The organism is Aquimarina atlantica, from assembly GCF_000626715.1.
Lineage (GTDB): Bacteria > Bacteroidota > Bacteroidia > Flavobacteriales > Flavobacteriaceae > Aquimarina > Aquimarina atlantica.
The window spans coordinates 57,672-173,014 of the sequence record NZ_AQRA01000007.1; the positions used below are offsets into that span (position 1 = coordinate 57,672).

A 115,343-nucleotide genomic window follows, 5' to 3' on the forward strand; every position below is an offset into this window, starting at 1 on the left:
GATATTTAGGACGCGTTACAATAGCACGTGCAATAGCAACACGCTTTTGCATTCCACCACTAATTTCTGAAGGTAATTTTTTCTCTGCATTTTCAAGATGTACACGATCTAAAACTTCATGAACTCTTTCTAACATTTCTTCCCGTTTTTGTTTGGTAAACATCATAAGTGGAAACATTACATTTTCTTCTACGGTCATAGAGTCGAATAATGCACTACCTTGAAAAACCATTCCCATCTGCTCTCGTAAATTTCTTTGTTCTTCTTCATTAAGTTCAGAATATACACTACCATCATAGCATATAGAACCTTGTTCTGGTGTAAAAAGCCCAAGCAGACATTTTAAGAAAACGGTTTTACCACTTCCACTGGTGCCTATGATAAGATTAGTCTTACCTCTATCAAAGGTCGTAGTGATCCCTTTTAAAATCTTTTCTCCATTAAAACCTTTATGCAGATTAGTAACTTCTATCATTAGCTTAATAATAATTGGGTGAGAATATAATTAGATATAATAATAGATACTGTAGTCCATACAAAAGCAGAAGTACTTGCTTTACCAACTTCTAGTGCTCCGCCTTTCATATAATACCCATGAAATGATGGGATAGTAGCTAGTAAGAAAGAATATAAAAAAGTTTTTATAAAAGCATATACCAGGTGGTAAGGAATAAACTCTTCTCGTAGTCCGGTTAAAAATTCTGAGCTAGAAATAAATCCACCATATACTCCAGCAATGTACGCTCCACATATTCCGGTAAACATAGCGATGGCAATAACAAATGGATAGGTAAGCATCGCAATAATCTTAGGAAAAACTAAATAATTAAGTGAATTGATCCCCATTACCTCTAATGCATCGATTTGTTCGGTTACTCGCATTGTACCAATACTTGAAGTAATAAAAGAACCTACTTTACCAGCCATAATAACAGAAATAAAGGTAGGAGCAAATTCAAGTATTACAGATTGCCTTGAAGCAAAAGCAATGAGCTTTTTTGGAATTAGAGGATTCGTAAGATTGAGTGCAGTTTGGATAGCAACAACAGCACCGATAAAAAAGGCTAGAAATACCGTTATTCCTAAAGAACCAATAATTAAATCATCTATCTCTTTAAATATTAGATTCCGTATTACAGAACCTTTAGTCATTCGACTAAAAACGCCTTTTAACATTAAAAAATAGCGACCAATATCGTCTAAGTAAAACATGCATTATAATTAGAAAGGCTAAAATAGAAAAAAAATTATCCATAGCATTTAACCTTCTATTAAAGTTTTACATTTGTAGTAATAGTATTTTAGCTATTTAAATTTAAAATATAATGACAAAAAGAGTATTTCTAATCTTATTACTTGTGTTGTGTTACATGCCATGTAAAGCGCAAGAAGCTGTTCAAATCAATAGTTCTCCAAAGCTGGTAGTTGGTATTGTTGTAGATCAAATGCGATACGACTATTTAACCCGTTTTTATAATCGATTTGGAGATAGAGGGTTTAAGCGTATGATCAATGAAGGTTTTAATTGTAAAAACAATCATTTTAATTATGTGCCTACTTATACGGGACCTGGTCATGCGTCTGTATATACAGGAACTACACCAAAAAATCATGGAATTATCTCTAATCATTGGTATGATAAATTTGGTAAGGCAATGGTATACTGTGCTAGTGATTCATTGGTTAAAGCAGTAGGATCGGATAGTGAAATGGAACGAATGTCTCCTCGTCGTATGAAAACATCTACTGTAAGCGATCAAAATAGATTACATACGCAATTAAAAGGAAAAACAATTGGTATTGCTATAAAGGATCGAGGTGCTATTCTACCAGCTGGTCATTCTGCTAATGGTGCATATTGGTTTAGAGGTAAGGATGAAGGGAAATGGATAACCAGTACTTATTATCGCGACGAATTACCAGATTGGGTTAAAAAATTTAATGCCTCTAACCAGGCAGAGTCTTATCTAAAAGTATGGAATACCCTATATGATATTAATACATATGCAGAAAGTGGCCCAGATCAAAATCAGTTTGAAGGCGGATATAAAGGTAAAGAAACAGCTACGTTTCCTTATGATTTAGCTAAGCTAAAAGATCAGAATTCTGGATATGATATCATTAAAGCTTCGGCTTATGGGAATAGCTTAACCACCGATTTTGCAATTGCTGCAATCGAAGGAGAGCAACTGGGAGCAGATAAGACTACAGATTTTCTTACCGTAAGTTTTTCTAGTACTGATTATGTTGGGCATAATTTTGGGGTGAATTCTAAAGAAATTGAAGATACATATTTGCGATTAGATAAAGATTTAGAACGTTTTTTTGACGCTCTGGATACTAAAGTAGGTAAGGGGCAATATACTGTTTTCCTTACGGCAGATCATGGAGCTGTACATGTACCATCATACTTAAAATCGGTTAAGATTCCTGCAGGTTATTTTGATAGAGATGCATTTACCACCAAAGTTAAAGCATTTGTAAAAGCACAGTTTAAAGTAGATGGATTGATCGAAAACATATCAAACAATCAAGTGTTTTTTGATTATAACATGTTACAAAAACATACCATATCTGCAGAAAAACTTGAGAAAGCACTTGCTCATTATATACTTCAAGAAAATCAAATTGATAAAGTATTTACCAGAAACCAATTAGGAGCAGGTGAATATGTTACAGGTATTGCAGCGTTGATTCAAAAAGGGTTTAATCAAAAGAGAAGTGGTGATTTGGTTTATGTAATGGATCCTGCTACGATATCGTATTCTAAAACAGGTTCGACTCATGGAAGTGGTTTAGCCTACGATACTCACGCTCCTTTATTGTTTTTTGGACAAGGAATACGAAAAGGAAGTACAACTCAAGAAACATATATCCCAGATATTGCACCTACTATTTCTGCTTTATTAGGAATTACTTTCCCTAACGGAGCTACAGGAAAAGTATTATCCTTTGTATTAGAATAATACTTATTCTTTTAATTTTTGATATATGGATTGTGCACTTTTAACTGCACCTTCCATATATCCTCCAAATTGAGTTGCAGTTTCGGTACCAGCAATGAATAAGGTATTGTCAAAAAAACCTTTTTGATAGATAGGATGGCCATTATTTTGATGAGGAAAAATAAAATGTTTAGAATCTTTAAAAGTATTAGGATCTTTTCTCCAAATCTCTTCCTTATATTGAGAATATTCTAAAGCAGCATCACCAAAGAATTTTTGAAGCTGGTGCATCACTTTAGATTTTCTGTTTTTTTTAGTTTCCAGATACATTTCATTTTGTAAAAACCCTTTTAGAGCATATTTAGTATTTTTGTGATTGGAGTGATCATATAGTTCTGTTATCGGCCCGACATTACTAAATACAGTTCCCGAATATTTGTTTTCTTTCCAAAATGGTCTTTTATAAGCAATTCCGAATTTTATAGAATCTCCCATCCAGATATGAGTATTGTTAGCTATTTTAATAGTGTTTTTGGGTAAAGAAGGATTAAATTGTATAGTATTTACAAGAAGCTTAGGTGGTAATGTGGATACTACTTTATGTGCATAATAGTTGTGATTTATAGTATCAATTTGAAATTGATTTTTAATATAACTAATACTTGTTGCTTTTTCATTTAAAATAAGTTCTTCCTTGGTAAGAGATGAAGCCAAAGTATTAATTAAAGCAATAGTTCCTCCTTGTATTCGATAACTTGGTTGTTGGTTTGGTGGTAAATGTATATGCTGAGGTGGGGCGGTAGATTGCGATTCAAACAATGCAATCCCTTTTATAAATTGTTCAAAAACAGGAAGTTTTAATTCTTCTAATACTTTTAGTAACTCCTGATGCTGGATTCCTATCCAGGTAGCACCCATTTCTATTGGTGTTTCATCATCAGTAAGAACCGTATGTATTCTTCCACCAATTCTACTTCTAGCTTCGATAATTTTGAAAGAAATATTTTGCTCTTTTAATTTATAAGCAAGTAACAATCCTGTTAATCCGGCGCCAATTATAAGTACTTCTGATTTCATTATAGTTACATGTAAAAAGTAAAGCCTCTTTTTGAGGCTTTACTTAGGTGTTTTTTTAATTACGTCCGGCAATTACGCCTCCATCGGTATCCCATATCGCACCGGTTACCCAGGAAGCTTTGTCTGATAATAGAAAAGTGATACTGTTGGCAACATCTTGTGCAGTTCCATTTCTTCCTATAGGATGAAAATTATTAAACCCAACTAATGCTTTTTTAGCTTCTTCGGCACTACCAAAAACACTATCATAAACCGGAGTTTCGACTACGGCAGGAGATACTGCATTTACTCTAATCCCGTGATCTGCCAGTTCCATTGCCAGGTGTTGAGTAAGTGTATGTAGTCCTGCCTTTTGCATAGAATAAGCAGAAGACGGAGTTGCTTTTACGGCTTGTTTTGCCCACATCGAACCTACATTTACAATAGCTCCACTATTATTTTCTTTCATTTTCTTGGCGGCAGATTGCGTTATAAAAAAGAAACCTCTATTAAGATCCTGGTAAGCATCGTAATCTTCTACTGTATGATCTAAAAATGCCTTTGGCCCAAAGATTCCGGATGCGTTTACAAGATAATCTAGGCGATCTAATCCAGAAATGGTATCATTCAATTCGTTTACACTGGCAGTATCTGTAATATCTACCTGGTGTTTAATTATATTATCTGCATCTGGTATTTTAGATACATTTCTCCCGACTACATGTACAGTAGCGCCTCCTTCAATTAAAGTATTTACGGTAGCCTTACCAATTCCACTGGTTCCGCCAACGACCAAAGCTGTTTTGTTTTTGAATGTTGTCATTTTTAATGTTTTTAAGATGAATAAAATTGAACAGACAAGTCTGTCTTTAATTAATAAAATTTTTTTAGTTCAGTATGCTTTTACAAAGAGATAAACCAGTAGCTATTGGCCATTGATTTTGGTGTAATTTACTTTCAGAAATAGAGCTTTCATAAATTAAATAAACTTTTTTGGCCAGTATTTCATTTTCTGAAGTTGTATTTTGACTACAATTCTTCTCTACCAATTCTTTTATAAATTCGATAAATTCTTCTTTTTGTTTTTGTATCTCTTTTCTTATTTTTTCGTTTTCTCTCGGGATTTCGGCAATAGTATTTACACACCAGCATCCATTAAAATCTTTTTCGGCAAAGAATTCTATAAGAAAATGAAACAAAGCATACAGTTGATCTTTTCCTTTTTTGGCATTACCTACAAAAGTTCTTATGTTTTTTGTAAACAGATCATTTCTAAATCTAAGATAAGCAAGGCAGATATCTTCTTTTGAAGCAAAATGGTTGTATAGCGTTGCTTTTGCAATACCTGCTTCTTTTATGATTTCGTTTATACCAGTGCGATTATATCCTTTTTGGTAAAAAAGATCAGAGGCAGTTTCTATGATATGTTGTCTTACTAATGAGTGTTTCACGGTACAAAACTACAAAATAATTTCAAAAAACAGACAAGTCTGTCTGTTTTTTGAATCAGAATTGCTATAAAAAAGAGGGAAATAAGAGGTCTATTTAAAGTAAATCCGCAAATTCTAATAGTAATAGAACTTACGGATTTATAATTTTTTAAAGAGGAAGGATTACTTTAGATACTTAATTCGTTAAAAACTTCTACAAGTTTAGGATCCGATGGTCTTGGTGCGCTTGCACTTACAATTTTACCTTCGGGATCGATTAAGATAAATCTAGGGATTCCTCTTATTCCATAATCAACAACAAATTGTGATCCCCAATCGTTATCTGCAAATAATTGAATTCCACCTAATTCTTTTTCTTTAACCATAGTTCTCCAGGCATCATGTTGTGGTTTTTTATCAATAGAAATACTCACAAATTCGATATTCTTACTGTGATATTGTTTTTCGATTTTCTTTAGATGCGGAATTTCGGCCTTACAAGGTCCACACCAGGTTGCCCAAACATCGATGTATACATATTTTCCTTTAAGATCACTAAGTGAAGTTGTTCCTCCTTTGTAATTTTCGTAATCATTAAATACGGGCGACACATTACCTTTAACCAATACTTTTATTTTTTCGAATTTATTAGTTAACTCACTTTTAAATTCTTCATCGTCTGAGGCCGCCATAAGCATATCATACAATTCTGCAGCATTATCATTTCTAGGTGATACTTGATATGCCATATTTTTCATAAAAGCATTTCTGATATTTTTACTTTTTATCTGAGCCAAATTCTCCATCATTGCTTTATCCATAGAGATGCTATCTTTCGTAGCTTTTTCTTCAGAAATTCTATAAAAAACATCAGAACTTAATCTTCTATAAGCACTAGATTTCTCATAATCTTCGGCATTATCAATATTAAAATCTTTTAATTCATCCAAAAAACCTTCTGGCGCTTTATAGTCTTCTTTCTTCGCATAATGGCTATGTGTCGACGGATAATTATTTAGCATTGATAAATATTCATAGCGATTATCCTTAGTTTGAGTAGCTACAAATTCGGGATCTAAATTTTTATATTTTTTAATTGCGTCGTTTTTAGCTTGTTCATTTTGGGATATTAATTTTTTAAACTCATCGACTTCATTCATAAAAAGTTTTTTATAACCTTCTGGACCGCCAGCAAAAAGACGTTCTGCTATTAAAGCTCTTTCTGCCAGGTAATTGTTGGCGTCTGCTGCGGTACCTGTGTATTTTATACTTTCATCAAACTGCTTAGTATCTATTGTTAATTCTAATTGATCCCCATGATCTAAATACAAAGATGATCTTTCACGACCAATCGTAAAAGTATAGGAGCCTTTGGATTCAATTTTTAATGTATCCGAGAATGTACCATCTTCATTAATTGATATGACTTTTTTGAAGCTATCACTATTTCTAAATACGTTGATCTTATTCTCTAGCGTGTTACTTACTTTTCCAGAGAAAAGCACATAATCTACTTTTTCTGCTTTGTTTTCTTTATTACAAGCAGCTAAGCCTAGTATACAACTTAATGCCCAAAGAAGTGGTTTGATTTTCATGAAATTAGTTTTTTTAAAAAAATTAATGTTTCAATGTAAGAATAATTTATGGTAAAAAAGTTAAAGAAATACTAGTTTTTCTGAATGGTACTATTCGTTATAAGAGCTTTTTTCTCATTTTTTTCCAACGAAGTTTACGAATAAAATCTCCTTCTTTTTCAGAAACTAGGAATACTTCTTTTTTTGCCTTTGCTTTATAATATCCTATCAAATAATCATTGATTAAGCCTGGTTGTTTTTTGAGTAAGGCCAATTTTACAGAAGCAATTAGGGTAATCCAAAAACCATATCGCATTCGATAAAAGGCTTCTCCTTGCTTATATTTTGCTTTAGAGTTGTATGTGTTTCCGGTTGGTTTTAAGTGTTTGACATGTAGGGTGTGGTCGGTTTTTATTTCCCAATTGTGATATTGAGCTAATAGCTCATCTACAGTATCCCACCCCATTGCAGGTTTGAGCCCGTTAATATCTTCGAAACACGTTTTACGATATGCTTTTAATGCTCCTCTAATGTGATCTTTGCTGGTTAAATTTTCTAGAACCCATTTTTTGTTTTTTTCTATATAGCAAAATCCGCCTACCATTCCTGTTTTATCATTTTTCTGAAAATGATGGGTAATTTTAGCTAAGTAATTTGGTGGGAAAACAAGATCTGCATCGAATTTACAAATAATATCATAGTTTGTATCTAATGTTTTGAAACCCTCATAGAAAGCATTAATCACTTTACTTCCCGGCATATGATTTTTAGAAGCATACGTATCTACTATGGATATGTAATCATATGTATTTACGTATTCATTTATGATATCTTTTGTATTGTCTGTAGAATGATCATTAACGACTACTATTTTGGTAGGAATAAGTGTTTGCGAAGCTAAAGAATCAAGAGTCTTTGCAATAAAACGTTCTTCATTATGAGCAGGTATGATAATGTATATATTCAAGAAATAATTGAAGTTTTTGGTTTCTGGTTTAAAATTAAAAAACTAAAAAGAGAGAAGCTAAGAATTTTTGATTCTCTCGGCATATACAATATAGTATCTCGGTGTAAAAAGTCTTAATAGCGGTCGTAAACCAATCTTTTTAACAGGATGTGTCCACTTATTTCTTGCTTTAATTTCCCAGCCGGCTTTTTCGAGTAACCAATCAAATTGCCAATCTTCAAATTCGTGGTAGTGCCTGTCCCATGGATCGGTTTTGCTACGATAGGCAGGAGAGAACCATAATTTTAGCGGGATAGAAGCAACTAGTTTATCTGCTTTAATGTCGCGTAAAACATTAAAAGGAGCGACAAGGTGCTCAAAAATTTCGAAGGCAGTAACAATTTGAATACCTTCTTTTTGTACAGCTTCTGTATTGAAGTCCAGATCTTCGCCAGAGGTGTTTGATACTGTATATCCTTCTTTTTCCATAAACTCTACAAAAGGATTTCTAACTCCCAAATCCAGAATATTACTTGGGGCAGGAGTGTTTTCTCTAAGAAATTCTAAAGTTTTTTGGTATCGCTGGTGAGGAAAATTTCCTTCGTACATAATAGTCAAATCAGTAATTATAGTGTAAAAATAGACAATTGGATAGATTATTCTATTTTTAATTGCATAACAGTTACAATGGATAAAGCTCTTGTTTTGATAAGGTGTGCTTTTTCTCCTTTAAAATTACGATCTACCGTTTTATGAAACAGAGATAGCCAAGTGTCGAAATGGATTTTTTCTAACTTTTTTTTACTACTCAAGTTTTTATGAATCTGCATTACATTCTTTTTATAATTTCCTGTTCTAAATAATTGTTGTTCCCAAAAATCTGTGATTTCCGGAATATGCTCTTCGAGATTAACTTTTGCAATTTCGGTAAAAAATACACCGATTGTAGGATCTGTAAAAGCGTCTTTATAAAAGGCATTCATTAAGAATTCTATGTCTTGTCTTGAAGTAATATCTTTCACACGTTTAAATTTTAGTAATTATCTAAAAATAAATTAATTATAAAATTGAGAACGTGTGTAACCACTCCGTTCTCACATTAAAAAATGTAAACATTCTCTTTTGTAAAGAAATGTTTAAATTTTTTAATGCTCGTTTCATCTGTTCTTTTTTTATTATTTTTTAGTTATCAGATAGAGTTCACCATTGAACATCTCGGTTGGTATCATCTTTAATTGTTGTGGTTCGTTTCATAAGTTTACTACGCAGTTTTAAAATTATATCTGTGTTACTATAAATTGATATGAGGTGTGTACTGAATCATTGTTTCCTGGTATTGATATTCTAATTACGCTTACTTTTTTAATTATAGTATGGTTAACAAAAAAGAGGCAACCATAAAGCCACCTCCTTAATCATTTATGGGATAATAAATCTTTTAACCTTCTGTTTCCATATACTCTTCAATAGGAGCACAGGTACAAATTAAGTTTCTATCTCCATAGGCATCATCTACACGACGAACAGATGGCCAAAACTTGTTCTCGGCTACATATGATAATGGATATGCTGCTTGTTCTCTCGAGTATGGAAAATCCCAGGAGTCTGCTGTAAGCATAGCCAGTGTATGAGGCGCATTTTTCATTACATTATTTGGATTGTCAGCAGTAGTTTCTGCTATTTCCTTGCGTATCGCAATCATGGCATCACAAAAACGATCTAGTTCTGCTTTACTTTCACTTTCGGTAGGTTCGATCATAATAGTCCCTGCAACCGGGAAAGAAACTGTTGGAGCATGAAATCCATAATCCATAAGTCGTTTTGCAATATCGGTAACTTCTATACCATTTGCTTTAAATGGTCTACAGTCTAGAATCATTTCATGAGCAGCTCTTCCTTTTTCTCCTACATACAATACATTGTAATGCCCGTCTAAGCGTTCTTTGATATAATTAGCGTTTAAAATAGCATATTGAGTAGCTTCTTTTAATCCATTTACACCAAGCATAGTGATATATCCATAAGATATCAAACATGCTAAGGCAGATCCCCAGGGAGCTGCAGAAATTGCTGTTATTGCCTGATCTCCTCCTGTAGTAATAACTGGATTACCTGGTAAAAAAGGAACCAGTTGTTCTGCAACACAAATTGGTCCAACACCAGGACCACCGCCACCATGCGGTATAGCAAAGGTTTTGTGTAAATTAAGGTGACATACATCTGCACCTATAGCCCCCGGATTGGTTAAACCAACCTGTGCGTTCATATTAGCGCCATCCATATATACTTGCCCACCGTTATCATGAATAATTTGAGTGATTTCTCTAATCCCTGATTCATATACACCGTGTGTGGACGGATAAGTAACCATTAAAGCGGCAAGATTATCTTTATGTTTTAATGCTTTTTCTCTTAGGTCTTCTATATCAATATTACCTTCTTCTGTGGCTTTGGTAACAATTACTTTCATTCCTGCCATTACTGCAGAGGCGGGATTTGTGCCATGAGCAGATGAAGGGATCAAACAAATATTACGATGATGATCTCCATTTGACTCATGATATGCTCTAATTACCATTAATCCGGCAAATTCTCCTTGTGCGCCAGAGTTTGGTTGTAAAGAGGTAGCTGCAAATCCTGTAATTTCTGTAAGCTGCTCTTCGAGTTTTTTTAGAACCTCTTGATATCCCTGAGCTTGATGTACCGGAACAAAAGGATGGATATTACCCCATTGTGGATCACTAAGTGGCAACATTTCTGAGGCCGCATTAAGTTTCATTGTGCAAGATCCCAACGGAATCATAGAATGATTTAATGATAGATCTTTTCGCTCTAATTTTTTAATATAACGCATCAATTCTGTCTCAGAGTGGTAAGAATTGAATACCTCGTTTGTTAGAAAATCGGTATTACGTCTCAGATCTTTTTCTATAGTATTTGAAGTATCAATTTTCTGAATTGGAGTATATTCTTTTCCTACAACTTTTGCAAAAATTGATAAGATTGTATTTAGATCTTCAATTGTTGTTGCTTCGTTTAATGAAATCGAAACTGTATTAGAATCTGGATAGAAGAAATTTACTTCATGAGCTTCTGCGATTTCTTTTATTTTGGTTGCATCACCTTGTATACGAATGGTATCAAAATACGCAGTATTAAGTTGATTGAAACCTAATTTTTCTAATTCGCCACTTAACGTTACTGCCGATGCATTAACTTTTGAGGCAATATAGCTTAGACCTTCGGGACCGTGATATACACTATACATTCCGGCCATAACAGCCAATAGTACTTGTGCTGTACAGATATTAGAAGTCGCTTTATCTCGTTTAATATGTTGTTCACGCGTTTGTAATGCCATTCGTAAGGCACGACCTCCATTTAAATCTTGAGTAACTCCTATAATTCTGCCAGGAATAGTTCTTTTATATGCTTCTCTTGTAGCAAAAAAACCTGCATGCGGTCCACCATATCCAAGAGGGATTCCAAAACGTTGTGTAGTTCCTACCACGACATCGGCATCAAAGCTTCCAGGGGATTTTAATGATACTAAACTTAATATATCTGCCGCTACAGCAACTTTGATTTCTGCCTGGTGAGCTTTTTCAACAAAATCTGCATAATCATATACCTGACCTGATTTACCCGGGTATTGCAAAATAGCACCATAAAACTCGGTCGAAAAATCGAATTGCTGATGATCTCCTACTACCAATTGAATATCAAGAGGAATTGCTCTTGTTTGTAATAATGAAAGTGTTTGAGGTAATATTTCCTCAGAAACAAAAAACTTGTTTACATTATTTTTTTTCTGATCTCTGGATCGTACAGCAAATAACATAGTCATTGCTTCTGCAGCAGCTGTACTCTCATCTAATAAAGAAGCGTTAGCCAATTCCATACCTGTAAGATCACAGATCATGGTTTGGTAATTTAGCAATGCTTCTAATCTGCCTTGCGCAATTTCTGCCTGATAAGGAGTATATGCAGTATACCATCCTGGGTTTTCGAGGATATTGCGTTGTATAACTGCGGGTAAACTAGCTTCGTGGTATCCTAAACCAATATAGGTTTTGAATACTTTATTTTTTGCTGAAAGCTTTTGTATATGTGCAGAATATTCTTGCTCACTTAAGGCAAAATCCAGATTTAACGATTTTTTTAAAAGAATATCATCAGGAACAGTTTCGTATATTAATTGTTCTAAAGAATCTGCTTTAATTGTGTTTAACATCTCGCCTAGGTCTTTTGTTGATGGACCTATATGACGTAGTTTAAAGGAATCGGTTTTCATAACGAAAAAAAACAGTTGAAATTGAGATTTCAAAAATACATATTTAATTGCTAAAACTTTCACAATTAATTAACCTAGACCTATCAAGTTTTTAACCAAATTCGGGTTTTGTTAACACATAACCCCTAATAAACAACGTGAAAACCTTAAAAAGTATATTCAGATTCTATATTAACGGTAGTATTCATGTCGCTTTAGCGATATGTGCTTTGGTGCAAGTTACCTTTATGAAGTATGGAATATCGGATCAATATACCTTCCTTCTTTTTTCTTTTTTAGGCGCGATCACGGCATATAATTTTGTGAAATATTCTAAAGTCTCTAAACTTTACCACAAAAGATTGACCAAATCGATGAAAGGGATTCGTGTTTTAACCATTTTGAGTTGCTCGTCTTTTATCTATCTTTCGTTTAGGGTGTCTATTAATACGTGGATCTATATGGCACCGTTTATAGCACTTACTGTTTTGTATGTTGTTCCTGTTTTTCCTAACAAAAAGAACTTAAGGAGTCTTGCAGGGGTGAAAATCTTTATTATCGGGATGGTGTGGGCTGGTATGACTGTGTTGGTCCCACTAGTACATGTTAAAGGAAATCTGAATTTAAATTTTTTAATAGAAATGATTCAGCGGTTTTTATTTATTGTGGTTATGATGTTACCTTTTGAGGTAAGAGATTTGCAGTACGATGATGTAGCATTAGAAACAATTCCGCAAAAAATCGGAGTAACAAGAACTAAGCTTTTTGGTAGTATTTTATTGGTTATCTTTTTATTATTGACTGCTGTAAAAGATGAGTTGTTATCATCGATAGAAATTTTGAGTACTATATTGATAACTACAATAAGTTTATTCTTTTTGTGGGGAACAGATAAGAAGCAATCAGAATATTATTGCTCTTTTTGGGTAGAGAGTATCCCTATAATGTGGTTAATAATACTCGTTATTTTAGAATCTTTATTTAGTTAATTCTTTTTGTTATTTCTTTTTTCATTGCTTCTTTATCTGAAGCGCTGATTGACTGTGTTTTAGATTTATTAATGGTTTTTGTAAGTTTTGTGTTTCTTTTAGAATACGCTCGTGTTACTTTGCAATACACCAGGCGAATATTAAGTTTTATTATTTCTAGAAAAGAAGCTTCACCATATTGATTTTTATCGCAAATATGTTTTGCTTCTTCACAGGATACAAATACTTTATTCTTATTCGTAGTTTTCATTATACTATTTGGGTAATTCTTTTATTCGAGGGCATTATACTATAACTATTTAGGATTACATTCTTTGTTTTAGTCGTTCTTTCATTGCGTCTTTATCAGAACGATTAATACTAATTACTTTTGGGTTTTTTACCAATTTGGTTAATTTCATGTTTTTTGCAGTGTACTTTCTACATGCTCTGCAATAAATCAAATGTATGTTTAGTTTTACTTTTTCCCAAAAAGTAGCTTCTTTATATTGATTTTTATCACAGAAGTGATTTGCTTCTGAACAACTTACTATTATTCCCTTCTTTTTATTACTCATTTTTCCTAAAACCAATTTTTTTCCAGGCATTCGGCCATAGCTGTACGTGCTCTATGGATGATCACCCATAGGTTAGACGCAGTGATATCAAATTCATTACAAATAGCCTCAGTATCGAAACCTTGAATTGTTTTTAATTTAAAAATCAGCGCTTGTTTTTGGGGTAATTTTCCCATGCAATCATGTATGGCTAAGCCTAACTCTTCGTTTTCGATCTCGCCTTCTGCATTACCATCAAAAGGATCCGCTACACGTTCTTCTAACCAATCACCTTCAGTTTCAGAATCAGAGGTATAGTTCATTCTTACCTCTGCTTTACCTTTGTTACTATTAATTTTGCGATAGTGGTCAATGATTTTTCTTTTCAGAATAGAAATAAGCCAGGTACGTTCACTAGCTTCACCTTTGAAATTTTTCATGGATTTAAGTCCGGCAAAGAATGTTTCCTGTACTAAATCCTGGGCAATTTCTTTATCATCAACTCTTACAATGGTATAGTTGAATAGGTAATCACTGTACTTATCCACCCACATATTTGGGTCTATGGTATTTGTTGACATTATATTTCCTGTTGTTATATTCACCAAAAATAGGATAAAAAGTTGAATCTTATAGGGGCTTTAACGAATCAGTATTTTGTGTCTGCTAATATTGAATCCTTACAAACAGTTATCATGATGCGATTTTACTACATTTTTAGATTCTAAATACAGTTTTAGAGATTGATTACGGGCATTAAGAAATTGAGTAAGATGTTTTTTTAGAGCTAGATTATCAAATAATTTACCTAAAATACCATAAGGTGTTTTGTATTCGAGTATATCGATCATTTCTGTTCCAAATGCTGTTGTATAAAAAATGTGTTGATGTTTAAAAGATTTAAAACATCCTTTGACCATTTCATCGGTAAAGTTATTTGGGGATTCATACTCTGTAATTATGCTTTTGTGAATGAGATAAATCCCAAAATGCTGCCCTCTCCAAGTAACGGTTTCTCCTAATTGGATTAATCCCGAAGTTTTTCCTGCTATGGCTTTCTCTTTAGTGTTATCTACGGATATCATATGAAAATCAATACTTCTGACTAAATCAAATACCTCTTCAACAGGGGATTTTATTTGAGTTGTTAGTCGTATAGTTGTCATAATTTTCTAAGTAAGTGAAATTAGTGCCGGTTTAAGTTCGGGATATGAGAACTGAAATCCGTTATTTATGAGTTTTGAAGGAATTACATTTCTACTTTTGAGTACAAGTTCAGCTTCTGTGTTGATGATTCTGGCTCCAAGCTGAAGTATAGGCTTTGAAATAGGAACTCCAAAAGGGATTTTTATAACTTTCCTAAGTGTTTTCATAAAAACTAAGTTGGTTACTGGTTTAGGTGAAACAATATTTATCACACCTTCAATGCTAGAGTTTTTAATAATAAATTCGATACTTCTTGCAAAGTCTACTTCGTGTATCCAGCTTAATTTTTGATTCCCATTACCTTGTTTTCCACCTAACCCAATTTTGATTAAATTAAGAATTGATGGCAAAGCTCCTCCCTTTTCTCCTAAGACAATAGATGTTCTTAATGCAATTTTTCTGGTTTTTGGGGTTTGTTGGTTAAAAAAAGTTTTTTCCCATGATGTAGCGACATCAACAGAAAAACCAGTTCCTATTTCTCCATCAATTTCATTCATTTCTTTATGTAAAGAATGTTTGTAAATGGTTGCTGTTGATGAGTTTAACCAGATTTTGGGAGGGTTTTTGCATTTACGTATACTTTCTCCCAGAATTGAGGTTGAGATCACTCTTGAATTCAAAATAAGATCTTTATTCTTTTGGGTATATCTACAATCTACTGATTTACCTGTTAAGTTGATTAATATTTCTGAATTCTCTAGTTCTTGTATCCAATCTCCAGAGGTTTTTGCATTCCAATGAATAAATTGAACGTTATTTTCTGTTCTGCTTTTTCCACGAGTTAGAATTGTAATAGTTTCTGCTTTCGTTTTAAAATATTCTACAAGTATCTTTCCAAGAAAACCTGTTCCTGCTGCTATAACTATTTTTTTCATATGTTTTCTAATTTCATTTTTCTGCGGTGATTAAATAATATCCAAAACTTTTGATATGCAGACCAGAAAGTAATGCAAATAGTGATCCTTTTAAGTTTTTCCAGCTTTGTGGTTTTAGGGTTTCTTTTCTACATAGTTTTTTTAGCATAAATCCCGTAATTGCGAAGGGAACATGAAGAACCGAAGGAGCAACTCTAAATGATACATCTTCGATATTTATATCCTTAAAACCTATATGTCTTAATGTCTGTTCTACTTTTTTGATACTTCCTAAACCTTCTAGACTCCATCCTTTACAAAGTTGTTCATAACAATAATTACTACCTATACATAATTGCTCTTCGTCTTTTTTTAAGAACGCATCGGCTATCACTAATTTGGATCCGGGCTTTAGTATTCTGTATGCTTCCTGAAGTGCTTCTTTACTGTGTCCCGAATGACAAAAACTTTCTATGGCATAAGCTCCATCTACACTGTTGGTTTTGAAAGATGTATGGCAATAATTTTCTTCTAAAATCAATCCATTTTTATGTTGTAATCTTTTATTTCCCTCTCTTACCTGAAAAGAAGAAAGTGTTACACCAATGATATGTAGTAGGGGATATTTTCTTAATCCATACTGTATCGCCCCGCCAATACCACATCCCAGATCTGTTACAAGCGAATTTTGTTTAGGAACTTGTAAGCGATCAAAAACCTGCTGATTCATTTCGTTAAGTATAGAATCCCTTTTTAGAATACTGGTTTTAAAAGGAATATAGTATCCAAAATGCATATTGAAATCGGTGCTCCAGAACTCATAATCTTCTGTAGCTTCATCATAAAACCTGATTATTTTTTCTTTTGTAGTAGATTTCTTAAGTCTTAGTTTTTGTAATATGGTAAGTGTACTCATAATCTTTAGTTGTAATTATTAAACTTTGGATGAATAAATAATTTGTTTTTCTACGATTGAGCATGTGGATCTTGAGTTTGTACTGTTTTTAGTGTTGAAGAAAGTTTTCTGCTAGCTTTTTTTCTTCCTCTAAAAAAAAGAAGTAGATTAAGAAATAACATTGTCCCTAAGTACATTGAAAAACCACCTACTTTGAAGCTTAAAATTTCAATAAGATTTTGATAGGTATTTTGAAAATCATAAGAGTCAATTTTAAGGATAAGTAAAGCCCAACCAATATTTAATAAATAAAAACCAACTTCAAATAATCGATTTGTAGCTAAAGCGATATCTTTTCGATCTCTAAAAATGTCAATCATAAATGTTTTACCATTTTTGAATAGTGTTCTAGAAACAAAATAAGTTAGCGTAATTACGATAGGGAGATAAATGATGTAGCCGATAAAAATTTTAGAATTTTCCATAATGTTATAATAGATTGTTATTTAAAGTTTTTGATAAATTTTGTAATCCAGAAAAGGTTGAAATAATGCAGTCCTGCTAGAGTATAAATAATGATTCCCATACGATTAAATATTACCTCTACCATTTGAGTTATTGTTTGTAAGGTAGGCCAACCAGATAAAGTAATTATAGCATACCCGATATTTAATAAGTAATACCCAATTAAAAGTATATTATTAATACGTATGCAAAACTCGGTGTCATTAGGAATGAGATGTGTAACAAAGATGTTTCCGTTTTGATAACAAATTAATCCTACTTTGATAATGATAAACGCGGTTATGAATATGTAAATACTATATGCTATTATATTTAAACTCATAGCTTATTTTTTTAATTTTATAGGTAGTATATACAAAGTATCCAGCAATGGTCATAGGAATAATAAATAGGAATATAGGAGCAAAGTCAGAATTCATAATGTCTGTTAGGCATAATAATCCATAAATGATAGTCAGGCATGAGTAAATTAATAGGTGTTTCTTTTGTTGATTATTGAATTTTCTCCAGTACATGAATAAGGTTATTGCAAGAGTTACTTGTATACCGCCGAGAAAAATTTGAGCTAGTAATCCATAATAAATGGTAAGATATAATATCAAAGTGATGATAAAACTCCATTTGTTTATATTGTGTATTGTTTTCATATTTCTATAATTTTAAAGTTTCAGAAAAAATTGAAACTATAATTGAAAATAAAAAGGAGAACGCCTCCTTTTTTGTTTACAGTGCTTTTTATTTAATTAACTTTACCAATGCTTTTGTGATCCAGTTATGATCCTGACCAATAACTCTATTCATTAAAATATCTAAGGTGTCAGCCATTTCATGTAATGCCTTGGTTTGCTTTATTAATTCTTTGGTTTTTGCGGTCCCATCTTCATCAATGTTCGAAACATCTTTTAAGATTTTGATAGTCGGTTGTAACTCTCTTCTACTTCTTTCTTTGGCGATTTGCCTTGCTAATTCCTGTACGTCCTTTTCTGAGGTAAAATATTCTTTTCGTTCTCCCATTTTATTTTCTTTGAAAACAATACCCCAATCCATCAATTGACGTAGATTCATACTGGTATTGCCTCTAGAGATTTGTAATTGTTCCATAATATCTTCCATAGAAAGAGGTTTTGGAGATATTAATAATAAAGCATGGATCTGTGCCATTGCTTTATTAATACCCCATAAGGTTCCTAAAGATCCCCAGGTAGAAATAAACTTATTTTTTGCTTCATCATAATTCATGTTACAAATATATAAAAAATTTCAAACTTTCAAAAAATATTGAAACATAGAAAATAATATGTACTTCAAATCAGTAATATTTTGATGTGATGTATTGGCTATAGTATAGCCAAAGGGTGTACTAAATTGTGTTTTAGGACATCTTTTCATTGATTTAGGACATACATATATTGGTTAGGCAGGATTTTTTTGATAGCTTAGTTTGCTTAAATACACAAAAATCAACTTATGAAACTTACTAACCTACTTACGAGCATTTGGTATGCAACTTGGGATCCCTCCCGAGCGCAACTGATCTATAACATCACTTCACAAAAAGACTTGACGACAAGAGGTCTTAGGGTATAACTTTTAATTTTAGGTGAACTACGTATTGCATAGTTTGGCAGAAACAAGTTTGTTTTTGCAATAGGTTTTATTATCGATGAATGACCTGATATTTTCTAGATGATAATTTCTAAAACGTATCCATCTTTTACATTTTTTGTAATTGATAGATTATTACGGATTTACCTTGATTACTCTACGATAAACCGTCTTTTGTTCGACTTTGGTATTATGTACTTTAGCTACTACACAAACACAAATTATAAACTCAACAAACTAAACTAACGATGAGAAAACTAAATCTATTTTTTTTAGCGGTATCGCTAAGCGTATTAACGTCATGTATTTATGCGCAGGAACGATCAAAAATGTTTCATGCGACAATGGATACTCAGGATGCATTGAAACTAAAAAAGAATCATCCAAATGATGTGAAAATTATTAAGTCGGTTAACGAATATAGCGCCGTAATGTTAAATGAACATTCGGCAGAAGAACTACATCACACTGGATTAAGGCATGGGCCAGGATATTTTTATGAAACTTCAGAAAAAGCTGCTATAGAAGCAATAATAAAAGCTAATTCAATTCAAAAATCAAAGAATCAATCCTTAGCAAAAGCAGCAGTTGCTTTTGAGATTACTCAGGATCAATTAGTAAATCAAAGTTTAGGGTTGGTAAATAATGCTAATATTGATAGACAAATAAAAGAGCTTGAGAATTATGGTACCCGTTACCATACTAAAAGTAGTGCAAAAAGAGCTTCTACAGATTTAAAAGCAAAATGGGAAGGACTTGCTGGTAATCGTAGTGATGTATCGGTTAGATTGGTTAATCATTCTGGCTCGCCAATGCCGTCTGTTGTTATGACGATTACAGGTACAGAAAAACCAAATGAATACGTGGTTTTAGGAGGACATTTGGATTCGACATCGCCACGTGATCAAAATAATGCTCCGGGAGCAGATGATAATGCTTCTGGTATCGCAACAATTACAGAAGTAGCCAGAGTATTATTTAGCATGAACTACAAGCCAAAAAGAACAGTAGAGTTTATGGCATTTGCTGCAGAAGAAATAGGTTTGGTAGGATCTAAAGAAATAGCAAGAGATTATAAAAATCGTAATGTAAATATAGTGAGTTATGTACAGTTGGATATGACTAATTACAAAGGGTCTACAAATGATATTTTTATTACAACCGATTCATATAACAGTACTTCTTTGAATAATTTTTTAACTAGATTAATGGATCATTATAATGCTTCGGGAACACATAAAATTACATATGGTACTTCTGCTTGTAACTATGGATGTTCTGATCACCACAGTTTTGCACAACAAGGATATGAAACAGCATTTCCTATTGAAGCTAAATTCAGAGAAAGTAACCCGAAGATTCATACTTCTGGAGATACATCATCTAACTTTCCTACTGCGAATGCAACACATGCAGCCAAATTTGCAAAATTAGCTTTAGAATATCTTATAGAAGTTTCTAATGCCGGGGGTGTAGTAAACCCTCCAACAGGATATTGTGCTTCTAATGGGCAAAAAACATCAGATGAGTATATTGGTAAGGTAGCTTTGGGAACAATTAATAAAACCTCTACTGCTGGAAGCGGAGGGTATAGTGATTTTACAGCAGAAACCACTAACCTTTCTAAAGGAACATCACATACTATTACGGTGACACCAAAATGGTCGGGAAGTACTTATGATGAAGGATATGCAGTATGGATTGATTATAATCAAGATAAAGATTTTGCAGATTCTGGCGAATTGGTTTGGAGCAAAGCAGCTTCAAAAACAACACCAGTAAGTGGTAGTTTTACTGTACCTGCCAGTGCAAAAAATGGAAGCACAAGAATGAGAGTTTCTATGAAATATAATAAAATTCCTACAGCTTGTGAATCTTTTGAGTATGGAGAAGTAGAAGATTATACTGTTGTTATCGGAGGATCTGGTGGAGGAGATACCCAGGCACCTTCTGCTCCTTCGGGATTAGCTTCATCAAATGTAGCACAAACCACCTTAACCCTATCATGGACATCTTCTACAGATAATGTAGGAGTGACGGGATATGATGTGTATAAAGGAAATACGGTTGAAACATCTGTTTCTGGAACCACTGCTAACATCACAGGATTAACAGCTAGTACTGCATATACATTTAGTGTAAAAGCAAAAGATGCTGCAGGTAATGTATCTGCTGCAAGTAATGTGATAAATGTAACCACTACAGGAGGAAGCAGTGATCCTTGTGCCGGTGTTCCACCGTACAGCTCTTCTGAAACCTATCAGCCTGGTGATCGAGTAACGTATCAAGGTAGTCTTTATGAAAGAACCAGTACTGGCTGGACTTATATAGGATCTTGTGGAGCACTGTTTGCAAGAAGCTCTACGGTTGATCTATTAGAAGATGATAGCATGTCTTTTGATTTTTATCCTAATCCTGTAACAGAAGATCATATAGAGATCACGGTTAATAATGAACTATGGAAATCAGGAAGTGTATTGGTTGTAGATGTAAAAGGAAATATTGTACGAGAGATTAGGCTTAAAAATAAAGTTACTCAAATCAATACTTCTAAATTTTCTACAGGAGTATACTTTTTGACACTTTTTAATGGGGCAAAAAGCGCTACAAAACAGATGATTATAAAATAATTATAACATATCATAGAAATCCATCTTAACTTTTTTGTTGGTGAAAATAAAGAAGAAGTTAAGATGGGTTTATTAATAACTGCCCCGGAATGATTTGTGCACTTAATTAGTGATAGAATCAGACAAGACGTATTACGGTATTTAGTAGCTTTATTAAAGGAGAATCTTTTTCTTACGAAACTTTGTTTCACTTATTTTGAGATAGATCAAAAAAAGAAACTACAAATACATAAAAAATAATAGAAATTGCTCAAACAATATTTCAATCCCAAAACGATTGTTTGAATTTTGAATTTGGCATACAAACTCGTCATAATTCGAGGAAAAGTATATTCCTTTTAAAACAAGAAAAGCAGACACATTTTACTAATGTATCTGCTTTTTTATTATTAAAATACCTCTATTGTTTGCCCCAAGAGATCAGAAGTTCTATAAAGCATAGATATCTCACACTTATAAACTCTTAAGAGAACAAATGATCTATACATTAACAAAGGACAATCAGAGAGGTATTAACAAAATTGTTTAAAGGCACATATTTCAGTTTTATACAAAGAAAAATAACAGCACGACATATTATTAGGGCAATCAGAATCAGAGTTACATTCTGTGTACCTGCCACCGTTAATACTTCTTTGCTGAGTTTTACTTAAGACCTTCCCTAAAGTTAAAATTGTTTTTTTCATTTTTTACAATAATTTAATTAATATGAATTTGGTATAACACTATTTAATTCTAAAAATGTATAACTGTTCTTAAGCTTTACTATTAATGAGCTTTAGTTCAAAAAAAAGAATAATATTTTCATTCCTATACCCCGAAAACAGGGTTTTGAGAATTCTGGTATATAGAACGGATTTAAAAAACCTTATTATTACTTAATCCAGTAAACATAAAGACCTATATAGTTTTGTATTCATGTTTATGAAAAGGAAACTATTGTACAAGAGATTAGGCTTAAAAATAAAGCTTTCTAAATCAATATTTAAAGAGCTTCTGACTGGGTATACTTTGGATAGATCAGAAAAATATACAAAGAAGATAATTATGAAATGATAATGAAGAATGTATAGATCTACCATATCGAGTCTATTGAAGTCAAAAACTCCAATAGACTCATGGTATTTTTTATTTAATTAATCCTGCTCGTTTTAATAACGCTTCGGGTTTAGGTTCTTTTCCTCTAAAACGTTTATAAAGAGTCATCGGGTTTTCTGTACCTCCTTTAGATAACACATGATCTTTAAATTTGGTAGCGATTTCACGATTAAAAATTCCATTTTCTTTAAAATACTCAAAAGCATCAGCATCTAATACTTCTGCCCACTTATACGAATAATATCCTGCAGAATACCCTCCTTGAAAAATATGAGAAAAAGCTGTACTCATACAATTTTCTTCTACATTTGGGTATAAAGAAGTTGCCGAAAAAGTAGTTTTCTCATGTGCTTTTACATCTTTTATACTGCCAGGATCCTGGGCATGCCATGACATGTCGAGTAATCCAAAACTTAATTGACGTAATGTAGCCATACCTTCCATAAAGGTTGCAGATTCTTTAATCTTTTCGACCAATTCCATTGGGATTATTTCACCTGTTTCATAGTGTTTTGCAAAAAGCTCTAAAGCTTCTTTTTCATAACACCAATTTTCTAGAACCTGACTTGGTAATTCTACAAAATCCCAGTACACACTAGTTCCCGACAAACCAGGGTAGGTAGTATTGGCTAGCATACCATGTAGTGCATGACCAAATTCATGAAATAGTGTTGTTACCTCATTAAAGGTTAATAAAGATGGTTTACTAGGTGTAGGTTTGGTAAAATTGCAAACAATAGAAACATGAGGTCTTATGTTTTTATCATTTTTCCTCATTTGTGATTTGTAGGATGTCATCCATGCTCCATTCCGTTTTCCAGGTCTGGGATGAAAATCGGCATAAAACAATGAAACAAAATTGCCTTCAGTATCAGTAACGTGATAGGTTTTTACTTCTTCATGATACTTGTCTACATTATTAACTTCTTTAAACTGAAGACCAAATAATTTATGAGCAACAGTAAAAACACCTTCAATTACATTTTCTAGCTTGAAATAAGGTTTCAGTTTTTCATCATCAAGATCAAAGAGTTTTTGTTTTAATTTTTCAGAATAGTAAGCTCCGTCCCATTTTTGCAAGTGATCAATCCCATCTAACTCCTTGGCATAAGATGCTAATTGTTTAAATTCTCTTTCTGCTGCAGGTTTAGCTTTCTCTAAAATTTCATTTAGAAAAGAAAATACAGTATCAGGAGTTTCTGCCATTCGTTCTTCCAGGATATAATCGGCATGAGAGGAATATCCTAAAAGAAGAGCACGTTGATGTCTAAGATTTGCAATTTTTAAAACAATCTCCTGGTTATCAAGATCATCATTGTGAAACCCTTTGGATCCAAAAGCAAGAGCTAGTTTTTTGCGTAACTCTCGATTATCGGCATATGTGATAAAAGGAATGTAACTTGGGTAATCCAGGGTGATTAACCACCCTTTTTTACCTTTTGCTTCTGCCATTGATTTGGCTGCTTCCTTAGCTCCTTCTGGTAAACCAGCTACATCAGATTCATCGGTAAGCAACATTTCAAACTTATTAGTCTCGGCTAAGACATTTTCACCAAACTTTAGGCTTAGTGTCGAAAGCTCTTTATCAACCTCTCTTAGTTTTTCTTTTTTTTCGTCAGGAAGATTAGCTCCATTTCTCGAGAATGATTTATATCTTTTTTCAAGAAGCCTGGATTGTTCTGGATTAAGATCTAATGATTCTTTTTGTGTGTATACCACTTCAATTCTTTTAAATAAATCTAGATTGAGTGCTATGTCATTACTAAATTCTGAAAGTAAAGGAGAGGCTTCTTGTGCTATTTTTTGAATATCCTCGTTAGTCTCAGCACTATTTAAATTGAAAAAAACACTGGTCACTCTATCCAGTAGTTCTCCGCAATATTCTAGAGCTTCTATTGTATTAGAAAATGAAGGTGGTTCAGAATTAGAGACAATTGCATCAACCTGTTTTTTGGCGATAGAAATACCGTTTTTAATAGCTGGTAAAAAATGATCTGACTTTATTTCTGAAAATGGTGCAGCATCAAATGGTTTTAATAGTGGATTGTTCATTGTGTATTAGTGATTTCTTCTTAATTTTTTATGTTATATGTTCTTACATCGGAAAAAACAGCCTTTTATCGAAAAACATACCCAGGTTATAGGTGTTTTTCATTAAACTAAATTTTATACCAATAGATTTGATTAGGTTTATTAGTATGGTCTGGTATTTAGAATAAAAGATTATTTTTATTTGGGGTATGAATATAAATAATTGTTCTAATGCAAAGACCAAATATATCGAAAGAGCTGCATTTTTGCAGCTCTTTTGTCTTCTATTTTTTACCAAAAATCAGGTTTTTTAGTAAAAAATCTAATTTACTGTCTGTTTTTTCGATCAAAAAAACGTTAAAAAAATCTTAATCATTGTTTTTTATCGATGAAATTGGTATTTCATCGAAAACTATGAATATTTTAGCATTACTTTTATTGTGTAATTAAAGTAAGGTTTTACCTTTGTTGTAGGTTTTAAGAGTAATGGTCTTACGATGAATTTTTTGTGTAATATATTTAAGTTGGTTAATAAATATTGTTATATTCTTTTGTAAGGCCTGATATTCAAAAGAGTCACTGAAAAGTGACTCTTTTTTTTGTTATTTTTTTATCTGCTTAGCACCTTCGATTACTTTTTGCTTTAATCCTTCTTTATAGACTAAGATTTTATCTAAAACACATGTATCACTTGCCCCTATAATTTGTGCTGCCAAAATACCAGCATTGAGTGCACCATCTAAAGCTACAGTAGCTACAGGAACTCCACCGGGCATTTGTAAAATAGATAAAACAGAATCCCATCCATCGATAGAGTTACGTGACTTAACAGGAACTCCAATCACTGGTAGAGGAGATAATGAAGCCACCATTCCAGGAAGGTGAGCAGCACCACCAGCACCAGCAATAATAACTTTTATGCCTCTGGTATGAGCATTTTTGGCATAATCAAATAACTTTTCTGGGGTACGATGCGCCGAAACAATATCTACTTCGACTTCTATATCAAAACCTTGTAATACTTCGATAGCTTTTTCCATTACAGGCATATCACTAGTACTACCCATTATTATTCCCACCTTACTCATTATATTATTTATTATTGTTAGTATTTGTTTGTCAAAAAATAGCAATCATAATAGAGTATGAAGGTATCTAAAATAAGTACCTATACCTCTATTAACTAATTACTTGAATTGTGTTTTTTACTTTTTCAGCTATTTTTCTAGCCTCATCTATGTTTTCATGAATTATAGTAACATGTCCCATTTTTCTATAAGGACGTGTTTGTTTTTTACCATAAATGTGGGGAGTAACACCCTTCATTTTCATGATTTCTTCTATGTTTTTATAAATAACATCTCCCGTATGTCCTTCTTTACCAACCAGATTAACCATAATACCACCTACTTTACTTTCTGTAGCTCCCAGAGGTAAATCTAGAATGGCTCTTATGTGTTGTTCGAATTGATTAGTATAGCTGGCTTCGATACTATAATGCCCACTATTATGTGGTCTTGGGGCAACTTCATTTACAAGAATGTCATCTTCTTGTGTTTGAAACATTTCTACTGCAAGTACCCCTACGTGTTCAAAGGCTTTAGACACTTTCTCGGCAATTATTACTGCCTTTTGAGCAATTTTAGAATCAATTCTGGCTGGGCAAATCACATATTCTACCTGGTTGGCCTCTGGGTGAAACTCCATCTCTACCACAGGATAGGTTTTGATTTCTCCACTAGGATTACGAACAACAATTACAGCTAATTCATTTTTAAAATCAACTAAATGTTCTGCAATGCATTCTGTGTCAGGTAGTTTTGCTAAGTCGGCTCCGGATCTAATAATCGAAACACCCTTACCATCATATCCTCCCTGTGTACTTTTCCAAACAAATGGAAGTTTAATCCTGTTATTGGTAATTCCTTCGGTAAGGTGAGCCTTATTAGAAAACCGTGTAAACGCTGCGGTAGGAATTTTGTTTTCCTCGTAGAAAAGCTTCTGTTCTCCTTTATTTTGTATTTTTTCAAGGGTTTTTGAACTTGGATAGACCTTTTTGCCTTCTTTCTCTAGTTGAACTAAAGCTTCTAGATTTACCGTTTCAATTTCAAAAGTAAGTACATCTACCTTTTTTCCAAAATTATAAACAGTCTCATAATCCATTAAATTACCTTGTTGAAAATGATCACATGCAATTTTGCAAGGAGCATCTTGACTTGGGTCGAGGACATATGTTTGGATATCATATTTTCGGGTGTCATAAAGCATCATCTTGCCTAGTTGACCTCCTCCTAATATTCCTAACTTAAAGTTTGACGAGAAAAAATTTGTCATTTTCGGGGTTTCAAATTTGTCTTAAGATGCAAAAATAATTTTTTCAGAAGGAATAACCACAATAATGTAAGGGTAAATACAATAAGTTAACCACAAGAAGGTGTATTTGGTTGATATGTGTTGATGATTAAACCTATACTAATCTGGGTTTGTATAGTAACCATTTAGACCTGTCTGTAGTTATAAGAAGGTTGATGTCGTAATTCTTAGTTATGCTCATTTCTAATCACTATCTTTGCGGCTTTAAATTAAAAAATCAAACCAGAACAAGTATAAAATAGGATGGTAAAACTGCACGATTTACAGTTTATTCCTTTTATAAGTGAGGAAGAGATAGGGACTGCAATAGATAAGGTGTCTGCTGGATTAAATCAAGATTTGGCAGATAAAAATCCTCTGTTTATAGGAGTGCTAAATGGTGCGTTTATGTTTGCTTCAGAGGTTTTGAAACGGTTTGATTATGATTGCGAAATTAGTTTCGTGAAACTAGCTTCGTACGAGGGAACTAAGACGACACACAAAGTTAAAGAGCTAGTAGGGCTAGGTGAAGAGGTTACAGGAAGAACAGTGGTGATCTTAGAGGATATTGTAGATACGGGTAATACGATCGAAGTGCTAACAGAAATGTTAGTAGAAAAAGGATGCCTAACATACAAAATCGCTACTCTGTTTTATAAACCCGAAGCATACACAAAAAAAATTAATATAAATTATATAGGGATAGAAATCCCAAACCGATTTATTGTAGGATACGGACTTGATTATAATGGATTAGGTCGTAATCTTACAGAAGTTTATCAATTAAAACCAAACAACATGACAAATTTGGTGTTATTCGGACCTCCGGGAGCAGGAAAAGGAACACAAGCAGAAGTTTTAAAACAAAAATATAATCTGGTACATATCTCTACAGGAGATGTGTTTAGATACAACATAAAAAATGAAACAGAATTGGGTACTTTGGCAAAATCATATATCGATAAAGGCCAATTAGTACCTGATGAGGTTACCATCAATATGCTTAATGCCGAAGTTGATAAAAATGCAGAGGCTAAAGGCTTTATTTTTGATGGATTTCCCAGAACTGAAGCTCAGGCAGATTCGCTAGCTAAATTGCTAGAGTCAAAAGGAGCAATGGTTAGTGCAATGGTAGCTTTAGAGGTAGATGATGAGGTGTTAGTACAACGATTGTTAGAAAGAGGAAAAACATCAGGGCGACCCGATGATGCAGATGAAAAAGTGATACGTAATCGTATTAAAGTATATTATGACGAAACAGCTATCTTAAAGAACTACTACCAAAAACAAGATAAATATTTTGGAGTAGATGGAGTAGGAGGTATCGATGAAATTACAGAGAGATTGAGTAGCGTAATAGACAAACTTTAGTTTGTGAAAGCCAAATCTTGCTCGGTATAGTAAAGATAAAATTGAAATATTCCTGATTTTTATTAGGGTGATATAGGAAACGAATTATGACAGAAGGGAATTTTGTAGATTATGTAAAATTACATATAACTTCCGGGAACGGAGGAAAAGGATCTGCACATTTACATCGTGAGAAATACATTACCAAAGGAGGACCCGATGGTGGTGATGGAGGCCGTGGTGGTCATGTTATTATTCGTGCAAACCCTAACATGTGGACACTACATCACCTTAAATTTAAACGCCATCTAAGAGCTGGTCACGGCGGGCACGGAAGTAAAAGCAGGAGTACAGGAGCCGATGGAGAAGATGTTTATATAGACGTACCTCTGGGAACTGTAATTCGGGATACCGAGACGCAAGATATCATTAAAGAAATTACAGAGGTAGGCCAAGAATATATTGCTGCCGAAGGCGGTATGGGAGGTAGAGGTAACTGGCATTTTAAAAGCCCAACGAATCAAACTCCTCGCTATGCCCAACCAGGTATAGAAGGACAAGAACATGATGTTACTCTAGAACTTAAAGTACTGGCAGATGTTGGATTGGTAGGGTTTCCTAATGCAGGAAAATCTACTTTGCTGTCGGTTATAACCGCTGCAAAACCAAAAATTGCAGATTATGAGTTTACTACACTTAAACCAAATCTAGGCATTGTAGAATATAGAGATTTTCAAACTTTTGTGATGGCCGATATTCCTGGTATTATAGAAGGAGCGGCAGAGGGTAAAGGTATAGGTCATCGTTTTTTACGTCATATCGAACGTAACTCTACCTTATTGTTTTTGATTCCGGCAGATGCCCCTGATATCAAAGCACAATACGAAATCCTTTTGGACGAACTACGACGTTACAATCCTGATTTATTAGATAAAGAACGACTTATAGCAATATCGAAATCTGATATGTTAGATGATGAATTAAAAGAAGAACTGAAGGTTGAGTTAGATCAGCAGCTTAACGTTCCTTACCTGTTTATTTCCTCGGTAGCACAACAAGGGTTGCAAGAGTTAAAAGATAAGCTTTGGCAAATGCTCAATGACTAAACTTTGATTCCTTATTTTATAATGTATTATTAGTGCTAATTCTACTTTAGCATTAAGGTGATATACTAGCTTTTTTATGTAGTCCACCTAGATATTTGGTGCACTGTTATTTCTCTAATCAAAACGCACTCACAATTCTTCAGTTTCTTTTTCTGCAAAGTAGAGAACCAAATCATTCAAAAATTCTTCATTGCATTGTTATATGTGGTTCATTTTCTTGAAATGTAATATTACCATTCAATAAAGGATCTTAATCCTAGATCAAAAGCCAAAATTTCTAATCATAACCCCAGAAAGGCTCTTTGCTAATTTTTCAAATATCAAATAATATGTATCGAATATCACTAAAAGCAATGCGGATATGAAGTAAAGCTTTTTTTGTTTTGATCGATATCTATATTTGAGCACATAAAAAATTACCTTAATAATATGAATCGATTTAAGAGTATTCTCATTGTCATTTTAATATTGTTTTCTGTAAAAATAAGTGCTCAAAAAATTCCTGATGGGCTCTATTTTGTAAGTGGAAATGAAATAAATCAAATTACTGTTCTTAATAGAAGAGATGGAAGTATAAAAGCAACATTCGATACATATCGAGGAACTTCAGAAATGGCCTTTTCATTACTCAAAAGCGTACCAGATAGCTATGAAAGTGTTGATACTAAAGAAAGTTACATTTTGACAAAAAAGAATAATCTTTTAACACTTCTGATATTAGGAGATATGAATCTGGTTGTGAAAAAAGAGGTTATGGCGATTAGTAAAAAAGAACTAAAAGCTGCAAAAAAACAACTGGGGATTAAGTCTGAATTATCAAAGGAGTTAGGAAGCCTTTGGGGAAAGAAGAAAAAAAAGGAAGAAGAAAAAGGACCTCTTGAATATTTTGTAAAAGATGCAACATCAGATTTTCACCAAAAGAATGTAGGGAAAATAGTTTTCTTTTCTAAAGAACCTACTGTTGGTAAAGAAGATATCTCAACAATAAAAACAGATTTTAAAATTGGAGATGAAATTTGGGGAGTGGCTTACTTTCCTGCAAAAATAAAAGATAGCTATTATTTGAGACGGCTAAGTAATCGTTTTCAAGATAATTTTGGAAGAAATCACTATTGGATAACGATAGGAATGGATAAAATGGAAAAAGATCTGTTGCCAAAAGAAAATGAAGTAGTAAATCAATGTACCGTGAAAAGGTTGAAAAAAGCAGATTTAGAGAAAAATTATGCGGTATTTCAAATAGTTCCTTCTTCTATAGCTAATATGAAAATAGATAAAGACGGGGCTTCTTTTTTACTAGGGAGAATGGGTGAACGCTTAGATCCTTATAAGCATGGTTTAAGAATTTCTCTTACCGATGGGAAAATGGATCAGGAAGATGAACTCTATTTTGGTACGATTACTTATGATACAACAGAGGGGACCGAAGATTTAATAATGATGGCCAAAGAAATTGAAGAAGGAGCTTTAAAAGGAAAAAGAGCGCCTACTGCTGTAAAACATAATGCAGATTTAGAAGCTGAAATGATGCAACAAATTGAGTTGTGGGCAAATACTAAAGACTGGCCAGGAGTGAAATTTCATAAAGTTATAATCACATTAGATTGGCAAATCTTAAGGGATGATTATGGAAATATTACAGGAAATTATGTAGAAGGGGATGTGCTATATTCTGATGATGAAGGCTGTGGTTATAGAAATTTTGGGTTTTTAAAACCCTATTTAGGTAATGGACAATATGATGAAAACATTAGGCAGCATACTATTGGTCATAGAGGAGAATTAAGTTGTGATAAAGTGAAATAAACAATAATAATCTTACTGTATCAATAATAAAATACAGATACTGATTATAAAAAAGGTTACATAGCCGGCAAAAAATAGTTATGAAAGAAGAGTTAGTAAAAGAAGGAATTCAAAAAGAAGAAAAAGTAGGATATCTTAAATCAAAAGTAAACTTGATGCAGGGAACATTGTATCTAACACCCAATAGACTCGTTTTAGATGCCCATAAGACAGGTGTAAGTGGATTAGGACTTTTGGGGAGTCTACTCAAAAAACAAGTTGAAAAGAAAAGTTTTGGATTTAATCTTGAGTTTAAAGATATACAGAAAATAAGCCAGGGAAAACATGGTGTAACAAAAAATGTCCTGGAGGTTACAGATCAACAGAATGAAACATATAGAATCATTGTGAAGAATTATGAAGAGTGGGAAAATGAATTGAATCAAAAATTGTAACCTTTTGATTTGAACCAAAGAAATTCGTTGACTTATACTCATGTGATGATCAACGTTACATTTAATGAAGTGATTATAGAATTGTTGGAAACTAAATATGGCGAGAAAAATTGAAATAACCGCAGAGAAAACTCTTACCAAAGAGGTACTAAAAGATTATCTGGACACCATATTCTCTCCTTTTGGATATGAGGTGTATCTAAGCTCCTTGATAGGAGCAGATGTTGTCATTAAGAAAAGTAACTGGATAGGTGCTTCTGTTAAGTTGAAAACTAAATCTGATAAAAACCATATAGTAATAAGTGGGTTTGCGCCATCAACAATGGCAAGAATACTGGTCTCTGGTATTCTTCCCATCTTAATATTATTACCAAAATGGTTACGATTTGAAAAAGAAATAGAAGGTATAATTAAAGAAGATCAAGCAATTTTTAATACGTGAATAATAGCAAATGGTTTATAAATTAAATGCAGAAGATGTAAATGCAGCTAAAGAAGAAATAAAAGAATATGTTTCTGGGTTAGCAGCTAGATTAGATAATGATTTTGGAGATGAGTATATAGTTTCTTTAGGGAAAGACACCGAAATAGAAGATGATTGGAGCTATGACATAAAAATAAGAAAGGGAAATAAAGTTGGTGCTTCATTATCTCTACATTGGAAGAAACAACATTTTAATGATTTAAATATAGAGGTTTCAGAATCTACAAAGATTGGTAGTTTCCTGATGTATGTTATAGTTTTTCCTTTTATGCTTATAGGTGCTTATATGGGAGCTAACCATATAGCGCCATTAGATTTTTTACCAGGCTATAAATTGGCAGGAGCTTTAGGAGGAGTCATAGCTCTTATTCCAGGAATAATTTTGACAACTCTTATTAAGTCAGTAATACTAAGAAAATATAAAGAGGAGAATGCAAGTCTTATGAAAAAAGCGCTAAGTATAACGGGTAATACATTTCAGAAAATTTAATATGAAAACAATTATAAAATTTTTTATCGGATTTGCTATTTTTTTGGTACTAGGGGCAATCATTCTTGGTAGTATAGCAAATGAAGAAGATGGGGCAAGACAGCATTTTAGATTGTTTAATACCAGTGAAGAACAAAAGTCAGTTACTTTTGAGATGATTTATGAAGATGGTAAACCAAGTGATGTTTGGGCAATAAACGAAATAATTGACCCAGGAAATTCGGTGCAAAAAACGCTCCTTCCTGGTACTTATTTAGTGAAAACATGGGATCACGAAGAAGTACTGGAAAATGAATTTAAGTTTGCATTTAGTCTACCTAATCCAGAAGAATCAAACTATAATAATTACAGGTTTGATATCGCTATGGATAAAGATTTTAGAGTTGTAGATATGGCAGCATTTTATGAAGGGAACTCGCTAGCTAATACGATGTCTAAAGCAGTAGGAGCGCATCAAGATGATATTTTGATAGTAGAGACGTATATGGGCAATAGACCTTTTTTGATTCCAGAAAGTTATACAGATCGCACATTTATTGATATCTACGAAGATATGCCCAACCGAATTAGATACGGAGAATTAATTTATAGATTAGAAATTGTAGATATTGATAAAACAACTAATGAGACTATAAAATAATTATGAGTGAGAAAATAACTAAACTCATACTATTTTATTTTGGATGTTAAAGACATAGGTAAACCAAAGTATAAAAAAAGTTTATACTTTGGTTTACCTTCTGTGCTTGATCTTATTGCTTTTTATTTAATAATGTATCAATTTCGAAGTATTTTTCTTTAAGTATACTAAGCCCAAATGCGGCTCCTGCAGCAGAGAATACAGAATAATCTAACGGTGCTTTAACACCAATAGTACTACACATGTCAATACCGAAGAGAGTAATTAGAACACCACTTAGTTTGGCAGATAATGATGTTTTGAATCCGATAATCTTCATAGATATAAAATTTAATTATTCTTGAGAAGGTATCGGAGTCATTAAAGTAGCTCTTCCTATTCTATTCCATACATTAATACAACAAATAGCCATAATGATGTCTGCTACTTTTTTTTCACCAAAAAGACGAATGGCTTTTTGATACAACTCATCACTTAATCCATTTACAGAAATATGAGTTACCTCTTCTGTTATTTCCAGAATAATTTGTTCTTCTTCAGAAAAAAAAGGAGATTCTCGCCAAAAAGGTAAGGCATGTATGCGATATTGTTTTTCTCCTTGATTAACAGCTTCCTGAATATGCATTTGCACACAGTAGGCACAACCATTAATCTGTGAAGCCCTAATTTCTATCAATAAAAACTCTAAGTCTGATAGTGAGCTTTTTTTAATATCATCGTAAAGTGTCAAAATGGGCTTGTAGGCATTTGGATTAACCTCACTAATATCGATTCGATCTTTTTTCATGTCATTGATTTTATTTACTTAAAACAAAATTGAGCATATAAGATGACCAAAAAAATAATCTAGATTAAGAAAATCATTATGAGTATGGCTAAAAACGAATACTAGAAGAAACATTACGGATAATAAGTTAACGCTTGTAGTTTTGCCATCCCTGCTACCTTTATAGAGTAATGGTACGGCAGTATACTTTGGTTCTTAAAATGTGTCGAATAATGAATTTAGTGTTTTGTTAAGATATGTTTAACCAAAATTTACCAAAGGAAAATGCTTCTATACCGTTTTCATACAAACAAAAAAACGAAAAACTCTTACAATGAAAATTAGAAATGTATTACCAGTTTTTGCTTTCTCCGGATTGTTATTAATGACCGCTTGTAGTGAAACGAAAAATGATAGGACTACACAAAACGAAAAACTAATAGCGCAGAATGTGATACCATCGGAAACCGTTAAGGAAAAACTACCCACTATACTCGAATTTGCTTCTATGGATAAGGGGTTTTCTACACTCACATCTGCAATTAAAGTAACCGAATTAGCAAAATCACTAGAGGATAAAGGTTCGTTTACCATATTTGCTCCGGTAAATTTAGCTTTTGACAAGTTAAACCCGGTCACATTAGAAAAATTACTAAAACCAGAAAATAAGGAGCAATTAAAAGCTATTTTGAATTGTCATATCATACCTAGTGTAATTACAAAAGAAGATATGGTTATTGCAATTAATGAAGGTAACGGAAGTGTAAAGTTAAAAACAATAGGAGGGAATTTGTTGACAGCAACAATGAAAGGAGATAGAGTTTTTCTTATCGATAAAATGGGTAATGGAGGTAACTTAGTGACTACAGATGTAAAAGCATCTAATGGACTTATTCATACTATAGATGCAGTAATGATGCCTAAGAAATAAGTCGCATTTTTATAATATTTCTAGACCTGTCTGTTATCAAATCAGACAGGTCTTTTTTTATTTGTCAGATTGATTTTTGTGCATACTTAGTAATCCAAAATCAAATGGAGTCCATAAACATGCTTTTATGTTACTTTGTTTTAATCCGGTGTTAACCCAGCTATTGCAGGTATTAAAACAGGTGTAATTTCCTGTAGCTTCATAAAAGTCATCGTTTTTGTAATACCCTAAACCTGGTAACACTATTTTTTTATTTTCGCTATTTAATCTAAAAGTAGCCGAGATATATTGGTTTATCTTTTTAAGCTGTTTTTGATTGACTTTTAGAGCAACCCAATCCTCTTGCATAGAAGAATATCTGGTAACATGTAATAAGGTTGGAGTATTAAGAAATAAGGCTTGAAATCCATTAACAAAAGTAAGATCTGCCCATAATGGGGTTTCGACATAAAAGTTTTTATCGCCCCAGCCAAATGAAAAATATTGTGCTTGGGAAGTGTTTAACTGATCTTTTAATACACTAGCATTTAAGTCATTTTTGGCAATGATAATTTCTAAATGAACACCATTAGAACTTAGGTAAACGGTATGATTTTTTTCTTCGCTACCTTGTTTTCCATTTACTGGGATATAAGTTAATACAAGAGATACGATAAGATATAATGCCGGGAGTATTAAAATGATCCCAATGTATTTTAATATCTTTTTGATTATCCTCATGAGATAAAGTCTGAATAATAATTAGTCTTCTTCAAGAATACCAAATAATACCCGGTAAACTTGGAGAAGACTAAAATAATTAAAAGAAATGTATTATTCTATTTGATCGTTACTCTGATTCCTTCAGAATGACTAGAGAACTCTGGTGCATACATACTTTGTATCGTGGTGATGCCATTAGAAAAATCTCCTTTATTATTAACACGAAGGTCATACTCAAAAACATATACTCCTTTGGGTAAATAATCAAAGAAAAAGTTTGTAGAAGCATCTTTTGTACTTTCATAATATCCTAAACCATCTTGCCATTTATATTGTGAGATTACATTGATGGGCTCCAGACCAGATGCTCTCATATCTTTCATATGAACAAACTCCATTGCACGATCAGATCTCAATTCGATACGTACTCTAATCAGATCACCTAACTCTAGCTTAGTTTTTGAAGTAATTTCTGTAATCTCTTCACCCGTATCTGTGTTCTTCTTTAAGAACAACTTTTTCTTTAAAGAGAGCGGTGTTTTTGCCGAAGTGATTTTATCTAGCTCTTCAAAATATTGCCAGTATAAAGCTCCCCATGCAATACCTTTTCCTTTTTTAGAGATTTTAGCAGTAGCCATATTAGGTTTTATTTCATTACCATTCCATGAGGTTTTAAAATATCCTGTTCCCGCTTCGACCTTTACATCTTCGATTTTACCAGGATCAATTTTTTGATCTCCTAATACGATATCTACCATATCGGTTACCGATAACCAATCACTACCTTGTAGTAATAATGCATATACAGCATCAGAAGTAGCTTTGGTGGTTTTCCAGCGATTGGTTTGTTTATTTTTAAGTAACCAGATTTTTAGATTATCAACAATTTCGGTGCGTTTGGGTTCGGCTTCCACTTCAGAAAAGACTTCAATCATTAAAGATTGAGTTTCAATTGGAGCCTGATACCAGAACCAGCTCGCGGTATTAGATTTCCAATACATTCCTAATTCTTCACTAGATATACTTTTTTCATCTAGTGATCTTATGATTTTATTAGCTGTTGTGTTATCATCGTTTCTGTGTGTTATCAAAGCTAACATTCCTTGTGCATACAGACTCTGATTTAACCAGTATTTCTTAGACTGACCCAAGTAGTAGCTCCAGGCTTCATTAGTGTTTTTTGGCCTTTTGATATTGGTAAAGAAACTACGCATATACAAGTAATGAATTTGAGTATAGCTTAAATGGTTTTTATTGATATCAATCTTATTTTTTTCACAATATCGCTTAAGTTCCTCGTATTCTTTTACAAACTCTGCATCCAGAAAACGAACTGCATTTTGTAGCATAGTTGAGGTATCTCCATCATATTGTGTAACTCCTAATTTCTTTAAATGCCCAAATCCGGTAACAATATGTTGTGTGATGAATCTATTTTCTCTTCCTCCCTGAAACCATGGGAATCCTCCAGAACCATACTGCATTTGTTTTAATTTGTTTAATGCCGATTGTAATTCATTGTTCATTTTATTAAGATCAAACAGCAAAGCAATTCGTTTCTTTTGTTCTGTTTCACTTTGTGCATCACGTAACCAAGGTGTTTCCTGGATCATCAGGGATTTTAATTCCTGGTTTTTTTCAAGATTACTTAGTAGGGCATCGCTAGATTTCCATTGGTTAAATACTTCCTGAATTCTAGGATTAGAATTAGCAATGTGACTAGCCAGAGTATTTGCATAATACCTCGAAAATGTTTGCTCTGCACATTCATAAGGATACTCCATAAGGTATGGCAATGCCTGTACAGCATACCAAGCTGGGTTAGAAGTCATTTCTAGAGTAAGCTTATGGTGTTTTAAAGTACTAGAGGTGTTATCCTTTAATTTATCTAGTGTAAATGTCTTTGTTTGATCAGAACGAATCCACATTGGTAATGTCTCGGTAACCAGCATTCGATTACTTAATACAGGAAGTACATTTTGTTCGCCATCAGAAAAATCTCCTGCTTTAGCTATGATTTTATATTGAACTGTTTGTACATCATCGGGAATTTGAAGCTCCCAGGATACATTAGTGTTTCCTTTGGCTTTTACCATAAAATCTTGACGAGCATTATTGTTTTGAAGCTTTGTGTCTATCGTTTTATTAGTTAAAGCATCAAATAATTGTAACTCTACAATACCATTAAGATCTTTGGTAGCAAGGTTTGATATTTTAGAACTTAATACAATCCTATCACCTTCTCGTAAGAATCTAGGCGGATTAGGAAGAATCATCAACTCTTTTTGAGTTACTGTTTCTAAAGTGGAGGTTGCTGCATTTAACCCTTTGGTATGTGATAGAAGCTGTAATTTCCATTTTGTTAATGCTTCAGGGGCAGTAAAATTAAAACTTACATTACCTTCTGCATCAGTGGTTAATTGTGGAAAGAAAAAAGCAGTTTCCTGTAGATTTTTTCGAATTTTAACACCCTCGAGAGATTGCTGATCCTGTGGTTTTTCTGCCTTACTTTCTTCTTTGTCTTTTTCGGCAGCATCTCCAGCAACTCCAGCAACTCCGGCAACTCCATCATCAGCGTTAAATTCTGCTTCTTCCATTGCAACTTCATTGGCGACGGCAGATTTAGCAGCAGATCTTTTCATCATTGGTGCAGGAGCACCACTCTCCATAATATCGTAATTTCTATTTCTTCCAAAATATTGTTGCCCAAAGTATAAACCATACCAGTTTAGTTGATCATACCCCTGGCTACTATAATGATATGATGGGTTATTGTGGTTTTGTAACCTAAATGTGAGCACTCCGAAACTCTGTGTAGCATGTCGTTTACTCTGCGTATAATATATAGGTCGATTGATAGGATCAAAATACCATTGATGAGGTCTGAACTGATCTAAAGAGGCATCATACATACTTGCCAATAGTTCTGCACTTACCTTATCACCTTTAGGGCCTTTGATGGTAAAACTCCAGGTTTCCTGTTGACCAGGAAGTAATTTATCTCTAAAGGTTTTGGTTTCTATACTAAGCTCTGTAGGCTCATAAGGTACAGGGATTATCATTGCTCCGCTTTGATATCCATTATAATTTAGGTAACTGTATCCTATTGAAAACCCTCCCAGATCTTCTTTTGTCACCGGAATTTTGATAGTTTTACTATTCTTTGAAAGCTTAATAAGTTTCGTCTCGATGATATTATGATTCTTCTCAATGTCTACTGTTATTGTTATATCTTCTGAGGCAGAACTAAACTTTACAATCGCTTCATCCCCAATTTTATAGCTCGATTTATTGGTAATGATTTCAAACAATTGCTGATCACTAATGTTTTTATCTTCCTGACTGTATAGGGTAATATATTGTATATCTTTTACTTCCTGATCGAATCGATCTTTAGTATTTAATTCGATAACATATTTACCAGACTCCCACTTTTTTATGCTACCCAAAGAAAGTTGTTGTGTTCCTGTTTCATTTTCTTTTGTTGATGCAGTATTAAATGGTTTATCCAGTACCATATTTCCTTTGTCCCATTTTCGATAATCATGCTCATTTTTAAAAGCATCATGCGGGAATAATTCTGCAAATTTTTCTTCTTTGAAACCTTCATAATCAGGTGCTTTCCATGGACGAATTCGCATAGGTTTTTTAGGAGCTTTCAGTTTATAAATCTTAATTGTTCCTTTGGCTGCAACAGCCTCATTATTTAGGTTAATAGTAGTTATCGTAAGTGCGTTGTCTTTTTGCGTTTTATCAATCTTATCTTTGATTGTAATAGCAGCGGTTACCGCATGATATCCTACATTAACTATTGTTGTGGTGCTGCGTGTTTCTCCATTAATATCGATTACATCTGCTGTAACCTCGTAATTAAAAATTGGTAAATCCTCTTTAGATACTCTAAGATCAGGCAGTGCTTTAAAATTAATAGTGTACTCTCCTTTTTCATCGGTTACGGTTTCTCCATGAGTAATTTCCTGAGGTTCTACTGTATGTCTTGGATACCAATAGCACCAACGAGGGTATTGTACTTTACGGTGTACCCGATATACCACTTTAGCATCGGTAATTGCACTGCCGGCATAAGCTGTGGCAACTCCGGTAAGTTTTATTTCATCATTAACTTTATAGGTCTCTGTAACCGGATTAAATTTGGTTTCAAATTTAGGTCGTTTATACTCTTCAACAGAAAAAGAAGTACTGTTGTAATTATTAGTTTGTATAGTATACACCCCGGTAAGCCCAGAAGAAGGAACTATAAACTCACCACTAAAAGATCCGTAATCATTCGTTCTAAAATGTAAAGTTTTTACATCTTGCCCGTTTACATCTTTTAAGGTGGCAAAAGTAGACTGATTGGGTAATACTTTAAATTCTTCTTTGCCATCAGAAGACATCATAATTCCTTTAAAATATACGGTTTGTCCAGGTCTATAAATACTGCGATCTGTAAATAGAAAAGTGGTAGTATTGGTTTGGGTACTATAATCTGGTTTATAAGATTGATTTAGATAATATCCTTCAAATCTGGCTACATCTTTCTCATACGAAACGGTAATACTAACATCATAGTGGTATGTATTTACGGTTAAATAGGCCTGACCTTTAGAATCGGTAATTAGGGTTTTATCTAATTTGTTACCATACCCTCTTTGATTATTTGTTTTTAGATGTATTTTGGCATTGGCGATGGGTGCTCCATTATTACGATCTAAAACCTGAAATATTGATTTTTGTGGAGTTCTGTTTTCGATTAAAGCTAAATTACTAACCTGGGTATTTCCGTAAGAAAACAAACTTTTTTGAGAAAGATCTTTTGATATAGTTGCTAAAATGAGATAAGAGTCTTGTTCTAATTCTGGCAACAATACTTCTGTAGTGTGTGTCTGATAATCCTGTTCATCGCAAATTTCTGCCTCCCATGTTTTAGCTGCTTTTAAGGCACTAAGGAATTTGATTTGATCCTGAGTTTTGTATAACTTATTTAAGTCTTTTAATTGTTTAGGAGTAATTCTAAAAGCATTAAAATAAAGTTTATTCAGGTTTTTATAGGTGATTAGTAATCTACCTGGTTTCTGTATGGGGACATATTTTTCGGTCTTGATGTTTAATTCGGTGTGAAGTATCTGGCTTTTTAATGCTTTACATTGGTTGGCTCCTCTCGAATCCGGGAATTTCTTAATTGTAGCATCACATATCTCTAAGGCTTCTTTTAATTTCCAGCGATGGGTTTCGTTTTCTTCAGGGATATATGTATCAGCATATTCTTTATATAAATTTGCAATTTGATAATCATATAAAGCTGAAACACTATGAGTTGCAAATTTCTTTTTTTCTGATTGTAAACATTCGAGTAAAACGGTTTTTTTGTCGCCAAAGACGGCATTTTCTGATACAAATTTTATACGCTCTATATTTACTTCTGTCAAAGCATCTGGTGCTTTGTCTCTTGCATGAAATTTGATCAAATCTTGAAATAATTTCAAGGCATTAAATTGTAATGATAATGAGTCTTTGGTTTCTATTTTTAACGATGAAAAAACAGTTTGTTCCTGTAAATATTTTTTATCATTTATAGTAAAAGCATACGAAGGTTTGGTGATATTAGTTTCTGAGGTTTTATAGAAATCTAAAGCATTATGAGCTAAAAAATCGTATAGTGTAGGGCGGTATTTTTTAGAATCGGTAGCAGTTTGTAAGATTTGATCAAACGTACTAAGATTTGTTTGCTGGGCCAAAACTCCATTTTTAAGAGATTTTTGGTAGTAAAGATGTGTTTCTGCAAATAATGTTTCGAGATCCCAGGTTCTAAAATCTTCGATATCAACTTTTTCTGAAGTTTGAGTTCTATTATAGAATTTCCATCGATTTTGTTGAAAATACTGCCAGTATAAGTTGGCAAGAACACTTTCTAAAATATTTCTTTTTGGAAATTCACTATTTTCGATATCATTTTTTAAGTTTTTGATAATGGTAAGTTGTGCGTTTTCCTCTAAAGTAAGCATATATTTTGCCTTGTGAAGAAAAGCTTTGATGACCTGATTATCATTATTTTCTTTTTTCGCTTTAGTATATATAGTTTCAACAACTTCCAAAGCAGATTTTGGTAATCCTTCCTGGTTAAAAGTTTCTACTTTTTTCCAATCACTTTGATAGTCATTTTGGCCTTTCATAATATACAGGTTTGATATACAGATTATAATAAGGATGATATGCTTTTTCATCATATATTTTTTAGGTTGTGAAACAAACGTAAATAAGTGTTGTATTATTTTATATGATAACGCTTCATAATTCGTAAATAATATCATAAAACTACGTATTTGAAATGAGTCAGGATAATTTTGTTACTATAAATCAAAATTTCTGCCACATTTTATTTAACGACTAAGAAAGGCTTAAAAAAGAACAGATAAAATGATGAATGAGGGAAGTCTCTGTTTTGTTTAGGAAACCCTATGATCTAGTTAGGAAAATAATTAAAGATTCGAAATTATTTTTCATTACCTCATTATTTTATTAGCTAATTGTTAATTGTATCTTTACTCTCTGATTTAAGAGTTTACTATGCGTGTACATTTTATAGCTATTGGAGGTAGTGCGATGCATAACCTGGCCATAGCATTACATCAAAAAGGATATCAAATAACAGGAAGTGATGATACTATTTTTGAACCTTCAAAATCAAGATTAGAACGACATGGATTATTACCTGCCGAATTTGGCTGGTTTCCAGAAAAAATTACTTCGGATCTTGATGCGATTATTTTGGGGATGCATGCCAAAAAAGATAATGAAGAACTTCTTAAGTCTCAGGAATTGGGACTAAAAATATATTCGTATCCAGAATTTTTATACGAACAGTCTAAAAATAAGACCCGCGTGGTAATAGGAGGGTCGCATGGTAAAACAACGATTACTTCTATGATTTTACATGTATTGCACTATCATGATAAGGAAGTAGATTATATGGTAGGAGCACAATTAGAAGGTTTTGATACCATGGTGCACCTTACAGAAGAGAATGATTTTATCGTTTTAGAAGGGGATGAGTATTTATCTTCTCCAATTGATCGCAGGCCAAAATTTCATTTGTATCACCCTAATATTGCTTTGGTAAGTGGGATTGCCTGGGATCATATTAATGTGTTTCCGACTTTTGATATGTATGTCGATCAGTTTAGAATTTTTATGAATTCTATTGTTAATGGTGGTGCATTAGTATATAATCAAGAGGATGCCGAGGTAAAAAAACTAGCAGAGTTAACAGAAAATCCTATTCGAAAGTTTGAATATGTTACTCCTAAGTATCGCGTAGAAGATGGAGAAACTTTACTAGATACTCCTGAAGGAGAAATGCCTATCGAAATTTTTGGCGCACATAACTTGAATAATCTTGCTGGTGCAAAATGGATTTGCCAGCACATGGGAATTGATGAAGATGATTTTTATGAAGCCATTGCTTCTTTTAAAGGAGCATCAAAGCGATTAGAAAAAATTGCAGAGAGTCATAAAGCCGTGGCATATAAAGATTTTGCACATAGCCCATCTAAAGTAAGAGCAACTACAAAAGCAGTAAAAGAGCAATACCAAAATCGAAATGTGGTGGCCTGTCTCGAGTTGCACACCTATAGCAGTCTGGATGCTTCGTTTTTAAAAGAATATGAAGGTGCTTTGGATGCCGCTGATGAGGCCGTGGTGTTTTATTCCCCTCATGCCGTAAAGATAAAACAGCTTAAGGAAGTTTCTGCTTCGCAAATTGCCGAAGCTTTTAATCGTAATGATCTCATTATTTATACCGATCCAAAAAGTTTTGAGCAGTATTTAAAACAGAAAGATTTAACTAATTCGGCACTATTACTAATGAGTAGTGGTAATTATGGAGGATTGGACTTTAACGAAGTGAAACATTGGATTGAAAACTAAAAATAGGCTTGACTGTATTTTCTATATTTTTTGGGTTGTTTTGATCAAACAATGTATGGTTTGGCACTTTTGGATGATGCTTTTCTTGTACAAGTGCTTTTAAGGACTATACATTAAACTGTTGAAGATGATGATCCAGATGTTTATATTGTAATTGCCCCCATTGCTTATTGGTAAATTTTCCGAATATTGGATGAGGTTCCCATTCTTTTTTATCTCTCTGGTTATGAAATTCGGCTACAAGGTGTAAAAGTTCTCCTTTTTCGGTTTCAAAATCCTTTTGCTCGACTACTTTTAATTTTGAATGTGTTGGCAAGTTTTTTCTCCATGGTTTATCATTATACATGGATTTTTTGAAGAGTAGCTTTGCGAATATATTGGGTTTAAGTTCGGGGTGATCTTTTTTTAAGGCAATTTTTAATGGAAATTGACAATGATGAAACATTTGCGAAACATTCATTTTTCCCCAGATAGCAGTACTGGTAACCGATAATTTGTTTATACGACTTTCTATCTCGTTATGTGCGGTCGGATCAAGCAGGGATTTCATAATAAACATATTTTAGATGGTGTATATTCAAAAATACCACATTTTAGACTAAAAAAGTAAAGGCTAATCATATGATTAGCCTTTATAGAATGTTATATATATGTTTTTTTAACTTACCTCATCAAAGAAAAGACTTAGAAACCCATCCAGATCATCATTATTTGCAATATCTTTTGGAGTACCCAAATTGATCATTAGCGGTTGATCTTTAATTGTTCCTTTCAAAAAATATTGGAAAGTAGTACCCATCTTAAATTTATATCCTTTTAATTGGGCACCAAAAGAAGTAAAAGTTACTTCTGTTTTTGAACTATTACTTTCTGCAAATGCACTTATTGTAGCATCAAAAACTGCAGATAACATGTCATCATTATAATAATCCCATTTTATAGATGTTCCGTCACAAGCTTGCAGCTCATATTCAGATTGCGCTTGGCATCCTTTAGGGACTTGTATGTTATTTCCTACTAAATTAAGAAACGAAATCTTCTTATCCTGCCCATAAAAACTAACGGTTGCAAGAAGTAAAACGAAAGTAAAAATATTCTTCATAAATAGGTTCATTTGAAGGTGTTAAAATATTCATTTTTGGATTAAGGGTGACCAAATATAGTAAAACTTTCATTTTCAAACAAATATATATAGTAAAATAATATAATTTAGAGATATATAAAGTGTTAATATTGTGATATTAATTGGGGAATAAGTTGTTGTAATTGAGATAAATAGTTTATACTTATAGGTAATATTTACCTACTATTTTTAATTGTTAAACTTGTTATATGAGTAAATTAAATTCTTCATTTTCGATCAAGGAATGGAGTGAAAATGATCGGCCAAGAGAAAAATTAATCGCTAAAGGGAAGAACGCATTAACAGATGCAGAACTGATCGCAATACTTATTAGTTCGGGTAATCGTGAAGAAAGCGCTGTTGCATTAAGTAAGCGTATTTTGGCTAGTGTAGATCATGAAATTAATGCATTGGGGAAATTATCGGTAAAACAATTGATGAATTTTAAAGGAATTGGTGAAGCCAAGGCAATAACTATTGTTGCCGGTTTAGAATTGGGAAGAAGGCGAAGAGAAGAAAATGTGCCTGTAATACCAAAAATTACCTGTAGTAAAGATGCATTTCATCTTTTTTACCCTATTATAGGTGATCTTGAACATGAGGAATTTTGGGTGCTGTTTCTGAATAATGCAAATAAAGTAATTCAGAAAAAACAAATAAGTGTCGGAGGGAAAACAGGAACTCTGGTAGATGCCCGAATTGTTTTTAGATCTGCTTTAGAATATGGTGCAACCGGAATCATATTAGGACATAATCACCCTAGTGGAGTAGTATTACCTAGCCAATCAGACAAAATGTTAACCCAAAAACTAAAACAGGCAGGGATAACTTTAGATATCAAACTACTGGATCATCTTGTTATTACAGAAAAAAACTATTTTAGCTTTGCAGATGAATCCATAATATAGAAGTGAGTCTTACGAAATTATAAATCGTAATTCACAATACAACAATATGCTATTAATTCACGTACAAAGAATTACTCCAAGAGTTTCCTATACATTTAAACAAATGTGTAAGCGAATATTAGGTTTGGATATTGATTTAACCTCTAAAATAGAACCTTTTATCGCTCATGATGGCCCTAAGCTTTCGTATGGAAAGCAACCATTGGGAAAAGAACTCTACTTTCAGAGTGTTGATTTACTTTTTGAACATGGTTTAAATGATGTAGATATTCAAGTTTTTGATTGGGAAGAGACAAAATGCTTTTTTGATGTTAAGCATGCCGATTCTGCATTACCGTTTGATATTTTTGCAGCTGCTTTTTATCTTTTAACACGATACGAGGAGTATTTACCACATGTAAAAGATAATATGGGGCGTTTTCCTGCTGCAGAAAGTATAGGGTATATTCATGATTTTTTGCAAGACCCTGTAATAGATATATGGGCACATAAATTTAAAAAAGTTCTTTTAGAGAAATACCCTGATCTCGAATTTAGGGAAAAGAAATTTACCATTATTCCTGTTTTTTCTGTCGCTCAGACTTTTGTGTATAAAAATAAAGGAGTTTTGCGATCAATAGGAGGAGGGATTCGAGATTTATGGAAATTACAATTTGATAAATTAACCGATAGAATAAAGGTACTTATTGGATTAAAAAGAGATCCATATGATATATTTGATTTTATAATTCAACTTCAAAAAAAGAAAAAAAGAAAAGCTAAAGCTCTATTTGGATTAGGAGATTATTCTAAGTATGAGAAAAATGTAGGGTATAATCGCCCAAAACATCATGCTGTTATTAAGCATATTGCAGATTATATTGATGTAGGATTAAAGGTTTCATATGAAGCTATTTCTGATCTGTCGCTTTTGAAAAAGGAAAAATTACGAATAGAGAATATTGTTAATAGAAGACTTCAATATTCGCTTTGTTCTTTTTTTAAAATAAAATTACCAGAGGCATATCGCAATTTTATCGAGTTAGAGGTAGGAGAGGATTATTCTATGGGCTATCCCAAACAATCTGGTTTTAGAGCAGGAACTTGCTCTCCGTTTATGTTTTATGATCTTGATTATGAGGTGCAAACCCCTTTGGTAGTGTATTCTTTTTGTTTTGCCAGTCAGGGTGATAGAGAAGATATTAATGATCTAATGTCTGCAAGAAAAGAAATTAGCACATATATCGATAAAATAAAAAAGGTAAACGGAGTCTTTATTCCGGTGTTTAGTAACACATTGTTTAGTGATTTGCAAAATGAACCTTTTTGGAAATCAATTTTAGAATTTATTTGGACAACAGAAGATGAATAATACAGTAAAAGATATATTTTTTGATCTGGATCACACGCTTTGGGATTTTGACAGGAATTCGTCTTTAGCATTTAAGATGATTTTCGATAAATTTAATGTCAATACCAAAATTGAAGACTTTCTGGAGATATACCAACCTATTAATATGAAGTATTGGAAATTATACAGAGAAGAGAAAGTAAGCAAAAAGCAACTTCGCAGAAGCAGACTTACAGAAGCTTTTACACATCTTGATATATCATTTTCTCTAGAAATTATAGATGAAATGTCTGAAGATTATATCAATTTTCTACCACTTCATAATTATTTGATTGATGGAACCCAGGATTTATTAGAATATCTTAATCCAAAATATGATTTACATATCATTACCAATGGTTTTAAAGAAGTACAAAACAAGAAACTATCAAATTCTGGAATACTACATTATTTTAAAACAATAACAGATAGTGAAGAAGCTGGAGTTAAAAAACCCAATCCATTTATTTTTGAACAAGCAATACAGAAATCTGGCGCGAAACTTGATGGTAGTGTGATGATAGGAGATAATTATGAAGCAGATATATTGGGAGCAGAGGCAGTAGGTTTAAAAACGATATGTTTTAATTATCATAAAGAAGAACTACCACCGCATAATATTCAAGTTTCCGAATTAAAGCAGATTAAAAAGTATCTTTAGTAATAAATATTTGTATTTTAGTTAGATACAAAATATTCCCCCAAAATGAGCGAAAAAAGAATTTGTGTATTGCTATGCATACTAATATCATCAATTTCTTGTGTAAAAGATATAGATTTTGAGCAAGCAGAAGATGTTGTACTTACCCCGGTCTATGAAGTAGACTTTGTGTATTCTCGGTTTGATACGAGTCAATTTATAGATTCTAATATAGATCCTGCTATTGTTATTCCCGAGGTAATTGTAAATGATACTTTAGAATATGATCTTTTAGGAACCGACTTTGTAGTAGATAATTTAGAAAGAGTAGAATTAACTTTTGAGTTTACAAATACTATAGAGCGTGATTTTGAATTTGATTTAGGATTTTTAAATGATAATGATCAGCGAATTGGTCCTTTATATAGTATGACTGCCAATTCTGGAAACGGAGAAGGTACAGATCCCATTGTTACAACAGAAGTTATCATTCTCGATACTGCAGACATTGATGTATTGAGAGATGCCACACGACTTATTTCTTCAATGAGAGTACAAAATATTAATAGTAGTTTACGAGGGATTCTTGAATTACGATCCAAAGGAACTTACTTTTTTAATTACGAGCTATGAGGAGTATTATATTCTTTATTGGTCTGTGGGGATGCTTGGGATATTCTCAAAATAAAGAAACCTTGTACGATTTCACAGATCTTCCTCAGTCCTTACTTCTTAACCCTGGAGCTGATACAAATTTTAATTACCATGCGGGAGTGCCTTTTTTATCACAGTTTCATATAAATGCAGGGTTAAGAGGAGCGTCTATCTATGATGTTTTTGCAGATGATGGAAGAGATATTAATGACAAAATAGAAAATACACTTAATACACTTACAAGCAATGATTATTTAACCCTAACACAGCAGTTAGAACTTATTAATTTTGGATGGGAAAGCAAAAAAAATAAAAATATATACTTCTCTGGAGGAATCTATCAAGAATTAGATGTTATAGGGTATTTTCCAAAAGACTTTGCGGTTCTTGCTTATCAGGGAAATCAGGATTTTCTAAACCAGCCGTTTCGTTTTTCTACTATAAGTGGATCTGTAGAATTATTAACTACATTTCATTTTGGATACACAAAAAAGGTAAGCAAGAAATTAACTTTTGGAGCCAGAGCCAAATTATATTCTAGTATGTTTCATATTCGAAGTGCTAAAAACAAAGGAACTTTTACTACTGTAGAAACCCCAGAAGGAAATAATATTTATCAACATATAATTAGTAATGCAGATGTTACGGTTAGAACATCTGGATATGCTTCTCTTAAAGATGAAGAAGGAAAAGATATCGTTAATAAGTTAGTAGGAAGAGCTTTTTTGGGAGGAAACCTGGGACTTGGTATAGATATTGGGTTTACTCATAAAATAAATGAACAACTAGCTATTACAGGAAGTGCAAATGATTTAGGGATGATATTATATACTAAAGATGTAGAAACCTATCGAGCACGAGGTAATTATGTTTTTGAAGGATTTGAAACACCAATTCAGTTTTCTGGTCAGGATCCTCAGAATTTTTTAGATGAACTAGAAGAAGCTGTTCCTCTTGATACATTAAGTACAACTTATCTAACTATGCGTCCTGTAAAGTTAAATAGCTCTGTTAGATATTCTTTTAACCGATATGATGATGGTACTTGTGATTGTTATCTTGAAGGAGAAAAACCTCCATATTTAGATGCTATAGGAGTACAGTTATTTACTCAATTCAGGCCAAAAAGACCTCAATATGCGGCTTCATTGTTTTATTATAAACGTTTTTTTAATTTTTTAAGAACAAAACTTACATATACTATTGATGATTATTCATATTATAATATAGGATTTCTTACATCTATTCATATTAATAAAATTAATTTTTATATTTCGGCTAATAATTTGTTAGAATACACTAACCTTGCAAAGGCAAGAGGTGCTTCTGTACAACTAGGTTTTAATGTCATAATGTGATAGATATGTTACGTATTTTATTTTTAGGGATTGTTTTAATTTCTACGTTAAGTGTAAATGCTCAAAAAAATATCAATGAGTATAAGTATGTTATAGTGCCCAAAGGCTATAATTTTTTAAAGGGAGAGGATAGATATCAGCTTAATTCGCTAACTAAGTTTTTATTAACAAAATATGGTTTTGAAGCCTATATAAAAGAAGAAAATTTCCCAGAGGATCTTAAGACGAATGGCTGCAAAGCACTAAGAGCTAATGTAAAAAGAAGATCTGGTGTGTTTTTAACAAGATTGACATTAGAGCTAACAGATTGTAATGGTAGTGTTGTATTTACAGCAGTAGAAGGAAAGAGTAGGAAAAAAGAGTTTAAGGAGGCATATCATGAAGCACTTAGAAATACTTTTACATCGGTAGAGGCGCTTAACTATAGCTATAGTGGTGATAAAGACGAAAAGATTGTTAAAAAAGAAGTTGTTGAAACACCAAGCGTTAAAAAAGAAGAGCCTATACAAACTAAAGAAGAAGAGAAAGAAATCGTAGAGGCTGCATCTCCATCAGAAAATTCGATTACTTACGTTTTTAATGATGTAAGTTTCTTGTTTAAAAAACAAGAATATGGGTATGAGATATTTAAAAGTGAAGAAAAGCAAACCTCTATAGGGAAAATTTTTAAATCTGGAAGCGGAAAAAATTATATAGTTCAGGCAGGAGATTTAAGTGGTAATGGGTATTTTGATGGATATGGTAATTTTATATTAGAGCGTATTAATCCAGCAACCAATAAGCTTATTACAGATACTTTTGCAAGACAGTAAAATTTAATCATTCCTTTAAAAAAGGAAAAACTATACAATGGGGAGGTAAAAGAAGAGTTAATACTCATATTTGTCTCCCCATCTTGATTTAAGAAATGTTCTAAATGAGTTTTCACGTTGGTTGTCTCCGGGCTCATATAATTTTGTATTGGCAATCTCATCAGGAAGAAATTCTTGTTTTACAAAATTGTCTTTATGATTATGAGCATATTTGTAATCTTCACCATATCCTAATTCTTTCATTAATTTGGTTGGTGCATTTCTAATATGTAAAGGAATAGATAAATCTCCTGTTTGTTTTACCAATTGCTGAGCTTTGTTTATAGCCATATAAGACGCGTTACTTTTGGGCGAAGAAGCTAGATAAACCGTGCATTGGCTTAATATAATTCTAGCTTCGGGATAGCCAATAGTATTAACCGCCTGAAATGAGTTATTTGCTAAAATTAAAGCAGTTGGGTTAGCATTTCCGATATCTTCAGAAGCTAATATAATTAACCTTCTGGCAATAAATTTAAGATCTTCGCCACCTTCAATCATACGGGCAAGCCAATATACAGCAGCATTAGGATCGCTTCCTCTAATAGATTTAATAAAAGCAGAGATAATGTCATAATGCTGTTCTCCGGTTTTGTCATATCGCACTGTATTTTGCTGTACTAATTTTGAGACCAGATCATTAGTAATTGTTATGGGTTCCTGATCTTGACTAGAAACAATTAGTTCGAAAATATTTAAAAGTTTACGAGCATCTCCGCCACTTAATCTTAGTAGAGATTCTGTTTCCTTAAGCACTATTTCTTTAGATTTTAAATCCTCATCTTCTTGCATAGCTCTATTAAGTAATGCTTCTAATTCTTTCTTACCAAAAGGATTAAGTGTGTATACCTGGCAACGAGATAAAAGGGCAGGGATGACTTCAAAACTTGGATTTTCTGTAGTGGCACCAATAAGGGTAATCCACCCTTTCTCTACTGCACCTAATAAAGAATCTTGTTGTGACTTACTAAAACGATGAATTTCATCAATAAACAGGATAGGGTTTTTGGCTGTAAACAAACCTCCACTCTGTTTAGCCTTATCAATTACCTCTCTTACTTCTTTAACACCACTATTAATAGCACTAAGCGTGTAGAAAGGTCTTTCTGATTCATTAGCAATGATATTAGCTAATGTTGTTTTTCCCACTCCGGGTGGCCCCCAAAGTATTAAAGAGGGGATAAGTCCTCTTTTGATTTGTTGGGTCAGAGAGCCATCATCACCAATCAGGTGTTCCTGACTTAGATACTGTTCTAAGGATTTTGGACGTATTCGTTCTGCAAGTGGTTTATTCATAAGTGTAAAAATACAAGGTTTTATAGAATTTTGAGTTCAAATATTAGAATGTAATCAAGTAGAAAATGTTTTTTCTAAAAAACATTTTCTACAGATGTGATAATTATTATAAATCTACAGACTTAGAATAAAATATAGGATACACCTGACATTTTAACCGAACTTTTTATTTTGGACTTTTTTTTGATACATTCTTACTACTATGCAAGAAAAAGAGACTCATTTTAAGTTTAATACGGGGGTAGTAGGGTATCCATTGTTGTTTGTATTACTTATTTGGATAGTTTTTTGGTTTGAAATTCGTTTCGACTTAAGTTTCAATCATTTTGGAGTACTTCCTAGAACAATGATTGGGTTAAGAGGAATACTATTCTCTCCTTTTATCCATGCCGATATTACCCATTTGTGGCATAATACTTTACCATTATTGATTTTATCGGCTGCACTCTTCTTTTTCTATCAAAATAATGCTTGGAAAGTATTATGTATAGGAGTTTTTCTTACAGGGTTTTTAACCTGGTTATTAGGTAGACCAGCAAATCATATCGGAGCAAGCGGTGTAATTTATATGCTTTTTGGTTTTTTGTTTTTTAAAGGGATTTTTGCCAAACACTTTAGACTAATTGCATTATCCTTTGTTGTAGTTTTTATTTACGGAAGCATGGTAATGTATGTATTACCGATAGACCCTAAAATTTCATGGGAAGGGCATTTATCAGGGATACTGTCTGGCGCTGTGTTAGCATTTTTTATCAAAAAAGGAGTAGTACAACCCAAAAAATATATCTGGGAATCCGAACATTATGATCCAGAGGAAGATGAGTTTTTAAGGCATTTTGATGAGAATGGTAATTTTATAGAAAACCTGCCTCAGAAAGATTTGGATGATGAGATTAGTATTATATACGAATATAAACCTAATACAGATAGACCTGAAGAAGAATAATCAGTATTATAGCCTTTGCCTTATAATTTCATATAAAAACACACCACAAGCTACAGATACGTTTAATGAGGCAATATCTCCATACATTGGTAGTTTAGCTTGTTGATCTACCAGTTTTAATACAGATTGAGAAATACCTTTACCTTCACTTCCCATAATGATGGCTGTAGGAGTAGTTAAATCTGTATCGTAAATAGTGGTACTAGCTTTTTCTGTAGCAGCTACTATCTGAACACCAGAACCTTGTAAGTAGAACATGGCATCTTTTATATGGTCTACCTTACATATTGGGATCTTGAATACCGCACCAGCAGAAGTTTTTACAGTATCTGCATTAACAGGTGCTCCTCCTTTTTTCTGAATGATAATACCGTGTACTCCTGTACATTCTGCAGTTCTGATAATAGCTCCAAAATTACGAACATCAGAAAGTTGATCGAGAATTAAAAATAAAGGAGTTTCTCCAGATTCAATAACATTCATAACAAGATTTTCGAGATCATAAAAATCGATAGGAGAGGTGTAGGCAACAGCACCTTGATGATTGCTACGGGTTAATCTGTTTAATTTTTCTACAGGGACATAGTTAATGGTGATATTCTGTTTCCTTACAAGGCTCATTAATTCTTTAGCCAGGTCACCATGTAATCCTTTTTGAATAAAAAGCTTATCGATGGTCTTGCCAGACGTTATAGCTTCTATAATTGCTCTGATACCAAAAACTAAGGAATCGTTTTTCATCTGTATATAGTATGTTATTGAGTAGTAAGGCCATATCTTCCATAATGGTAGATCGACATTAACCTAATTGTTTGTAGCTTGTTTATTGGGACCAAAGATAGTATAATAGAAATGAGTTTTAGGAATTGTATACAAAAAAAGGATACGATCAATAGGATCGCATCCTCTATATAATGTATAAATAAAGAAAAAATTAGTCTATGATACTATTTTCTTTAAACTTTAGAGCTATATCAACATTTGTTCCTGCATTTATCACTGTAATGTCACCCACAAGAATAGCTCCATAATGATTTTTTAATATAGGGGTATCTGTGGTTCCAATATTTCTAACAATTTTGTACACATAAATTTCGTCTTTCATAACTTGAACAGATGTAGAAGGTATTCCTGTATCAAAATCAACTTTAGCTTGTTCTACGTCATTGTATGCGTCATAAAACGATGCACCGGTACCTCCTAGCTTTACAAACTGTATGTCTACAGTGTAATTCTCTCCATTAACCGTATTGTTGATAGCCCCAAACCCTTGCGGCCCGATAAAATCAATATCCCCTGCAAAAGTATCATCTTTAGAAATAGAACCAGTTAAGATATCAATCTGATTTTTGGTAAGATCACTATTTAGATTTCCATTTATATCACCGTTAAATGGTTGAGGTGTAATTTCAATTTTAGCTTCTACTTTATCTGTAAGAGTTCCGCTAGAGACAGTAAAGGAATAAATAAGTACATCTCCTTTTGTAAGACCATAAGTAATATAATCTTTGTTTTTAAGATCAATTGTTCCTTTATCAATACCAAAGCCAGCAGAAATATCGGTTTCTGTTCCTGTTTCTCCTTTTCTCCAGGTGACTACAATATCATCAATTTTAGCTCCGGCGGTAGAAGTAACATATTTGATCAAATTAGTAGATGCACTATCTTTAAATTTTATAGAAGAAACCTTATCGGTTAAATTAATAACTTTGGCAACCGATAGTTTTTGTGCAGTTATTGCAGAAGGAATATTTCCTCCAGAAATATCGTATGCTAAATCCAAATCGAAACTTCCTGATGAAACTGTTTCTCCTTCTTCTTCACCGGGAAAAACAAATGGTAATAGTGACGAAGAGTTAAAAGTAGCCGTGTTACCCGAAATCACAGCATCTGCAATTTTAGTTGCCCCTTTATATACATCAAGATTAGTAACCTGGGCATTGGTAAAGCTATTTATGTCAATTTTTAGGTCTTTGTTAATGTCAAATACTGTTATTTCAGTATCAACCAGTTTAACAGCTACTCCAGCAGATACCCCCGTAACCCCTCGATCATCATCGTTTGAACAAGATAGTATTGATCTGATAAATAAAGCAATAAGTATGTTTTTTGTTAATGTTTTCATTTAACTTAATTTTTAATTAGAGTTATTTATTTAAAGTATTTGTCTTATAGACTGCCTGCTTCTATATGATTGCGTAATTTGATCAAATAATTGATTTATTATTTGATTTAAAATACTGCAGAGAATAAACAAAGCCGACTTTTTATAAGCCGGCCTTGTTTGTATAAATACTATGAATGATTGCTATTCTTTTTTTTGAAAAGAGTTTATGCTGGTCATGAAAGATAATCTTGATTGTGTACTTTATGAATCTGCTTTATTTTTTTGGAAATAAAGAAATTTTACATATGTAAAAAATATTGGTTGGATAAGAGAAGGAGAGGGGGACTTGTTTTGGAAGTTTATTAGTATGACTGTGATTTTTCGACAAACAAAAAGAGGCTATCCAATGGATAGCCTCTTTCGATTTTTGTTATTATTTGGAAATTAGTTTTTAAAAGCCCAAATATCAACATCCATTAGATGACCTCCTTGTGCAGAAATAGCAGCTTGAAAGGAATCTGGATTAGAAACTCTTTCAGAAATAGGGTATAACCAACGTCTTGGAACTACACCAGAAGGATTAAGACCATTAGCTCCATTCGCGTTAGGAGTTAAAGTAGGGTATCCAGTTCTTCTATAATCATTCCATACTTCAATAGGAGTGTTACCATAAAGAGCTTTATATTTTTCAACAATAATAGTCTCGATATCTGCATCAAGAGTACCTCCTAATGCTAATGCACCAGTATATGTTGCAATATCAGCTGCAGGTACACCTATAAACTCCATGTTTGCAGTTACAGCAGCTACTAATGCAGCTGTACCATCTCCACCTGTACGCTCAAGAGCTTCAGCTTCAATAAACTTTTGCTCTGCATAAGTAATTAGTAAACCAGGAGAGCTATATTGAGCCCAAAAAAGATCTTCATTTCCGTCAAACAAAGGAACCGCCCCAGAAGAGTTTATATATAAATTATATCTAGGATCTCCAGTCATTAAAGTATCAAAATGAGGGTCAATCCCCATAGTCTTTGGTCTTAGGATACCAAACGACGCTAATGGGTTTCCTTCATTTTGAGTAGTTCCAAATGGGAATTGAGCTTGCTCTCCATTGCTGCTCATAGCACTTGTTATGGCAGCTAATGCTTTGGTAGAAGCTTGCGGATCTCTTTTTGTAAGCTGAATCAAATAACGTGCTTTTAGGGCATTGGCTACTTTAATCCATCCATCATTATCAAGTGCTACCAAGCTTCCTTGGATACTTAATTCATCAGTAGCGGTTAAATCAACTATGGCTTCATCTAATATTCTTATGATATCAGCATATATTGATTCTTGGGAATCATACTTAGGAAACAAATTTTCTTCTCCTTGAAATGCTTCAGAAAAAGGAGCATCACCCCAACAATTCGTAACCATTCCTATATTTGCAGCTAAATATATTTTTGCAACACCTCTACTGTTAACACCTTTTGTGTCAGTAGTTTTTTCTATAATTGTTGCACAGTCTCTCATTGAACCTGTATAAATACCTCCATCCCAAAAATTACTTATATCATTTTCATCAATTACATAGCGAGTGTATCCTTCTTGTTGAGCATCAATACCATTCCATTGCTGGGTAACAATACCTGCCAAACGACCTAAACCAGCTGTAATATTTCTATGTGACTGAGCTTGCATAACTGGCATAATTGCTTTGATGGGCACAATTTCTTCAACTGGTCTAGTCGGATCTTCATCAGTAGTGCCATATTCACATGATAGCAACATCGTAACCGATGCTATCAAGAGAATAAAAGTCTTATTTATTTTATATATTCTTTTCATTTTTGCTTTTTTTAGAAATTAAGTTTAAGTGAAACAGCATAACTTCTAGTATTAGGCTGATTAAAATAATCTAAACCAATACCATTAGAATCTCCTGTAAGGTTAGTTTCAGGGTCAACTCCTGGGTAATCCGTGTTTAACCATAAGTTTCTTCCTGATATAGTAATAGAACCAGAAGAAAGAGGAGTACTGTTTAATAGTTTTTCACCAAAAGTATAAGTTAAAGAAGCTTCTCTTAAACGAACCCATGATGTATCAAAAACGCTATCTTCACCTATACCTCCGAAGCCATTTCTAGTCCATACATTGACACCTGTAGAGTTATCTGCTAAAGCAACTTGTTGCGTGTTTCGTTGTCCTGTAGATTGTACCACTCCATCATATACGAAGTTAGTAATCTCCCTTTGATCACCAGTTTTTTGAGAAACTCCAAAGAAATCTAAAATACCACAGGTACCACACCACATATCTCCTCCTTCTTTAATGTCAAATAAGAAACCTAAAGAAAGATTTTTGTAGGAAACAGTATTTCTAATACCCATTTGCCAATCAGGAATTGGATCTCCGATAATCCCAGATTCTGCATCTACAATTGGGAAACCGTTATCATCAATTAAAATATTATTATTATTATCTCTAGAATATCTTCCGCCATATATTGCTCCATAAGATTCTCCAGGAAGTACTCTGGAAGAGACTGAGGTAAATCCAGCTAAAGTAAATGACTCAACTCCAGGGGCAAGTTCAACAACTTTTGACTCATAAGTAGTCCAGTTTACATCAATATTCCAAGAGAAATCATCAGTACGAACAGGTACAAAGTTTGCACCGATTTCAATACCATTATTTTCTATTTTACCAGCATTAGTATTACGACCATTAAAACCTGAAGATGGAGCTGCGTCAACTGGGAATACTTGACCAGTTGTTTCTTTGTCGTAGTAAGTAATATCTAATCCTATTCTTGAGTTGAAGAATTTTATTTCTCCACCAAATTCCAATTCTGTAGTTTCTTCTGGTCGAATCTGATTACTTCCAGAACTATTATCTCGTTCTAATGCAACTACTCCAAATGCAGGGAAGTTATTGTTTCCCCCAAATATAAAACCATCACCTCCAGCTATTCCAGGTTCAAAGAAAGTTTTAGTAGCATAAATCGGTGCATCATTACCAGTTTTACCATAGGATGCTCTTAATTTTCCATAGTTTACTAGTTCACTTTCAAAAAGCTCACTAAAAACAAAACTTAGACCTGTACTATAAGATAGGAAATCATTGTCATTGGTTGGAAGGGTAGAAGACCAGTCATTTCTAACCGAACCATTGATGAAAAGCATTTCATTAATTCCAAATTTAACATCTGCAAAAACAGCATCTAGTTTTTTTCTGAATACAGCATTGGTATTAATTTGACTTGATGTGTTTGATATATCAAAAAAGCCAGGAATAGTAAGTCCATCTCCTTGTGTAGTTCTTCTTAAGTAATCACTGCTATAGTTTTCATACCCAATTAAACCATTAAATGTGATAGATTCTGATATATCTTTATTAAATAATGCCATAAAGTTAGTTGTAATATCTTCATTAAAGATATTATCATCAATCACTCTACCTGCACGAGTGCCTGCAGAAAATATATCTCGAGAATTTTTTCTCACATCACTATATCTGTCATAAGCATATCTACCTTGTAGAGTTAACCAATCCATTGGGCGATATTCAAAGGATAGCCTACCGGTAAACCTATTAACATCATCAAATGACGGATTTTTTGCAACGGTCCAATATGGATTATCGTATACGCCTGCTCTATAACTTCTTTGAGTTCCGTCAGGTAATTCGTAAACTGTACGTTCATCCACACCTTCTCTACCTTTTAAGCCATTACCATTATCAAAAGTAGGAGTAGTTCTTAATAAACCAAGCATAATACCTGAAATATTTGAACCTCTTTGTACTCTTCGTCCACCAGAGTTTACAAAAGCACCACTTGCAGAGATTTCAAACTTATCAGAAAGATCTGCTGTTATATCTGCTCTAAAAGATTTTTTTGCAAATTGTTCAGTTGGAGCAACTCCTGTTTGATCTAGTTTACCCGCAGATAAGTAATATCTTACAGTTTCGGTACCACCACGTACAGATGCATTTAAATCTGTTAATAAACCTTTAACGAAAAAATCATAATGGTCATATGTCTCTGCAGCACGTCCATTTCCTGTCCCTGCAGGTACTAATCTACCAAATCTATGGTATGGATAAGTTGAATCTCCATCATATTCAAGGGTAGAAACTCTTGGTCCCCAACTTGACCCTGCTTGGGTTTCTGGTCCAAAATAGTTTCCGTTAACACCTTGAGCAAATTCTCGTTGTAAATCTGGAACTTGAGTAATTTCACTTACCTGTACGGATGAATTAATAGATACCGTTGGAGCACCACTTTTACCTTTTTTGGTGGTAATGATAACAACACCATTTGCAGCTCTTAAACCATATAAGGTTTGCGCAGCAATACCTTTAAGGATAGAAATGCTTTCGATATCATTTTGGTTGATATCAATTGCTCTGTTAGAGTTATCAGCACCTCCAGTATTATTTCCAATACTCGAGTTGTCAATAGGTACCCCATCAACAATAAAAAGAGGTGAATTACTTCTTAATATAGAAGTGTTACCCCGAATTCTTATGTTCGCAGATGCACCAACAGAACCAGAAGATGAAACAACTGAAACCCCAGGAGCTTTCGCTGTTAAGGAACTTACTAAGTTAACCTCTCCAGTGTTTTCAATTTCATCATCTGCTACTGTAGCAATGGCATAACTTAAAGACCTTGGTTTAGCCTTAATACCTCTTGCAGTTACAATAACTTCTTCTAGCTCTGAAGCAGAAGCAGATAATTGAACATTAATTGAGTTACCGTCCCCAATTACTACTTCTTTCGTGTCGAATCCGACATAACTGAAAGAAAGCACTCCTCCCCGATTCGCCTGAAGGGAATAGTTCCCATCAAAATCGGTTTGAGTACCACTTGCTGTATTTTTTACAACAACATTAACCCCAGGAAGAGGTAACCCTTTATCATCGGTCACAGTTCCTGAAATTGTTTTTTCCTGTGCAAAAGTGAATTGCACAACAAACGCTAGTAATAGCGTTAGAATTCCACTAAACTTTGTTCTCATTTTACAATTTATTTGAATTAGCCAGTTCCAAAAATCATAATAATATCTTTATAAAACAACTTTTTGTTATTAAAATTTAAATTGTAGCTATTATGATGAGTCCGAAATCGTAAGGTGTTGTTGTAGGAGGGATGTAAGGTGTTTGTAAGATTTTTTATGCCTTTATTATTATTAAGTATCACATAATGAACAACTTCTTTGATTGTTTGTGGCAAAGTGTTGATGTGGACTTCTCTAGATTTATGGCTTGTTTAAATAATGATATAAAAATATAAGAGCTTTCTGACAGTAGTTCTTACTTTATGTAAAAAAGCTTTCCTAGTCTTTATTTTATGATGATGGATGTGTTGAAATAAATAGATATTAGGTTTGTGTGATCCTGAAAAGATGAATGTTCTTGTTTTGAATATTTGAAAAATCATCAGATTCTTAGTAGATGAAATTCTTGATGTTATAATATCATAGGTGCTTTGGTAGAAGGTGTTCTTTTGATTAAGAAGTTTTGAGAACATGATAACATATAATAATAGGTGTTATTTTGTTTGTATATACTGTTAAGTTTTTAGATTTGATTATTTGTGATACATATATAAAGGATATAATATGATGTACAAGAGGGTATGTTGCTGTTCGCAAGTTTTTTTGATAGGGGATGGTATTGTGATTAAAGGTGTTAGTGGTTTAAAATGTAATTGTTTTAAAATTATATAAGATGTGTATATATTAAGGTGTTATAATTACAGTATTATCTTTGTCTCGTATTTAAGTTAAGATGAAAGTTTTTGTTGCAGTTTATTTTGGAAACATTACTGTTATGCCTTGTTTATTTCGGGTGATATATATAAAGGAATAAAAATTAATCTCTTAGGATTTGATTTGCTCGAAAATATTTCTACCTTTGCAGCCCTTTAAAAGGGATATTTTTTAAATTTTAATAATAGTGTAAAGCAAATTATGCCAACAATTTCACAATTAGTAAGAAAAGGTAGAGCCAAAATAACTAAGAAGAGTAAATCGGCTGCTTTGGATTCGTGCCCGCAACGCCGCGGTGTTTGTACACGTGTTTATACTACTACACCAAAAAAACCAAATTCAGCTATGCGTAAAGTAGCTCGTGTTAGGTTAACGAATGGTAAAGAAGTAAATGCGTACATCGGTGGTGAAGGTCATAACCTCCAGGAGCACTCGATAGTATTAGTTAGAGGTGGAAGGGTAAAAGATTTACCAGGAGTTAGATATCACATTGTTCGTGGAGCTTTAGACACCGCAGGTGTAGAAGGAAGAACACAACGTAGATCTAAGTATGGTGCTAAACGCCCTAAGAAGTAATCAAAAAAACTTTAAGAAGAAGACATGAGAAAAAGAAAGGCTAAAAAAAGACCGATTTTGCCGGATCCACGTTTTAACGATCAATTAGTTACACGTTTTGTGAACATGATGATGTGGGATGGAAAGAAATCGACAGCTTTCAAAATATTCTATGATGCAATTGATATCGTAGAAGAGAAAAAACAAAATGACGAAAAAACGTCTTTAGAAATTTGGAAAGATGCTTTATCTAATGTAATGCCACACGTAGAGGTGCGAAGCCGTCGTGTAGGAGGAGCTACTTTTCAGATTCCTAATCCAATCAGACCAGATCGTAAAATATCTACCGCTATGAAGTGGTTGATTCAATTTTCACGTAAAAGAAATGAGAAATCTATGGCTCAGAAACTTGCTGCAGAAATTATAGCTGCAGAAAAAGAAGAAGGAGCTGCTGTTAAGAAAAGAGTAGATACTCATAAAATGGCTGAAGCAAATAAAGCATTCTCTCACTTTAGATTTTAATCGTTAAGAAATGGCTAGAGATTTAAAATATACTAGAAATATAGGAATTGCTGCGCATATTGACGCAGGGAAAACTACAACCACCGAACGTATTCTTTATTATACTGGGGTGAGTCATAAAATTGGTGAGGTGCATGATGGTGCAGCTACTATGGATTGGATGGAGCAAGAGCAAGAGCGTGGTATCACGATTACTTCTGCTGCTACAACATGTGAGTGGAATTTTCCAACAGAAAATGGTAAACCAGTAGCTGATACTAAAGGATATCATTTTAATATAATTGATACTCCAGGTCACGTTGATTTTACTGTAGAGGTAAACCGTTCTTTAAGAGTATTAGATGGGTTGGTATTCTTATTTAGTGCTGTTGATGGTGTAGAGCCTCAATCAGAAACAAACTGGAGACTTGCTGATAATTATAAAGTACCAAGAATTGGTTTTGTAAATAAAATGGATCGTCAGGGGTCTAACTTTATGGCAGTTTGTCAGCAAGTTAAGGATATGTTAGGGTCTAATGCTGTGCCAATTGTAATGAATATTGGTGATGAAGCAGATTTTAAAGGTATTGTAGACTTAGTGAAAAACCGTGCAATTGTATGGCATGATGAAACACAAGGTTCTACATTTGATGTTATTGATATTCCAGAAGAATTAAAGGCTGAAGCTGCAGAATTAAGAGGTAAACTTATTGAAGAGGTTGCTGCTTATGATGAAAATCTTTTAGAGAAATTTATGGAAGATGAAGATTCAATTACAGAAGAAGAAGTGCACGCTGCACTTAGAGCTGCTGTAATGGATATGTCTATTATTCCTATGATTTGTGGATCTGCATTTAAAAATAAAGGAGTGCAGTTTCTTTTAGATGCTGTATGTCGTTATTTGCCTTCTCCAACAGATAAAGAAGGTATTGTGGGTATAAACCCTAATACTGATAAGGAAGAATTACGTAAGCCAGATGTGAAAGAACCATTTTCTGCTTTAGCGTTTAAGATTGCTACAGATCCTTTTGTAGGACGTTTAGCATTCTTTAGAGCATACTCTGGTCGTTTAGATGCTGGATCATATATTTTGAATAACCGTTCAGGTAAAAAAGAACGTATTTCTCGTATTTATCAAATGCACTCTAATAAGCAAAATGCAATTGAGTATATCGAAGCAGGAGATATAGGAGCGGCAGTAGGATTTAAGGATATCAAGACTGGTGATACTATGTCTGATGAAAAGAACCCTATTGTTTTAGAATCTATGGATTTTCCTGATCCGGTAATTGGTATTGCAGTTGAGCCTAAGACTAAAGCAGATGTTGATAAATTAGGTTTGGCTTTGGCTAAACTGGCAGAAGAAGATCCAACATTTACAGTTAGAACAGATGAAGCTTCAGGACAGACAATTATTTCTGGAATGGGTGAGCTTCACTTAGATATTATTGTTGACCGTTTAAGACGTGAATTCAAGGTTGAAGTAAATCAAGGTCAGCCACAAGTAGAGTATAAAGAAGCAATTACACAAAGAGCAGAACACAGAGAGGTGTACAAAAAGCAATCTGGTGGTCGTGGTAAATTTGCAGATATTGTATTTACACTTGAACCTGCAGAAGAAGGAAAAGTTGGACTTGAATTTGAGTCTACAATCAAAGGAGGTAATGTTCCTAAAGAATTTATTCCTTCTATTGAAAAAGGATTTAAGATGGCTATGACTAACGGGCCATTAGCTGGATATGAAGTTGATGCTATGAAAGTAACACTTAGTGATGGTTCTTATCATGATGTGGATTCTGATCAACTATCTTTCGAATTGGCTGCTAAATTAGGTTTTAAAAATGCTGCTAAAGCTGCTAAAGCTGTAATTATGGAGCCGATCATGAAGCTAGAAGTTATTACTCCAGAAGAAAATATGGGTGATATCGTTGGTGATCTTAATCGTCGTAGAGGGCAAGTAAGTGATATGGGTGATCGTGCAGGAGCAAAAACTGTAAAAGCAACCGTTCCACTTTCTGAAATGTTTGGATATGTAACAACATTAAGAACATTGTCATCTGGTAGAGCAACATCAACAATGGAATTTTCTCACTATGCTGAAACCCCTTCTAATATCTCTGAAGAAGTAATTGCAGCTGCAAAAGGAGTTAACGCTTAATTATTACAGAAATGAGTCAAAAAATCAGAATAAAACTAAAATCTTACGATCATAACTTGGTAGATAAGTCTGCAGAGAAAATCGTAAAGACGGTAAAGAGTACAGGAGCTGTAGTAACTGGGCCAATTCCTTTGCCAACACATAAGAAAATTTTTACGGTGCTTCGTTCTCCACACGTAAACAAAAAATCCAGAGAGCAATTTCAATTAAGTTCTTATAAAAGACTTTTGGATATTTATAGCTCTTCTTCAAAAACGATTGATGCGTTAATGAAGTTGGAATTACCAAGTGGAGTAGAGGTTGAAATCAAAGTGTGATAGAACTTTGGTTTCGTAAGTGCACCTTACGATAAAATGTCCCAAGCTGTATGCGAGGGAAAAACGGCAAAAAAAATACATTCAGGGTTGAACGTGTTTTGACCCTGTTTTTTTGCAAAGGAGTAAAAGAATTGAAAGTAATTTCAATATAGAATAAGTAAATCATTAATAAATAATTAAATATGTCTGGGTTAATAGGAAAAAAGATCGGCATGACCAGCATCTTCGATGAAAATGGAAAGAATATTCCATGTACAGTAATCGAAGCTGGACCATGTGTGGTTACCCAAGTCAGAACTGAAGAAGTTGACGGTTATGAAGCTGTTCAGCTAGGTTTCGATGACAAAGCGGACAAAAATGCTACTAAAGCGGCACTAGGTCACTTTAAGAAAGCAGGAACTGTTGCTAAGCGTAAAGTTGTCGAATTCAAAGGTTTTGATGAGGAGTACAAATTAGGAGATACAGTAACTGTTGAACACTTTGCCGAAGGAGAATTTGTTGATGTGTCAGCAACCTCAAAAGGAAAAGGTTTTCAAGGGGTGGTAAAGAGACACAATTTTGGTGGTGTTGGTCAAGCAACTCATGGTCAGCATAACCGTTTAAGAGCTCCTGGTTCTATTGGTGCTGCATCATATCCTGCAAGAGTTTTCAAAGGAATGAAAATGGCAGGTAGAATGGGTGGAGAAAAAGTAAAAGTTCAAAACTTAAGAGTGTTAAAAGTAGTTCCTGAAAAGAATATACTTGTTGTTAAAGGATGTGTTCCTGGACATAAAAACGCTTATGTAACTATTCAGAAGTAATGAAAGTAGCGGTAATTGATATAAACGGAAAAGAAACAGGAAGAAAGGCAGACCTTTCTGATGCTGTTTTTGGTATAGAGCCAAATGATCATGCTGTATACTTAGATGTGAAGCAATACTTGGCTAATCAACGTCAAGGTACTCATAAGGCTAAGGAACGTGCAGAGATTGCAGGTAGTACTAGAAAGATAAAAAAGCAAAAAGGGACAGGTACCGCGAGAGCTGGTAGTATAAAATCTCCTATATTTAAAGGTGGAGGTAGAATTTTTGGCCCTAGACCACGTAGCTACTCTTTTAAATTAAATAAAAACTTAAAGAGATTAGCACGTAGATCTGCGTTAAGTATTAAGGCAAATGACAAAGCAATAACAGTGATTGAAGACTTTACTTTTGATACTGTAAAAACTAAGAATTTTACTGCGGTTTTAAAGTCTTTAGGACTTGAAAACAAAAAATCTTTGTTTGTGTTGGCTGAGTCGAATAAAAATGTATATTTGTCGTCACGCAATTTGAAAAGTTCAGAAGTTATAACTTCCTCAGAATTAAGTACTTATAAAATACTTAATGCAAATAATGTTGTGCTTTTGGAAAGTTCTTTGAAAGGAATTGAAACGAATTTAAGTAAATAGAAGCCATGAGTATCTTAATAAAACCTATTATTACAGAAAAGGCTACTACAGATAGTGAAGTGTTTAACCGCTATGGTTTTGTAGTAGATAAGAAAGCGAATAAGGTAGAGATCAAAAAAGCAGTTGAAGCTGCTTATGGTGTATCTGTTACTAAAGTTCGAACAATAAATGTCCGTCCAGATCGTAATACCCGTTATACAAAAACAGGTATGGTCACTGGTAAAACAAGTGCTTATAAAAAAGCAATTGTACAGGTGGCGGAAGGTGAAGTAATTGATTTATATAGTAATCTTTAAGACTAGAAAATGTCAGTAAGAAAATTAAAGCCAATTACCCCAGGTCAGCGTTTTAGAGTAGTAAATGGATTTGACGCCATCACTACTGATAAGCCGGAAAAAAGCCTATTGGCTCCGAAAAAAAGATCTGGAGGTAGAAACAGTCAAGGAAAAATGACTATGCGCTACAAAGGTGGTGGTCATAAAAGAAGGTATCGTATCATTGATTTTAAACGTGATAAGCAAGGAATTCCTGCTACCGTTGCGACAATAGAGTACGATCCAAACAGAACTGCATTTATAGCGTTGCTAAATTACCAAGATGGTGAGAAGCGCTATGTTATCGCTCAAAATGGTTTACAGGTAGGTCAGAATGTCGTTTCTGGTAGCAATGTTGCTCCAGAGATCGGTAATGCTATGCCGCTTAGTGATATACCATTAGGTACAATCATTTCTTGTATAGAATTACGTCCGGGTCAAGGTGCTGTTATGGCACGTAGTGCTGGATCATTTGCTCAGCTTATGGCTAGAGATGGTAAGTTTGCTACAGTAAAATTACCTTCTGGTGAAGTGAGAATGATACTAGTTAACTGTATGGCTACTATAGGTGCTATATCTAATAGTGATCATCAATTGATCGTAGGAGGTAAAGCTGGTAGAACAAGATGGTTAGGTCGTCGTCCTCGTACAAGACCAGTAGCGATGAACCCTGTTGATCACCCAATGGGTGGTGGAGAAGGACGCTCTTCTGGAGGTCACCCACGTTCTAGAAAAGGTCTTCCTGCAAAAGGATTTAGAACCCGTTCTAAGACGAAAGCGAGTAATAAGTATATTGTAGAACGTAGAAAGAAATAATAAGATATGGCACGTTCATTAAAAAAAGGACCTTACGTTCACTATAAGTTAGAGAAAAAAGTAGCTGCAAATGTAGAAGCTAATAAAAAGTCTGTTATTAAGACTTGGTCTAGAGCATCTATGATTACTCCTGACTTTGTAGGGCAAACAATTGCAGTTCATAATGGTCGCCAGTTTGTACCGGTATATATTACCGAGAATATGGTAGGTCATAAATTAGGAGAATTTTCGCCAACACGTTCTTTTAGAGGACACGCTGGTGCTAAAAATAAAGGTAAAAAATAATTTAAGTCATGGGAGTTCGTAAAAGAGAAATGGCAGAAAGAATTAAGGAAGAGAAAAAGCAAATCGCTTTTGCTAAGCTTAATAACTGCCCTACGTCACCTCGTAAGATGCGTTTAGTAGCAGATTTAGTTCGTGGTGTAAAAGTTGAAAAGGCGCTTCATATTCTTAGATTTAACCCTAAAGAAGCATCACGTCGTTTAGAAAAGTTATTGCTTTCGGCAATAGCAAACTGGCAGGCGAAAAATGAAGACGCTAGCATCGAAGATGCAGATCTTTTTATTAAAGAGATTCGTGTAGATGGAGGAAGTATGTTAAAAAGACTTCGTCCTGCTCCACAGGGTCGTGCACACAGAATAAGAAAACGCTCTAATCACGTAACAATAGTGGTTGCAGCAAACAATAATACACAAAGCTAATATAAACTATGGGACAGAAGACAAATCCAATCGGAAATCGCCTTGGTATTATCAGAGGATGGGAATCTAACTGGTATGGAGGTAATGACTACGGTGATAAACTTGCCGAAGACGATAAGATTAGAAAGTATGTACACGCACGTTTATCAAAAGCTAGTGTATCTAGAGTAATTATTGAGCGTACGCTTAAACTTGTAACCGTTACTATCACTACTGCCAGACCTGGTATTATTATCGGAAAAGGTGGTCAAGAGGTAGACAAGTTAAAAGAAGAGCTTAAGAAAATTACTGAAAAGGAAGTTCAGATCAATATTTTTGAAATTAAAAGACCAGAACTTGATGCATTTTTGGTAGGATCGAGTGTTGCAAGACAGATCGAAAGCCGTATCTCATACCGTCGTGCTATTAAAATGGCTATCGCGGCAGCAATGAGAATGAATGCAGAGGGTATCAAAATCCAGATTTCAGGACGTTTGAACGGGGCAGAAATGGCACGTACAGAGTCTTATAAAGAAGGTCGTATTCCTTTATCAACATTTAGAGCTGACATAGATTATGCTTTGGTAGAATCACACACTACTTATGGTAGATTGGGTGTTAAAGTATGGATTATGAAAGGCGAAGTATATGGTAAAAGAGAGCTTTCTCCTTTGGTTGGTTTATCCAAAAAACAAGGAAAAGGTGACAGAGGTGGACGAAGTGGAGGTAATAACAAATCACGTCGTAGAAAGTAATTTTTTAAAGTAAATTAACAATGTTACAGCCTAAAAGAACAAAATTCCGTAAGCAACAAAAAGGACGTATGAAAGGTCTTTCTCAAAGAGGACATACACTTTCTAACGGTACTTTCGGAATCAAATCATTAGATTCAAGTTTTGTTACTGCTAGACAAATAGAAGCAGCTCGTATTTCTGCTACTCGTTATATGAAAAGAGAAGGTTCTCTGTGGATTAAAATTTTCCCAGACAAACCTATAACTAAGAAACCTCTTGAAGTACGTATGGGTAAAGGAAAAGGTGCTGTTGAGTATTGGGCAGCAGTAGTAAAACCAGGAAGAATATTATTTGAAATAAGTGGAGTGCCTTATGACGTAGCTAAAGAAGCTTTACGTTTGGCAGCTCAGAAACTTCCTGTAAAAACTAAGTTTATAGTAGCTAGAGATTATCAAGCTTAATATTTGAGGATTATGAAACAATCAGAAGTAAAAGAATTATCTACAGCTGAATTACAAGAGGAACTTGGTAAATCTCAAAAAGCGTATTCAGATTTAAGAATGGCTCACGCTATGTCTCCATTAGAAAATCCTTTACAATTACGTAAAGTAAGAAGATCTATTGCGAGAATGGCTACAGAGCTAACAAAAAGAGAATTAAACGGTTAATTCTGCTGAAAGATGGAAAAAAGAAATTTAAGAAAAGAGCGTATAGGAGTTGTTACTAGTAACAAAATGCAGAAATCTATTGTGGTTTCTGAAGTTAAAAAGGTAAAACATCCTATGTACGGAAAATTCGTGTTAAAAACGAAAAAATACGTTGCACACGACGAGAAAAACGACTGCAATATTGGTGATACTGTAAAGATCATGGAAACAAGACCTATGAGTAAAACCAAATGCTGGAGATTAGTAGAAGTAATTGAAAGAGCGAAGTAATTATGGTACAACAAGAGTCTAGATTAAAAGTAGCCGATAACACAGGTGGAAAAGAAGTTTTAGTCATTCGTGTTTTAGGTGGTACAAAAAGAAGATACGCCTCTGTAGGAGACAAAATAGTTGTCAGTGTAAAAGAAGCAACTCCAAATGGAAACATTAAAAAAGGAGCAGTTTCAACTGCAGTTGTAGTTCGTACCAAAAAAGAAGTGCGTAGACCAGACGGTTCTTATATCCGTTTTGATGATAACGCATGTGTTTTGTTAACTCCAACAGGAGAGATGAGAGGAACACGTGTTTTTGGTCCGGTAGCAAGAGAACTTCGTGATAAGCAATTCATGAAGATTGTTTCACTAGCGCCAGAAGTGCTTTAAAACATTTGTGAAGATGACAAAGCTAAAAATAAAGTCAGGAGATACAGTACGAGTTATTGCTGGAGACAACAAAGGTCAAGAAGGAACCGTACAGAAAGTATTGAAGGATAAGAACAAGGCGATTGTAGAAGGTGTGAACTTAGTGTCAAAACACCAGAAGCCTAGTGCTACAAACCCACAAGGAGGTATTGTAAAGCAAGAAGCACCTATTCATATTTCTAACTTATCATTGTTAACCGCTAAAGGTGAAACAACAAGAGTTGGGTATAGAATAGAAGGAGATAAGAAAGTGAGATTTTCTAAAAAATCTAATGAAGTAATATAGTTATGGCTTATATCCCAAGATTAAAACAAGAGTACAAAGACAGAGTAGTGTCAGCTCTTACAGAAGAATTCAGCTATGATAATGTAATGCAAGTACCAAAACTTAAAAAAATAGTTTTAAGTAGAGGTGTTGGCGCAGCAGTAGCTGATAAAAAGTTAATCGACTATGCAGTAGACGAATTAACAAATATAACAGGTCAGAAAGCTATAGCAACGATTTCTAAAAAGGATGTTGCTTCTTTCAAATTACGTAAAGGAATGCCAATTGGTGCAAAAGTTACGTTAAGAGGAGAAAGAATGTATGAATTTTTAGATCGTCTTATTACTTCAGCTTTACCACGTGTTAGAGATTTTAACGGAATTAAAGCTACAGGTTTTGATGGTAGAGGTAATTACTCATTAGGTGTTCTTGAGCAGATTATTTTCCCTGAGATTGATATCGATAAAGTAAATAAGATTTCAGGAATGAACATTACTTTCGAAACTTCGGCAAAAACCGATAAAGAAGCAAAATCATTGTTAACCGAACTAGGATTACCTTTTAAAAAGAATTAATTATGGCTAAAGAATCAATGAAAGCCCGTGAGGTGAAGAGAGCAAAAACTGTAGCAAAGTATGCTGAAAAACGTAAAGCTTTGAAAGAAGCTGGAGATTATGAAGCATTACAGAAGTTGCCTAAAAATGCTTCGCCAATTCGTAAGCATAATCGTTGCAAGTTAACAGGAAGACCAAAAGGGTATATGCGTCAGTTTGGAATTTCTCGTGTAACGTTCAGAGAGATGGCGAACAAAGGATTAATTCCGGGAGTAACAAAAGCTAGTTGGTAATAACAAAGTAAATTAATTGGTTTAAGGTTCGATTAAAAATATTGAAAACCAAAACCATAAATAATAAACAATGAATACAGATCCTATAGCAGATTATTTAACCAGAATTCGTAATGCAAATAGTGCTCAACACAGAGTAGTTGAGATTCCTGCATCGAAGGTTAAAAAAGAGATCACTAAGATATTATTCGATCAAGGATATATTTTAAGTTATAAATTTGAAGATAATACAACACAAGGTACTATTAAAATAGCACTTAAATACGATAAAATAACTAAAGAACCAGTTATTAAAGAATTACAAAGAATCAGTAAGCCTGGGTTACGTAAGTATGCAGGGTCTAATGATATCCCAAGAATTCTTAACGGATTAGGTATTGCAATAGTTTCTACTTCTCATGGTGTAATGACCGGTAAACGTGCAAAGCAAGAGAATGTAGGTGGTGAGGTACTTTGCTACGTATATTAACAGTATAAAAGACAAAAGAAATGTCAAGAATAGGAAAAAATCCAGTAACTATTCCGTCTGGTGTCACTGTTGAAGTGACAGGTAATGTTGTTACTGTTAAAGGAAAATTAGGAGAGCTTTCTCAGGAAATCGATAGTGTCGATGTAAAAGTCGAAGAAGGTCAGGTAGTTCTAGAAAGACCTAGCGAAGCCAAAGATCATAAAGCAAAGCATGGTTTATATCGTTCTTTGATTAACAATATGGTAGTAGGTGTTTCTGAAGGGTTTACTAAAGAGTTAGAATTAGTAGGAGTTGGTTATAGAGCTTCTAATCAAGGTCAGAAATTAGATTTGGCTTTGGGATTCTCTCATAATATAGTTTTAGACGTAGCACCAGAAGTTAAAGTCGAAACTATTTCAGAAAAAGGTAAGAACCCTATCGTAAAATTAACTTCTCATGATAAGCAATTGGTGGGTCAGATAGCAGCTAAAATTAGAGGCTTCCGTAAACCAGAACCTTATAAAGGGAAGGGGATCAAATTCGTAGGAGAACAATTAAGAAGAAAAGCAGGTAAATCTGCATAATAACTAACGTTATGGCATTCTCAAAAGATTCAAGAAGATTAAAGATAAGAAAGCGTATCCGCGGTAATGTAAGCGGTACAGAACAACGTCCTAGATTATCTGTTTTTAGAAGTAATAAAGAAATCTATGCTCAGGTCATAGATGATGTAACTGGTAAAACAATCAGTGCTGCTTCTTCAAGAGATAAAGACATTGCTTCAGCAAAAGGAACTAAGATTGAAAAAGCAAACTTGGTAGGAAAAGCACTTGCTGAAAAAGCTAAGAAAGCTGGTGTAGAAACCGTATCCTTTGATAGAGGAGGGTATTTGTATCACGGTAGAGTAAAATCATTAGCAGACGGTGCTAGAGAAGCAGGACTTAAATTCTAAGAAAATATGTATCAAAAATATAAAAACGCAGAATTAGTAAAACCAAGCGGGCTTGAACTTAAAGATCGTTTAGTTGGTGTGCAACGTGTAACTAAGGTAACTAAAGGTGGTAGAGCATTTGGTTTCTCGGCAATAGTTGTTGTAGGTGACGAAAATGGTGTTGTAGGTCACGGTTTAGGTAAGTCTAAAGAGGTAGCAGAAGCTATCGCTAAGGCAGTAGAAGATGCAAAAAAGAATTTGGTTCGCATTCCATTACATAAAGGTACATTACCTCACGAACAAAAAGGTAAGTATGGTGGTGCAAGAGTTTTACTCTTACCTGCTGCTACAGGTACCGGGGTAATAGCTGGTGGAGCAATTCGTGCAGTATTAGAATCTGTAGGGGTACATGATGTACTTTCTAAAAACCAAGGATCGTCTAACCCACACAATGTGGTGAAAGCAACGTTTGATGCTTTGTTACAATTGCGTAGTGCGCAACAAGTAGCAGCTCAACGTGGAGTTTCACTAGAAAAAGTGTTTAAAGGATAAATTCAGGAACGATGGCAAAGATTAAAATTACTAAAGTAAAAAGTGCGATTAACCGTACTCAGAGACAGAAGAGAACCCTAGAGGCTCTAGGTCTTAAAAAGATCGGCCAGGTTGTGGAGCATGAAGATACTCCTAATATCCTTGGGATGGTAAATAAAGTTAAACATTTAGTTTCAATAGAAACAAAATAATAAAAGCACATGGATTTAAGTAACTTAAAACCTGCTGCAGGTTCGGTAAAAAATAATAGCAAGCGAGTAGGTCGTGGACAAGGTTCTGGAAAGGGAGGAACTGCTACTCGTGGACATAAAGGAGCAAAATCACGTTCTGGATATTCTAAAAAGATAGGATTTGAAGGTGGGCAAATGCCACTTCAAAGACGTGTGCCAAAATTTGGTTTTAAAAACATCAACAGAAAAGAGTATCAAGGGATTAATTTAGACACACTACAAAAATTAGTAGATGATGGTAAAATTAAAGATACTGTTGATCTGGATGTGATTTTAACTACACGTTTGGCGGGGAAAAATGATTTGGTTAAAATATTGGGAAGAGGTGAACTGAAAGCAAAATTAAAAGTTTCAGCTCACAAATTTACAGCCACTGCAAAAGCTGCTATAGAAGCAGCAGGTGGTGAAGCAGTAACCTTATAATAGACAATTCATGAAATTTATTGACACAATAAAAAACATTTGGAAAATCGAAGAACTAAAGAATAGAATCTTAGTTACGCTAGGATTACTTTTAGTATATCGATTTGGGGCGCAAATAGTACTTCCGGGAATAGATGCTTCAGAATTAGCAAACCTGGGAACACAAACTCAAGATGGTTTGTTGGGATTACTTAACGCGTTTACAGGAGGAGCTTTTGCTAACGCTTCAGTATTTGCATTAGGTATTATGCCATATATATCAGCCTCAATTGTAGTGCAGTTAATGGGAATAGCTATTCCTTATTTACAAAAACTACAAAAAGAAGGAGAAAGTGGTAGGAAAAAGATTAACCAAATTACACGTTGGTTAACTATTGCTATTACTTTGGTTCAAGGACCCGGATATATATACAACCTGTTTGCAACACTTCCGGCAGAAGCTTTTGTGATTCCTAATCAAACAGTTTTTGTTGTGTCTTCTGTAATCATTATATCTACTGGTTGTATTTTTGCCATGTGGTTAGGTGAAAAAATTACAGATAAAGGTATAGGTAATGGTATCTCTCTTTTAATTATGGTTGGTATTATTGCTACGCTGCCACAATCATTTGTGCAAAACTTTGCATCAAGAACTTCTGGAGATGGAGGAGGAATGATTATGGTATTGATAGAACTGGTTATCTGGTTTGTAATTATATTAGCATCAGTATTGTTGGTGATGGCGGTACGTCAAATACCTGTTCAATATGCTAGAAGAACAGCTGGAGGAGGATACGAGAAGAATGTTTTTGGATCTCGTCAGTATATACCTTTAAAATTAAACGCTTCAGGGGTAATGCCTATCATTTTTGCTCAGGCAATTATGTTTGTGCCTGCCGCTGTAGCTGGTTTGTCAGATTCAGAAACCTCTCAAGGTATTGCTGCAGCATTTAGCGATATTTTTGGGTTTTGGTATAATGTTTTGTTTGCAGTATTGATTATCATATTTACATATTTTTACACAGCTATCACGGTGCCAACAAATAAAATGGCAGATGATTTGAAACGTAGTGGTGGTTTTATTCCTGGTATTCGCCCAGGAAGTGAAACATCAGAGTATTTAGATAAGATCATGTCTCAAATCACATTGCCAGGATCAATATTCTTGGCGCTAATTGCAGTATTTCCTGCGATAGCAGTTAAATTGTTGAATGTACAACAAGGTTGGGCATTGTTTTTCGGAGGAACATCTCTACTAATTATGGTAGGTGTAGCTATCGATACAATGCAACAGGTTAATTCATACTTGTTAAATAGACATTACGATGGATTAATGAAAACTGGTAAAAACCGTAAAGCAGTAGCATAATGGCAAAACAACCGGCAATAGAACAAGACGGAAGTATCATCGAAGCATTATCAAATGCAATGTTTCGTGTAGAACTAGAAAATGGTCACGTAGTGACAGCTCATATATCTGGTAAGATGCGTATGCATTACATCAAATTATTACCAGGAGATAAGGTAAAGTTAGAAATGAGTCCTTATGATTTAACTAAGGCTCGTATAACATATAGATACTAAATAATTAAAGAATATTGTAAATTAAGATTTTTTGTGTAATTTTGCAGGCCGAAAAATCTTGTTACTGATATCTTCCAAAAGATAAATTTGTATGTTTTGGAAACTAAAAACAAAGAGATGAAAGTTAGAGCATCAATAAAAAAGAGAAGTGCCGAGTGCAAGATTGTGCGTAGAAAAGGCCGACTTTACGTAATTAATAAAAAGAATCCTAGATTTAAACAAAGACAAGGGTAATTATGGCAAGAATTGCAGGGGTAGATATACCTAAACAAAAGCGAGGAGTTATAGCATTAACCTATATCTTCGGAATTGGTAGAAGTAGAGCTAAAGAAATTTTAGAAACTGCCAAAGTAGATGAAAGTGTAAAAGTTTCAGATTGGGATGATGACCAAATTGGTCGTATCCGTGAAGCTGTTGGAGCCTATACCATTGAAGGAGAATTACGTTCTGAGGTACAGTTAAACATCAAACGTCTTATGGATATTGGATGTTATAGAGGTATCCGTCATAGAGCTGGTTTACCACTTAGAGGGCAACGCACTAAGAACAATTCTAGAACACGTAAAGGAAGAAGAAAAACAGTTGCTAATAAGAAAAAAGCAACTAAATAATAAGTAGTATGGCAAAGTCAACTTCAAAAAAACGTAAAGTAATTGTTGAATCTGTAGGAGAAGCACACGTAACAGCTTCTTTTAACAACATAATTATTTCGTTAACAAATAAAAAGGGAGACGTTATTTCTTGGTCTTCTGCTGGTAAAATGGGTTTTAGAGGTTCTAAAAAGAACACTCCTTATGCTGCTCAGTTAGCTGCAGAAGATGCTTCTAAAGTAGCTATCGAAGCTGGACTTAAGAAGGTGAAAGTATATGTTAAAGGTCCTGGTAATGGTAGAGAATCTGCAATACGTTCTCTTCATAATTCTGGTATTGAAGTTTCAGAAATTATTGATGTTACTCCAATGCCGCACAACGGATGTCGTCCTCCTAAAAGACGTAGAGTATAAATTTTATCCCGAATTTTAACTTCGGGATCTTTTTGTATATAAATAACAATAAGTAAATCTAAATTAGGAATATTGATTATCGAAGGACAGAGACCTTAATTCATAATCACCCTAAGTAACTAAATTATTAATAATGGCAAGATATACTGGTCCAAAAACTAAAATCGCTCGTAAATTTGGCGAAGCGATCTTCGGAGACGATAAGTCATTCGAAAAAAGAAATTACCCACCGGGACAACACGGAAATAACAGACGTAGAGGAAAGAAAAGTGAGTATGCTATTCAGTTAATGGAAAAGCAAAAAGCAAAATATACGTATGGAGTATTAGAGCGTCAGTTCCGTAACATGTTCGAAAAAGCAACACGTGCTCAAGGAATTACTGGTGAGGTATTACTTCAACTTTGTGAGTCTCGTTTGGATAATGTAGTATTCAGAATGGGATTAGCAAATTCTCGTAGAGGAGCAAGACAATTAGTTTCTCACAGACACATAACTGTTAACGGACAACAAGTTAACATCCCTTCATATCAATTAAAAGCAGGAGATGTTGTTGGAGTAAGAGAAAAATCAAAATCATTAGAAGTAATTCAAAACTCATTAGCTAATAATAGTAAAGTATATGAGTGGATTACGTTTAATAATGATACTAAAGAAGGTACTTTTGTATCTGTTCCGGCAAGAATTCAAATTCCGGAAAACATTAACGAACAATTCATCGTCGAATTATACTCTAAGTAATAACTCTAAGAAGAAACAATAACATGGCAATATTAAATTTTCAGAAGCCCGATAAAGTTATCATGATCGACTCTACTGAGTTCGATGGTAAATTTGAATTTAGACCATTAGAACCAGGGTATGGATTAACAGTTGGTAACGCTTTACGAAGAGTTTTGCTATCTTCTTTAGAGGGATTCGCTATAACTTCTCTTAGAATAGAAGGTGTAGATCATGAGTTCTCTACGATCTCTGGAGTAGTAGAAGATGTTACCGAGATTATCTTAAATCTTAAGCAAGTACGTTTTAAACGTCAAATAGAAGATATAGATAATGAATCTGTAACAATTTCTATCTCGGGTCAAGAGCAATTAACTGCTGGTGATTTTCAGAAATTTATTTCTGGATTCCAGGTGTTAAATCCTGATCTTGTAATCTGTAATATGGATAAAAAAGTAGCACTTAACCTAGAAATTACTATCGAAAAAGGTAGAGGTTATGTTCCTGCTGAAGAAAATAAGAAAGCTAACGCTCCTATTGGGACCATCTTTACAGATTCTATTTACACTCCAATCAAAAATGTTAAGTATAGCATTGAGAACTATCGTGTAGAGCAAAAAACAGATTACGAAAAATTAGTTTTCGAAATTGTAACAGACGGATCTATTCATCCAAAAGATGCATTAACCGAAGCAGCTAAAATATTAATCCATCACTTCATGCTATTCTCTGATGAGCGTATTACATTAGAAGCTGATGAAATTGCACAAACAGAAACTTATGATGAAGAATCACTTCACATGAGACAGTTGTTAAAAACTAAATTGATCGATATGGATCTTTCTGTACGTGCACTTAACTGTTTAAAAGCTGCAGAGGTGGATACTTTAGGAGATTTGGTATCTTACAATAAAAACGACTTAATGAAGTTCCGTAACTTTGGTAAGAAATCTTTAACAGAACTTGAAGAATTAGTGAATGTTAAAGGACTTAACTTCGGTATGGATCTTTCAAAATACAAATTAGATAAAGACTAACTCATCATAATTTGCTCTCTGCACGAGGCGGATTGAGCAAGATGATGATTAAATTAAAATGTCATGAGACACGGAAAAAAAGTAAATCACTTAGGAAGAAAAACAGCACATCGTAAAGCAATGCTTGCTAATATGGCTTGTTCCCTAATTGAGCACAAAAGAATCAATACTACAGTTGCAAAAGCAAAAGCGCTTAAGCAGTTTGTAGAGCCATTAGTGACAAAATCTAAAGAGGATACTACACATAATCGTCGTATCGTTTTCAGTAGATTGCGTAATAAATATGCAGTAACAGAATTATTTAGAGATATTGCTGCTAAAGTAGGAGATAGACCAGGTGGATATACAAGAATTATAAAACTTGGTAATCGTCTTGGAGATAATGCAGATATGGCTATGATCGAATTAGTAGATTACAATGAGCTATATAATGCTGGTAAGCCTGCTAAGAAGAAAGCTAGAAGAAGAGGTGGTAAAGGGAAAAAGGCCACAGCCGCTCCTGTAGCACCAGCGACAGAAAATACTAGCTCTGAAGAAGAATAAATGAAAAATGCGAATCGCACATAATATTAAAGGATAAACGTTCGTCGTTTATCCTTTTTTTTTGAATAATTCTAAAAAAGGTTGATTTCTGTTAAAGCAGAAATTTTATAGTCAAATAAAGTTGAAAATGACAGAATAGGCATAATAACTAATCAAAATGAATACTGTGCCAATTTTGTCAGACCATTAAAAATAATAGATATAACAAATGAAATATCAATCTCGAAAAAAAGCAATTCTTTTATTAGCAGATGGTACAATTTTTCATGGCAAAGCTGTGGGAAGAGAAGGTAGCGCTTTTGGCGAAGTGTGTTTTAATACTGGTATGACAGGCTACCAGGAAATTTTTACAGATCCCTCGTATTATGGGCAGTTAATGGTAGCTACCAATGCGCATATTGGTAATTACGGAACCAATGAAAACGAAATAGAATCAGACTCTATTAAAATTGCAGGTTTGATTGTTAAAAATTTTAGTTACGAATATTCTCGGGATAAGGCCGATAGTTCTTTGCAAGAATTTTTAGAAAAACATAATCTATTAGCAATTTCTGATGTAGATACAAGAGCATTAGTGAGTTATATTAGAGATAATGGGGCAATGAATGCTGTGATCTCTACAGAGGTTGATGATGTAGATAAACTAAAAAAAGAATTAGCTGCAGTTCCTGATATGAATGGTTTAGAGCTAGCTTCAAAAGTTTCTACTACAAAACCTTATTTTGTAGGTGACCCTAATGCTACTTATAAAATTTCAGCTTTAGATATAGGAATAAAGAAAAATATACTACGTAACCTAACAAGCCGGGATGCATATGTAAAAGTATTCCCGTATAATGCTACATTCGAAGAAATGAGTGGATGGGAACCAGATGGATATTTCCTTTCTAATGGCCCTGGTGATCCAGAACCGTTAACTCAGGCGATTGCGACAGCAAAAGAAATTCTTGAAAAAGATTTACCACTATTTGGTATCTGTTTAGGGCATCAGGTGATAGCATTAGCTAATGGGATAAGCACCTATAAAATGCATAATGGGCATAGAGGAATAAATCATCCGGTTAAAAATCTGATTACAGGCAAAGGAGAAATCACTTCTCAGAATCATGGTTTCGCAATACATAGAGAAGAAACAGAAAAACATCCTGATGTAGAAATAACTCATGTGCACCTTAATGATGATACAGTTGCAGGAATCAAAATGAAAAATAAGAACTGTTTTTCTGTACAATACCATCCAGAGGCTAGCCCGGGACCTAATGATTCAATCTACTTGTTTGATCAATTTATCGAGAATATTAAAAAAACAAAAATCACAGCATAATATAACAGTAGCTTAAGTAGCTTTTGGTTCTTTTTGATATAAACTTTAATCTATAACGTTATAGTTGATAACTTGATCGTTATATCATGGATTCTGTGGTAAATTATGGTTTTTTTGAAGGGGCTAAAGTATACCGGTTTTGTATATTGCGAAGAATTAAAATTATCCAACAAAATAAATTAAAAACATGAGTGTAATTATTAATATTCACGCTAGACAAATCTTAGATTCACGTGGTAATCCAACTGTAGAAGTAGACGTGATTACCGAAAACGGTGTTTTAGGAAGAGCTGCTGTTCCTTCTGGAGCATCTACTGGAGAACACGAAGCTGTAGAACTACGAGATGGTGGAGCAGCTTATATGGGTAAAGGAGTTCTTAAGGCTGTCGAAAATGTAAATACAATAATTGCTGAAGAGTTATTAGGATATTCTGTGTTTGATCAAAATTTATTAGATCAGACTATGATCCAGTTAGATGGTACTTCTAACAAATCAAAACTTGGAGCTAATGCGATATTAGGGGTTTCGTTAGCAGCAGCAAAAGCAGCAGCAAACGAACTTAATATGCCATTATATCGATACGTAGGTGGAGTAAGCGCTAATACACTACCAGTACCGATGATGAATATTATTAATGGAGGTTCGCATAGTGATGCTCCAATAGCATTTCAGGAGTTTATGGTTATGCCGGTAAAAGCCAAAAATTTTACACATGCCATGCAAATGGGAACTGAGATCTTTCATAATCTTAAAAAAGTATTACATGATCGGGGTCTGAGTACTGCTGTTGGTGATGAAGGAGGATTTGCTCCAGCATTAGATGGGACAGAAGATGCTTTAGATTCAATTGCTCTTGCGGTAGAGAAAGCAGGATACAAATTTGGCGATGAAATAATGGTTGCACTAGATTGTGCAGCAGCAGAATTTTTTGTTGATGGTAAATATGACTATACAAAATTTGAAGGCGATAAAGGAGTAATACGAACAAGTGAAGAACAAGCAGATTATCTTGCAGAACTAGCTTCAAAATATCCAATTATTTCTATAGAAGATGGTATGGATGAGAACGATTGGGAAGGATGGAAATATCTTACAGATAAGGTCGGAGATAAAGTTCAATTGGTTGGTGATGATTTGTTTGTTACTAATGTAGAACGACTTTCAAAAGGAATTGAAAATGGTATTGCCAATTCAATACTAATTAAAGTTAATCAAATAGGAACTCTTACCGAGACTATTGCAGCTGTAAATATGGCACATAATGCAGGATATACCTCTGTTATGTCGCACCGTTCTGGTGAAACAGAAGATAATACTATTGCAGATCTGGCTGTTGCTTTAAATACAGGGCAAATCAAAACAGGATCAGCCTCTCGTAGTGATAGAATGGCAAAATATAATCAATTACTTCGTATTGAAGAAGAGTTGGGAAGTATTGCTTATTTCCCAAAAGAAAATGCGTTTAAGGTAAAGTAAAAGAAATTATAAATAGAGTATAAAGCGACTATCTAATTAGATAGTCGCTTTGTTTTTTATATAATTTTGAAAATGAGTTGTAAGGGTAAAAATGATCTTACGATTAATACTATGTTAACACTATATTTCGTAATTTAGCGATCCTACAATAACAGCAAAATTCTAAAATAATCAAATGTCAAAAATAGCAACGTTAGAAATCGACGGTAATAAATATGAGTTTCCGATAATAGAAGGAACAGAGAACGAATTAGGAATTGATATTAAAACACTAAGAGGGGTAACCGGAGGAATTACAACCATCGATCCCGGGTATAAAAATACCGGAAGTTGTGAGAGTGGTATTACATTTCTTGATGGAGAAAAAGGAATTTTAAGATACCGAGGATATTCTATAGAAGAGTTGGCAGAAAAGGCAGATTTTTTAGAAGTCGCTTATTTATTAATTTTTGGAGAATTACCAACAAAATCAGAGCTGGAAAAATTCGATAGAGATATAAAAGAAGAATCTCATGTTGATGAAGATATGAAGAAAATCCTTGATGGATTTCCTAAAAGCGCACATCCAATGGGAGTACTGTCTTCTTTAACCAATGCATTAATTGCTTTTAATCCAGGATCGGTAGATGTTGACTCAGAAGAAGAAATGTATAATGCTATTGTAAAGATACTAGCAAAATTCCCTGTACTTGCAGCTTGGACAATGAGAAAAAGAAAAAGTCTTCCGCTGGATTACGGAGATAACTCTTTGGGATATGTAGAGAATTTACATAAGATGATGTTTGCAAGGCCTAATAAGAGCTATGAGCCTAATAAACTTGTGTATGATGCATTGGATAAATTATTGATACTTCATGCAGATCATGAACAAAACTGTTCTACTTCTACTGTTAGAATTGTAGGATCTTCTCATGCAGGATTGTTTGCATCATTATCAGCAGGAATATCTGCATTATGGGGTCCACTTCACGGAGGAGCAAATCAGGCAGTTATAGAAATGCTTGAGGCAATTAAAGCAGATGGAGGAGATACCGCTAAGTATATTGCTAAAGCCAAAGATAAAAGTGATCCTTTCCGTTTAATGGGATTTGGTCATAGAGTATATAAAAACTTTGATCCAAGAGCTAAGATTATCAAAAAATCTGCAGAAGAAGTATTAGGAGATTTAGGAATTGAAGATCCGGTTCTGGATATTGCTAAAGGATTAGCTAAAGTAGCTCTTGAAGATGAATACTTTGTGCAAAGAAAATTATACCCTAATGTAGATTTTTACTCGGGGATTATTTATAGAGCTTTAGGTATACCTACAGAGATGTTTACCGTGATGTTTGCTTTAGGAAGATTGCCAGGATGGATCGCTCAATGGAAAGAAATGAGACTTCGTAAAGAACCAATAGGAAGACCAAGACAAATATATATTGGTGAAAATAGTAGATCATTCGTAGAACTAGAAAATAGATAAAATTTAGATATTTTTAAATATAAAGGCCTTACAGTAGTAAGGCTTTTTATTTTATCTTTATGCCGCTCTTAAGAGAGATAGATTATTTAAATTAGTTACGAATTCATAACGAGTTCAATAAATAGATTGGATAAAGATGTTTTAATTGTAATACATTTCTGAAAACAATTAAAAACAGTAGTATAAGTAATGAAAGAAATTAAATTAGTTAAAAATAGATCAGATATTGGTGCGGGAACAAGAGGTTCTGATCTGGGGATTGATGCAATAGAAATTGCAGCTATTAATAAAAATGATGATTATTTTAATCTGTATCCCTATGAAAATGTAGAAACAGAAAATGAAACGATATACAATAAAGTAAATAATTCATTTGCCAAACGAATAGGGAGTGTGCTTAATGTTTGTACCCGATTAAGTAATAGTGTATCCAGAAACCTAAAAGAAGATATATATCCAATTGTATTATCAGGAGATCATTCATCAGCCTTGGGGACAATTAGTGGGATAAAGGCAGCTTATCCAACCAAAACATTAGGGGTGGTATGGATAGATGCTCATGCCGATGTGCACTCACCATATACATCACCTTCTGGGAATATTCATGGAATGCCCTTGGCAGCAGCACTTTCTGATGATAATTTGAGTTTTAAGATCAATGAAGTGTCAGAAGAGACAGTTGATTTGTGGGACAAGATGAAAAACATTGGTATCGAAGGGCAAAAGATAGAGCACCAAAATATCGTATATTTTGGTGTGAGAGATACAGAAGAACCAGAAGAAGGAGTAATTGCAGAAAATGGGATTAAAAACTATATGGTAGAAGAAATGCGCTACCGTGGTTTTGAACAATGCTTGGAAGAAGCAATTCAAAGATTAGAATCCTGTGATATGATATATATATCCTTTGATGTGGATAGCATGGATTGTGATTTGATTTCTAAAGGAACAGGAACACCTGTTTCTAGAGGATTTGATATTGATGAAGCGATTCGTATTATTCAAGCATTTGTGAAAACAAAGAAAACTGTTTGTTTCGAAGTAGTAGAGGTTAACCCTACACTAGATGATAAAGGAAATAAAATGGCAGAAGCTGCTTTTGATGTGTTAAAAGCAACAACAGCAACGATTACAGAAAAAATGATAAGCTAAATTTATTTGGAAAAACAAATAACCAATACAATAGTAATGATTCGTCCGGTTCAATTTAGGATGAATGAGCAAACGGCTGTAAATAATTACTACCAGGAAACTGCTGGTGTAGATATAGAAACAGCTAATAGTAAAGCGCAGCAAGAGTTTAATCAATTTGTAAAAGTATTAAGAGAAGCCGGGGTAAACGTAATTGTAATTGACGATGATCCTCAAAATGATACTCCCGACTCTATTTTTCCTAATAATTGGGTGTCATTTCATGAAAATGGAGATGTAGGGTTATATCCTATGTTTGCAGTAAATAGGAGAAAAGAACGTAGACCCGAAATTTTGGACCAAATAGAAGCATCCGGCTTTGAGATAAATAACATTATAGATTATACCGGTGCCGAAGATGAAGAATTATTTCTCGAAGGCACGGGGAGCCTGGTGTTAGATAGGGTAAATAGAAAAGCATATTGCGCATTATCTCCTCGAGCAGATGAAGATTTGCTTATAGAATTTTGCGAAGATTTTGAATATACACCTGTTATCTTTACAGCGTATCAAACCGTTAATAAAAAACGATTACCAATATATCATACCAATGTAATGATGGGGATAGGAGAAACATTTGCAGTTGTATGTCTGGAGTCTATAGATGATAAAAAAGAACGCAAAAACCTTGTTAATCATCTAAAAAATGATGGCAAAGAGGTGATTGCAATTACTGAAAATCAAGTAAACAACTTTGCAGGTAATATGCTTCAAGTTGTTGGTTTGGGAGATAAGCGTTATATTGTCATGTCATCTGCAGCGTTTAAGAGTCTAACTAAAGATCAAATTACCAGGATAGAAAAGCATTGTGCAATTCTTCATAGTGATCTTAATACAATCGAAACATTAGGAGGAGGGAGTGCACGTTGTATGATGGCAGAAGTTTTTCTTCCGAAAAGTTTGTAGTTCTATAAGCTGTTGTTAAAACTTCAAACTTAACTAGTAACTATAAATTACAAGAAATCAGTTAAAGTATGCTTTCGAAAAAAACTAAATATGGCTTAAAGGCACTTACTTATATTGCAAAAAAGAGATGTGATGATCCTGTGTTAATTTCAGAGATTGCATCTAATGAGAATATTTCTCAAAAGTTTTTAGAGAGCATTCTGTTAACACTAAGAAAAACAGGTTTTTTAGGATCTAAAAAAGGAAAAGGAGGAGGGTATTATTTGATTAAAGAGCCAGAAAATATCACAATGGCATCTGTGATTAGAGTTTTAGAAGGGCCTATTGCTATGGTGCCTTGCGTGAGTCTTAATTTTTATGAAAAATGTGACGATTGCCCCGACGAAGATAAATGTGCGGTACATAGTGTTATGATTGAAGTGAGAGATAGTACATTAAAAGTTCTGGAAAATAAAACATTAGCAGATTTTGTTAAGTAATTACAAAATAAATTATTAATTACCCGTTCTTTTATATTTATAAGGCCCTTTGATTTTACCCCATACCTGTTTCCCGCTGTTATTATATCCTTTGGTCCATATAGATATCTTATCTTTACTAACCACATAAGTGCTCATAATATAGTCGATATAATCAATATTATTGTTACAAGAACCTTTGCCTGTTTTACCAGAATATATAGTCGAAGTTTTTTTCTTAAAATATACTTGACATCCGGTTTTTATTTCCAGGCTATCCAAAGTTAATCTATCAAAGAGTTTGGTTGAAGGTCTACCAGTGAATTCAGCAATGTTTAGATCAGTACTATGATCATTTATACTAATGATTTTATAACTTGTGCTTTTGATAGTCGAAGAGTCTAATCGCTCATAGTTTAATATCGTCTGATTATATACATGATGATCTCCTTTTGCGTCTGATACTTCAGAATATACCCAATACCCAGGTTTATCTTTCCAAATTCTAATATTAATTAAGTTAAGATGAGCAAAACTAGAATCATTTTCAGCTTGTTCTTTATTAGAAAATTCACCAATTAATAAAACTACCAAATTGTGTAATTCAACATCTTTTACAGAATTAGAATTGCAGGATGAAAATAATGTTGATAGAAAAATAATTAGTAAAAGTTGCCTCATATAGTTGTTTTAATAAATATAGAAAAAATACGAAAAAAAATGCAATTTATCGATAAAACTTAGCGTTTTATCCTAGTAAAATTGATTTAGCTATGCAATTTTGTAGATCGAAATCCCAAATACAAAGCAATAAGTAGCTATAGTTGATATCATAAATAATCAGTCTACTTACGTTGATACAAAAGGAAAAACGATTTTGCAATTTGTTTTCTAATTTAACTCAGGGGATTTTTGTGCGAGTTATTAACTAGTATTTTTTTATGTACAATATAATGAAATGATGTGAAAACACGTAGTGTCGCTGTGTAATTTCTATTATCTTTGCAGCCTAATTTTTTAAGAAGATGAGTTTACAACAAACCATTTCAGAAAAAGTAAAAGAGGCAATACAACAGTTGTATAGTGCTGATCTGGAATCTGTAGAATTACAAGCTACTCGAAAAGAGTTTGAAGGAGATGTTACTGTTGTAGTGTTTCCGATGCTTCGTGTGGTTAAAGGAAACCCTGTGCAATTAGGAGAAGCTATAGGTAAATATTTAGTAGAACATGTAAAAGAAATTGATGCCTATAATGTGGTTAAAGGATTTCTAAACCTAGTAATTTCGGATTCATATTACCTTAATTTTTTTGCAGAAATCAAGAATATTGAAAATTATGGTTTTGTAGCTCCTTCAGAAAAAGATAAGGCGATTATGGTAGAGTATTCCTCACCTAATACAAATAAGCCTCTGCATTTAGGACATATTAGAAATAATCTTTTAGGATATGCCGTAGCAGAAATTATCAAAGCTAGCGGTAAAAGAGTATATAAAACTCAAATTATTAATGATAGAGGGATACATATTTGTAAATCTATGTTAGCCTGGCAGAAATATGGAGATGGAAAAACACCAGAATCTACTGGGTTAAAAGGAGATAAATTAGTTGGAAACTATTATGTGAAATTTGATCAAGTCTATAAAGATCAAATTGCAGAGTTAATTGCTGCTGGTAAAACAGAAGAGGACGCAAAAAAAGAAGCTCCGATCTTAGTAGAAGCCCAGGAAATGCTTCGTAAATGGGAAGCAGGAGATGAAGAAGTGGTAAAACTTTGGAAAACGATGAATGGTTGGGTATATGATGGTTTTGATCAGACCTATAAGGCTTTGGGAGTAGATTTTGACAGTTACTATTATGAAAGTAATACATATCTTCTCGGTAAGGATAATATCGAAGAAGGATTGGCTACAGGTGTATTTTTCAAAAAAGAAGACGGGTCAGTATGGTGCGATCTAACAGATGAAGGTCTTGATGAAAAAATAGTATTGCGTAGCGATGGTACAGCAGTATATATGACCCAGGATATAGGAACAGCAATACAACGTGTTAAAGATAACCCTGATATAGGAGGAATGATATATACCGTAGGGAATGAGCAAGATTATCATTTTAAGGTATTGTTTTTAATTTTGAAAAAATTAGGGTATGATTGGGCGCAATATTTGCATCATCTAAGTTATGGTATGGTTGATTTACCTAGCGGTAAAATGAAAAGTAGAGAAGGAACGGTAGTAGATGCCGATGATTTAATTGTTCAAATGGCATCAACTGCAGGCGAAATTTCTAAAGACCTGGGCAAGCTAGATGGTTATACAGAAGATGAAAAAGCAGAAATTTACCGTACTATAGGCCTTGGAGCATTAAAGTATTTTATTTTGAAAGTAGATCCCAAAAAACGTATTCTTTTTAATCCAGAAGAATCGGTAGATTTTCAAGGAAATACAGGGCCGTTTATACAATATACTTATGCGCGTATTCAAGCAATTCTGCGAAAAGCAGATTTTGATTATGATACCCCGATAGTCGATATAGTGTTACATGAAAAGGAGAAAGAACTTATTAAACAATTAGAACTTTATCCAGAAATTATTCAGAACGCAGCGAATGAGCTTAGTCCAGCTATAATTAGTAATTATACGTATGACCTGGTAAAGAGCTATAATTCGTTTTTTCAAAATGTATCTATATTCGGAGCAGATACAGATCAGGAAAAAATATTTAGAGTTCAAATTTCTAGCCTTGTAGGTAAAACTATTAAATCTGGATTTAAACTTTTAGGGATTAACGTTCCCGAAAGAATGTGATTTTAGGCATAGGGTAAAACCTTTAGGATCGATATTTTTTTGCTTTAAAAGGAGAAGAATATCGATTTTTTATTCCTTTTGTCTAAAGTATGAGATAAAAATCAATAGTAAATACTATATTAAATCATCTGTTTTTTTATTTTAGTAAGATGAAGTGCCAAATATCAAGAGCAACCGACCAGGATTTACCGTTGATGCAACATTTGTTTTATCAAACGGTTATTACGTATGGCTCAATGGTATTTACAAAATCAGAAATTAAAATTTATTCTCGATTGGCTATAAACAAAGCATACTGGCAAAATAAATTTAGTAAAGACTTTGTTTATAATGCTAAGCTAAATGGCGAAATTGTAGGCTCCTTTTCTATGGACACAAAAGGAAATATTGAGTATATATTTGTTCATATGAATTATCATGGGAGAGGCATTGCTAGTGAATTATATCGTACAATCGAAGAGATAGCAAAAAAAACAAATATAAAAACATTAACTACCCAGGTTAATATGCTAACCCGTTCGTTTTTTGAGAAAAATGGCTTCGAAATTATTAAAAATGCTTCAAAAGTTGTTGGGGGAGAGGAAGTAATAAGTTATAGCGGCGTAAAACATCTCTAAAAACTAATATCTAAAACCAGATTATATGTAAATTCTCGTTCTATTTTTTAGAACGTGTAATCGATGGCACATATTTTTGTTTTAATTGAATTTTAGAAAATAGATTCATGATTTAAGTAGTTTTAAAAATATATAGTGGTCTTACCAGATATGTAGATGATTTTTAGTTTTTTAAAGTAAAATAATGTGTAAAATGGTATACTGATCTTGTTTTTGGTGAAACAAAACTACATGTGATACTATATTGTTTGATTGTGATTCTGTAATTCTATAATTCCATCCTTTATTTATACACTTCAAATCCTTAAATTTGCACCGATCTATCGATGAAGGTAGTGGTTTTCAAAATACGAGAAAATATATGTTTGATAATTTAAGTGATAAGCTAGATAAAGCTTTACATATTCTAAAAGGTCATGGGCAGATAACAGAAGTAAATGTTGCAGAGACACTTAAGGAGGTGCGAAGAGCATTAGTTGATGCCGATGTAAATTATAAAATTGCTAAAGAATTTACTTCAACAGTAAAAGAAAAAGCATTAGGTCAAAATGTTTTAAAAAGCCTTAAACCAGGGCAGTTGATGGTAAAACTTGTCAAGGATGAATTAACAGAATTGATGGGAGGTGATGCTGTAGAGGTTGATTTGTCGGGTAAACCGTCTGTTATTTTGATGTCGGGATTACAAGGTTCTGGTAAAACTACTTTTTCGGGAAAACTTGCTAATTTTCTTGCTACTAAAAAAACTAAAAAACCACTTCTTGTTGCTTGTGATGTATATAGACCTGCGGCGATAGATCAATTACACGTAGTTGGAGAGCAAATTAATGTAGAGGTTTTTAGTGATAGAGGTAATAATGATCCGGTGGCTATTGCCAAAGCTGGTGTAGCACATGCAAAAGCAAATGGGTTTAATGTAGTTATTATTGATACCGCAGGACGTTTGGCTGTAGACGAAGTGATGATGACAGAGATCGCAAATATCCATAAAGCGATTACTCCTGATGAGACCTTATTTGTTGTCGATTCTATGACAGGGCAGGATGCAGTTAATACTGCAAAAGCTTTTAATGATGTCCTTAACTTTGATGGGGTAATCCTAACCAAGCTTGATGGTGATACCCGAGGTGGAGCAGCAATATCTATAAAGTCTGTTGTCGATAAACCTATCAAATTTATTGGTACCGGGGAGAAAATGGAAGCTATCGATGTGTTCTATCCTTCTCGTATGGCAGATCGTATTTTGGGGATGGGAGATGTGGTATCCCTGGTAGAGCGTGCTCAAGAACAGTTTGATGAAGAAGAAGCAAGAAAACTACAAAAGAAAATTGCCAAAAATCAGTTTGGATTTGATGATTTCTTAAAACAAATTCAACAGATTAAGAAAATGGGTAATATGAAGGATTTGATCGGAATGATCCCAGGAGCGGGGAAAATGATGAAAAATATGGATATCGATGATGATGCGTTTAGGCATATTGAAGCGATTATACATTCTATGACTCCAGAAGAACGATCAAAACCACAAATTATAAATTCTAGTAGAAAGAAACGTATTGGTAAAGGTTCGGGAACATCGATACAACAAGTAAATCAATTGTTAAAGCAATTTGATCAGATGAGTAAGATGATGAAGATGATGCAAGGTGGCGGTGGAAAGCGAATGATGCAGATGATGGGTAAAATGAAATAATTATAATTTTTTGGGAAATAACAGGTAATTTAGGCACATGGAAATATTAGATGGAAAAAAAGTAAGCAACGATATTAAAGATGAAATAGCTGTTGAAGTTCAAAAAATGAAAGAACGTGGTGAAAAAGTACCACATCTTGCAGCAGTTTTGGTGGGTAATGATGGTGCTAGTTTAACCTATGTGGGTAGTAAAGTTAGAGCCTGCGAACGAATAGGTTTTGAGTCTACTTTGGTCAAAATGCCTGATACAACCAGTGAAATAGAGCTATTAGCTAAGATAAAAGAACTTAATGAAGATGATAATATCGATGGTTTTATAGTACAATTGCCATTACCTCCCCAAATTGATGAACAAAAAATACTTCTAGCTGTACACCCTGATAAGGATGTGGATGGTTTTCATCCTATGAATTTTGGAAGAATGGCACTAGAGATGCCAGCTTTTATTTCTGCTACTCCGTTTGGTATTTTAGAATTGTTAGAGCGGTACAATGTAGAGACCAAAGGAAAGCATACTGTAGTGATTGGTAGAAGTCACATTGTAGGTAGGCCCATTAGTATTTTAATGGGAAGAAAAGGTTCTCCTGGTAATTCTACCGTGACATTAACCCATAGCCACACTCAAAATATTGAACAAATCATTGCTCAGGCAGATATTGTTATTTCTGCTTTGGGAGTTCCTAATTTTTTAAAAGCCGAGATGGTGAAGGAGAATGCAGTTGTTATTGATGTTGGAATTACAAGAGTTTCTGATGAATCTAACCCAAAAGGATATAGGATTGTCGGGGATGTAGATTTTGAAAATGTAAGTAAAAAAGCATCTTTTATTACTCCTGTTCCTGGGGGAGTAGGACCAATGACAATAGCAATGTTGCTTAAAAACACATTATTAGCAAGAGAAAGACATCAGAATAATAAATAATTTTGATTTGTTTTTTGATCAAAAAAATAGATATCCTGTACGATAATTAATAACCAAAAAGCCAGCACATACGATCGTATGTGCTGGCTTTTTAGTTATGTAAGAATTTCCTTCTGAAAAAATTCTTATCGTATTTATATTTATATATAAATATAAACGCCAGAACTCATAAAGCTCTGGCGTTTATTATATGTTACATTTATATTTTGGTGATTATACAATGTATGTAATAGTATTCTTAGTTTTTGTTGAATTCATCTGCAGAAATGTTTTCTTCAGGAGAACCAGTACCATAACCACTTCCGTTTGGAAGAAGATCTAATGCTAAGTTATATGAAGGAACATTGATACCTTTAGATGTTTTTACGGTGTTAAAATCTAAGGTTTGATTACCTTCTTCATATAATGCATTCTTAGTAAAAGTTCCGAATTTTTTACCATTCTTAGTAGTTTCTCTCCAGTCTCTACCGTATGCAATTTTTAAACGGTATTCACCCTCAGGGATATTTCTGATAAACTGGGTAGCATTAGAGTTGATATACGTTACACGTACTAATTGATCATCAGCTTTAGTTTTACCCATTTTGTACATCTTAACAACAACTTCTGTGTTTTTTCCTACTTTAATTTTTAGGTAATTATCTAATTTATAGTCAAACTTACCTTTAAAGTTAAATGATTTTGGAGTTGCACCAGACTTATATGTCTTTTTCTCCCAGCTAGAGTATTTATCTTCTCTAGACACTTCTATCGAAGCAGCTTTAGGAGAACTCGTGTTTGAGCTAGAACCATAAGATGGTGTTGTAGATTCGATAGGATTAGAGGCTACATTCGAACCTCTTGCAGCTCTTCTGTTAGCTTCTTCTACCGCTTTTCTTGTTTCTTCTGTGTCTGCAAGAGCTCGTTGCGCAGCAACATCTTTTGATCGTTTTGCTGCTTCTGCATCGGCAATAGCTTTTGCAGCTGCTGCTTCTGCTTCTCTTTTTAGACGTTCTGCATCAGCAATTGCTTTTCTTGCTGCTTCTTCTGCAGCTTTTTTGGCTGCTTCTGCCTGTGCAATTGCTCGTGCTGCAGCTTGTTTAGCTGCTTCTCTTTTTGCTGCTGCTTCTTGAGCAGCTCTTTCTGCATCTGCAATTCGGCTATCCTCGGTTAAGAGTTTACTAAGTACAAATCCGTTCATTTTCTTGAACTGTATTGCACTCCATTCTCCGTAATTAGAGCTCATTACATACACCTGAGTTCCTTGAGGAACCTCAGCGATTGTATTAAATTGTAGACCTGGACCACTTCGAACTTCTAGTTTCCCAGAAGACATTAAGTATTGCCCATCCTGAGCATGAGCAGACGAGAAAGTAATCACCAAAAGCAGAATAAATGTAAAAATAGACTTCATATCGCTTGTTTTAAGTAGATTGGGTTATAATTCAAATTTAATATTACTATTTCCTTAATTAAAAATTTATAAAAAAACATAATTTACCGTCAAAAATCGATCTTCAAAAAAGGTGCCAAAAATATTTTAGCTCTAATTTCTTCTTTTAATACAATCTAATAAACATTAAAAGAATTACAATTTTTTAAAGAACAATTTAATCTGTAATGGTTTGTTTTTCAATAAGTTAATGTGTTTTTGCTCTAGCAAAACTTCAATACTTTCGATTAAAATACTGAAAAGAAAACCATTAAATCAGACTCAAAAGTAATGTTTTAATATGAAAAACACAACTTGTTTTCATTTTATTTCAATAAAAATAACAATTTATTTTCATCATTTTGTGTTTTTCAACGATTTTTTTTGACAATACAACCGATTTAATTACGATTTTTAGATGGCATTGTCGGTTTTGTAAGTCATGTGTTATAGATGTATGTAAATGTAGAAAATATTTAATTTGATAAGCACAAGGCTTCTTTTGGTTTTAACATAGGTTTAACAAGAGGTTTTGCGCTTTACTTAGAATACCAATCTCTACGCTTAAATTCATATGTGAACAAACTTTAATGTTTTTCTTTAATAAGGTTTGGGAATTTTGCTTGAAATCTTTTTAACCTGGGGACAGATATATTACGTATATAAGGATTGCCTGGGTTTCTTTTTTCATAATCCTGGTGATAAGCTTCTCCTTTCCAGAATTTTTGAAAAGGTAACACTTCTGCAGCTATCCTTCGGTTTAGTTTTTTGGCTAATGCTTCTTTTTTGTCTTTTATTATTTTTTTCTGCTCTTCGTTTTGATAAAAGATAATTGATCTGTATTGCGAGCCATGATCTGGGCCTTGTCCATTAACCTGTGTTGGGTTTTGTGATCCGAAATACACATCTACCAAAGTTGAGAAAGAAACAATTTTTGGATCATAGATGATCTCTACAGCTTCTGCATGTCCTGTTCGCCCGGTATTGCTTGATTGGTATGTTGGGTTTTTGGTATGACCTCCTGAGTAACCAGAGATAGATTCTTTAACACCTTTTACGCTTTCGTAAATAGCTTCGACGCACCAAAAGCATCCACTGGCAAAATAAGCTCTTTCTAAACCGTCAACAGGTTTAACTCTCACCGGTGTGGTATTTTCATTTTGCGTGACTTCTTTTTTATTATTTGTTGATTGACTATTACTTTGACAGCTAGAAAATAATAAAACAACGCTCCATATTATATATAGTATATTTTTCATGATATATTAAGTTTTAATACTTGGTCAATTTCTTCTTAGAAAACTTTCACTTCATTTATTAAAAGTGATAAAAATAAAATGATAAAGCAAAGGCGGCTATCAATATTAATTGATAGCCGCCTTTGTTATTTATTATAAATGTATTGTTATCCGTTCATAGAAATAAGAAACTCGTCATTATTTCTTGTTTGCTTAAAACGTTCATTAATAAACTCCATTGCTTCTACAGGATTCATGTCTGCAAGATACTTTCGCATTACCCACATTCTTTGAATCGTTGTTTCGTCTAGTAGGATATCATCTCGACGAGTACTTGAAGATGTAAGATCGATAGCAGGGAAAATTCTACGATTAGATATTTTACGATCTAATTGTAGTTCCATATTACCAGTTCCTTTAAATTCTTCAAAGATTACTTCGTCCATTTTAGAACCTGTTTCTGTTAACGCTGTTGCGATAATAGTTAATGAGCCTCCATTTTCTATATTACGTGCAGCACCAAAGAAACGTTTTGGTTTGTGTAATGCATTAGCATCGACACCACCACTTAAAATTTTTCCACTGGCTGGTTGTACAGTGTTGTATGCTCTGGCTAGTCTTGTGATTGAATCTAACAGAATAACTACATCATGACCACACTCTACTAATCTTTTTGCTTTTTCCAGTACGATGTTAGCTACTTTTACATGCTCGTTAGCTTCTTTATCAAAAGTAGAAGCAATTACTTCTCCTTTTACATTACGTTGCATATCTGTAACTTCTTCAGGTCTTTCGTCTATAAGAAGGATCATTTGGTATACTTCGGGATGATTTGCTGCAATAGCATTGGCAACGTCTTTAAGTAGCATTGTCTTACCCGTCTTAGGTTGTGATACTATCATACCACGTTGTCCTTTTCCGATAGGAGCAAATAAATCCATTATTCTGGTAGAAATTGTACTTTGTCTTTCTGCGATATTAAATTTTTCTTGCGGAAACAAAGGTGTCAAATGTTCGAAAGAAACTCTATCACGAACTACTTGTGGATCTAGACCGTTGATTTTATTTACCTTAATGAGAGGGAAATATTTTTCACCTTCTTTAGGAGGTCTTACTTGCCCTAATACAGTATCACCTGTTTTAAGTCCAAAAAGTCTTATCTGCGATTGTGATACATAGATATCGTCTGGAGAAGAGAGATAGTTATAATCACTAGATCTTAAAAAACCATATCCATCTTGCATAATGTCTAATACACCTTCACTTTCGATTATGGCATCAAATTCAAAATCTGGTTCTTTATATCGGTTCCTGTTATCTCGATTTCCGTTCTCCTTTTTATTAGTGTTGTTAGGATTGTTGTTTCGAGGCTTATTTTGTTGAGACTTATCATTACCTCTGTTTCGATTGTCCTTTTTGTCGTCTCTATTTTGGTGAGGTTTATTTTTTTTATCGCCGTTTTCTTTCTCTTTAGAAACAGTTTCCTCTGAAGGAAGTGGTTTGGCCGCTTCACTTTTTTGTTCTTTAGAAACTTTATTGTCTTTTTTGGCAGGATTTGTAGGTCCGTCTGGTTTGCGGGCGCGAGGTCTTCTTTGACGAACATTGGATTTGGGTTTTTCAGAATCTGTTTTTTCTGAAGCATCCTCGGCTACCACTTGCTTTACCTTGTTAGGGTTTGTGGCTTGGTAGTCTAGTATTTGATATACTAAATCTAATTTTTTTAAGGTACGAAACTTCGGTACATTAAGGTTTTTTGCAATTTCTTGCAATTCAGGAAGCTTTTTTGCTTTTAATTCAGAAATCTCTAACATTTATATTTGTTATATAATTTTACGTTTTAGGTATAAATTTTCTAAAGAAGAAATCCAGGAAAATTTTATTTTCGAAGGTAAGTAACCTTAGTTGAGAAGGTTACAGGTTTTGTGCTGCAAGTATACGACTTTATTTTTAATTTTTTACACATATTTATAAAAAGAAACTCTTATTTTTGCTTTTCTCTAAGGAAAAAAAAAAATGTTACAACGAATTCAAACCATATACCTTTTATTAGCTGCTGCAGTTTCTGGAGGGCTTTGTATGTATTTACCTTACGGGATAGATGCTAATGGTGTGGCACTTTATGCTAAAGGAGAATTATTTCTTTTAGGAATGTTTTTGGGATCAGCGATTTTATCTCTGATTTCGATTTTTTTATTTAAAAATAGAAAGCTTCAATTTGTATTGGGGCGTATCAATATCTTATTAAACTTTATTTTACTAGGAGTATTTGTTTATTGGTCACTAACGGTATCTGGAGAAACTCAGGTTTCAGAGAAAGGTATTGGGATGATCATTCCTGTTATTTCTATCGTTTTATTAGTAATGGCCAATAAGGCTATTAAGAAGGATGAGAATCTTGTAAAATCTGTAGACCGATTACGATAAACCTAAAATCTTAGTAGTATTAGTGCGTTAAAACCCGGAGTATGCCAACTCCGGGTTTTATTTTTTTCCTAATTCGATCACTTCTAGATTTTCGATGTTACCAGAGTCCAGTGTAAACCTAAGCATCGTTCTTACCTTATGAAACCCATGTTTGCCAGCTGCCCCAGGATTCATATGTAATACTCCATTTTTTTTATCGGGTATTACTTTTAGAATATGTGAATGACCGCAGATAAATAATTGAGGAGGGTTTGATTTAATCTCATCTCGAGTGTTTATATTGTACTTTGGGGGGTATCCTCCTATATGAGTGATCCATACAGAGACTCCTTCGCAATTAAATCTTTGGTGTAAAGGATAGGTGGCACGAGCTTTATCATCATCGATATTTCCGTATACGGCTCTAAGAGGTTTTAGCGCTTCGATAGCATCGGTTACTTTAAGGTCACCTATATCTCCAGCATGCCAAATTTCGTCGGCTTCATTAACATAATGTAATATGCGGGAATCAATATAACTATGGGTGTCGCTAAGTAGAAGTATTTTTTTCAAAATTGAATAATAAAATTGAGTTATTGCGCAATAGAAAAACAGGAACTAAACCATAACCCCTATCTCTGTTTTATAAAGTATATTTGCGCTTAGTTTTTATACAAAAATATAATATTGTTGAAATAAGCTACAGAATCGAAGTAAAGAAATTGTATTGAAAATAATAGATGCGAGTATAATGAAATATTTTTTAGAACTTTCATATAACGGAACTCCATATCACGGATGGCAACGACAACCTAATGCAACTTCTGTACAGGAAGTTCTTGAAGATTCGTTATCTACTATTTTACGTGATAAAATTGATGTGGTTGGAGCAGGAAGAACAGATGCTGGTGTTCATGCAAAACAAATTATGGCTCATTTTGATTGTAGAGATATATTGGATACAGATCAATTTAAATATAAACTTAATGCAATTTTACCCGCAGAAATTGCAATTCAGAATATACGTCGTGTACATCAAAATGCTCATGCCAGGTTTGATGCAGTAAGCAGGTCATATGAATATCATGTTACATTAATAAAAGATCCTTTTAGTATTCATAAATCTTATTATTTTAAGAAACCATTGGATGTGGATTTAATGAATGAAGCTGCTAAATTACTGTTAAACTACACTAATTTTAAATGCTTTAGTAAGTCCAAAACCGATGTAAAGACGTATAATTGTACAATCACAAATGCAACCTGGGAAAATCATGGTAATCAATTAGTTTTTAAGATTTCGGCCAATCGTTTTCTTAGAAATATGGTTAGAGCAATTGTGGGGACACTTATCGAGATTGGAGAACATAAATTAAATAATGAGGATTTAATAGCTATTATTAAAAGTGAAGATCGGAGTCAGGCTGGATATTCGGTTCCTGCTCATGGGCTTTACTTAACAGCTGTAACATATCCTAATGATATATACAATATATAGATGGCAGAAAAGAGTGGTAAAGCTTTTGATTTTAAACTTTTCAGACGGTTGATTACATATACTAATCCTTACCGGCTAACTTTTTATTTTGTGGGTTTTTCGGCTATTTTGTTGGCTATCTTGTCTATTGTTAATCCTTATTTACTTAGAGAAACAATAGACAGAACTATTATTCCTAAAGATGGTGAGTTATTAATTTATTTTATTTGCCTAATGCTAGGGGTTTTGTTTCTGGATGTGATTACCCAATTCTTGTTTATTTATTTTGCTAACTGGTTGGGACAAGAGGTAATTCGGGATATTAGGGTGAAGTTGTTTAAGCATATGCTTGGTTTTAAAAAACAATATTACGATCAGTCTGCTGTAGGTAGATTGGTGACTCGAGCCGTAAGTGATATCGAAACTATAGCCAGCATTTTTAGCCAGGGGTTGTTTATGATTATAAGTGATTTGTTAAAAATGCTAGCAATCTTATGTTATATGCTCTACCAGAGTTGGCAACTTGCATTACTGGTATTTGTTGTATTGCCTTTGGTTGTGTATGCTACGCGAATTTTTCAGCAAAAGATGAAAGTAGCTTTTGAGGAAGTAAGAACCCAGGTTTCTAATCTTAATTCGTTTGTACAGGAGCGAATTACCGGAATGAAGATCGTTCAATTGTTTACAAGAGAAGAAATCGAATATTCTAATTTTAAAGCAATTAATGAAAAACATAAAAAAGGTTGGATAAAAACGGTCTGGTATAATTCTATATTTTTTCCTATTGCAGAGATGTCTAGCTCTATAACCATAGGATTGATTGTTTGGTTTGGAGGATTAAAAGCTGCACAAGGAGATGAGATCACTCTGGGACTGGTTATTGCATTTATTCAGCTCTCTCAGATTTTGTTTAGACCTTTACGGCAGATAGCAGATAAATTCAATACACTACAGATGGGGATGGTAGCTGCTAATCGTGTGTTTGCTATTTTGGATACGGATTCTAAGATCGAGAATAACGGTGTACAGTTATTAGAAAAGATAAAAGGTAAAATTACATTTGATGAAGTGCGATTTAGTTATATCGAAAATGAAGAAGTATTAAAAGGAATCTCTTTTAATGTTGAAGCGGGGGAGACTGTAGCAATAGTAGGAGCAACTGGAGCAGGAAAATCTACCATTATTAATTTGCTCAGCAGGTTTTATGAAATAGACAGTGGAGTAATTTCTATCGATGATGTCGATGTTAAAACTATTGAGTTAAAATCATTACGTAGCCATATTGCAGTGGTGCTTCAGGATGTGTTTTTATTTGCAGATACGATTTTCAATAATATTACTTTAAATAATGAAGAGATTCTCGAAGAACAAGTGTATCAAGCTGCAAAAGAGATAGGAATTCATGATTTTATTATGAGTCTTCCAGACGGATACCATTATAATGTAAAAGAAAGAGGTGCTATGCTTTCTTCTGGGCAACGGCAGCTTATTTCTTTTTTAAGAGCTTATGTTACTAATCCTGGTATTTTGGTGCTAGATGAAGCTACATCATCGATAGATTCGCATAGCGAACAATTGATTCAAAACGCAACAAACAAAATTACCAAAGGAAGAACCTCTATTGTTATTGCCCATCGATTAGCGACCATTAAAAAAGCAGATAAAATTATAGTAATGGATCAAGGTAAAATTGTAGAACAAGGTAACCATAACGAATTACTTCAAATCGAAAATGGATATTACAGAAATTTATACGAAGTGCAATTTGCAGATGCAACCGAATAAACCGTTTGTTGATTTTATTTGGTAGGGATTTCTACTTTTCCTGATAAAACTAATAGTAGAAAAATTACTAACCCTATAATAATATATAGAATTCCGCCATAGATAAGAAACAGTAGTGTTTTGATCAGAATTTTCTTCAGGCTAATTTGATAAAGTCTCTTTAAAACATAGGCCATATAAACTATGTATACCGGGAACTGTATCAAGCCTACAATCATGAAACTATCTACCATAAAAGTTAATGGTAGTAAAACGAATGTCATAACTCCCACAATATGTGAGTAGCCATATAGGTAGATTACAAAATGCTCTGTTAAATTATACTTTTTATAATTTAAAAAAACCAGTCGGGATAACATAGCTAGTAAAGGGATCATCAAAAAACTTAGCATAGACTGGTATTGGGTTGTAGTGTCAAATATTGAGCTTTGTATTTCAGCTTGCTGTGCAGTAAAATTATCGTCAAACTGCATAATTTCTTTTAACCTGTCTTTTACTATAAAAGAATAAAATCCTGTAATCGTTATGGTAATAGCAAAATATCCAAAAGCATTTACATATCGTTTTCTAAGTCCATGAATATAACCATCGATTACTTCTTCTGGTTTTGTGAATAAATGAGTAAATGTTTTAATGAATGAGTTATCCAAATTAAGAAAACGGTCAACAAATTCTGAAATGAGATTTTTAAAAGTAATTCGTTTTGTAATCTTTTTTGCACCGCAATCAGGACAAAAATTATGGCTTTCGATCTGTTGTCCACAATTTTTGCAATTGGTAATATTAATTAAATTATTCATTAAACTAAATCCCTTTTTATTTTTTCTATTAACTCTTCTTCTGTTTTAAATATCACAAATTCCCCATTTTTGATATATGATAATTTACCAGTTTCTTCACTTACAACAAGAGCTAAAGCATCAGTTTTTTCACTAATACCTACTGCAGCACGATGCCTTAGTCCAAAACGTAAAGGCATGTTATTATCATTGGTAACTGGTAAAATGACTCGGGTGGCTACTATACTATTATCTTCTATAATCATGGCACCGTCATGAAGAGGACTGTTTTTATAAAATATACTTTCGATTATAGGGGTATTTACAAGGACATCCATAGCATCTCCCGATGTCTTAACAAAATCCAGAGATGTATTTCTTTTAATAACAATAAGTGCCCCCGTGTGAGTTTTTGCCATTTCGCTACAAGCATTTACAATTGCGGTAACATTGGTAACACTATCTTCGGGTGTGTCTCTAATAAATTTTAATTGCCTGAGAAATTTACGCCTTCTTCCAAAATTAGTAGAACCAATCATTAAAAGGAATTTTCGGATTTCTTGCTGAAAAACTACAATCAAGGCAAACATTCCAACACCAATAAATTCACCCAAAACACTACTCAACATTTCCATAGCAAGGAATTGAGTAAGTTTCCAGACCAGATAAATCATAACTATTCCTATAAAAATATTGATAGCTGCAGTACCTTTAACTAACTTATAGATATAGTACAATAATAAGGCAACAAGTACAATATCAAGTATATCTAATATTCTTAGGTTTATTAAATCCAAATGTCTGGTGTTTTTGTAAAAATAGAAAAATTAGTGAAACCTTGTTTTGAAAAGCTGTATAAAACAGCGTATTCAAAATAACTGGTTGAACTAATCCCGATGTATATCGGAATCCAATTAGACCTCACAGGTCTTAAAAACCTGTGAGGTCTTGAAGAACGCTTTATCATATTACGAGGATTAATAGTACTACTGCGAGGAACGTGTTTAGGATACCGATGGTCAAAAAAATACCCACGGTAGCTGGCTACCTGTGTGTAGCTATGTTAAATTATCTATAAGCACCTACCAGATGAACACACTCTACAGCTTCTTTAACATCATGTACTCTTAAAATCGAGGCTCCATTAAGCAAGGCAATAGTATTAAGAGATGTTGTGCCATTTAGTGCTTCTTGCGGAGTGATATTTAGTGTTTTGTATATCATAGATTTTCGAGAAACTCCGGCTAGTATAGGTAAATTATGTACTTCTAATAGTTTTAGATTTCTTAAAAGATCGAAATTCTGATCAGTGTCTTTAGCAAAACCAAACCCAGGATCAATAATCATATCATTTACACCATATTTTTTTGCTTCGGCAATCTTTTCTGCAAAATATATATTCATTTCATGAATTAGATTATCATATTGATTTAATGATTTCATGGTTTGCGGAGTTCCTTTCATATGCATCATGATGTATGGTACTCCTAATGTACCAACTGTTGGAATCATGTTTTTATCCAGGTTTCCGGCAGAAATATCATTAATTAATGCGGCTCCAGCTTCAATACACGCTTTTGCAATTTCACTTCTAAATGTATCAATGGATAATAAGATTTCAGGAAATTCTTTGAGTAACAATGATACTATAGGCAGGATTCTTTTTTCTTCTTCTTCAATAGAAATATGGTCTGCATGTGGCCTTGAGGAATAGGCACCTAAATCAATAAACGAAGCACCATCGATAAGCATTTGTCCTGCTTGCTTTATGATCTCGTTTTCATTTTTATATTTTCCTCCATCATAAAAAGAATCAGGAGTAAGGTTAAGAATACCCATTACTTTTGGAGTAGATAAATCGATTAATGAGCCTTTACAATTGATTGTCATTTTTGGGATTTCGTTTGTTTATGATTATTGTTTTATGCGGTAAGCTTGTATTTTGATTAAAATTTATAGAATTGTGAGGTCACATTTCGGTTTTTTTATTTTTAAACTTGAGATATGATTTTTTTAATTCCCATATTAAAGCGAAATTTACGCAAAATTCAACAGTTTTATGCAAGATACATCCACACAATATGATACCATAATTAGTAATTGTCGAAATTTATTTAATCAAAAAATGATAGATTATGGCAGTGCGTGGAGAATTCTAAGATTACCATCTTTAACCGATCAGATTTTTATTAAAGCACAACGCATTAGAAGCCTTCAGGAAAATGAAGTGCGTAAGGTAAATGAAGGTGAAGTTTCAGAATTTATAGGAATTATTAATTATTGTTTAATGGCTTTGATACAACTAGAGAAAGGAGTTGCAGAACAACCCGATTTGTCTTCAGAAGAAGCAGTTGCGTTGTATGATAAGCATATTAAAATTACCAAAGAATTAATGATGAATAAAAACCATGATTATGGAGAAGCCTGGCGTGATTTACGAGTGAGTTCTCTTACAGATCTTATCATTCAGAAATTACTTAGAGTAAAACAGATAGAGGACAATAAAGGGAAAACGTTGGTAAGCGAGGGTATTGATGCAAACTATCAGGACATGATTAATTATGCAGTATTTGCTATGATTCATTTAGGCGAAGCAAATAAATAGATATATAAAATACTGTTAAACTAAAAAGAACAAGAGTTAATCGTATTATCTTGTGCAAATTATACTAAAATATTATGGTCGATATATAAAGAACAGGTAATCAAAAATAGTGGTTACATTAGTTCTATTGGCTTTTTGAAAAAATAAATATATAGGTAGATGAAAATATTGGTTTCTTTCTCAAGAATATTTGTAGCAGCACTTTTTCTGTTTTCGGGATTTATAAAGCTTAATGACCCTGTTGGGTTTTCATATAAGCTTCAAGAGTATTTTGGTGAAGGTGTATTAAACTTAGAATTTTTAATTCCCTTTGCTCTATTAATAGCAATTTTTTTGGTGATTTTTGAAATCGTATTAGGTATTACATTGTTATTAGGGTACTTGCCAAAGTTTACAGTATGGTCATTGTTATTAATGATAGCCTTTTTTACGTTTCTTACCTTTTATTCGGCGTATTTTAATAAAGTTACAGATTGCGGATGTTTTGGCGATGCATTACCGTTAACACCCTGGGAATCCTTTACCAAAGATGTGATTTTATTGGTTTTAATATTGATATTGTTCTTTGGAAGAAAATATATAACACCAGTTAAACCTCTTGCGGCGCATAAATGGATTGTTTTTGCAACTTTTACGGCTTGTTTAGCATTTGCATATTATGTTTTAATGCATTTACCAGCCTTTGATTTTAGAGCCTATAAAGAAGGAGTCAACATCCAGGAGGGGATGGAAGTGCCAGAAGGAGCCCCAAAAGCAGAGTTTGCTTATCACTGGAAATTTAATGTTAACGGAGAGGAGAAAATTATTACCACAAGTGGAGATTATCCCAAAGTAGACGGTAAATTTATCGAAGTCGAAACCAAAACAGTAGATGAAGGGTATGAACCTCCAATTCATGACTTTGCAATAGAAAAAAATGATATAGATTATACATCAGAATTTCTTGAAAAAGAAAACTTGATTTTAATAGTAGCGTATAACTTATCTAAAAGTGAAGCAGAAGGTTTTTATGCTGTTAAAGAAATAACTAATAAAGCTAAATCTCAAGGATATGATGTGATTGGTCTTACAGCTTCTACACCAAAAGATATAGCACAAGTACAACAACAACATGGTCTGGATTTTGATTTTTATACTACAGACGAAACAGCCTTAAAAACTATATTGAGATCTAACCCAGGGATTGTAAAGCTTAAAAAGGGAACTATAATAAAAAAGTTACACTGGAATGATGCAGAGAAACTTAATTTAGAAAAGGTAAAGCCTTCAAAGCCTAAGATTAATATACTATTAAAAACACAGTTAGATAGTATTATGAAGTTGGATCAGGACGGAAGAAGTTCTGAAGAAATTTCCTGGGAAGAGCAAAAAATAATAGATAGCACCAATACAATATTTATAGAAGAAGTTTTTAAAAAGTATGGGTATCCTGGTAAAACTTTGGTTGGCGAAGGAACAAGTATAGCTGCTTGGTTAGTAATTCAGCATTCTGATAAGATAGGAACATACTTACCTCTTATAAAAGAAGCCGGAGAAAAAGGAGAACTGGATATGACATCGGTAGCAATGATGGAAGATCGACATCTAATGCAACAAGGATTAGAACAGATATACGGTACGCAAGGGATGACGTTAAATTCTAATAGCAAAACACCAATTCCTTTGATATGGCCGATTAAAGATCCAGAATCTGTAAATGAAAGAAGAAAAGAAGCCGGTTTTACTGAAACAATAGAAGAATATAGTGAAAGTCTTTTTGGCGTTCCTTACAAAATGTATACACTAGAAGAAGTAAAAAAAATTAAAGAAAACTCTAATCAATAATGGCAGGGTATCTCATCAATAAAATAGGATATGCTTTGCTTACTTTATTGGGAGTGGTGACTGTTATTTTTTTATTATTTACAATTCTTCCTGGTGATCCGGCTCAGATGATGCTCGGGCAAAACGAAACCGAAGAACAGTTAAAAAATGTGAGAAAGAAATATGGTTTTGATAAGCCGTTATCAAAGCAATACCTATATTATATAAATGATCTTTCTCCTGTGTCATTTCACAGTATAAACCCTGATGATTTTTCGTTTTTTGATACTAAAAAATATAATGGAAACGAGTTATTTCAGATAAGTAATGTTGCCGTTATTCTTAAATCTCCGTACTTAAGAGAATCTTTTCAAAAAAGCGGAAAAAAAGTAAGTGATGTAATTAAAGAAACACTACCTAATACGGCAATTCTTGCAATCTCTGCTATATGTATTGCCATTATTATAGGGATTTTATTAGGAATTATAGGTGCTTTGACCAAAGACCAGTGGCCAGATAAAATGATACAATTATTAAGTACTTTAGGAATGAGCGTTCCTTCTTTTTTTAGTGCAATTATTTTTGCCTGGTTGTTTGGATATGTGTTACAAGAGTTTACCAATTTAAATATGACAGGTAGTTTATATGAAGTAGACGACTTTGGAGAAGGAAGCTATATCCAATGGAAAAACCTAATTCTCCCTGCTATTGTATTGGGGATTCGACCACTTGCTGTTGTTTCTCAACTCATGCGTAATTCATTACTCGAAGTGATGGGACAGGATTATATTCGAACAGCAAAAGCAAAAGGACTTTCGATGTTTCAGATGATAAGAAGACATGCGTTGAAAAACTCATTAAATCCAGTTGTTACAGCAATTTCGGGATGGTTTGCATCTATGCTGGCCGGAGCAGTATTTGTAGAATATATATTTGGATGGAACGGATTAGGTAAAGAGATTGTAGATGCTCTTAATACACTAGATCTTCCTGTCATAATGGGAGCCGTATTGGTGATAGCTACTATGTTTATACTAATCAATATATTTGTCGATATTATCTATGGATGGCTTGATCCCAGAATAAGGGTTTAAGTTGCTAATAACTCCTAATGTAATATATAACCACACTATTAACCAAAAACATAAATTTTAAATTAATGAGAAAAAAAATTGTAGCCGGAAACTGGAAAATGAATAAGAATCTGGCAGAAACCAACACATTGCTATCTGAGTTAACAACCAAACTTAAGGCATCGTCTGAAGTAGAAATTATTGTAGCACCTACATTTACTAATTTGTATAGTGCAACTGAAGTTTTAAAATCCTCAGGAATTACTGTTGCTGCACAAAATATGCATGAAGCAGAAAATGGTGCTTATACAGGAGAAATTTCTGCAGATATGCTTAAAAGTATTGGGGTAGAGACCGTAATTTTGGGGCATAGTGAGCGCAGAGCTTATTTTGGAGAAACAGATCAATTACTCGCTAATAAAGTTAATACGGCATTACAACATGAGATGACAATAATTTTCTGTTTTGGAGAAGAATTACAAGATCGAAAAAGTGATAATCATTTCTCTATTGTAGAGCAGCAATTAAAAAATGGTCTTTTTCATATTACTAAGGCAAATTGGAAAAATGTAATCCTTGCATACGAGCCAGTTTGGGCTATAGGAACAGGAGAAACTGCGTCTCCAGAGCAAGCTCAGGAAATGCACGCGTTTATTAGAAAAACTATAGCGAATACCTATGATCAGGAAACCGCCGATGAGGTTTCTATTTTATACGGTGGAAGTGTAAAACCTAATAATGCTCAGGAAATTTTTGCAAAAACCGATGTAGATGGCGGGTTAATAGGAGGAGCTTCATTAGATGCAGAAAATTTTTCTGCAATAGTAAATGCTATTTAAAAATTAACAGAATAAATATATAAAAGCACCTCGTGGTAAGATGGGGTGCTTTTTTTAAGACTTACTTTTGGTGCCAGCATTAAGGTAAAAGAGTAACTTTGTAGAATAATTAAAGATCAGTATGTCAAATACAAAATACATTGGGTATTATTTTAAAGTTTCACCACTACAACCAGCTACAGAAATACTAATTGCAGAACTAGGATACGCTGGATTTGAAAGCTTTGTAGAAACCGAAAACGGAGTTAACGCTTTTATTCAAAGTATAGATTGGAAAGAGCATATTTTGGAAGGTGTTTATGTATTAAATTCTGGAGAGTTTGATATAGAATATACCATTGAAGAAATAGAGCAAATAAACTGGAACAAAGAATGGGAAAAGAACTTTAATCCCATTGTTGTAGATGATATTTGTAGCGTAAGAGCGCCTTTTCATGAAAAACCAAATACAAAATATGATATTATTATAGAACCCAAAATGTCTTTTGGTACGGGGCATCATGAGACTACACATATGATGATCCAACATATTTTAAAAACTGACTTAAATGGTAAAACAGTATTAGACATGGGGTGCGGCACAGGGGTCTTGGCAATTCTTGCAAAAATGAGAGGTGCTGGACCTACAGATGCTATAGATATTGATAATTGGTGTTATTTGAATACCGTAGAAAATGTAGAACGTAATGATTGTGAGGATATTACTGCGTATGAGGGTGATGCCTCACTTTTACCAGGAAAAAGTTATGATGTTATTATTGCTAATATCAATCGCAACATATTGCTAAATGATATTGAACAATATGTAAAATCTTTAAATCCCAAGGGTAAATTGTTTTTGAGCGGGTTTTATAAAGAAGATTTAGATATGATTACAGAAGAATGTACAAAGAATCATCTTAATTTTATAGAAAATTTCAATAGAAATAATTGGATAGCAGCGTCTTATGAGTTAAAATAATCTTTTAATTAATGCATATAATACTCTAAGTTATTATATTTGCATAAAACAATTACCCCCTTATGAGTACCCAGGAGAAAGTTTTAGAAGAAGTTTTAGAAAAATCTGTTGATCAAAGCAATAATGAGATTGTTCTGTATAATGATGATGTAAATACTTTTGATCATGTTATAGAAACTCTTATTTATACTTGTGAACATACACCAGTACAAGCAGAGCAATGTGCTATGTTAGTGCACTATAAAGGAAAATGTACTGTAAAAACAGGTGCTTATGAAGAATTAGTACCGCGATGTTCTAAATTATTAGATGCAGGTCTTAGTGCAGAGATTGTTTGATCGAATATAGACCAAAATTTTTCTATTTATCACATTATAAGTCCATATTATGGACTTTTTTTGTGCCTTTAATTTTATCACTAAAAATAGATGAGATTCTAAATTTGTTTTATATGAATATGTTTTTTTAATTTTTGTTAAATATTTAAAACATTATTTTTTAAAACTTAAACTTTATGACATGTAGGAAAAAACTTTCTATATCTTGCGCTTTTGATATCTAATTAAGTTTTCTTTAACATCCCTATTTGCCTCTTGCTTTAACACCTTGTTAACATATTGAAGTGGTATAAGAATTGTGTATTTTATCGATTTTTTGTGTTATTTTAAAACAACCTTTTTTGCATTTTCTTTAGAAGAATCTTACGGTTTAACCGTATTTATAGCAAATAGTTTAAAAAATTAACTAATTTTTCCGAAAAAATATCATATCTTCAAACCGCAAAAATTTAGAAAAGTTCAAAGCTTTCTACATAATTGTATTTAAAATAGAGCATAACTACTCTATTTTTAGTTTTTAATAACTACACAAATTCAACTTAATTAAAATGAAAAAAATCAAAGTATTAGCGTTTTGCGCTATCGTTGCAGGATTTACTACTTCCTGTGAAAAAAAAGAAGTTTCTAATGAGACACAACCAGAAACTGTTGCAGAACAAGTTTCAAAAGCTCACATTCAGGCATTACATGATGCAGGAGTAAATGCTACTGGAGCAGAATATGTAACAGTAAAACATCCAGATGGGTCTGTAGAAGAAGCTATACAGTCTAGCGACCTTATTTTGGCAATTAATAAACTGGCAGAACAAAAACTGGCAGAAATAGAGAATGGCAACAAGCAATACAGAACAAATAACCTTGTATCTAGTGGTAATAGAAATATTAGTATTATTGGGTATACAGGATCTGGATATGCTTTAACCAGTAAAATGCGTACAGGACTTCAGTGGGCTGTTAACAATTATAATGCATTAAATAATACACTAAGTTTTAGTCTATCTTTTGCGGCATCTACTAGTGCTGATATGGTAGTATATAACAACGGTGCTTCGGGTGCAGGAGGATCTGCAGGTTTCCCTAGTGGAGGAAGACCATATAAGTGGATTCAGATTAATGCAGGTAGTAACAGTATAAGTAATAATGCTATGGAGCATTTAATGGGTCACGAAATGGGACACTGTTTAGGATTCAGACATACTGATTATGCTCGAAGAAGATGTGATAATAGTAATGAAGGAGGTGGTGGTATTGGAGCTATCCATATTCCTGGAACTCCAACAGCTAATCAGTGGGGACAAAGTGGTTTAGATACAGATTCTATTATGATCTCTTGTTTTGATGGTGGTGAAGATGGAGAGTTTTCGAATTATGACAGAACTGCTTTAAACTACCTGTACTAAGAATTGATTATAGATAAGCTTTGAACTTTTTATAAAAGCCATCCTGCTAACTAGGGATGGCTTTTTTCATTGATATGGTTGTTGTTTTTTTAGAAATATTTAGAAATAGAAATTCTAAAAAAACTATCTTCTCTAAAATTAGATAAGATCAATTCACTATCATCAATTTCATTAAAAATACGAGCTTCAACTGCTGCAGTCCAGCTACTACCAAAACGCCTTGAAGCTTCGAGACTAAAAATAGTAGTGCTGGATTCTAAATCTGCAATTCCTCCGATTAGTATTGATGTGTCCTGGGTGTCATTAAAAGCAATACGACTTCCGAAAAATATATCATTTTGCAATGCGTTTAGTGTCAGTTCGTCTCGCTCATCATATAAATACTCTCCCAAAATTCCTATATCAAGTCCATTTCCATCAATATTCGAAAATGTATATTCGAGACCGGCTACCATCGCAAAGAAATCCTGAGCATCTGCATAGCGATAAATAGATTCTAGTTTCCATAGAAAAGCATTATGAGTAATTTGTAGATCAAGACCGGTTTGATGTATCACAGGATAAAAAGCATTGATATTTCCTGTGGTATCAAATACAAAAAGAGGTTCTCTACCGGTTCCATAAAAATGAGAGATACCAATATCAAAAATATCAAAATAATGCTTCCATCGAAAAGCGACATCCTGTCTCCATTCTTTTGCACCACTTTCATAACCAAGATCATCTTTATCAATTACTACCGGAAATCGTAGTCTCCCTTTTTTGCCAGAGAAAGTACGTTTACGATGGTAGGGGAGGTAAAAAAAATCAAAAGTTCCGAATTTTTCAGTGATCCATGTAAACTGAGCCATGGGTTGTCCAAGCTTTTCCTCACCGTCAAAGGTTTCAACAGCATCGGTTTGATTAATGATATCTACCAGATGATTACTTTCGGCCACACCCCAATAGACTTTTTTGAGTCCAAGGTTAAGTTCCCAGTTTTTTTTAGCCTTTTGATAATATAGCTCCCGTATATCCCAATGTGTTCTCTCATCATCGACATCTACTCTAAAAAAACCTTTAAAGTTGATGCTTTCATACCCGGCATTCCAGTCGGCTTTGTATTCTGGTCGTATTGCCAGAGACGGAAAATGATCTTTCTGATCTTCAAAAAGAGCATCATTATAGAAATAGCGATATTCTCCTTCTAATTCTAACTCAAAATCATGAGTTACCTTTTTAGCTTTTTCGTTTTGAGCATGTATTGTTTTACCAAAACATAGTAGCAGAATTATGTAATAGATAGATTTAATCTTCATGTATTCGTTTTTTTATTTTCTGGCCTTTAACCAGACTAAGAGCTGCGATCAATACGTCTAATATGGATGATAAAAAGTAAAGCAATAAAAAACGGGTTTTGATATGTGCAATATGATCTGATTGAGCAAAAGCTAAAAAAGAGTCGTGTCATTACAGCTTGCTTAGCATAGGAAAAAACACAAGACCAGGTTGCAATAACAATAAAAATCTAGTAACCAAAAGAGCTATATTAGATATTACAAACTGAGTCTTGCGTATTTCGTTTATTTAAATTTATTGCCCGGCTCGTTTTAGAGCGACTTGAGTAAAATCTTCATCTGCAAGTGCTGCTTCAAAATTATAATCACTAAATTTTAATATGGTTTCTTTATTACTTTGATGATTTACCATATGAAGTGTTAATGCTCTCCAGAATTTTCCTTTATACAATTTGTAATCCCCATAGGTAAGTGTTTTGAGTAATGAGTTTTTACGATCGTAGAATTCGACCTTTTCTATTCGATACCTTTTATCTTTATTATAAGTCACAATTCTTCTTGTATAACCAGATTTTGGATCGACCGGATCCTGCTCTACAATTAATATACTTCCTTTTTCTTCTAAGAATTTATAACTATACTTTTCTACTTCTTGCGAAGAAAGATCTTCATATGCAAATTCACTACCCACAAAAGGACCGGATTTATTATTTGAAGATATTCTTTTTACCCTTTTGATCGAAGGTAAGAAAAGCCATTGATCATCTGCTCCGATTTTATGAGTAAAAGTTAATGTCGAGGTTCCTTTCACATCTTTTGGGCTATTAAAAACAATCAATGATTTATCTCCATCTGTAGTTTGTTCTAAAGTTCGGGTAATTAATAACCGTTCACTGGTTTGCCCATTTTTATTTTTTAGAGTCATTTTCAGGTTTACAATAGAACTATTGAAACCTTGATCTGCCTGATCTGCTGCTTTGGCAATTTGCAAACCTCGTTCTTCTGCATTTTGTGCTGTTAAAGTTATAGTACTTAGTACTGTAAGTCCAATTAAAATTAATGTTCTCATAGTAATAGATTCTTTATTGTTTTTATTTATTATTTATCAAGTTGCATTTGTGGTTCTAATTCTTTTACTGGTGTTTCTGTGGTCACCTTATCTTTTTTGCTAATTAAAATTAGTAGAGCAGGTAGTAATATAAAATCGATGATTAAGGCCGACAGAATAATAATTACCGTAATTCTAGCCATATAGCTGTTTAAAGCGAATGATGAGGTAGATAGTACAGCAAATCCAGCCAGGAGCACTACTGTAGTAGTTACTAATGCTTTTCCAACAGTTTCAAAAGCATAGATAACTGCTTGCCTGGCATCATAACCTAATTCTCTGCGAGCTCTTAAGAATTTACTCATAAAATGAACAGTATCATCTACTATTATCCCAAGAGTCATCCCAAAAACGATAACCATTCCTGTATTAATCTGAGCTTTGTACATTGCCCAAAATCCAAACCCGATAAAAACCGGAGTAACATTAGGAATGATACTTAGAAGACCAAGTTTAAAATTTCTTAGTGCGAACATTAATACCAGAGAGATCAATATGAGTGCAATTATATTTCCTTTAAGCATACTATCTGCTTGTCTAAAGCCCAGTTTAGAAAACATAAGAGTAGGGCTTACTCCGATAGTATGCATAGGTTTTGGAGTATTATCCTGTAACCATTTTTCGGCTCTTTTTGAAAAGGCAATCATCTCGGCGCTAGAGATATTCTGCAATGTTATAGTAACCCGACTTTCAGATTTGTCTACATTAATTTGATTATTGAGATCTAATCCAAACGGTAAAGAAAGTTCGTATAACAATAAATACTGTGCTGCTTCTTCACGACTACTAGGAACCCTGTAATAAGATTCATTATCTCCGTGCATTGATCGGTTTACTCTTCTGGCAACCTCGCTAAATGCGTTTACATGAATCACTTCGGGTTGTTCGTTAAGCCAATCTTCAAAATCATTTAGTTTTTTAAGGTATTCTGGATTATTGATCCCTCCGCTTTCTCCACTTCCAACAGAGAATTCAACATTATAAATTCCGGTTAAGTTTTCGCTTATATAATCAGTATCACTTCTAAATTGTACTGTTTCATCAAAATAGTTGATGAACTCATCATTAAATCGATTTTTGGTAGCCAGAAATGTAAAGACACCAATTATTACTATTGATATTATTGCAAGTTTTGTAGGTTGTTTTGCTACAAAATGCCCAAGATTGGTATACCAGTTCGATTTCTCTATAAGAATGCCTTTCTTTTCTTTGACCTTTACAGGAAGAACTGCCATAAGTGCCGGTAATGCTGTGGTAGAATAGAAAAAGGCCATTGTCATTCCAAAAGCGGTAATATTTCCTAGATCCCAAAATGGAGGTACATCTCCAAAATTCATAGTTAAAAAACCGATAACCGTAGTTAAACTAGTGATGAAAACCGGCATGAAATTAAGACGCATAGATTCGACAAGAGCATCCTTTTTTGTATATCCGTCTTTGCGCATTTTTTGAAGCATAGTAATCAGAATATGAATACTATCTGCTACAGCCAAAGTTAGTATCATTGTAGGAAAAACAGAAGATGGCGGTGTGAGTTTAATGCCCATAATCCCTACAAAACCAATTGCGCTCATAATAGAAAATAGCACAACAATTAAAGTAGCCAGGGTGCTAAAAAAGTTTCTGGTAAGAATGAGTGTGGTTAAGATTACAATAATCAACATAATCAGGGTTAACATCATATCTCTCATTGAAGATTCGAAGAAAGCAGTATTAAGCGGTACTAATCCCGATGAGTGCACCTGAAAATTTGGATATTTTTCTTGGAAATCAGCAATTGATTTTCTAACAAAAGCAGTTACTTCTGGTATCTCCTTGGCACTATCTTTTCCTGGTAGACGTACCGTTACATTAATTGCGGTAACACTTCCCTTTTCATTAAGCAGACGATTTACCAAAAGAGGTTCTTTTAGTGCTTTTTCTTTAATCGCTTTAATTTCTGAATCAGTTTTAGAAGCAGATTCATAGGATAGATCGTCTACGTATAAATCATCCCCCTGGGCACTTGTATGCTGAAAATTTGTTACTGCATCAACACGAGAAGAGTAGGGAGTGTTCCAAGCTTCGGCTGTAAGTTCTTCAATAGCAATTAGATTCTCTTTGGTAAATATATCGCCATTAGAAGGAGAGAGTACAATAACAATATTGTCATCCTTTGTGTATTTATCCTGCAAAGCATCAAAAGCTTCAAGTTCTGGATTAGATTCACTGAAAAATACGTGATAATCACCATCAAACTCCATATTACCCTGTGAACCAAGCCCCATCGCAATGACTAATGTGGTAATTAATACGGGCCATTTGAATTTGATTACAAATTCTGCCCATTTCTTCGCAAACGCATTGGTAGCGTTACCTGCTTTTTTTAGTGCATTCATATAATTATTAGTTGTTAGTTGACCAGTCGACTATTTATATATCACAAGTCGATATGATACAGATTATTATGAGTTTTTATGTTTAGACGATTTGAATATTGATATTAGGACATGGTCTTTGATAAAATTTTAAAAACATTTACATGTTATAATTGACCAGTCGACTATTTTTTATTGTTTGATTTACTAAATTATGGTTTATATCATATTTTAAGATTATTTAAAAGTTAACAATTGACCGGTCGTCTACATGTTATTCAAAAAAAATTATTTTAAAAACAATTGCCTGGTCATATTCATTACATTATCCATTGGATAAGCACTTTGAGTCTCTTTCATAGTTGTCATTGCTCCTTTACCAGCATCTTCAATAAAATCAACCATGTTTACTACATCAATCGAAGCATCTATTTCTCCTTGTTTTTGAGCTTCTAAGGCAACAATAATAATTTCTGATTTTATCGTGTCATGTTTTTCTAAGACTGCCTCTCTTATATTTTCATTATGTTCGGCCATTTCATTACTTAGATTGCAGGCCATACATCCATTTTTGCATTCTAATTCTTTTTTTACTACCTCAATTCGGTATTCATAAAAATTGATCAGACGTTGTTTTGGAGAAAAGGATTTGTCACGTAAAATTACTAAAGCAGGAGTAACCTGTGTTGTAAAATATTTGTCCAAAGCCTTAATTGCAAAATCTTCTTTACTATCAAAATAAAAGTAAAAAGAACCTTTAGGAACGTCAGCTGCCTTAACAATGTCATTTACACTAGTACCATTATAACCTTTAGACCAAATGATTTCCATCCCTTTTTCTAAAAGGTAATCAGCTTTGATCTCATGTTTTATGGTTTTCGACATTATTTTCATTTTGGGACGACAAAAATATGACCAGTCGTCTAGTAAAGCAAATTTTTTACTGTTAAAGTTTTCTTTATACAGTGTAAGTTGTTGATTTTTAGTATAATTAGGTATTTTGTGTAAAATGAATGTACAAAAATACTTTTACCGCTTAACATATAATCAATACTGCAAATTTATGCTGTTTGCTATTACAATCTATGAAATTATATCGAATTTTTATGTACTCATCCCAGATATAGGATAGAAAACAAGTGAAAATATGACCAGGCAATTTAGAATTATTGATCTCTAATAGGTAACATATTAGAAGTGTCGACAGGAAAACTATCATATTTATTGTAAAGTTTTAAATATTTTTCTGGGTCAATGGTGTCGCTGTTAAGCGTTTCATACAATCCTCTAAAAAAACCTTCTCTTTTCTGTGAAGGATTAAAAAGTAAGGTAAGCCGAACTTCTTCATCGGTATCATTTTGAAATCCGTGTGGGGTAAATCTGGGAGCATATGCTACAGTACCAGGGCCGATCAGATGTTTATTGCCTTTTGCTCCTGTAAAAAGAGTGAGTGTTCCTTTATTTACAATAAAAGTTTCGTCCATAAATCTATGATAATGTAACTTGGCGCCAATAGCTCGAGGTGCTAAAACGATTTCATAAACTCCTAACTGATCATTCGATAATTCACTAGTTAGTTTAAAAGTAAAGGAAATACCATTCATAGTAAATGTTTCTCCTTCATTAGGCTGGATT

The 115,343-nt window shown here is 33.5% G+C and carries 118 protein-coding genes (2 of these 118 cut by a window edge); 71 read left to right on the top strand and 47 right to left on the bottom strand.

The window, feature by feature from the left end:
* Together ATO12_RS16235 and ATO12_RS16240 are read right to left on the bottom strand one after the other, a co-directional pair.
* A protein-coding gene (locus ATO12_RS16235) for an ABC transporter ATP-binding protein (RefSeq protein ID WP_034243757.1) crosses the window boundary here: on the bottom strand, positions 1-475 show its 5' portion. 290 nt of this gene lie to the left of the window's left edge; only the first 475 of its 765 coding nucleotides appear in the window; its start codon is at positions 473-475; the stop codon falls past the left edge of the window.
* The gene (locus tag ATO12_RS16240) at positions 475-1,212 is read right to left on the bottom strand and encodes an MlaE family ABC transporter permease (protein ID WP_025667367.1); all 738 of its coding nucleotides are present in this window, start codon (positions 1,210-1,212) and stop codon (positions 475-477) included. The genes ATO12_RS16235 and ATO12_RS16240 overlap by 1 nt, the downstream gene beginning before the upstream one ends.
* A 113-nt stretch (positions 1,213-1,325) precedes the next feature.
* On the opposite strand from ATO12_RS16240, the gene pafA reads away from it, so the two are divergent.
* Complete coding sequence (gene pafA / locus ATO12_RS16245) at positions 1,326-2,966, top strand: alkaline phosphatase PafA (RefSeq protein WP_034243760.1); 1,641 nt, start codon at positions 1,326-1,328, stop codon at positions 2,964-2,966.
* Positions 2,967-2,969: 3 nt separating this feature from the next.
* On the opposite strand, the gene ATO12_RS16250 is transcribed toward pafA, so the two are convergent.
* From ATO12_RS16250 to gcvP, 8 genes are all read right to left on the bottom strand, one after another.
* On the bottom strand, positions 2,970-4,022 hold the full coding sequence (locus ATO12_RS16250) for a flavin monoamine oxidase family protein (protein ID WP_034243762.1): 1,053 nt from the start codon (positions 4,020-4,022) through the stop codon (positions 2,970-2,972).
* A gap of 55 nt (positions 4,023-4,077) precedes the next feature.
* Positions 4,078-4,824 (bottom strand): SDR family NAD(P)-dependent oxidoreductase, encoded by a 747-nt coding sequence (locus ATO12_RS16255; protein ID WP_034243764.1) that lies wholly within the window; start codon positions 4,822-4,824, stop codon positions 4,078-4,080.
* A gap of 64 nt (positions 4,825-4,888) precedes the next feature.
* Positions 4,889-5,452: a TetR/AcrR family transcriptional regulator gene (locus ATO12_RS16260; RefSeq protein WP_034243766.1), complete on the bottom strand. Its 564-nt coding sequence runs from the start codon at positions 5,450-5,452 to the stop codon at positions 4,889-4,891.
* A gap of 167 nt (positions 5,453-5,619) precedes the next feature.
* On the bottom strand, positions 5,620-7,026 hold the full coding sequence (locus tag ATO12_RS16265; protein WP_051575895.1) for a TlpA family protein disulfide reductase: 1,407 nt from the start codon (positions 7,024-7,026) through the stop codon (positions 5,620-5,622).
* A gap of 97 nt (positions 7,027-7,123) precedes the next feature.
* Positions 7,124-7,972, bottom strand: coding sequence for a glycosyltransferase family 2 protein (locus tag ATO12_RS16270; RefSeq protein ID WP_034243768.1), 849 nt, complete (start codon positions 7,970-7,972; stop codon positions 7,124-7,126).
* Between the two features lie 57 nt (positions 7,973-8,029).
* Positions 8,030-8,560 carry a class I SAM-dependent methyltransferase gene (locus ATO12_RS16275; protein ID WP_034243769.1) on the bottom strand — a complete coding sequence of 177 codons (531 nt, stop codon included), beginning with the start codon at positions 8,558-8,560 and terminating at the stop codon, positions 8,030-8,032.
* Between the two features lie 47 nt (positions 8,561-8,607).
* On the bottom strand, positions 8,608-8,973 hold the full coding sequence (locus tag ATO12_RS16280; RefSeq protein ID WP_034243770.1) for a group III truncated hemoglobin: 366 nt from the start codon (positions 8,971-8,973) through the stop codon (positions 8,608-8,610).
* Between the two features lie 416 nt (positions 8,974-9,389).
* Entirely contained in the window at positions 9,390-12,245 is a 2,856-nt protein-coding gene (gene gcvP, locus ATO12_RS16285; RefSeq protein ID WP_034243771.1) for an aminomethyl-transferring glycine dehydrogenase, read from the bottom strand.
* A gap of 137 nt (positions 12,246-12,382) precedes the next feature.
* On the opposite strand from gcvP, the gene ATO12_RS16290 reads away from it, so the two are divergent.
* Positions 12,383-13,213, top strand: coding sequence for a UbiA prenyltransferase family protein (locus tag ATO12_RS16290; protein ID WP_034243773.1), 831 nt, complete (start codon positions 12,383-12,385; stop codon positions 13,211-13,213).
* Here ATO12_RS16290 and ATO12_RS16295 read toward each other — a convergent pair.
* The 10 genes from ATO12_RS16295 to ATO12_RS16340 form a co-directional block, all read right to left on the bottom strand.
* Positions 13,206-13,463, bottom strand: coding sequence for a hypothetical protein (locus tag ATO12_RS16295; RefSeq protein ID WP_034243775.1), 258 nt, complete (start codon positions 13,461-13,463; stop codon positions 13,206-13,208). The genes ATO12_RS16290 and ATO12_RS16295 overlap by 8 nt on opposite strands.
* A 55-nt stretch (positions 13,464-13,518) precedes the next feature.
* Positions 13,519-13,800 carry a hypothetical protein gene (locus ATO12_RS16300; protein WP_240486147.1) on the bottom strand — a complete coding sequence of 94 codons (282 nt, stop codon included), beginning with the start codon at positions 13,798-13,800 and terminating at the stop codon, positions 13,519-13,521.
* Complete coding sequence (locus tag ATO12_RS16305; RefSeq protein ID WP_034243777.1) at positions 13,776-14,330, bottom strand: sigma-70 family RNA polymerase sigma factor; 555 nt, start codon at positions 14,328-14,330, stop codon at positions 13,776-13,778. The genes ATO12_RS16300 and ATO12_RS16305 overlap by 25 nt, the downstream gene beginning before the upstream one ends.
* Positions 14,331-14,429: 99 nt before the next feature.
* Positions 14,430-14,915: an SRPBCC family protein gene (locus ATO12_RS16310; protein ID WP_034243779.1), complete on the bottom strand. Its 486-nt coding sequence runs from the start codon at positions 14,913-14,915 to the stop codon at positions 14,430-14,432.
* Positions 14,916-14,921: 6 nt separating this feature from the next.
* Entirely contained in the window at positions 14,922-15,830 is a 909-nt protein-coding gene (locus ATO12_RS16315) for a TIGR01777 family oxidoreductase (RefSeq protein ID WP_034243781.1), read from the bottom strand.
* Between the two features lie 13 nt (positions 15,831-15,843).
* Positions 15,844-16,725 carry a methyltransferase domain-containing protein gene (locus ATO12_RS16320; protein WP_240486148.1) on the bottom strand — a complete coding sequence of 294 codons (882 nt, stop codon included), beginning with the start codon at positions 16,723-16,725 and terminating at the stop codon, positions 15,844-15,846.
* 50 nt (positions 16,726-16,775) lie between these two features.
* Complete coding sequence (locus ATO12_RS16325; RefSeq protein WP_034243785.1) at positions 16,776-17,189, bottom strand: hypothetical protein; 414 nt, start codon at positions 17,187-17,189, stop codon at positions 16,776-16,778.
* A 17-nt stretch (positions 17,190-17,206) separates the two neighbouring features.
* Complete coding sequence (locus ATO12_RS16330) at positions 17,207-17,551, bottom strand: hypothetical protein (protein WP_034243787.1); 345 nt, start codon at positions 17,549-17,551, stop codon at positions 17,207-17,209.
* Positions 17,526-17,876, bottom strand: coding sequence for a hypothetical protein (locus ATO12_RS16335; protein WP_034243789.1), 351 nt, complete (start codon positions 17,874-17,876; stop codon positions 17,526-17,528). The genes ATO12_RS16330 and ATO12_RS16335 overlap by 26 nt, the downstream gene beginning before the upstream one ends.
* 88 nt (positions 17,877-17,964) lie before the next feature.
* Positions 17,965-18,468 (bottom strand): GbsR/MarR family transcriptional regulator, encoded by a 504-nt coding sequence (locus ATO12_RS16340; RefSeq protein ID WP_034243791.1) that lies wholly within the window; start codon positions 18,466-18,468, stop codon positions 17,965-17,967.
* A gap of 614 nt (positions 18,469-19,082) precedes the next feature.
* On the opposite strand from ATO12_RS16340, the gene ATO12_RS25025 reads away from it, so the two are divergent.
* Complete coding sequence (locus ATO12_RS25025; RefSeq protein WP_081802095.1) at positions 19,083-21,464, top strand: M20/M25/M40 family metallo-hydrolase; 2,382 nt, start codon at positions 19,083-19,085, stop codon at positions 21,462-21,464.
* A gap of 1,128 nt (positions 21,465-22,592) precedes the next feature.
* On the opposite strand, the gene ATO12_RS16350 is transcribed toward ATO12_RS25025, so the two are convergent.
* The 3 genes from ATO12_RS16350 to ATO12_RS16360 form a co-directional block, all read right to left on the bottom strand.
* Positions 22,593-24,614, bottom strand: a complete 2,022-nt coding sequence (locus tag ATO12_RS16350) for a M3 family metallopeptidase (protein ID WP_034243793.1) — start codon at positions 24,612-24,614, stop codon at positions 22,593-22,595.
* A 581-nt stretch (positions 24,615-25,195) separates the two neighbouring features.
* Positions 25,196-25,681: a 5-(carboxyamino)imidazole ribonucleotide mutase gene (purE, locus tag ATO12_RS16355; RefSeq protein WP_034243795.1), complete on the bottom strand. Its 486-nt coding sequence runs from the start codon at positions 25,679-25,681 to the stop codon at positions 25,196-25,198.
* A 91-nt stretch (positions 25,682-25,772) separates the two neighbouring features.
* Positions 25,773-26,927, bottom strand: coding sequence for a 5-(carboxyamino)imidazole ribonucleotide synthase (locus ATO12_RS16360; RefSeq protein WP_034243797.1), 1,155 nt, complete (start codon positions 26,925-26,927; stop codon positions 25,773-25,775).
* Positions 26,928-27,209: 282 nt separating this feature from the next.
* Between ATO12_RS16360 and ATO12_RS25365 the strand changes: the two genes are divergently transcribed.
* The 7 genes from ATO12_RS25365 to ATO12_RS16395 all read left to right on the top strand — a co-directional run bounded on the left by ATO12_RS25365 (position 27,210) and on the right by ATO12_RS16395 (position 33,255).
* Positions 27,210-28,316 carry an adenylate kinase gene (locus ATO12_RS25365; protein ID WP_081802096.1) on the top strand — a complete coding sequence of 369 codons (1,107 nt, stop codon included), beginning with the start codon at positions 27,210-27,212 and terminating at the stop codon, positions 28,314-28,316.
* Between the two features lie 86 nt (positions 28,317-28,402).
* Positions 28,403-29,401, top strand: a complete 999-nt coding sequence (gene obgE, locus ATO12_RS16370; RefSeq protein ID WP_034243798.1) for a GTPase ObgE — start codon at positions 28,403-28,405, stop codon at positions 29,399-29,401.
* A gap of 429 nt (positions 29,402-29,830) precedes the next feature.
* On the top strand, positions 29,831-31,207 hold the full coding sequence (locus ATO12_RS16375; RefSeq protein WP_034243800.1) for a hypothetical protein: 1,377 nt from the start codon (positions 29,831-29,833) through the stop codon (positions 31,205-31,207).
* Between the two features lie 80 nt (positions 31,208-31,287).
* On the top strand, positions 31,288-31,641 hold the full coding sequence (locus ATO12_RS16380) for a hypothetical protein (protein WP_034243802.1): 354 nt from the start codon (positions 31,288-31,290) through the stop codon (positions 31,639-31,641).
* Positions 31,642-31,738: 97 nt separating this feature from the next.
* Positions 31,739-32,083 (top strand): hypothetical protein, encoded by a 345-nt coding sequence (locus ATO12_RS16385; RefSeq protein ID WP_034243803.1) that lies wholly within the window; start codon positions 31,739-31,741, stop codon positions 32,081-32,083.
* 10 nt (positions 32,084-32,093) lie between these two features.
* On the top strand, positions 32,094-32,615 hold the full coding sequence (locus ATO12_RS16390; RefSeq protein WP_034243805.1) for a hypothetical protein: 522 nt from the start codon (positions 32,094-32,096) through the stop codon (positions 32,613-32,615).
* Between the two features lies 1 nt (position 32,616).
* On the top strand, positions 32,617-33,255 hold the full coding sequence (locus ATO12_RS16395; RefSeq protein ID WP_034243807.1) for a hypothetical protein: 639 nt from the start codon (positions 32,617-32,619) through the stop codon (positions 33,253-33,255).
* 112 nt (positions 33,256-33,367) lie between these two features.
* Here the strand turns inward: ATO12_RS16395 and ATO12_RS16400 are convergent, their stop codons facing one another.
* Both ATO12_RS16400 and ATO12_RS16405 read right to left on the bottom strand, forming a co-directional pair.
* Positions 33,368-33,574 carry a hypothetical protein gene (locus tag ATO12_RS16400; RefSeq protein ID WP_034243809.1) on the bottom strand — a complete coding sequence of 69 codons (207 nt, stop codon included), beginning with the start codon at positions 33,572-33,574 and terminating at the stop codon, positions 33,368-33,370.
* Between the two features lie 15 nt (positions 33,575-33,589).
* A complete protein-coding gene (locus tag ATO12_RS16405) occupies positions 33,590-34,042 on the bottom strand; it encodes a carboxymuconolactone decarboxylase family protein (protein WP_034243811.1) in 453 nt (150 codons plus the stop codon).
* Between the two features lie 313 nt (positions 34,043-34,355).
* Here ATO12_RS16405 and ATO12_RS16410 point away from each other — a divergent pair, with 313 nt between their 5' ends.
* On the top strand, positions 34,356-34,952 hold the full coding sequence (locus ATO12_RS16410; protein WP_034243813.1) for a fasciclin domain-containing protein: 597 nt from the start codon (positions 34,356-34,358) through the stop codon (positions 34,950-34,952).
* Between the two features lie 57 nt (positions 34,953-35,009).
* Here ATO12_RS16410 and ATO12_RS16415 read toward each other — a convergent pair whose 3' ends face one another.
* Both ATO12_RS16415 and ATO12_RS16420 read right to left on the bottom strand, forming a co-directional pair.
* Positions 35,010-35,672, bottom strand: a complete 663-nt coding sequence (locus ATO12_RS16415) for a TIGR02117 family protein (RefSeq protein ID WP_034243815.1) — start codon at positions 35,670-35,672, stop codon at positions 35,010-35,012.
* Between the two features lie 98 nt (positions 35,673-35,770).
* On the bottom strand, positions 35,771-41,827 hold the full coding sequence (locus ATO12_RS16420) for an alpha-2-macroglobulin family protein (RefSeq protein ID WP_240486149.1): 6,057 nt from the start codon (positions 41,825-41,827) through the stop codon (positions 35,771-35,773).
* A 394-nt stretch (positions 41,828-42,221) separates the two neighbouring features.
* On the opposite strand from ATO12_RS16420, the gene ATO12_RS16425 reads away from it, so the two are divergent.
* Positions 42,222-43,580: a UDP-N-acetylmuramate--L-alanine ligase gene (locus ATO12_RS16425; protein ID WP_034243819.1), complete on the top strand. Its 1,359-nt coding sequence runs from the start codon at positions 42,222-42,224 to the stop codon at positions 43,578-43,580.
* A 106-nt stretch (positions 43,581-43,686) separates the two neighbouring features.
* Here the strand turns inward: ATO12_RS16425 and ATO12_RS16430 are convergent, their stop codons facing one another.
* The gene (locus ATO12_RS16430) at positions 43,687-44,130 is read right to left on the bottom strand and encodes a DUF1569 domain-containing protein (protein WP_034243821.1); all 444 of its coding nucleotides are present in this window, start codon (positions 44,128-44,130) and stop codon (positions 43,687-43,689) included.
* 108 nt (positions 44,131-44,238) lie between these two features.
* Positions 44,239-44,682, bottom strand: a complete 444-nt coding sequence (locus tag ATO12_RS16435) for a hypothetical protein (RefSeq protein WP_025666433.1) — start codon at positions 44,680-44,682, stop codon at positions 44,239-44,241.
* A 230-nt stretch (positions 44,683-44,912) separates the two neighbouring features.
* On the opposite strand from ATO12_RS16435, the gene radC reads away from it, so the two are divergent.
* The 6 genes from radC to ATO12_RS25030 are packed head-to-tail and all read left to right on the top strand — an operon-like array spanning position 44,913 to position 50,444.
* Positions 44,913-45,611, top strand: coding sequence for a RadC family protein (radC, locus tag ATO12_RS16440; protein ID WP_034243823.1), 699 nt, complete (start codon positions 44,913-44,915; stop codon positions 45,609-45,611).
* A 46-nt stretch (positions 45,612-45,657) separates the two neighbouring features.
* Positions 45,658-46,962 (top strand): DUF7033 domain-containing protein, encoded by a 1,305-nt coding sequence (locus ATO12_RS16445; RefSeq protein ID WP_034243825.1) that lies wholly within the window; start codon positions 45,658-45,660, stop codon positions 46,960-46,962.
* Positions 46,955-47,641, top strand: coding sequence for a YjjG family noncanonical pyrimidine nucleotidase (locus ATO12_RS16450; RefSeq protein WP_034243827.1), 687 nt, complete (start codon positions 46,955-46,957; stop codon positions 47,639-47,641). The genes ATO12_RS16445 and ATO12_RS16450 overlap by 8 nt, the downstream gene beginning before the upstream one ends.
* 45 nt (positions 47,642-47,686) lie before the next feature.
* On the top strand, positions 47,687-48,253 hold the full coding sequence (locus ATO12_RS16455) for a hypothetical protein (RefSeq protein ID WP_034243829.1): 567 nt from the start codon (positions 47,687-47,689) through the stop codon (positions 48,251-48,253).
* Positions 48,250-49,632 carry a DUF5723 family protein gene (locus tag ATO12_RS16460; RefSeq protein ID WP_034243831.1) on the top strand — a complete coding sequence of 461 codons (1,383 nt, stop codon included), beginning with the start codon at positions 48,250-48,252 and terminating at the stop codon, positions 49,630-49,632. The genes ATO12_RS16455 and ATO12_RS16460 overlap by 4 nt, the downstream gene beginning before the upstream one ends.
* 5 nt (positions 49,633-49,637) lie before the next feature.
* A complete protein-coding gene (locus tag ATO12_RS25030) occupies positions 49,638-50,444 on the top strand; it encodes a hypothetical protein (RefSeq protein WP_051575899.1) in 807 nt (268 codons plus the stop codon).
* A gap of 57 nt (positions 50,445-50,501) precedes the next feature.
* Here the strand turns inward: ATO12_RS25030 and ATO12_RS16470 are convergent, their stop codons facing one another.
* Positions 50,502-51,779 carry a replication-associated recombination protein A gene (locus ATO12_RS16470; protein WP_034243833.1) on the bottom strand — a complete coding sequence of 426 codons (1,278 nt, stop codon included), beginning with the start codon at positions 51,777-51,779 and terminating at the stop codon, positions 50,502-50,504.
* A 202-nt stretch (positions 51,780-51,981) separates the two neighbouring features.
* On the opposite strand from ATO12_RS16470, the gene ATO12_RS16475 reads away from it, so the two are divergent.
* A complete protein-coding gene (locus ATO12_RS16475) occupies positions 51,982-52,725 on the top strand; it encodes a rhomboid family intramembrane serine protease (RefSeq protein WP_034243835.1) in 744 nt (247 codons plus the stop codon).
* A gap of 6 nt (positions 52,726-52,731) precedes the next feature.
* Here the strand turns inward: ATO12_RS16475 and rlmB are convergent, their stop codons facing one another.
* The 4 genes from rlmB to ATO12_RS16495 form a co-directional block, all read right to left on the bottom strand.
* Positions 52,732-53,466 carry a 23S rRNA (guanosine(2251)-2'-O)-methyltransferase RlmB gene (rlmB, locus tag ATO12_RS16480; protein WP_034243837.1) on the bottom strand — a complete coding sequence of 245 codons (735 nt, stop codon included), beginning with the start codon at positions 53,464-53,466 and terminating at the stop codon, positions 52,732-52,734.
* A gap of 193 nt (positions 53,467-53,659) precedes the next feature.
* The gene (locus ATO12_RS16485; RefSeq protein ID WP_034243839.1) at positions 53,660-54,850 is read right to left on the bottom strand and encodes a hypothetical protein; all 1,191 of its coding nucleotides are present in this window, start codon (positions 54,848-54,850) and stop codon (positions 53,660-53,662) included.
* 426 nt (positions 54,851-55,276) lie between these two features.
* Entirely contained in the window at positions 55,277-56,662 is a 1,386-nt protein-coding gene (locus ATO12_RS16490; RefSeq protein WP_034243841.1) for a SusD/RagB family nutrient-binding outer membrane lipoprotein, read from the bottom strand.
* Between the two features lie 11 nt (positions 56,663-56,673).
* The gene (locus tag ATO12_RS16495) at positions 56,674-59,838 is read right to left on the bottom strand and encodes a SusC/RagA family TonB-linked outer membrane protein (RefSeq protein ID WP_034243842.1); all 3,165 of its coding nucleotides are present in this window, start codon (positions 59,836-59,838) and stop codon (positions 56,674-56,676) included.
* A gap of 954 nt (positions 59,839-60,792) precedes the next feature.
* On the opposite strand from ATO12_RS16495, the gene rpsL reads away from it, so the two are divergent.
* The 38 genes from rpsL to ATO12_RS16680 all read left to right on the top strand — a co-directional run bounded on the left by rpsL (position 60,793) and on the right by ATO12_RS16680 (position 84,842).
* Positions 60,793-61,167: a 30S ribosomal protein S12 gene (gene rpsL, locus ATO12_RS16500; protein ID WP_024770883.1), complete on the top strand. Its 375-nt coding sequence runs from the start codon at positions 60,793-60,795 to the stop codon at positions 61,165-61,167.
* A gap of 24 nt (positions 61,168-61,191) precedes the next feature.
* Positions 61,192-61,668, top strand: a complete 477-nt coding sequence (gene rpsG, locus ATO12_RS16505; RefSeq protein ID WP_024770882.1) for a 30S ribosomal protein S7 — start codon at positions 61,192-61,194, stop codon at positions 61,666-61,668.
* Positions 61,669-61,678: 10 nt separating this feature from the next.
* Positions 61,679-63,805 carry an elongation factor G gene (fusA, locus tag ATO12_RS16510; RefSeq protein WP_034243843.1) on the top strand — a complete coding sequence of 709 codons (2,127 nt, stop codon included), beginning with the start codon at positions 61,679-61,681 and terminating at the stop codon, positions 63,803-63,805.
* Positions 63,806-63,816: 11 nt separating this feature from the next.
* Positions 63,817-64,122, top strand: a complete 306-nt coding sequence (gene rpsJ / locus ATO12_RS16515) for a 30S ribosomal protein S10 (protein WP_010181931.1) — start codon at positions 63,817-63,819, stop codon at positions 64,120-64,122.
* Positions 64,123-64,304: 182 nt separating this feature from the next.
* A complete protein-coding gene (gene rplC / locus ATO12_RS16520) occupies positions 64,305-64,922 on the top strand; it encodes a 50S ribosomal protein L3 (RefSeq protein ID WP_034243844.1) in 618 nt (205 codons plus the stop codon).
* A complete protein-coding gene (gene rplD, locus ATO12_RS16525; RefSeq protein ID WP_034243847.1) occupies positions 64,922-65,551 on the top strand; it encodes a 50S ribosomal protein L4 in 630 nt (209 codons plus the stop codon). Before rplC ends, rplD begins: the two co-directional genes overlap by 1 nt.
* 5 nt (positions 65,552-65,556) lie before the next feature.
* Positions 65,557-65,847 carry a 50S ribosomal protein L23 gene (gene rplW / locus ATO12_RS16530; protein WP_034243850.1) on the top strand — a complete coding sequence of 97 codons (291 nt, stop codon included), beginning with the start codon at positions 65,557-65,559 and terminating at the stop codon, positions 65,845-65,847.
* A gap of 9 nt (positions 65,848-65,856) precedes the next feature.
* A complete protein-coding gene (gene rplB, locus ATO12_RS16535; protein ID WP_025666449.1) occupies positions 65,857-66,681 on the top strand; it encodes a 50S ribosomal protein L2 in 825 nt (274 codons plus the stop codon).
* Positions 66,682-66,687: 6 nt separating this feature from the next.
* A complete protein-coding gene (gene rpsS / locus ATO12_RS16540; protein ID WP_024770876.1) occupies positions 66,688-66,966 on the top strand; it encodes a 30S ribosomal protein S19 in 279 nt (92 codons plus the stop codon).
* A gap of 8 nt (positions 66,967-66,974) precedes the next feature.
* The gene (gene rplV / locus ATO12_RS16545) at positions 66,975-67,382 is read left to right on the top strand and encodes a 50S ribosomal protein L22 (RefSeq protein ID WP_034243853.1); all 408 of its coding nucleotides are present in this window, start codon (positions 66,975-66,977) and stop codon (positions 67,380-67,382) included.
* 8 nt (positions 67,383-67,390) lie between these two features.
* Positions 67,391-68,116 carry a 30S ribosomal protein S3 gene (gene rpsC / locus ATO12_RS16550; protein WP_025666450.1) on the top strand — a complete coding sequence of 242 codons (726 nt, stop codon included), beginning with the start codon at positions 67,391-67,393 and terminating at the stop codon, positions 68,114-68,116.
* Positions 68,117-68,136: 20 nt separating this feature from the next.
* A complete protein-coding gene (rplP, locus tag ATO12_RS16555) occupies positions 68,137-68,556 on the top strand; it encodes a 50S ribosomal protein L16 (RefSeq protein WP_025666451.1) in 420 nt (139 codons plus the stop codon).
* 12 nt (positions 68,557-68,568) lie between these two features.
* The gene (rpmC, locus tag ATO12_RS16560; RefSeq protein WP_025666452.1) at positions 68,569-68,763 is read left to right on the top strand and encodes a 50S ribosomal protein L29; all 195 of its coding nucleotides are present in this window, start codon (positions 68,569-68,571) and stop codon (positions 68,761-68,763) included.
* 12 nt (positions 68,764-68,775) lie between these two features.
* Positions 68,776-69,033: a 30S ribosomal protein S17 gene (rpsQ, locus tag ATO12_RS16565; RefSeq protein ID WP_034243856.1), complete on the top strand. Its 258-nt coding sequence runs from the start codon at positions 68,776-68,778 to the stop codon at positions 69,031-69,033.
* A 2-nt stretch (positions 69,034-69,035) separates the two neighbouring features.
* A complete protein-coding gene (gene rplN / locus ATO12_RS16570) occupies positions 69,036-69,404 on the top strand; it encodes a 50S ribosomal protein L14 (RefSeq protein WP_024770870.1) in 369 nt (122 codons plus the stop codon).
* A gap of 13 nt (positions 69,405-69,417) precedes the next feature.
* On the top strand, positions 69,418-69,729 hold the full coding sequence (rplX, locus tag ATO12_RS16575) for a 50S ribosomal protein L24 (protein WP_034243863.1): 312 nt from the start codon (positions 69,418-69,420) through the stop codon (positions 69,727-69,729).
* A 2-nt stretch (positions 69,730-69,731) separates the two neighbouring features.
* A complete protein-coding gene (gene rplE / locus ATO12_RS16580; RefSeq protein ID WP_025666455.1) occupies positions 69,732-70,283 on the top strand; it encodes a 50S ribosomal protein L5 in 552 nt (183 codons plus the stop codon).
* A 2-nt stretch (positions 70,284-70,285) separates the two neighbouring features.
* On the top strand, positions 70,286-70,555 hold the full coding sequence (gene rpsN / locus ATO12_RS16585; RefSeq protein ID WP_025666456.1) for a 30S ribosomal protein S14: 270 nt from the start codon (positions 70,286-70,288) through the stop codon (positions 70,553-70,555).
* A gap of 70 nt (positions 70,556-70,625) precedes the next feature.
* Positions 70,626-71,024 (top strand): 30S ribosomal protein S8, encoded by a 399-nt coding sequence (rpsH, locus tag ATO12_RS16590; RefSeq protein ID WP_034243864.1) that lies wholly within the window; start codon positions 70,626-70,628, stop codon positions 71,022-71,024.
* Between the two features lie 20 nt (positions 71,025-71,044).
* Entirely contained in the window at positions 71,045-71,587 is a 543-nt protein-coding gene (gene rplF / locus ATO12_RS16595; RefSeq protein ID WP_034243865.1) for a 50S ribosomal protein L6, read from the top strand.
* 11 nt (positions 71,588-71,598) lie between these two features.
* Positions 71,599-71,955 (top strand): 50S ribosomal protein L18, encoded by a 357-nt coding sequence (rplR, locus tag ATO12_RS16600; protein WP_034243866.1) that lies wholly within the window; start codon positions 71,599-71,601, stop codon positions 71,953-71,955.
* Positions 71,956-71,961: 6 nt separating this feature from the next.
* Positions 71,962-72,486 carry a 30S ribosomal protein S5 gene (gene rpsE / locus ATO12_RS16605; RefSeq protein WP_034243868.1) on the top strand — a complete coding sequence of 175 codons (525 nt, stop codon included), beginning with the start codon at positions 71,962-71,964 and terminating at the stop codon, positions 72,484-72,486.
* A gap of 11 nt (positions 72,487-72,497) precedes the next feature.
* Complete coding sequence (rpmD, locus tag ATO12_RS16610) at positions 72,498-72,677, top strand: 50S ribosomal protein L30 (RefSeq protein ID WP_024770862.1); 180 nt, start codon at positions 72,498-72,500, stop codon at positions 72,675-72,677.
* Positions 72,678-72,686: 9 nt separating this feature from the next.
* Positions 72,687-73,139 carry a 50S ribosomal protein L15 gene (gene rplO / locus ATO12_RS16615; RefSeq protein ID WP_025666461.1) on the top strand — a complete coding sequence of 151 codons (453 nt, stop codon included), beginning with the start codon at positions 72,687-72,689 and terminating at the stop codon, positions 73,137-73,139.
* 10 nt (positions 73,140-73,149) lie between these two features.
* The gene (gene secY / locus ATO12_RS16620) at positions 73,150-74,487 is read left to right on the top strand and encodes a preprotein translocase subunit SecY (RefSeq protein ID WP_025666462.1); all 1,338 of its coding nucleotides are present in this window, start codon (positions 73,150-73,152) and stop codon (positions 74,485-74,487) included.
* Positions 74,487-74,702, top strand: coding sequence for a translation initiation factor IF-1 (infA, locus tag ATO12_RS16625; RefSeq protein WP_008613577.1), 216 nt, complete (start codon positions 74,487-74,489; stop codon positions 74,700-74,702). Before secY ends, infA begins: the two co-directional genes overlap by 1 nt.
* 117 nt (positions 74,703-74,819) lie before the next feature.
* Positions 74,820-74,936, top strand: a complete 117-nt coding sequence (ykgO, locus tag ATO12_RS25370; RefSeq protein ID WP_013621733.1) for a type B 50S ribosomal protein L36 — start codon at positions 74,820-74,822, stop codon at positions 74,934-74,936.
* A 2-nt stretch (positions 74,937-74,938) separates the two neighbouring features.
* Positions 74,939-75,313: a 30S ribosomal protein S13 gene (gene rpsM / locus ATO12_RS16630; RefSeq protein WP_025666463.1), complete on the top strand. Its 375-nt coding sequence runs from the start codon at positions 74,939-74,941 to the stop codon at positions 75,311-75,313.
* Between the two features lie 8 nt (positions 75,314-75,321).
* The gene (rpsK, locus tag ATO12_RS16635) at positions 75,322-75,705 is read left to right on the top strand and encodes a 30S ribosomal protein S11 (protein WP_025666464.1); all 384 of its coding nucleotides are present in this window, start codon (positions 75,322-75,324) and stop codon (positions 75,703-75,705) included.
* Between the two features lie 133 nt (positions 75,706-75,838).
* Positions 75,839-76,444, top strand: a complete 606-nt coding sequence (gene rpsD / locus ATO12_RS16640; protein WP_025666465.1) for a 30S ribosomal protein S4 — start codon at positions 75,839-75,841, stop codon at positions 76,442-76,444.
* Between the two features lie 23 nt (positions 76,445-76,467).
* A complete protein-coding gene (locus tag ATO12_RS16645) occupies positions 76,468-77,460 on the top strand; it encodes a DNA-directed RNA polymerase subunit alpha (protein ID WP_024770856.1) in 993 nt (330 codons plus the stop codon).
* A gap of 63 nt (positions 77,461-77,523) precedes the next feature.
* Positions 77,524-78,003 (top strand): 50S ribosomal protein L17, encoded by a 480-nt coding sequence (gene rplQ, locus ATO12_RS16650; RefSeq protein ID WP_034243872.1) that lies wholly within the window; start codon positions 77,524-77,526, stop codon positions 78,001-78,003.
* 208 nt (positions 78,004-78,211) lie between these two features.
* Positions 78,212-79,327 (top strand): glutamine-hydrolyzing carbamoyl-phosphate synthase small subunit, encoded by a 1,116-nt coding sequence (gene carA / locus ATO12_RS16655; protein ID WP_034243878.1) that lies wholly within the window; start codon positions 78,212-78,214, stop codon positions 79,325-79,327.
* A gap of 187 nt (positions 79,328-79,514) precedes the next feature.
* Positions 79,515-80,804 (top strand): phosphopyruvate hydratase, encoded by a 1,290-nt coding sequence (gene eno / locus ATO12_RS16660; protein WP_034243880.1) that lies wholly within the window; start codon positions 79,515-79,517, stop codon positions 80,802-80,804.
* Between the two features lie 175 nt (positions 80,805-80,979).
* Positions 80,980-82,266 (top strand): citrate synthase, encoded by a 1,287-nt coding sequence (locus tag ATO12_RS16665; protein ID WP_034243882.1) that lies wholly within the window; start codon positions 80,980-80,982, stop codon positions 82,264-82,266.
* A 189-nt stretch (positions 82,267-82,455) separates the two neighbouring features.
* Positions 82,456-83,418 (top strand): arginase, encoded by a 963-nt coding sequence (locus tag ATO12_RS16670; protein WP_034243884.1) that lies wholly within the window; start codon positions 82,456-82,458, stop codon positions 83,416-83,418.
* A gap of 36 nt (positions 83,419-83,454) precedes the next feature.
* Positions 83,455-84,363 (top strand): citrulline utilization hydrolase CtlX, encoded by a 909-nt coding sequence (gene ctlX / locus ATO12_RS16675; RefSeq protein ID WP_034243886.1) that lies wholly within the window; start codon positions 83,455-83,457, stop codon positions 84,361-84,363.
* Positions 84,364-84,431: 68 nt separating this feature from the next.
* Positions 84,432-84,842: an RrF2 family transcriptional regulator gene (locus ATO12_RS16680; protein WP_024770849.1), complete on the top strand. Its 411-nt coding sequence runs from the start codon at positions 84,432-84,434 to the stop codon at positions 84,840-84,842.
* 15 nt (positions 84,843-84,857) lie between these two features.
* On the opposite strand, the gene ATO12_RS16685 is transcribed toward ATO12_RS16680, so the two are convergent.
* The gene (locus ATO12_RS16685; protein ID WP_034243889.1) at positions 84,858-85,502 is read right to left on the bottom strand and encodes a chromophore lyase CpcT/CpeT; all 645 of its coding nucleotides are present in this window, start codon (positions 85,500-85,502) and stop codon (positions 84,858-84,860) included.
* Between the two features lie 344 nt (positions 85,503-85,846).
* On the opposite strand from ATO12_RS16685, the gene argS reads away from it, so the two are divergent.
* The 4 genes from argS (at position 85,847) to ATO12_RS16705 (ending at position 90,854) form a co-directional block, all read left to right on the top strand.
* Positions 85,847-87,625, top strand: coding sequence for an arginine--tRNA ligase (argS, locus tag ATO12_RS16690; RefSeq protein WP_034243891.1), 1,779 nt, complete (start codon positions 85,847-85,849; stop codon positions 87,623-87,625).
* 149 nt (positions 87,626-87,774) lie between these two features.
* The gene (locus ATO12_RS16695; protein ID WP_081802097.1) at positions 87,775-88,242 is read left to right on the top strand and encodes a GNAT family N-acetyltransferase; all 468 of its coding nucleotides are present in this window, start codon (positions 87,775-87,777) and stop codon (positions 88,240-88,242) included.
* Between the two features lie 361 nt (positions 88,243-88,603).
* On the top strand, positions 88,604-89,932 hold the full coding sequence (gene ffh / locus ATO12_RS16700; RefSeq protein ID WP_034244472.1) for a signal recognition particle protein: 1,329 nt from the start codon (positions 88,604-88,606) through the stop codon (positions 89,930-89,932).
* A 37-nt stretch (positions 89,933-89,969) separates the two neighbouring features.
* The gene (locus ATO12_RS16705; RefSeq protein WP_034243895.1) at positions 89,970-90,854 is read left to right on the top strand and encodes a bifunctional 5,10-methylenetetrahydrofolate dehydrogenase/5,10-methenyltetrahydrofolate cyclohydrolase; all 885 of its coding nucleotides are present in this window, start codon (positions 89,970-89,972) and stop codon (positions 90,852-90,854) included.
* A 238-nt stretch (positions 90,855-91,092) separates the two neighbouring features.
* Here the strand turns inward: ATO12_RS16705 and ATO12_RS25035 are convergent, their stop codons facing one another.
* The 3 genes from ATO12_RS25035 to rho all read right to left on the bottom strand — a co-directional run bounded on the left by ATO12_RS25035 (position 91,093) and on the right by rho (position 95,314).
* Positions 91,093-92,247 carry an SH3 domain-containing protein gene (locus tag ATO12_RS25035; RefSeq protein ID WP_051575900.1) on the bottom strand — a complete coding sequence of 385 codons (1,155 nt, stop codon included), beginning with the start codon at positions 92,245-92,247 and terminating at the stop codon, positions 91,093-91,095.
* A 605-nt stretch (positions 92,248-92,852) separates the two neighbouring features.
* On the bottom strand, positions 92,853-93,524 hold the full coding sequence (gene msrA / locus ATO12_RS16715; protein WP_034243898.1) for a peptide-methionine (S)-S-oxide reductase MsrA: 672 nt from the start codon (positions 93,522-93,524) through the stop codon (positions 92,853-92,855).
* Between the two features lie 146 nt (positions 93,525-93,670).
* Positions 93,671-95,314, bottom strand: a complete 1,644-nt coding sequence (gene rho, locus ATO12_RS16720; protein ID WP_034243901.1) for a transcription termination factor Rho — start codon at positions 95,312-95,314, stop codon at positions 93,671-93,673.
* Positions 95,315-95,516: 202 nt separating this feature from the next.
* On the opposite strand from rho, the gene ATO12_RS16725 reads away from it, so the two are divergent.
* A complete protein-coding gene (locus ATO12_RS16725; RefSeq protein WP_034243903.1) occupies positions 95,517-95,927 on the top strand; it encodes a DUF4293 domain-containing protein in 411 nt (136 codons plus the stop codon).
* Between the two features lie 57 nt (positions 95,928-95,984).
* Here the strand turns inward: ATO12_RS16725 and ATO12_RS16730 are convergent, their stop codons facing one another.
* On the bottom strand, positions 95,985-96,479 hold the full coding sequence (locus tag ATO12_RS16730) for a metallophosphoesterase family protein (RefSeq protein ID WP_034243905.1): 495 nt from the start codon (positions 96,477-96,479) through the stop codon (positions 95,985-95,987).
* Positions 96,480-96,657: 178 nt separating this feature from the next.
* On the opposite strand from ATO12_RS16730, the gene truA reads away from it, so the two are divergent.
* Complete coding sequence (gene truA / locus ATO12_RS16735) at positions 96,658-97,404, top strand: tRNA pseudouridine(38-40) synthase TruA (protein WP_034243912.1); 747 nt, start codon at positions 96,658-96,660, stop codon at positions 97,402-97,404.
* Entirely contained in the window at positions 97,405-99,168 is a 1,764-nt protein-coding gene (locus ATO12_RS16740; protein WP_034243914.1) for an ABC transporter ATP-binding protein, read from the top strand. It begins immediately after the preceding gene.
* Positions 99,169-99,182: 14 nt separating this feature from the next.
* Here the strand turns inward: ATO12_RS16740 and ATO12_RS16745 are convergent, their stop codons facing one another.
* The 3 genes from ATO12_RS16745 to folP form a co-directional block, all read right to left on the bottom strand.
* Positions 99,183-99,968, bottom strand: a complete 786-nt coding sequence (locus ATO12_RS16745) for a DUF3667 domain-containing protein (protein WP_051575901.1) — start codon at positions 99,966-99,968, stop codon at positions 99,183-99,185.
* Positions 99,968-100,744: a diadenylate cyclase CdaA gene (gene cdaA, locus ATO12_RS16750; protein WP_034243915.1), complete on the bottom strand. Its 777-nt coding sequence runs from the start codon at positions 100,742-100,744 to the stop codon at positions 99,968-99,970. The genes ATO12_RS16745 and cdaA overlap by 1 nt, the downstream gene beginning before the upstream one ends.
* 271 nt (positions 100,745-101,015) lie before the next feature.
* On the bottom strand, positions 101,016-101,837 hold the full coding sequence (folP, locus tag ATO12_RS16755) for a dihydropteroate synthase (RefSeq protein WP_034243917.1): 822 nt from the start codon (positions 101,835-101,837) through the stop codon (positions 101,016-101,018).
* Between the two features lie 169 nt (positions 101,838-102,006).
* Between folP and ATO12_RS16760 the strand changes: the two genes are divergently transcribed.
* The 7 genes from ATO12_RS16760 (at position 102,007) to ATO12_RS16790 (ending at position 108,966) form a co-directional block, all read left to right on the top strand.
* Complete coding sequence (locus tag ATO12_RS16760) at positions 102,007-102,552, top strand: DUF1599 domain-containing protein (RefSeq protein WP_034243924.1); 546 nt, start codon at positions 102,007-102,009, stop codon at positions 102,550-102,552.
* Between the two features lie 159 nt (positions 102,553-102,711).
* Positions 102,712-104,376: a BT_3928 family protein gene (locus ATO12_RS16765; RefSeq protein WP_034243926.1), complete on the top strand. Its 1,665-nt coding sequence runs from the start codon at positions 102,712-102,714 to the stop codon at positions 104,374-104,376.
* Positions 104,376-105,449 (top strand): ABC transporter permease, encoded by a 1,074-nt coding sequence (locus tag ATO12_RS16770; RefSeq protein WP_034243929.1) that lies wholly within the window; start codon positions 104,376-104,378, stop codon positions 105,447-105,449. The genes ATO12_RS16765 and ATO12_RS16770 overlap by 1 nt, the downstream gene beginning before the upstream one ends.
* Positions 105,450-105,514: 65 nt before the next feature.
* A complete protein-coding gene (tpiA, locus tag ATO12_RS16775) occupies positions 105,515-106,267 on the top strand; it encodes a triose-phosphate isomerase (RefSeq protein ID WP_034243937.1) in 753 nt (250 codons plus the stop codon).
* 121 nt (positions 106,268-106,388) lie between these two features.
* On the top strand, positions 106,389-107,228 hold the full coding sequence (prmA, locus tag ATO12_RS16780; protein WP_034243939.1) for a 50S ribosomal protein L11 methyltransferase: 840 nt from the start codon (positions 106,389-106,391) through the stop codon (positions 107,226-107,228).
* Positions 107,229-107,290: 62 nt separating this feature from the next.
* Positions 107,291-107,566 (top strand): ATP-dependent Clp protease adaptor ClpS, encoded by a 276-nt coding sequence (locus ATO12_RS16785; RefSeq protein ID WP_034243941.1) that lies wholly within the window; start codon positions 107,291-107,293, stop codon positions 107,564-107,566.
* 548 nt (positions 107,567-108,114) lie between these two features.
* A complete protein-coding gene (locus ATO12_RS16790; RefSeq protein WP_034243944.1) occupies positions 108,115-108,966 on the top strand; it encodes a M57 family metalloprotease in 852 nt (283 codons plus the stop codon).
* Positions 108,967-109,055: 89 nt separating this feature from the next.
* Here ATO12_RS16790 and ATO12_RS16795 read toward each other — a convergent pair whose 3' ends face one another.
* The 5 genes from ATO12_RS16795 to ATO12_RS16815 form a co-directional block, all read right to left on the bottom strand.
* Positions 109,056-110,264: a hypothetical protein gene (locus ATO12_RS16795; RefSeq protein ID WP_034243946.1), complete on the bottom strand. Its 1,209-nt coding sequence runs from the start codon at positions 110,262-110,264 to the stop codon at positions 109,056-109,058.
* A 274-nt stretch (positions 110,265-110,538) separates the two neighbouring features.
* Positions 110,539-111,312, bottom strand: a complete 774-nt coding sequence (locus ATO12_RS16800; RefSeq protein WP_034243948.1) for an outer membrane lipoprotein-sorting protein — start codon at positions 111,310-111,312, stop codon at positions 110,539-110,541.
* 29 nt (positions 111,313-111,341) lie between these two features.
* On the bottom strand, positions 111,342-113,729 hold the full coding sequence (locus ATO12_RS16805) for an efflux RND transporter permease subunit (protein ID WP_051575902.1): 2,388 nt from the start codon (positions 113,727-113,729) through the stop codon (positions 111,342-111,344).
* A gap of 267 nt (positions 113,730-113,996) precedes the next feature.
* Positions 113,997-114,593, bottom strand: a complete 597-nt coding sequence (locus ATO12_RS16810) for a TetR/AcrR family transcriptional regulator (RefSeq protein WP_034243951.1) — start codon at positions 114,591-114,593, stop codon at positions 113,997-113,999.
* 281 nt (positions 114,594-114,874) lie between these two features.
* Positions 114,875-115,343, bottom strand: partial view of a cupin domain-containing protein gene (locus ATO12_RS16815; RefSeq protein ID WP_034243953.1) — the 3' portion only. Its footprint extends 47 nt past the window's final position; 469 of the gene's 516 nt are visible here — the last part of the coding sequence; its start codon lies beyond the right edge, outside the window; its stop codon occupies positions 114,875-114,877.

What these genes read in the sequence shown, in the direction of transcription:
- rpsQ (WP_034243856.1), top strand. Translation starts at nt 68,776, where the DNA reads ATGGAAAAAAGAAATTTAAGAAAAGAGCGTATAGGAGTTGTTACTAGT.
- ATO12_RS16405 (WP_034243811.1), bottom strand. Translation starts at nt 34,042, where the DNA reads ATGAAAAAAGATCGAATCGATATTAGTGAGGTTAATCCAAATGCCTAC.
- ATO12_RS16240 (WP_025667367.1), bottom strand. Translation starts at nt 1,212, where the DNA reads ATGTTTTACTTAGACGATATTGGTCGCTATTTTTTAATGTTAAAAGGC.
- ATO12_RS16810 (WP_034243951.1), bottom strand. Translation starts at nt 114,593, where the DNA reads ATGTCGAAAACCATAAAACATGAGATCAAAGCTGATTACCTTTTAGAA.
- rplE (WP_025666455.1), top strand. Translation starts at nt 69,732, where the DNA reads ATGGCTTATATCCCAAGATTAAAACAAGAGTACAAAGACAGAGTAGTG.
- truA (WP_034243912.1), top strand. Translation starts at nt 96,658, where the DNA reads ATGAAATATTTTTTAGAACTTTCATATAACGGAACTCCATATCACGGA.
- rpsK (WP_025666464.1), top strand. Translation starts at nt 75,322, where the DNA reads ATGGCAAAGTCAACTTCAAAAAAACGTAAAGTAATTGTTGAATCTGTA.
- rpsG (WP_024770882.1), top strand. Translation starts at nt 61,192, where the DNA reads ATGAGAAAAAGAAAGGCTAAAAAAAGACCGATTTTGCCGGATCCACGT.
- rpsD (WP_025666465.1), top strand. Translation starts at nt 75,839, where the DNA reads ATGGCAAGATATACTGGTCCAAAAACTAAAATCGCTCGTAAATTTGGC.
- ATO12_RS16395 (WP_034243807.1), top strand. Translation starts at nt 32,617, where the DNA reads ATGAAAACAATTATAAAATTTTTTATCGGATTTGCTATTTTTTTGGTA.
- ATO12_RS16375 (WP_034243800.1), top strand. Translation starts at nt 29,831, where the DNA reads ATGAATCGATTTAAGAGTATTCTCATTGTCATTTTAATATTGTTTTCT.
- ykgO (WP_013621733.1), top strand. Translation starts at nt 74,820, where the DNA reads ATGAAAGTTAGAGCATCAATAAAAAAGAGAAGTGCCGAGTGCAAGATT.
- ATO12_RS16685 (WP_034243889.1), bottom strand. Translation starts at nt 85,502, where the DNA reads ATGAGGCAACTTTTACTAATTATTTTTCTATCAACATTATTTTCATCC.
- rpsC (WP_025666450.1), top strand. Translation starts at nt 67,391, where the DNA reads ATGGGACAGAAGACAAATCCAATCGGAAATCGCCTTGGTATTATCAGA.
- ATO12_RS16680 (WP_024770849.1), top strand. Translation starts at nt 84,432, where the DNA reads ATGCTTTCGAAAAAAACTAAATATGGCTTAAAGGCACTTACTTATATT.
- rpsL (WP_024770883.1), top strand. Translation starts at nt 60,793, where the DNA reads ATGCCAACAATTTCACAATTAGTAAGAAAAGGTAGAGCCAAAATAACT.
- ATO12_RS16310 (WP_034243779.1), bottom strand. Translation starts at nt 14,915, where the DNA reads ATGACAACTATACGACTAACAACTCAAATAAAATCCCCTGTTGAAGAG.
- rplN (WP_024770870.1), top strand. Translation starts at nt 69,036, where the DNA reads ATGGTACAACAAGAGTCTAGATTAAAAGTAGCCGATAACACAGGTGGA.
- ATO12_RS16790 (WP_034243944.1), top strand. Translation starts at nt 108,115, where the DNA reads ATGAAAAAAATCAAAGTATTAGCGTTTTGCGCTATCGTTGCAGGATTT.
- gcvP (WP_034243771.1), bottom strand. Translation starts at nt 12,245, where the DNA reads ATGAAAACCGATTCCTTTAAACTACGTCATATAGGTCCATCAACAAAA.
- rplQ (WP_034243872.1), top strand. Translation starts at nt 77,524, where the DNA reads ATGAGACACGGAAAAAAAGTAAATCACTTAGGAAGAAAAACAGCACAT.
- ATO12_RS16390 (WP_034243805.1), top strand. Translation starts at nt 32,094, where the DNA reads ATGGTTTATAAATTAAATGCAGAAGATGTAAATGCAGCTAAAGAAGAA.
- ATO12_RS16400 (WP_034243809.1), bottom strand. Translation starts at nt 33,574, where the DNA reads ATGAAGATTATCGGATTCAAAACATCATTATCTGCCAAACTAAGTGGT.
- ATO12_RS16425 (WP_034243819.1), top strand. Translation starts at nt 42,222, where the DNA reads ATGCGTGTACATTTTATAGCTATTGGAGGTAGTGCGATGCATAACCTG.
- rpmC (WP_025666452.1), top strand. Translation starts at nt 68,569, where the DNA reads ATGAAACAATCAGAAGTAAAAGAATTATCTACAGCTGAATTACAAGAG.
- ATO12_RS16670 (WP_034243884.1), top strand. Translation starts at nt 82,456, where the DNA reads ATGAAAGAAATTAAATTAGTTAAAAATAGATCAGATATTGGTGCGGGA.
- ATO12_RS16765 (WP_034243926.1), top strand. Translation starts at nt 102,712, where the DNA reads ATGAAAATATTGGTTTCTTTCTCAAGAATATTTGTAGCAGCACTTTTT.
- ATO12_RS16335 (WP_034243789.1), bottom strand. Translation starts at nt 17,876, where the DNA reads ATGAAAACAATACACAATATAAACAAATGGAGTTTTATCATCACTTTG.
- obgE (WP_034243798.1), top strand. Translation starts at nt 28,403, where the DNA reads ATGACAGAAGGGAATTTTGTAGATTATGTAAAATTACATATAACTTCC.
- eno (WP_034243880.1), top strand. Translation starts at nt 79,515, where the DNA reads ATGAGTGTAATTATTAATATTCACGCTAGACAAATCTTAGATTCACGT.
- rpsH (WP_034243864.1), top strand. Translation starts at nt 70,626, where the DNA reads ATGAATACAGATCCTATAGCAGATTATTTAACCAGAATTCGTAATGCA.
- ATO12_RS16800 (WP_034243948.1), bottom strand. Translation starts at nt 111,312, where the DNA reads ATGAGAACATTAATTTTAATTGGACTTACAGTACTAAGTACTATAACT.
- ATO12_RS16320 (WP_240486148.1), bottom strand. Translation starts at nt 16,725, where the DNA reads ATGAGTACACTTACCATATTACAAAAACTAAGACTTAAGAAATCTACT.
- ATO12_RS16340 (WP_034243791.1), bottom strand. Translation starts at nt 18,468, where the DNA reads ATGAATTATGATGAAGCAAAAAATAAGTTTATTTCTACCTGGGGATCT.
- ATO12_RS16325 (WP_034243785.1), bottom strand. Translation starts at nt 17,189, where the DNA reads ATGGAAAATTCTAAAATTTTTATCGGCTACATCATTTATCTCCCTATC.
- ATO12_RS16455 (WP_034243829.1), top strand. Translation starts at nt 47,687, where the DNA reads ATGAGCGAAAAAAGAATTTGTGTATTGCTATGCATACTAATATCATCA.
- ATO12_RS16645 (WP_024770856.1), top strand. Translation starts at nt 76,468, where the DNA reads ATGGCAATATTAAATTTTCAGAAGCCCGATAAAGTTATCATGATCGAC.
- rplC (WP_034243844.1), top strand. Translation starts at nt 64,305, where the DNA reads ATGTCTGGGTTAATAGGAAAAAAGATCGGCATGACCAGCATCTTCGAT.
- rho (WP_034243901.1), bottom strand. Translation starts at nt 95,314, where the DNA reads ATGTTAGAGATTTCTGAATTAAAAGCAAAAAAGCTTCCTGAATTGCAA.
- ATO12_RS16460 (WP_034243831.1), top strand. Translation starts at nt 48,250, where the DNA reads ATGAGGAGTATTATATTCTTTATTGGTCTGTGGGGATGCTTGGGATAT.
- ATO12_RS16740 (WP_034243914.1), top strand. Translation starts at nt 97,405, where the DNA reads ATGGCAGAAAAGAGTGGTAAAGCTTTTGATTTTAAACTTTTCAGACGG.
- ATO12_RS16275 (WP_034243769.1), bottom strand. Translation starts at nt 8,560, where the DNA reads ATGTACGAAGGAAATTTTCCTCACCAGCGATACCAAAAAACTTTAGAA.
- rpsS (WP_024770876.1), top strand. Translation starts at nt 66,688, where the DNA reads ATGGCACGTTCATTAAAAAAAGGACCTTACGTTCACTATAAGTTAGAG.
- ATO12_RS16415 (WP_034243815.1), bottom strand. Translation starts at nt 35,672, where the DNA reads ATGAGGATAATCAAAAAGATATTAAAATACATTGGGATCATTTTAATA.
- infA (WP_008613577.1), top strand. Translation starts at nt 74,487, where the DNA reads ATGGCAAAACAACCGGCAATAGAACAAGACGGAAGTATCATCGAAGCA.
- ATO12_RS16250 (WP_034243762.1), bottom strand. Translation starts at nt 4,022, where the DNA reads ATGAAATCAGAAGTACTTATAATTGGCGCCGGATTAACAGGATTGTTA.
- ATO12_RS16495 (WP_034243842.1), bottom strand. Translation starts at nt 59,838, where the DNA reads ATGAGAACAAAGTTTAGTGGAATTCTAACGCTATTACTAGCGTTTGTT.
- ffh (WP_034244472.1), top strand. Translation starts at nt 88,604, where the DNA reads ATGTTTGATAATTTAAGTGATAAGCTAGATAAAGCTTTACATATTCTA.
- rplP (WP_025666451.1), top strand. Translation starts at nt 68,137, where the DNA reads ATGTTACAGCCTAAAAGAACAAAATTCCGTAAGCAACAAAAAGGACGT.
- carA (WP_034243878.1), top strand. Translation starts at nt 78,212, where the DNA reads ATGAAATATCAATCTCGAAAAAAAGCAATTCTTTTATTAGCAGATGGT.
- ATO12_RS16295 (WP_034243775.1), bottom strand. Translation starts at nt 13,463, where the DNA reads ATGAAAACTACGAATAAGAATAAAGTATTTGTATCCTGTGAAGAAGCA.
- rpmD (WP_024770862.1), top strand. Translation starts at nt 72,498, where the DNA reads ATGGCAAAGATTAAAATTACTAAAGTAAAAAGTGCGATTAACCGTACT.
- rplX (WP_034243863.1), top strand. Translation starts at nt 69,418, where the DNA reads ATGACAAAGCTAAAAATAAAGTCAGGAGATACAGTACGAGTTATTGCT.
- rplR (WP_034243866.1), top strand. Translation starts at nt 71,599, where the DNA reads ATGGCATTCTCAAAAGATTCAAGAAGATTAAAGATAAGAAAGCGTATC.
- ATO12_RS16330 (WP_034243787.1), bottom strand. Translation starts at nt 17,551, where the DNA reads ATGAGTTTAAATATAATAGCATATAGTATTTACATATTCATAACCGCG.
- ATO12_RS16795 (WP_034243946.1), bottom strand. Translation starts at nt 110,264, where the DNA reads ATGAAGATTAAATCTATCTATTACATAATTCTGCTACTATGTTTTGGT.
- ATO12_RS16300 (WP_240486147.1), bottom strand. Translation starts at nt 13,800, where the DNA reads ATGCCTGGAAAAAAATTGGTTTTAGGAAAAATGAGTAATAAAAAGAAG.
- ATO12_RS16770 (WP_034243929.1), top strand. Translation starts at nt 104,376, where the DNA reads ATGGCAGGGTATCTCATCAATAAAATAGGATATGCTTTGCTTACTTTA.
- rplF (WP_034243865.1), top strand. Translation starts at nt 71,045, where the DNA reads ATGTCAAGAATAGGAAAAAATCCAGTAACTATTCCGTCTGGTGTCACT.
- argS (WP_034243891.1), top strand. Translation starts at nt 85,847, where the DNA reads ATGAGTTTACAACAAACCATTTCAGAAAAAGTAAAAGAGGCAATACAA.
- ATO12_RS16360 (WP_034243797.1), bottom strand. Translation starts at nt 26,927, where the DNA reads ATGACAAATTTTTTCTCGTCAAACTTTAAGTTAGGAATATTAGGAGGA.
- rplV (WP_034243853.1), top strand. Translation starts at nt 66,975, where the DNA reads ATGGGAGTTCGTAAAAGAGAAATGGCAGAAAGAATTAAGGAAGAGAAA.
- ATO12_RS16450 (WP_034243827.1), top strand. Translation starts at nt 46,955, where the DNA reads ATGAATAATACAGTAAAAGATATATTTTTTGATCTGGATCACACGCTT.
- ATO12_RS16725 (WP_034243903.1), top strand. Translation starts at nt 95,517, where the DNA reads ATGTTACAACGAATTCAAACCATATACCTTTTATTAGCTGCTGCAGTT.
- secY (WP_025666462.1), top strand. Translation starts at nt 73,150, where the DNA reads ATGAAATTTATTGACACAATAAAAAACATTTGGAAAATCGAAGAACTA.
- fusA (WP_034243843.1), top strand. Translation starts at nt 61,679, where the DNA reads ATGGCTAGAGATTTAAAATATACTAGAAATATAGGAATTGCTGCGCAT.
- msrA (WP_034243898.1), bottom strand. Translation starts at nt 93,524, where the DNA reads ATGAAAAATATACTATATATAATATGGAGCGTTGTTTTATTATTTTCT.
- ATO12_RS16475 (WP_034243835.1), top strand. Translation starts at nt 51,982, where the DNA reads ATGCAAGAAAAAGAGACTCATTTTAAGTTTAATACGGGGGTAGTAGGG.
- ATO12_RS16485 (WP_034243839.1), bottom strand. Translation starts at nt 54,850, where the DNA reads ATGAAAACATTAACAAAAAACATACTTATTGCTTTATTTATCAGATCA.
- rpsN (WP_025666456.1), top strand. Translation starts at nt 70,286, where the DNA reads ATGGCTAAAGAATCAATGAAAGCCCGTGAGGTGAAGAGAGCAAAAACT.
- ATO12_RS25030 (WP_051575899.1), top strand. Translation starts at nt 49,638, where the DNA reads ATGTTACGTATTTTATTTTTAGGGATTGTTTTAATTTCTACGTTAAGT.
- purE (WP_034243795.1), bottom strand. Translation starts at nt 25,681, where the DNA reads ATGAGTAAGGTGGGAATAATAATGGGTAGTACTAGTGATATGCCTGTA.
- rpsE (WP_034243868.1), top strand. Translation starts at nt 71,962, where the DNA reads ATGTATCAAAAATATAAAAACGCAGAATTAGTAAAACCAAGCGGGCTT.
- ATO12_RS16760 (WP_034243924.1), top strand. Translation starts at nt 102,007, where the DNA reads ATGCAAGATACATCCACACAATATGATACCATAATTAGTAATTGTCGA.
- rplB (WP_025666449.1), top strand. Translation starts at nt 65,857, where the DNA reads ATGTCAGTAAGAAAATTAAAGCCAATTACCCCAGGTCAGCGTTTTAGA.
- ATO12_RS16745 (WP_051575901.1), bottom strand. Translation starts at nt 99,968, where the DNA reads ATGAATAATTTAATTAATATTACCAATTGCAAAAATTGTGGACAACAG.
- ATO12_RS16695 (WP_081802097.1), top strand. Translation starts at nt 87,775, where the DNA reads ATGAAGTGCCAAATATCAAGAGCAACCGACCAGGATTTACCGTTGATG.
- ATO12_RS16445 (WP_034243825.1), top strand. Translation starts at nt 45,658, where the DNA reads ATGCTATTAATTCACGTACAAAGAATTACTCCAAGAGTTTCCTATACA.
- rplD (WP_034243847.1), top strand. Translation starts at nt 64,922, where the DNA reads ATGAAAGTAGCGGTAATTGATATAAACGGAAAAGAAACAGGAAGAAAG.
- ATO12_RS16315 (WP_034243781.1), bottom strand. Translation starts at nt 15,830, where the DNA reads ATGAAAAAAATAGTTATAGCAGCAGGAACAGGTTTTCTTGGAAAGATA.
- ATO12_RS25365 (WP_081802096.1), top strand. Translation starts at nt 27,210, where the DNA reads ATGGTAAAACTGCACGATTTACAGTTTATTCCTTTTATAAGTGAGGAA.
- pafA (WP_034243760.1), top strand. Translation starts at nt 1,326, where the DNA reads ATGACAAAAAGAGTATTTCTAATCTTATTACTTGTGTTGTGTTACATG.
- ATO12_RS16430 (WP_034243821.1), bottom strand. Translation starts at nt 44,130, where the DNA reads ATGAAATCCCTGCTTGATCCGACCGCACATAACGAGATAGAAAGTCGT.
- rplO (WP_025666461.1), top strand. Translation starts at nt 72,687, where the DNA reads ATGGATTTAAGTAACTTAAAACCTGCTGCAGGTTCGGTAAAAAATAAT.
- radC (WP_034243823.1), top strand. Translation starts at nt 44,913, where the DNA reads ATGAGTAAATTAAATTCTTCATTTTCGATCAAGGAATGGAGTGAAAAT.
- ATO12_RS16470 (WP_034243833.1), bottom strand. Translation starts at nt 51,779, where the DNA reads ATGAATAAACCACTTGCAGAACGAATACGTCCAAAATCCTTAGAACAG.
- rplW (WP_034243850.1), top strand. Translation starts at nt 65,557, where the DNA reads ATGAGTATCTTAATAAAACCTATTATTACAGAAAAGGCTACTACAGAT.
- ATO12_RS16705 (WP_034243895.1), top strand. Translation starts at nt 89,970, where the DNA reads ATGGAAATATTAGATGGAAAAAAAGTAAGCAACGATATTAAAGATGAA.
- ATO12_RS16350 (WP_034243793.1), bottom strand. Translation starts at nt 24,614, where the DNA reads ATGAACAATCCACTATTAAAACCATTTGATGCTGCACCATTTTCAGAA.
- ATO12_RS16385 (WP_034243803.1), top strand. Translation starts at nt 31,739, where the DNA reads ATGGCGAGAAAAATTGAAATAACCGCAGAGAAAACTCTTACCAAAGAG.
- ctlX (WP_034243886.1), top strand. Translation starts at nt 83,455, where the DNA reads ATGATTCGTCCGGTTCAATTTAGGATGAATGAGCAAACGGCTGTAAAT.
- ATO12_RS16305 (WP_034243777.1), bottom strand. Translation starts at nt 14,330, where the DNA reads ATGTCAACAAATACCATAGACCCAAATATGTGGGTGGATAAGTACAGT.
- ATO12_RS25025 (WP_081802095.1), top strand. Translation starts at nt 19,083, where the DNA reads ATGAGAAAACTAAATCTATTTTTTTTAGCGGTATCGCTAAGCGTATTA.
- ATO12_RS25035 (WP_051575900.1), bottom strand. Translation starts at nt 92,247, where the DNA reads ATGAAGTCTATTTTTACATTTATTCTGCTTTTGGTGATTACTTTCTCG.
- ATO12_RS16255 (WP_034243764.1), bottom strand. Translation starts at nt 4,824, where the DNA reads ATGACAACATTCAAAAACAAAACAGCTTTGGTCGTTGGCGGAACCAGT.
- ATO12_RS16785 (WP_034243941.1), top strand. Translation starts at nt 107,291, where the DNA reads ATGAGTACCCAGGAGAAAGTTTTAGAAGAAGTTTTAGAAAAATCTGTT.
- rpsM (WP_025666463.1), top strand. Translation starts at nt 74,939, where the DNA reads ATGGCAAGAATTGCAGGGGTAGATATACCTAAACAAAAGCGAGGAGTT.
- ATO12_RS16665 (WP_034243882.1), top strand. Translation starts at nt 80,980, where the DNA reads ATGTCAAAAATAGCAACGTTAGAAATCGACGGTAATAAATATGAGTTT.
- folP (WP_034243917.1), bottom strand. Translation starts at nt 101,837, where the DNA reads ATGACAATCAATTGTAAAGGCTCATTAATCGATTTATCTACTCCAAAA.
- ATO12_RS16380 (WP_034243802.1), top strand. Translation starts at nt 31,288, where the DNA reads ATGAAAGAAGAGTTAGTAAAAGAAGGAATTCAAAAAGAAGAAAAAGTA.
- ATO12_RS16805 (WP_051575902.1), bottom strand. Translation starts at nt 113,729, where the DNA reads ATGAATGCACTAAAAAAAGCAGGTAACGCTACCAATGCGTTTGCGAAG.
- ATO12_RS16420 (WP_240486149.1), bottom strand. Translation starts at nt 41,827, where the DNA reads ATGAAAGGCCAAAATGACTATCAAAGTGATTGGAAAAAAGTAGAAACT.
- prmA (WP_034243939.1), top strand. Translation starts at nt 106,389, where the DNA reads ATGTCAAATACAAAATACATTGGGTATTATTTTAAAGTTTCACCACTA.
- ATO12_RS16490 (WP_034243841.1), bottom strand. Translation starts at nt 56,662, where the DNA reads ATGAAAAGAATATATAAAATAAATAAGACTTTTATTCTCTTGATAGCA.
- rlmB (WP_034243837.1), bottom strand. Translation starts at nt 53,466, where the DNA reads ATGAAAAACGATTCCTTAGTTTTTGGTATCAGAGCAATTATAGAAGCT.
- tpiA (WP_034243937.1), top strand. Translation starts at nt 105,515, where the DNA reads ATGAGAAAAAAAATTGTAGCCGGAAACTGGAAAATGAATAAGAATCTG.
- rpsJ (WP_010181931.1), top strand. Translation starts at nt 63,817, where the DNA reads ATGAGTCAAAAAATCAGAATAAAACTAAAATCTTACGATCATAACTTG.
- ATO12_RS16410 (WP_034243813.1), top strand. Translation starts at nt 34,356, where the DNA reads ATGAAAATTAGAAATGTATTACCAGTTTTTGCTTTCTCCGGATTGTTA.
- ATO12_RS16265 (WP_051575895.1), bottom strand. Translation starts at nt 7,026, where the DNA reads ATGAAAATCAAACCACTTCTTTGGGCATTAAGTTGTATACTAGGCTTA.
- ATO12_RS16435 (WP_025666433.1), bottom strand. Translation starts at nt 44,682, where the DNA reads ATGAAGAATATTTTTACTTTCGTTTTACTTCTTGCAACCGTTAGTTTT.